The organism is Prevotella sp. P3-92, assembly GCF_002251205.1.
Lineage (GTDB): Bacteria > Bacteroidota > Bacteroidia > Bacteroidales > Bacteroidaceae > Prevotella.
Window position 1 is genome coordinate 1 of record NZ_NPJE01000015.1, and the last position, 115,343, is coordinate 115,343.

The 115,343-nt window shown below is 46.1% G+C and carries 78 protein-coding genes, 1 tRNA gene, 1 pseudogene and 1 riboswitch (1 of these 81 running past the window's edge); of the genes and pseudogenes, 39 read left to right on the plus strand and 41 right to left on the minus strand.

The features are described from left to right. The 10 genes and pseudogenes from CIK93_RS01490 to CIK93_RS01535 all read left to right on the plus strand — a co-directional run. Positions 1-770, plus strand: a pseudogene (locus CIK93_RS01490) (IS1380-like element IS612 family transposase); the annotation flags it as partial. A 441-nt stretch (positions 771-1,211) separates the two neighbouring features. Continuing rightward, positions 1,212-1,484 carry a co-chaperone GroES gene (locus tag CIK93_RS01495; RefSeq protein WP_094390191.1) on the plus strand — a complete coding sequence of 91 codons (273 nt, stop codon included), beginning with the start codon at positions 1,212-1,214 and terminating at the stop codon, positions 1,482-1,484. Positions 1,485-1,521: 37 nt separating this feature from the next. Beyond that, positions 1,522-3,153: a chaperonin GroEL gene (groL, locus tag CIK93_RS01500; RefSeq protein WP_094446368.1), complete on the plus strand. Its 1,632-nt coding sequence runs from the start codon at positions 1,522-1,524 to the stop codon at positions 3,151-3,153. 346 nt (positions 3,154-3,499) lie between these two features. Beyond that, positions 3,500-3,706, plus strand: a complete 207-nt coding sequence (locus tag CIK93_RS01505) for a hypothetical protein (protein ID WP_094436496.1) — start codon at positions 3,500-3,502, stop codon at positions 3,704-3,706. After that, positions 3,696-6,545, plus strand: a complete 2,850-nt coding sequence (locus CIK93_RS01510) for a DUF4450 domain-containing protein (RefSeq protein WP_094446411.1) — start codon at positions 3,696-3,698, stop codon at positions 6,543-6,545. Before CIK93_RS01505 ends, CIK93_RS01510 begins: the two co-directional genes overlap by 11 nt. 20 nt (positions 6,546-6,565) lie before the next feature. Further along, positions 6,566-8,098 carry a phosphotransferase gene (locus tag CIK93_RS01515; RefSeq protein ID WP_094446369.1) on the plus strand — a complete coding sequence of 511 codons (1,533 nt, stop codon included), beginning with the start codon at positions 6,566-6,568 and terminating at the stop codon, positions 8,096-8,098. A 49-nt stretch (positions 8,099-8,147) separates the two neighbouring features. Beyond that, positions 8,148-9,113: a YitT family protein gene (locus CIK93_RS01520; protein ID WP_094446370.1), complete on the plus strand. Its 966-nt coding sequence runs from the start codon at positions 8,148-8,150 to the stop codon at positions 9,111-9,113. A 2,091-nt stretch (positions 9,114-11,204) separates the two neighbouring features. Next, on the plus strand, positions 11,205-12,248 hold the full coding sequence (locus tag CIK93_RS01525; protein ID WP_094446371.1) for a BF3164 family lipoprotein: 1,044 nt from the start codon (positions 11,205-11,207) through the stop codon (positions 12,246-12,248). Between the two features lie 31 nt (positions 12,249-12,279). Then, entirely contained in the window at positions 12,280-13,101 is an 822-nt protein-coding gene (locus CIK93_RS01530; protein ID WP_158215452.1) for a GLPGLI family protein, read from the plus strand. Between the two features lie 5 nt (positions 13,102-13,106). Next, positions 13,107-15,689: a carboxypeptidase-like regulatory domain-containing protein gene (locus tag CIK93_RS01535; protein ID WP_094446373.1), complete on the plus strand. Its 2,583-nt coding sequence runs from the start codon at positions 13,107-13,109 to the stop codon at positions 15,687-15,689. Positions 15,690-15,858: 169 nt separating this feature from the next. Here the strand turns inward: CIK93_RS01535 and CIK93_RS01540 are convergent, their stop codons facing one another. The 3 genes from CIK93_RS01540 to CIK93_RS01550 are packed head-to-tail and all read right to left on the minus strand — an operon-like array spanning position 15,859 to position 20,578. After that, positions 15,859-17,301, minus strand: a complete 1,443-nt coding sequence (locus CIK93_RS01540) for a glycoside hydrolase family 57 protein (protein ID WP_094446374.1) — start codon at positions 17,299-17,301, stop codon at positions 15,859-15,861. Between the two features lie 39 nt (positions 17,302-17,340). Then, on the minus strand, positions 17,341-18,609 hold the full coding sequence (locus CIK93_RS01545; RefSeq protein WP_094436488.1) for a glycosyltransferase family 4 protein: 1,269 nt from the start codon (positions 18,607-18,609) through the stop codon (positions 17,341-17,343). Between the two features lie 19 nt (positions 18,610-18,628). Then, positions 18,629-20,578 carry a glycogen debranching enzyme N-terminal domain-containing protein gene (locus CIK93_RS01550; protein ID WP_094446375.1) on the minus strand — a complete coding sequence of 650 codons (1,950 nt, stop codon included), beginning with the start codon at positions 20,576-20,578 and terminating at the stop codon, positions 18,629-18,631. A 270-nt stretch (positions 20,579-20,848) separates the two neighbouring features. Here CIK93_RS01550 and CIK93_RS01555 point away from each other — a divergent pair, with 270 nt between their 5' ends. Beyond that, entirely contained in the window at positions 20,849-21,556 is a 708-nt protein-coding gene (locus tag CIK93_RS01555) for a Crp/Fnr family transcriptional regulator (protein WP_371327204.1), read from the plus strand. Positions 21,557-21,593: 37 nt separating this feature from the next. On the opposite strand, the gene CIK93_RS01560 is transcribed toward CIK93_RS01555, so the two are convergent. The 3 genes from CIK93_RS01560 to gap form a co-directional block, all read right to left on the minus strand. Beyond that, complete coding sequence (locus tag CIK93_RS01560; protein ID WP_094390132.1) at positions 21,594-22,520, minus strand: diacylglycerol kinase family protein; 927 nt, start codon at positions 22,518-22,520, stop codon at positions 21,594-21,596. A 44-nt stretch (positions 22,521-22,564) separates the two neighbouring features. Continuing rightward, positions 22,565-23,488: a tRNA (adenosine(37)-N6)-dimethylallyltransferase MiaA gene (miaA, locus tag CIK93_RS01565; protein ID WP_094436566.1), complete on the minus strand. Its 924-nt coding sequence runs from the start codon at positions 23,486-23,488 to the stop codon at positions 22,565-22,567. 130 nt (positions 23,489-23,618) lie between these two features. Next, positions 23,619-24,647, minus strand: coding sequence for a type I glyceraldehyde-3-phosphate dehydrogenase (gap, locus tag CIK93_RS01570; protein WP_094390131.1), 1,029 nt, complete (start codon positions 24,645-24,647; stop codon positions 23,619-23,621). Positions 24,648-24,917: 270 nt separating this feature from the next. Here gap and mscL point away from each other — a divergent pair, with 270 nt between their 5' ends. The 3 genes from mscL (at position 24,918) to CIK93_RS01585 (ending at position 28,501) form a co-directional block, all read left to right on the plus strand. Continuing rightward, on the plus strand, positions 24,918-25,301 hold the full coding sequence (gene mscL / locus CIK93_RS01575; protein ID WP_094390130.1) for a large-conductance mechanosensitive channel protein MscL: 384 nt from the start codon (positions 24,918-24,920) through the stop codon (positions 25,299-25,301). Positions 25,302-25,381: 80 nt separating this feature from the next. Then, entirely contained in the window at positions 25,382-27,058 is a 1,677-nt protein-coding gene (locus CIK93_RS01580) for a SulP family inorganic anion transporter (RefSeq protein ID WP_094446413.1), read from the plus strand. Between the two features lie 99 nt (positions 27,059-27,157). Then, positions 27,158-28,501, plus strand: coding sequence for a D-alanyl-D-alanine carboxypeptidase (locus tag CIK93_RS01585; protein WP_094390129.1), 1,344 nt, complete (start codon positions 27,158-27,160; stop codon positions 28,499-28,501). 48 nt (positions 28,502-28,549) lie between these two features. On the opposite strand, the gene CIK93_RS01590 is transcribed toward CIK93_RS01585, so the two are convergent. Together CIK93_RS01590 and CIK93_RS01595 are read right to left on the minus strand one after the other, a co-directional pair. Continuing rightward, complete coding sequence (locus CIK93_RS01590; RefSeq protein WP_094446376.1) at positions 28,550-29,965, minus strand: DNA cytosine methyltransferase; 1,416 nt, start codon at positions 29,963-29,965, stop codon at positions 28,550-28,552. 7 nt (positions 29,966-29,972) lie between these two features. Next, positions 29,973-30,683: a PmeII family type II restriction endonuclease gene (locus CIK93_RS01595; protein WP_094446377.1), complete on the minus strand. Its 711-nt coding sequence runs from the start codon at positions 30,681-30,683 to the stop codon at positions 29,973-29,975. A gap of 1,551 nt (positions 30,684-32,234) precedes the next feature. Here CIK93_RS01595 and CIK93_RS01600 point away from each other — a divergent pair. The 5 genes from CIK93_RS01600 (at position 32,235) to xyl3A (ending at position 43,395) form a co-directional block, all read left to right on the plus strand. Next, entirely contained in the window at positions 32,235-35,579 is a 3,345-nt protein-coding gene (locus tag CIK93_RS01600; RefSeq protein ID WP_094446378.1) for a TonB-dependent receptor, read from the plus strand. Positions 35,580-35,608: 29 nt separating this feature from the next. Next, positions 35,609-37,741, plus strand: coding sequence for a RagB/SusD family nutrient uptake outer membrane protein (locus CIK93_RS01605; protein WP_094446379.1), 2,133 nt, complete (start codon positions 35,609-35,611; stop codon positions 37,739-37,741). A gap of 39 nt (positions 37,742-37,780) precedes the next feature. Continuing rightward, positions 37,781-40,099: a hypothetical protein gene (locus CIK93_RS01610; RefSeq protein WP_094446380.1), complete on the plus strand. Its 2,319-nt coding sequence runs from the start codon at positions 37,781-37,783 to the stop codon at positions 40,097-40,099. Between the two features lie 26 nt (positions 40,100-40,125). Beyond that, complete coding sequence (locus tag CIK93_RS01615; RefSeq protein WP_144007300.1) at positions 40,126-40,590, plus strand: hypothetical protein; 465 nt, start codon at positions 40,126-40,128, stop codon at positions 40,588-40,590. 222 nt (positions 40,591-40,812) lie between these two features. Beyond that, positions 40,813-43,395: a xylan 1,4-beta-xylosidase gene (gene xyl3A, locus CIK93_RS01620; RefSeq protein WP_094446381.1), complete on the plus strand. Its 2,583-nt coding sequence runs from the start codon at positions 40,813-40,815 to the stop codon at positions 43,393-43,395. Between the two features lie 34 nt (positions 43,396-43,429). Here xyl3A and CIK93_RS13980 read toward each other — a convergent pair whose 3' ends face one another. Further along, complete coding sequence (locus CIK93_RS13980; protein ID WP_256387569.1) at positions 43,430-43,564, minus strand: hypothetical protein; 135 nt, start codon at positions 43,562-43,564, stop codon at positions 43,430-43,432. A gap of 423 nt (positions 43,565-43,987) precedes the next feature. Between CIK93_RS13980 and CIK93_RS01625 the strand changes: the two genes are divergently transcribed. Genes CIK93_RS01625 through ettA form a run of 3 tightly spaced genes read left to right on the plus strand, consistent with a single transcriptional unit; the run spans position 43,988 to position 48,112 of the window. After that, positions 43,988-44,746, plus strand: coding sequence for a nucleotidyltransferase family protein (locus tag CIK93_RS01625; RefSeq protein WP_094446382.1), 759 nt, complete (start codon positions 43,988-43,990; stop codon positions 44,744-44,746). 6 nt (positions 44,747-44,752) lie between these two features. Then, positions 44,753-46,393, plus strand: a complete 1,641-nt coding sequence (guaA, locus tag CIK93_RS01630) for a glutamine-hydrolyzing GMP synthase (protein ID WP_094390121.1) — start codon at positions 44,753-44,755, stop codon at positions 46,391-46,393. A gap of 21 nt (positions 46,394-46,414) precedes the next feature. Continuing rightward, on the plus strand, positions 46,415-48,112 hold the full coding sequence (ettA, locus tag CIK93_RS01635) for an energy-dependent translational throttle protein EttA (RefSeq protein WP_094446383.1): 1,698 nt from the start codon (positions 46,415-46,417) through the stop codon (positions 48,110-48,112). Positions 48,113-48,269: 157 nt separating this feature from the next. Here the strand turns inward: ettA and CIK93_RS01640 are convergent, their stop codons facing one another. After that, entirely contained in the window at positions 48,270-49,301 is a 1,032-nt protein-coding gene (locus CIK93_RS01640) for a TerC/Alx family metal homeostasis membrane protein (RefSeq protein ID WP_094436473.1), read from the minus strand. A gap of 1,094 nt (positions 49,302-50,395) precedes the next feature. Next, a complete protein-coding gene (locus CIK93_RS14070; RefSeq protein WP_094446384.1) occupies positions 50,396-55,069 on the minus strand; it encodes a glycoside hydrolase family 88 protein in 4,674 nt (1,557 codons plus the stop codon). Between the two features lie 101 nt (positions 55,070-55,170). Between CIK93_RS14070 and CIK93_RS01650 the strand changes: the two genes are divergently transcribed. Next, positions 55,171-55,578 (plus strand): PaaI family thioesterase, encoded by a 408-nt coding sequence (locus CIK93_RS01650; RefSeq protein WP_094390114.1) that lies wholly within the window; start codon positions 55,171-55,173, stop codon positions 55,576-55,578. 14 nt (positions 55,579-55,592) lie between these two features. Here the strand turns inward: CIK93_RS01650 and CIK93_RS01655 are convergent, their stop codons facing one another. After that, positions 55,593-56,069: a DUF6359 domain-containing protein gene (locus tag CIK93_RS01655; protein WP_144007298.1), complete on the minus strand. Its 477-nt coding sequence runs from the start codon at positions 56,067-56,069 to the stop codon at positions 55,593-55,595. 402 nt (positions 56,070-56,471) lie between these two features. Between CIK93_RS01655 and CIK93_RS01660 the strand changes: the two genes are divergently transcribed. The 5 genes from CIK93_RS01660 (at position 56,472) to rfbA (ending at position 60,504) form a co-directional block, all read left to right on the plus strand. After that, complete coding sequence (locus CIK93_RS01660; protein WP_094446386.1) at positions 56,472-57,101, plus strand: hypothetical protein; 630 nt, start codon at positions 56,472-56,474, stop codon at positions 57,099-57,101. Positions 57,102-57,252: 151 nt separating this feature from the next. Further along, the gene (locus CIK93_RS01665; RefSeq protein WP_094390111.1) at positions 57,253-57,552 is read left to right on the plus strand and encodes a hypothetical protein; all 300 of its coding nucleotides are present in this window, start codon (positions 57,253-57,255) and stop codon (positions 57,550-57,552) included. Between the two features lie 13 nt (positions 57,553-57,565). After that, positions 57,566-57,871 carry a cell division protein ZapA gene (locus CIK93_RS01670; RefSeq protein ID WP_094390110.1) on the plus strand — a complete coding sequence of 102 codons (306 nt, stop codon included), beginning with the start codon at positions 57,566-57,568 and terminating at the stop codon, positions 57,869-57,871. Between the two features lie 44 nt (positions 57,872-57,915). Next, positions 57,916-59,454: a ribonuclease Y gene (gene rny / locus CIK93_RS01675; RefSeq protein WP_094390109.1), complete on the plus strand. Its 1,539-nt coding sequence runs from the start codon at positions 57,916-57,918 to the stop codon at positions 59,452-59,454. A 174-nt stretch (positions 59,455-59,628) separates the two neighbouring features. Beyond that, on the plus strand, positions 59,629-60,504 hold the full coding sequence (rfbA, locus tag CIK93_RS01680; RefSeq protein ID WP_094439979.1) for a glucose-1-phosphate thymidylyltransferase RfbA: 876 nt from the start codon (positions 59,629-59,631) through the stop codon (positions 60,502-60,504). A gap of 98 nt (positions 60,505-60,602) precedes the next feature. On the opposite strand, the gene CIK93_RS01685 is transcribed toward rfbA, so the two are convergent. The 4 genes from CIK93_RS01685 to CIK93_RS01700 form a co-directional block, all read right to left on the minus strand. Then, on the minus strand, positions 60,603-62,564 hold the full coding sequence (locus CIK93_RS01685; protein ID WP_094446387.1) for a hypothetical protein: 1,962 nt from the start codon (positions 62,562-62,564) through the stop codon (positions 60,603-60,605). A 43-nt stretch (positions 62,565-62,607) separates the two neighbouring features. Then, the gene (locus tag CIK93_RS01690; RefSeq protein ID WP_094446388.1) at positions 62,608-63,279 is read right to left on the minus strand and encodes a hypothetical protein; all 672 of its coding nucleotides are present in this window, start codon (positions 63,277-63,279) and stop codon (positions 62,608-62,610) included. Positions 63,280-63,291: 12 nt separating this feature from the next. Beyond that, a complete protein-coding gene (locus CIK93_RS01695) occupies positions 63,292-65,241 on the minus strand; it encodes a hypothetical protein (RefSeq protein ID WP_094446389.1) in 1,950 nt (649 codons plus the stop codon). 119 nt (positions 65,242-65,360) lie between these two features. Next, a complete protein-coding gene (locus CIK93_RS01700) occupies positions 65,361-67,304 on the minus strand; it encodes a sugar phosphate nucleotidyltransferase (RefSeq protein ID WP_094390104.1) in 1,944 nt (647 codons plus the stop codon). 208 nt (positions 67,305-67,512) lie between these two features. Here CIK93_RS01700 and CIK93_RS01705 point away from each other — a divergent pair, with 208 nt between their 5' ends. Continuing rightward, positions 67,513-68,094, plus strand: coding sequence for a sigma-70 family RNA polymerase sigma factor (locus tag CIK93_RS01705; protein WP_094436467.1), 582 nt, complete (start codon positions 67,513-67,515; stop codon positions 68,092-68,094). Positions 68,095-68,224: 130 nt separating this feature from the next. Here the strand turns inward: CIK93_RS01705 and rpe are convergent, their stop codons facing one another. From rpe to CIK93_RS01745, 9 genes are all read right to left on the minus strand, one after another. Then, positions 68,225-68,872: a ribulose-phosphate 3-epimerase gene (gene rpe / locus CIK93_RS01710; RefSeq protein WP_094436465.1), complete on the minus strand. Its 648-nt coding sequence runs from the start codon at positions 68,870-68,872 to the stop codon at positions 68,225-68,227. Positions 68,873-68,901: 29 nt separating this feature from the next. Then, entirely contained in the window at positions 68,902-69,033 is a 132-nt protein-coding gene (locus tag CIK93_RS13985; RefSeq protein ID WP_256387362.1) for a hypothetical protein, read from the minus strand. Between the two features lie 79 nt (positions 69,034-69,112). After that, positions 69,113-70,087: a methionyl-tRNA formyltransferase gene (gene fmt, locus CIK93_RS01715; RefSeq protein ID WP_094446414.1), complete on the minus strand. Its 975-nt coding sequence runs from the start codon at positions 70,085-70,087 to the stop codon at positions 69,113-69,115. A 40-nt stretch (positions 70,088-70,127) separates the two neighbouring features. Continuing rightward, positions 70,128-71,933 (minus strand): chloride channel protein, encoded by a 1,806-nt coding sequence (locus CIK93_RS01720; RefSeq protein ID WP_094446390.1) that lies wholly within the window; start codon positions 71,931-71,933, stop codon positions 70,128-70,130. 39 nt (positions 71,934-71,972) lie between these two features. After that, positions 71,973-72,542 carry an L-threonylcarbamoyladenylate synthase gene (locus tag CIK93_RS01725; protein WP_094390100.1) on the minus strand — a complete coding sequence of 190 codons (570 nt, stop codon included), beginning with the start codon at positions 72,540-72,542 and terminating at the stop codon, positions 71,973-71,975. Between the two features lie 14 nt (positions 72,543-72,556). After that, positions 72,557-74,143, minus strand: coding sequence for a peptide chain release factor 3 (locus CIK93_RS01730; protein ID WP_094390099.1), 1,587 nt, complete (start codon positions 74,141-74,143; stop codon positions 72,557-72,559). Then, the gene (rfbD, locus tag CIK93_RS01735) at positions 74,140-74,988 is read right to left on the minus strand and encodes a dTDP-4-dehydrorhamnose reductase (protein ID WP_094446391.1); all 849 of its coding nucleotides are present in this window, start codon (positions 74,986-74,988) and stop codon (positions 74,140-74,142) included. The genes CIK93_RS01730 and rfbD overlap by 4 nt, the downstream gene beginning before the upstream one ends. 4 nt (positions 74,989-74,992) lie before the next feature. Continuing rightward, on the minus strand, positions 74,993-75,538 hold the full coding sequence (locus CIK93_RS01740) for a DUF4924 family protein (RefSeq protein ID WP_094390097.1): 546 nt from the start codon (positions 75,536-75,538) through the stop codon (positions 74,993-74,995). A gap of 15 nt (positions 75,539-75,553) precedes the next feature. Beyond that, positions 75,554-76,216 carry a LysE family translocator gene (locus CIK93_RS01745; RefSeq protein WP_094390096.1) on the minus strand — a complete coding sequence of 221 codons (663 nt, stop codon included), beginning with the start codon at positions 76,214-76,216 and terminating at the stop codon, positions 75,554-75,556. 137 nt (positions 76,217-76,353) lie between these two features. Here CIK93_RS01745 and CIK93_RS01750 point away from each other — a divergent pair, with 137 nt between their 5' ends. Beyond that, complete coding sequence (locus tag CIK93_RS01750; RefSeq protein WP_094390095.1) at positions 76,354-77,334, plus strand: ROK family protein; 981 nt, start codon at positions 76,354-76,356, stop codon at positions 77,332-77,334. A gap of 113 nt (positions 77,335-77,447) precedes the next feature. After that, positions 77,448-77,635, plus strand: a riboswitch (cobalamin riboswitch). Between the two features lie 627 nt (positions 77,636-78,262). Here CIK93_RS01750 and ccsA read toward each other — a convergent pair. The 7 genes from ccsA to CIK93_RS01785 all read right to left on the minus strand — a co-directional run bounded on the left by ccsA (position 78,263) and on the right by CIK93_RS01785 (position 87,694). After that, positions 78,263-80,266 (minus strand): cytochrome c biogenesis protein CcsA, encoded by a 2,004-nt coding sequence (gene ccsA, locus CIK93_RS01755; RefSeq protein ID WP_094446392.1) that lies wholly within the window; start codon positions 80,264-80,266, stop codon positions 78,263-78,265. Positions 80,267-80,300: 34 nt separating this feature from the next. Continuing rightward, on the minus strand, positions 80,301-81,443 hold the full coding sequence (locus tag CIK93_RS01760; protein ID WP_094446393.1) for a Rid family hydrolase: 1,143 nt from the start codon (positions 81,441-81,443) through the stop codon (positions 80,301-80,303). 14 nt (positions 81,444-81,457) lie between these two features. Beyond that, positions 81,458-82,171 carry a hypothetical protein gene (locus CIK93_RS01765; RefSeq protein WP_144269524.1) on the minus strand — a complete coding sequence of 238 codons (714 nt, stop codon included), beginning with the start codon at positions 82,169-82,171 and terminating at the stop codon, positions 81,458-81,460. Positions 82,172-82,194: 23 nt separating this feature from the next. Next, a complete protein-coding gene (locus CIK93_RS01770) occupies positions 82,195-83,481 on the minus strand; it encodes a porin (protein WP_094446395.1) in 1,287 nt (428 codons plus the stop codon). Positions 83,482-83,544: 63 nt separating this feature from the next. Next, complete coding sequence (locus CIK93_RS01775) at positions 83,545-84,954, minus strand: di-heme oxidoredictase family protein (protein ID WP_371327205.1); 1,410 nt, start codon at positions 84,952-84,954, stop codon at positions 83,545-83,547. A gap of 148 nt (positions 84,955-85,102) precedes the next feature. Beyond that, the gene (locus CIK93_RS01780; protein ID WP_094446396.1) at positions 85,103-86,254 is read right to left on the minus strand and encodes an imelysin family protein; all 1,152 of its coding nucleotides are present in this window, start codon (positions 86,252-86,254) and stop codon (positions 85,103-85,105) included. Positions 86,255-86,293: 39 nt separating this feature from the next. Next, complete coding sequence (locus tag CIK93_RS01785) at positions 86,294-87,694, minus strand: hypothetical protein (RefSeq protein ID WP_094446397.1); 1,401 nt, start codon at positions 87,692-87,694, stop codon at positions 86,294-86,296. Positions 87,695-87,912: 218 nt separating this feature from the next. On the opposite strand from CIK93_RS01785, the gene CIK93_RS01790 reads away from it, so the two are divergent. Beyond that, positions 87,913-88,290, plus strand: a complete 378-nt coding sequence (locus CIK93_RS01790) for a hypothetical protein (RefSeq protein WP_094439967.1) — start codon at positions 87,913-87,915, stop codon at positions 88,288-88,290. 83 nt (positions 88,291-88,373) lie between these two features. Beyond that, on the plus strand, positions 88,374-89,333 hold the full coding sequence (locus tag CIK93_RS01795; protein WP_094390086.1) for a LuxR C-terminal-related transcriptional regulator: 960 nt from the start codon (positions 88,374-88,376) through the stop codon (positions 89,331-89,333). A 4-nt stretch (positions 89,334-89,337) separates the two neighbouring features. Here CIK93_RS01795 and CIK93_RS01800 read toward each other — a convergent pair whose 3' ends face one another. The 5 genes from CIK93_RS01800 to CIK93_RS01820 form a co-directional block, all read right to left on the minus strand. Continuing rightward, on the minus strand, positions 89,338-89,961 hold the full coding sequence (locus CIK93_RS01800; protein ID WP_254046710.1) for a response regulator transcription factor: 624 nt from the start codon (positions 89,959-89,961) through the stop codon (positions 89,338-89,340). A 400-nt stretch (positions 89,962-90,361) separates the two neighbouring features. Beyond that, the gene (locus tag CIK93_RS01805; protein WP_094446398.1) at positions 90,362-91,522 is read right to left on the minus strand and encodes a sodium ion-translocating decarboxylase subunit beta; all 1,161 of its coding nucleotides are present in this window, start codon (positions 91,520-91,522) and stop codon (positions 90,362-90,364) included. 32 nt (positions 91,523-91,554) lie between these two features. Further along, positions 91,555-92,010: an acetyl-CoA carboxylase biotin carboxyl carrier protein subunit gene (locus tag CIK93_RS01810; protein ID WP_094436443.1), complete on the minus strand. Its 456-nt coding sequence runs from the start codon at positions 92,008-92,010 to the stop codon at positions 91,555-91,557. A 2-nt stretch (positions 92,011-92,012) separates the two neighbouring features. Beyond that, complete coding sequence (locus tag CIK93_RS01815) at positions 92,013-93,053, minus strand: OadG family protein (RefSeq protein ID WP_094390083.1); 1,041 nt, start codon at positions 93,051-93,053, stop codon at positions 92,013-92,015. Between the two features lie 57 nt (positions 93,054-93,110). After that, complete coding sequence (locus CIK93_RS01820) at positions 93,111-94,802, minus strand: putative transporter (RefSeq protein WP_094436439.1); 1,692 nt, start codon at positions 94,800-94,802, stop codon at positions 93,111-93,113. Between the two features lie 201 nt (positions 94,803-95,003). Between CIK93_RS01820 and mutA the strand changes: the two genes are divergently transcribed. From mutA to CIK93_RS01840, 4 genes are all read left to right on the plus strand, one after another. Further along, positions 95,004-96,854, plus strand: coding sequence for a methylmalonyl-CoA mutase small subunit (mutA, locus tag CIK93_RS01825; protein WP_094390183.1), 1,851 nt, complete (start codon positions 95,004-95,006; stop codon positions 96,852-96,854). Positions 96,855-96,858: 4 nt separating this feature from the next. Then, entirely contained in the window at positions 96,859-99,024 is a 2,166-nt protein-coding gene (scpA, locus tag CIK93_RS01830) for a methylmalonyl-CoA mutase (protein ID WP_094390081.1), read from the plus strand. Positions 99,025-99,260: 236 nt separating this feature from the next. After that, entirely contained in the window at positions 99,261-102,146 is a 2,886-nt protein-coding gene (locus CIK93_RS01835) for a putative LPS assembly protein LptD (protein ID WP_094390080.1), read from the plus strand. A 4-nt stretch (positions 102,147-102,150) separates the two neighbouring features. Next, positions 102,151-104,412, plus strand: a complete 2,262-nt coding sequence (locus CIK93_RS01840) for a cation:proton antiporter (RefSeq protein WP_094390079.1) — start codon at positions 102,151-102,153, stop codon at positions 104,410-104,412. A gap of 56 nt (positions 104,413-104,468) precedes the next feature. Here the strand turns inward: CIK93_RS01840 and pepT are convergent, their stop codons facing one another. The 3 genes from pepT to CIK93_RS01860 all read right to left on the minus strand — a co-directional run bounded on the left by pepT (position 104,469) and on the right by CIK93_RS01860 (position 109,821). Continuing rightward, positions 104,469-105,692, minus strand: coding sequence for a peptidase T (pepT, locus tag CIK93_RS01845; RefSeq protein ID WP_094446399.1), 1,224 nt, complete (start codon positions 105,690-105,692; stop codon positions 104,469-104,471). Positions 105,693-106,459: 767 nt separating this feature from the next. Then, positions 106,460-107,260 carry a ThiF family adenylyltransferase gene (locus tag CIK93_RS01855; protein ID WP_094446401.1) on the minus strand — a complete coding sequence of 267 codons (801 nt, stop codon included), beginning with the start codon at positions 107,258-107,260 and terminating at the stop codon, positions 106,460-106,462. Positions 107,261-107,262: 2 nt separating this feature from the next. Next, positions 107,263-109,821 carry a C10 family peptidase gene (locus CIK93_RS01860; protein ID WP_158215453.1) on the minus strand — a complete coding sequence of 853 codons (2,559 nt, stop codon included), beginning with the start codon at positions 109,819-109,821 and terminating at the stop codon, positions 107,263-107,265. A 432-nt stretch (positions 109,822-110,253) separates the two neighbouring features. On the opposite strand from CIK93_RS01860, the gene CIK93_RS01865 reads away from it, so the two are divergent. From CIK93_RS01865 to asnA, 3 genes are all read left to right on the plus strand, one after another. Further along, positions 110,254-110,327 (plus strand) — tRNA-Arg (locus CIK93_RS01865). A 313-nt stretch (positions 110,328-110,640) separates the two neighbouring features. Beyond that, positions 110,641-113,073: a beta-galactosidase GalA gene (gene galA, locus CIK93_RS01870; RefSeq protein WP_254046711.1), complete on the plus strand. Its 2,433-nt coding sequence runs from the start codon at positions 110,641-110,643 to the stop codon at positions 113,071-113,073. Positions 113,074-113,527: 454 nt separating this feature from the next. Next, positions 113,528-114,565: an aspartate--ammonia ligase gene (asnA, locus tag CIK93_RS01875; RefSeq protein ID WP_094446404.1), complete on the plus strand. Its 1,038-nt coding sequence runs from the start codon at positions 113,528-113,530 to the stop codon at positions 114,563-114,565. Positions 114,566-114,670: 105 nt separating this feature from the next. Here the strand turns inward: asnA and CIK93_RS01880 are convergent, their stop codons facing one another. After that, positions 114,671-115,343: the final stretch of a DNA polymerase III subunit gamma/tau gene (locus CIK93_RS01880; protein ID WP_094446405.1), read on the minus strand. Its footprint extends 1,178 nt past the window's final position; 673 of the gene's 1,851 nt are visible here — the last part of the coding sequence; the start codon falls outside the window, past its right edge — the gene reads right to left on this strand; its stop codon occupies positions 114,671-114,673.

The window sequence follows — 115,343 nt, forward strand, 5'->3', positions numbered from 1 at the left end:
TCGGTGACAAGATAGTCTATATCGAGAACAGCGATGGCAACACGAATGTGCGTTTTCATCAGGCAGACACCCATAAGAGATTCTTCGCTCTTCTGGAATCCCAGAACATCCGTGTAAATCGCTTCAGGGCAGACTGCGGTTCCTGCTCGAAGGAAATCGTCAGTGAGATAGAGAAGCATTGCAAACATTTCTACATCCGTGCCAACCGATGCAGTTCGCTCTACAATGACATCTTTGCTCTGAGAGGATGGAAGACGGAGGAGATTAACGGCATCCAGTTCGAACTCAATTCCATTCTCGTTGAGAAATGGGAAGGCAAGTGCTATCGTCTTGTCATCCAGAGACAAAGACGCAACAGTGGCGACCTTGACCTATGGGAAGGCGAATACACTTACCGTTGTATTCTGACCAACGATTACAAGTCATCGACAAGGGACATTGTTGAATTCTACAATCTGCGTGGCGGCAAGGAACGTATCTTTGACGACATGAACAACGGATTCGGTTGGAGCAGGCTCCCCAAGTCATTCATGGCGGAGAATACTGTCTTTCTTCTGCTTACTGCATTGATACACAATTTCTACAAGACCATCATGAGCAGGCTTGACACCAAGGCTTTTGGGCTCAAGAAAACGAGTCGCATAAAGGCTTTTGTCTTCAGATTCATCTCCGTACCTGCCAAGTGGATCATGACTGCAAGGCAATACGTGCTGAATATCTACACGGAGAAGCGCGCTTATGCAAAACCCTTTAAAACAGAATTCGGATAAGAATCCTTTCTTTCCGGTTAGAATCTGCGTATTACCTCAAGTCGCATCGTGGGGTAAGGGGATGTTGGCTACATATTGATGTTGTGCTGTTGCTTTTTACTGAAAGCTACTACTAACGACTCATAAATCTACCCTTAATCGTGTATTGGATGATAGTTGTGGATTTTAGGTTAATAATCTCGCTACATATAAAGATGGCAACATCCCGAACGCATCCCGAACACATCCCGAACATCAAAAATGTCATAAGCATCATTAAAAATCGTGGCAGAAGTTGTGCTCACATCAGTCTTACACCTTATTTATATATGATTCCCCGCTTCTTTGTGGCAGTCATACACGGAGTGGAAATGTGACAATGTGTCAGTCTTTGGCGAATGGCACACTTTTGGCATATTGACTGACAGAAGAAATTTAACTTTAAAACAGATAAAGATTATGATGAACATTAAACCATTAGGTGACCGCGTGCTGGTATTGCCCGCACCCGCAGAAGAAAAGATTGGTGGAATTATCATTCCTGATACAGCTAAAGAGAAACCTCTCCACGGTAAAATTGTTGCTGCTGGACAAGGCACTAAGGACGAAGAGATGATTCTGAAAGCCGGCGACGAAGTGCTTTATGGCAAATATAGCGGTACCGAACTTGAGTTTGAAGGTGAAAAATATCTGATGATGCGTCAGAGCGATGTGCTCGCCATTATCGAAAAATAAGCAATTGACAATAATAAAAGAATAAGGAATAAACATTATGGCAAAAGATATTAAATTCAATATTGAAGCTCGTGACCTGTTGAAAAACGGTGTCGATCAGTTGGCTAATGCAGTAAAGGTAACCCTCGGTCCTAAAGGACGCAACGTGGTTATCGAGAAGAAGTTTGGCGCTCCACAGATCACCAAGGACGGTGTTACGGTAGCTAAGGAAATCGAACTCGAAGATAAATTTGAGAACACAGGTGCTCAGCTGGTAAAGAGTGTTGCTTCTAAGACTGGTGACGATGCCGGTGATGGAACAACTACTGCCACCATTCTCACTCAGGCTATTGTGACCGAAGGTCTGAAAAACGTGACCGCAGGTGCCAATCCTATGGATTTGAAACGCGGTATTGACAAGGCTGTGAAAGCCGTGGTTGACCACATCAAGGAGAACGCTGAGCAGGTTGGCGACAACTACGACAAGATTGAACAGGTTGCCACAGTAAGTGCTAACAACGATGAGGAAATCGGTAAACTCCTTGCCGACGCTATGCGCAAAGTATCTAAAGATGGTGTCATCACCATTGAAGAGTCTAAGAGTCGCGATACCCACATCGGTGTTGTAGAGGGAATGCAGTTCGACCGCGGTTACCTCTCAGGCTATTTCGTAACCGATTCAGACAAGATGGAGTGTATCATGGAGAATCCTTACGTGCTCATCTACGATAAGAAGATCAGCAATATCAAGGATTTCTTGCCCATCCTGCAGCCTGCTGCTGAAAGCGGACGACCCTTGCTCGTTATTGCCGAGGATGTCGATTCAGAGGCTTTGACCACATTGGTTGTAAACCGTCTGCGTGGTGGCTTGAAGATTTGCGCTGTCAAGGCTCCTGGCTTTGGCGACCGTCGTAAGGCTATGCTCGAAGATATTGCCATTCTGACAGGTGGTGTCGTTATCAGCGAAGAGAAAGGTTTGAAACTGGAGCAGGCTACCCTCGAAATGCTGGGTACTTGCGATAAGGTTACCGTATCTAAAGACAATACAACTATTGTCAATGGTGCTGGCGACAAAGAGAATATCAAGGATCGTATTGCACAGATTAAAAAAGAAATCGAACTCACTACCAGCAGCTACGATAAAGAGAAACTGCAGGAGCGTCTGGCCAAATTGGCAGGTGGCGTAGCCGTTCTTTACGTCGGCGCTAATAGTGAAGTTGAGATGAAAGAGAAGAAAGACCGTGTTGACGATGCACTCTGCGCTACACGTGCTGCCATTGAGGAAGGCGTTGTAGTGGGTGGCGGTACTACCTACATCCGTGCACTCGAAGTACTGAAAGACGTGAAGGGTGTGAATGCCGACGAGCAGACCGGTATCAATATTGTAGAGCGTGCTATCGAAGAACCACTTCGCCAGATTGTACGCAATGCAGGCGGTGAAGGTGCTGTGGTTGTTCAGAAAGTACGCGAAGGCAAGGGCGACTTCGGTTACAATGCCCGTACTGACAACTATGAAGACCTGCGTGCTGCCGGTATTGTTGACCCAGCCAAGGTTGCTCGCGTAGCTTTGGAGAATGCAGCCTCTATCGCTGGCATGTTCCTGACTACTGAGTGTCTTATCGTTGACAAACCAGAAGAGCATCCTGCTATGCCAATGGGCGGCAACCCAGGAATGGGCGGAATGATGTAATAATTTGTAAACCAAACATATCAAAAATCGGGAGATTGAATGTCGTTTCAGTCTCCCGATTTGATTTATATCAATTTAAAGTGTTTTTTTATCTAAATAATTTGCATTGTGTTTATAAAACTCTTACCTTTGCAACGTTGAAAGTTAAAATCAACGCAAAATGATATGATTATTAGAAAATAAAAGATATTTTTTTGATTTGTTTTAGTAGATTAGTTTTTAAGTAGTTTGTTTTGAAACCGGCTGTCGTGATGACAGCCGGTTTTTTAATGTCATCAGGTGGGGTTGAAAATAAAACGGCTTTTATTTTGTTTTTCGCCCACTTCATAGTATCTTTGTACCCAATATGAATAAGAGTAATTGGCTAATATGGATACTCAAGGCTATAGTAGCCTATGGTATATATCTCATAGTGTATGGACAGACCACTTCACGTCTGTCGGCTTTCTGCATGTCGCTTGGCATTATGATATTGCTGGTGTTTGCGGAGTATGCCGTAGAACAATGGGTGGAGCGTCGTCGTGAACGTAAAGAGAAAGAAGATGAGGAATAGATGGTTGGCGCTTGTCGCATCTTGGTTGTGCCTGTTGCCGATGGTTGCCCAACAAAACTATCGGCCCGAAGGACGTGCCTTTGTCTGCGAGAATGGCAACAACCGTTATACTCGTGCCCTATATGGTGGCCCTACCGACTATCGCATAGAGACCAGCGATCGCCCTGTCTTTGCTATTGCCAAGAAGGGGCATCATCGCCATGTGGCTTTCAAAGTCAATGGTATCGACCTTGAAAATGCTGCTTATTGCAAAGCATGGTATGTTGATGGTATGCGCAGTTATCGCTTGCGCGACAAGAGGTTAGGCAAAACTGATGTGCTGGTGGATGTTGTGGCGCTACACAACCGAGAGGGTGCCGTGTGGCGACTGATGTCTGGCGACAATTCTCTTGATGTGACTTGTACGCTGAGCGGCGTGAAACAACCGAAGTTGCATCGTAACGGCGACCTGGGTGTGGATCGTCGTGACTGCTTCGATGCAGCCCAGAATGATGCCGACCGACAGGTGGTGAAATGTCCCAATTCCTCTCCCGTATATGTTGTGGTGATGCTTGACAAAGTGGTCAACATGTCGCCCGACCAACAAGCACAACTCTTTGCCGAAGCCGTAGCTTATAATCAGAAGATGGCTTCGCGTGTGACGTTCGACACTCCTGATCCTTATATCAATACTTTGGGTGGCGCACTTGTGATGGCTGCCGATGGTGATTGGGATGGACAAACATGGTTGCATGGCTGTGTAGGCTGGCGAATGCCGCTGGCAGGATGGCGTGCCGGATACCTCGGTGATGTGCTGGGATGGAATGATCGCGCACGCTCACATTTTGATGCTTATGCCCGTAGTCAGGTTAACAAAGTATCAGCAACGCAGTCGCACCCTGCACAAGATGAGAAACAACATCTTGCACGTGCAGAAAAACGATGGGGAACACCCATGTATAGCAATGGTTACATCTGTCGGAATCCGAATCGCAACGATCAGATGCACCATTATGACATGAATCTTAACTATATCGACGAACTGCTCTGGCACTTCCAATATAATGCCGATATAGCCTATATACGAAAGATGTGGTCTGTGGTGGAACGACATCTCGAATGGGAGAAACGCAACTTTGACCCCGACGGAGACCACCTCTATGATGCCTATTGCTGCATCTGGGCTTCAGATGCCTTATATTATAATGGTGGTGCAGTCACCCATTCCTCGGCCTATAACTATCGCGCCAACCTATTGGCTGCCCGTATGGCAGAACTTATAGGGCGCGATCCAAAGCCGTATCAGCAGGAAGCGGCTGCCATTCTCGATGCCATGAACAGTCGCCTTTGGCTTGAAGACAAAGGACATTGGGCTGAATATGAAGACTTGATGGGACTGAAGCGCAAGCATGAGAGTGCTGCCGTATGGTCCATCTATACACCTATCGACTGTGGCGCATGCTCGCCAGAACAAGCCTATCGGGCCACTCGCTATGTGGATCATGCCATTCCACATATTCCTGTGCGTGGTGATTATGCTACTATTGCCACCACCAACTGGCAACCTTACGACTGGAGTATCAATAATGTAGCAGCTGCCGAGGTGATGCATACGGCGTTGGCCTACTATCAAGCAGGCAGGACAGATGCTGCCTATCGACTGATGATGGGCAATATTATCGACCAAATGTACGAGGGACAAAGTCCTGCCAACTTCGGACAAATCAGTAAATATGATGCTGCACGAGGTGAGTGTTACCGCGATTTCGGCGATTGTATCGGTATTTCCTCGCGCACGCTGTTACAGGGACTTTTCGGCATACAGCCACAAGCTCTCTTCGGAAAATGTATCATCCGTCCGGGCTTTCCCTCATCGTGGGATTATGCTTCGGTCAATACACCTTATCTCTCCTATACCTACCGCCGTATGGGTAGAAAAGTGATGATAGAGGTTGATCAGCATTTCAGCAAACCCTTGAAGATTGTGCTGCGAGTGAATATGGGTGGGGGGCTCTATCGCGATGTAGAGGGCACTACCGAACAGCATCAGGTGCTGACCGTGGAAGAACCGGTTCGGTTGCCCGATGTAGAACTTCATGAAGCAGTCACAATTCCCGATGCAACACCCATTGACGAGCCAACCTTTGACCGTAAGTTTGTCAAGCAGCGGCTGACTCCATATTATAATGCCAATGTCACAGACATATTCCGTCAGGAGTATCGCACACCTCGTCCGCCATATACTACCTTGCAGATACCTGTGCAGGGAGTGGGAGAGTGGTGTCATCCAGATTATTGTCCGGAAATAGTAGATACCGCTTTCCGAGCAAGTATTGTTAATGGCGAATTTGTGATGATGGGCGTACCTTTTGCCACTCCTGCCGAAGGACAGAACATCGTGTTTACTTCGCTTTGGGACAACTATCCTGATAGTGTCACCATTCCGTTGAAGGGACGTGCAGCCAAAGCATGGTTGCTGATGGCTGGTTCGACCAATCACATGCAATCCCATATCACCAATGCAGAGATAGTGGTGCATTATGCAGATGGTACGACCGACACGCTGCCGCTGGTCAATCCCGACAACTGGTGTCCTATAGATCAGGACTATTATATCGACGGTAAGGCCTTCCGTGCTCCCATGCCGCGACCATATCGCGTTTCACTTGCCACAGGTACTGTGAGTCGCAACCTGGGCAAGGCTCTACATCTTGGAGGTCCCGCCCAACGTAACATTCCCGGAGGGGCTGCCCAAATGCTCTGCATGCCGCTGAAATCCCACAAACCGCTGGCTTCCATCACGCTCCGCACTTGTTCTAATGATGTGGTTGTCGGACTGATGGGCCTCACCTTGCAATAATATTATCTCATTGAATCATCATGCAACAACTCATATCACTCTATAGTAAATGGTGCGGAGAAGAACCCGCACAGGTGGAAAAACTGCCCGGTGCAGGCAGCAATCGCGAGTATTACCGTATGACAGCTGCCGACGGCACATCGGTGGTGGGATGCATCGGCACCAGTCGCGATGAGAATCATGCCTTCGTTTATCTTTGTCAACACTTTACCCAGCGCCAATTGCCAGTACCTAAACTTCTGGCAGTTAGCGATGACGAACTCCGATACTTGCAGTCCGACTTAGGTAGTGTGTCGCTCTTCGATGCCGTTCGTGGCGGACGTGAGGCCGGTGGCAGATATACGTTGAAGGAGCAGGAACTGCTGAAACGTACCATTCGACAGTTGCCCAACATCCAAATGCGGGGTGCCAGAGGACTCGATTTTACCAATTGTTATCCTCAGGCAGAATTCAATGTGGATAGTGTGTTGTTTGATCTCAATTATTTCAAGTATTGTTTTCTCAAGGCTACCGAACTGGATTTTCATGAGTTAAAGCTTGAGGCTGACTTCCGTCTGCTTGCCAAAGACCTGACAGCTGAGCGTTGTGATGCCTTCCTTTATCGTGATTTCCAGGCACGCAACGTGATGCTCGACAGCGAGGGCAATCCTTATTTTATTGATTTCCAGGGCGGACGTCGTGGACCGTATTATTATGATTTGGCATCGTTTCTGTGGCAGGCGTCAGCCAAATATCCCTATAAGCTGCGCCGCGAAATGGTCTATGAATACTACAACGCGCTGAAACAGTTTACCGAGGTGCCCACACCTCACCACTTTGTAGAGCGACTCTCTCTCTTCGTGCTGTTCCGCATTCTGCAAGTGTTGGGAGCCTATGGATTCCGCGGCTATTTTGAGCGCAAACAGCATTTCATCAGTAGCATACCGCCCGCTATACAGAATCTTCGAGAACTCTTGGAAGTGGCACATTTCCCCTATCCCTATCTCATTGACCTGCTCCAGCGCCTGACAGAATTGCCGCAGTTCCAGCAGATAGAACTTACAGCCAGTAGAGCCGATGGCTACAAGACTACTGCGCATAACCCTTACCGCCAGCATCCACAAGACGGTCCTGCCACTTTCTCTAAATACGATTCTCAGGGACCATTGGTGGTCAAGGTCTATAGTTTCTCTTACCGCAAAGGCATACCAGAAGACGAGAGTGGCAATGGTGGCGGCTATGTGTTTGACTGTAGAAGTACTCACAATCCCGGTCGCTATGAACCCTACAAACAGTTGACAGGACTCGACGAACCGGTCATCCGTTTCTTGGAAGACGATGGTGAGATACTGACATTCCTTGACTCCGTCTATCGACTTGCCGATGCCCATGTGCGCCGTTACATGCAGCGTGGCTTCACATCATTGATGTTTTGTTTCGGTTGCACAGGTGGACAGCACCGTAGTGTATATTCAGCACAACATCTGGCTGAGCATCTTCACGAAAAGTTTGGCATAGAGGTGCGCATCTGTCATCGTGAGCAGCACATCACGCAAACCTTGCCAGTGCGTTGAGGCATGCGAGTAAAAAAAGCATAACCAATCTAAAAAACTGCTATTGCTTATGTATTCTAAAAGTAATAAAGGGAAATTCTTGCGCCAACTGCGCGACTATTGTGTGCTCACCCTTGCTATGATATTGGGAGCCGTTGGTGTGGAACTCTTTCTGTTGCCTAATGAAATCACAACAGGTGGTATCATTGGTGTAGCATCGATTGTTTATTGGGGGACGGGTATTCCAGCCCACGAAACATTCTTTGTGCTTAATGCCTTGTTGCTCGTTGTGGCGCTGAAGGTCTTGGGATGGCGTTTCTGTGCTAAAACGATCTATGGTGTTGTGATCTTTACTGTAGCCTCTACGGTATTGCAAAATATTATGCCGCCCGATTTTCATCTGCTTGCCGATCAGAAGTTTATGGCATGTATGGTGGGAGCTGTATTCCTTGGCACATGTGTGGGATTGGGACTTTCTGCCGGAGGTTCTACTGGAGGATCGGATGTGATAGCCGCCATGATACATAAGTATCGTGATGTGTCGCTTGGACAAATCATCTTGTTCTGCGACCTCACCATCATCACATCTTCCTATGTGGTGTTGCAAGACTGGGAAAAGGTACTCTATGGCTATGTATTACTCTTTGTCATATCGTTTGTTGTTGACCACTTGGTCAACTCACTACGTCAGAGTGTGCAGTTTTTCATCATTTCCGACAAGTATCAAGAGATTGGTGAGGCTATCAATCAGATAGCCGACCGCGGATGCTCGGTGCTCAACGGTAGTGGCTTCTTTACGAAGAAAGACATCAAGGTGATTTTTTGTATCGCTAAAAAGAGCGAGTCGCGCTTCATTTTCGACCTCATCGATGAGATAGATCCCAATGCCTTTGTAGCTCAATCGGCTGTGGTTGGGGTATATGGTCAGGGCTTTGACCGAGTGAAAGCACACCATAAAATCAATCTCACGGAACTTCGTGAGAGGTTGGCTAAAGAGCGTGAATTAAATCCAGAAACTACTTCGTCTGGACATTAATTTCCGGTTGGTTGCTTGATAGAACAGGTGGGGACTTACTAAAGAGATGGTTCAAAGAACATACTAAACCCAAATCGATTATTAGGTTTGGGTGGAATTTGGATTTGTATTTGGTATTTCTTATAAAACTGGATTTGTGATACTTTGAATGAAACATCATGGACTATGGCGATTTGAAACGCAGAAAAATTTGACAAATCAAAAATAAAGACTCAAACAGCGGTAAATGATACTTACAGACCATTCGGTAATAGATTCTGCCTTATTAACGGCAAAAGATATGTTGTCTTATTGATCGATTATTGATTTCTCATCAAAAGTGTTTAGTGTGACTGCGTACGGAATTTGTATAAAAAGCATATAAATGAGTTAAATAAAATTAAAAAATAGCTCAAAGAGTGACAAAGAGTGACAAAGATGGACATTTGGGTTTTGTGATGTTGTATCTTTGCAGCCCTACCTGAGGATGATTTCCCAAACAAGATGGTAGCTTTGCAACAAACCATTTAACGAATAATCAAAACCGCGCATTTATGTTTACAAACAGTACGTTCTGCAACCCCAACTGGTTACAACAGAAGGATCATGAGTCTTCATTTGACACCCGACCCGTTATCGTTCGGTTCTCGTTAACTTCTCGTTCGGTTCTCGTTCGGTCCTCGTTCGTCTCTCGTTCGTCTCTCGTTGCTTATTCGTTAGTCTATCGAAGACCGAACGAGGACCGAACGAGGAACAAGCAAAAAACGAACGAAAGAGCAACGAACTTCGATCGAGAAGCCGACGGGAAACTATCGAAGTCACGACGAGAAACTGCCAAACTTGATGAGAATGGCAGACTTCGGTTGATTTATCCCAAGGCGAGAAAAGTTGCCATGTAATGGAGCTAACGAAACACGAACTGTCAGTGGTGATGCTTGAAAAGTGCGTATGACAGCGCTATGCCTCTATGTTTCTGTTTAGCTTTGCCAGTGACACAGCGAGTAAGTTGTGTGCATATCGGCAAACACAAAGTCATCGCCGAATCGTATTATGATGTACGCGCATGCGCACATGTGAAACAAAAAAAATCAGTTTTAATAAAATTTCGACCACACGACCACACCTGCTACATAACGTGCAGAAATTAAGAATTTTAGGTGTGTGGTCGATCTTCAAAATACAGGGATTATCGACCACACTTCGACCACACGGATTGTCGTCTATGATAAACAAAAGACACTAAGCAAATCATGCTTCTCATGTCGAAGGTTGGGGATATTGGTTATCAACGCTTTTTCAAACCTTGATAATATTTTTATCAAACGTCGGATAATACTTTTATCAAACATCGGATAATACTTTTATCAAACGTTGGATAACACCTTTATCAAATGTTGGATAATACCCTTGTCAAACGTTGAAAAGACCTTTGTCAAACGTTAGACAACATCCTTGCCAAGGATTAGACAATACCCTTGACAAATGTTAGGCAATACCTTTACCAAGTGTTGAGAACACCTTGGCAAAATGTTATCAAAAGAATGTCGATCCGCTTTATTTCTGAGTGGTAATTATTATTTTGATAATATGATATGAGCATCGCGGATATGCTTTCGCAATTCTGTGGTCGAAGTGTGGTCGAAGTCCCTATGATTTGGACATTCGACCACATCGTAAGACGTTAATAGATAGCATGTTGCAAAGGTGTGTGGTCGTGTGGTCGAAATTTTCTTGAAAACTATAATTCTCACCAACGCCTCTTTTTCTTTATTCCATTGTCAACAGATAGCAAGATTAAACACAATACGGCTGGTTTTGTTTTATTCACGGTAGGTATGGTTACTCGCCATTGCCTAAAAAAAGTTAAAATAATGATTATAACAAAGGAAAATAATATTTTTTTGTACTTTTGCAAAAAAACAAACATGAAGCAAATCAAAAAAGCATATGATAACACATGCTTTGAAGCACATAGAGTTTCGTATCGAGGAACTTAGCGGTGATAACTTTAGAGTATATCATTATGATTATCTTAAGAAAAGGCTGTCATTCCGTAACATAAAGTTTTCCTTACCCTCTCTCCAAAAAACAATCTAAAAACCTAAATACCCTATGAAGTTCATTTACATAGTTACCTCACTACTAATCTTGACAGCGTGTAGAACAAGTAAAAATGTCGATTTGTTGTCTGAATTTCGCGAGGACACAAAAGGGGAAACACAATATGTAAGTTTCCCAAAAGACAGTATTCTCAATCCGATTAAGATCGCATGTACAGATAGTACCATTGCATTGTCAGACATATTCCATCCAACTTTTTTGACCTTGTATAATTATAAAACAAACAAATTCATAGGTCATTTTATAAACAGAGGCACAGGGAAAGATGAAGTCAATCTCATGACAACATTAAAGATGTTTGGTGGTGGACTAGAATTTTGGGATCCAAATAATCATAAACTATGTACAATAGATATAAATGCTCCAAATGCAATTAAAGAATCTGACTATCTTAAAAAGGCATGTGATAAACTTTTTAAGGTTTATCATATAGACAAGTATACAAGTATTGCAACAGGTGTGTTTCCGAATTATCCTTTCGCTGTAATTGACAATAGCTCTGATTCTATCATACACTATTTTGGAATATATCCATACACTGATGAAAGAGAGAACACAACAAAAGCAGAAAGTCCTTTTGCGTACCAGTGGTATTGTCATTATGATGCCACTTCCAAGACAATGGTAGCTGCAACATTATCTGGAAGTTTTATTTCATTTTATGATTTGACTGACTATAAAAAACCAAGATTGATTAAAAAAGCTGGTAATATTTTGCCCCAATATTCAAAAGGGAAAAAAGGCTCGGTTCGTTTTTTACCAAACAACATTTATGGATTTGTTGATGTTGCAGGAAACTCAAAATATTGTGTTGCTTTATATTGGGGAGACACACGTGATAAATTTCCCCATCCCAATATCTTTGGAGGGGATAAGCTGCTAATTTATGACTGGAATGGCAATGCTATAAAGAAAATACAACTAAAGCACATATATATATCGCTAACGGTTCACCCAACTCTTAATAAAATATTCCTGGTTCGAAAAAATGCCTCAAATATGGAATTCTCTGTTGAGTCTATTGATATACCATAATAACGTGCAAACAAACAAAATAAGTGTTATTATGAAAGCAAGAGTATGTTACCTCCTTTTTTTATTGCTATTTGCTACTAATTCTATGGCAGATATCAATTCTACTTCTGACAATCAGTATGAGTGTATATACGAATTCAAAATTAATAATGGAAATCCTCCTGAGGTGTATTCAACCATCTTGACGTTTAACGAAAACTCGTCATTTTTCAGTGATTACTCTATATATCTTATCGATTCCTTGTTGCAGGTACAACATTTGGAAGAAGAATACGAAAGTGTTAAAAACTTGATGAGGAAAAAAGAATATTTTTTTGACCAAACGATAACACTTAATCTTGCAGATAGAGAGTATCTGGTTTGTGGTTCAATCACTCCTGATAACTATTATTATATAGAGGAGGCATCCAAAATATCGTGGAATCTAACAGACGAAAGTGATACTATTTGTGGATATTTATGTGAGAAAGCAATTGGAGAGTATGGTGGTAGGTCTTGGTCTGTATGGTACACCTCACAAATTCCTGCGATGTATGGACCATGGAAGTTATGTGGTGTTCCAGGACTTGTTCTTAAAGCAGAAGATGCAGATGGCATATTCGTCTTTGAAGCTATCTCTTTTCGCAAGAGCTCAGTGGCTATGCCGCCTTTAAATACAGACAAACATATCAAAACCACAAGAGAGAAATTCATTAGGCAAAAAAATAATTTTGAAAAAAATCCAGTTGGTAACATATCATTTGAATCTATTGGCAGTATAAATATTGATAAACAAGGTAAAGGCTCAGTCCTTATAGATGGACAACAATTACGCTTTCACCCCAATGGTTATGTTCCGTTAGAAAAGCAATAATTCCTATGACTATCTTAAAACATATATATGGTATCACAACTATCTTGATGTTTTGTGCTTTAAGTTCCAAAGCGCAAACAGTTATTACTGGTGTTGTGTCTGATGGAAACAATCCTCTAAAGACAGTCATTATAAAGGTAGTTTCAAACCGTAAAACATTGGCATTCACCACGACAGATAAAACAGGAAGGTATAGTGTCCGTATTCCACAACAGAATGCTGATTTTATTATATCTGCCGAACTTTTAGGATATGAAAGGATAGAAAAGGTGGTGTCACGCGATGTACGAACTTGCAATTTCGTCTTAAACGAGAAATCTCACGAATTAAAGGAAGTTGTTGTCAAAGCATCTCAAATCTCTCAACGAGGAGATACACTTTCATATAACGTAAAAGCTTTCACCACAGTTGCTGACTATACATTGAAAGATGTACTCAATAGACTTCCGGGAATAGATCTTACTCAAGATGGTGGAATAAAATATATGGGGAAAGATATTTCTCATTTCTATATTGATGATATGGACTTATTGGGAGGGAAATACAATATTGCGACCGAGAATATACCTGCAGATTACGTCAATTCTGTACAGATATACGATCATCATCAGCCTATAAAGATGAATAAGGGCATGTTTTCTGATGACGTCGCTCTTAATATCAAATTAGACAATAAGGCAAAGTTTAAACCTGTTGGAACAATAGAGAGTGCAATAGGCATTTCGTCGGAACACCCTCTTTATAAGGTGGTAGGTGCCGGAATGTTGTTTGCTAATAAGACTCAGACTATTGCAACGGCAAAAATCGGTAATATATCTTCATTTTCTGAACGTGATGCCGTTGATCATTTCTCTTCAAACATTCAGAGAACTCTTTCGGAGAACATCATGGGCAGCATATCATCATCGATGCCTCCCCTTGCGTTAGACAGGTATTCCTATCCAAGAGATCAACACTATTCGTTAAACAATAGCCGGAAAATTGGAATAGACAAATCGTTAAGAATAGGAGCAGGATTTGTTACGTCTTACGGACATCATTCATATAATGACTCAAAACACTACTATATGGGCGATTCTATTATGCAGATAGAGCAAAATAAAGATTATTCAACTTCAACAAAAATGCCATATATGTCGTTGGAGTATAAGAGCAATTCCTCAAAAGCATTTCTCGCCAATTCTTTCTCTGCGAGGGCATCTTTTTCTAGTTCAGAGTTGCCAACGACAAGAAATTCTTCAATTGCATACCAAGACCACGCCATCGACTCTTACAATATATCCAACAACTTTGTTGCTAATTGGCGAAAAGGAAATTGGAATATAAATACCGCTAATGCCATACAACTATCTGTCTCCCCTAAAGGTCATATGGGTATTCTGTCTGATGAGAGAATGATTTCGCAGTGGCTTAGGTCGCTTGATTTCTCTATCACAGAAAGAATATCTGCTACATATATCAAGAAAAAGAGTCGTTTGAATATTCCATTGCAGTTAGACTATAAACGGCAAAATATACATACCATACTGTCTGAAGGAGGAACAATGACAATGGATAATCATGGCATGCTTGATCATTATAAAGCAGTTTTATCTCCTCAATACGAATATACTGCGTCACAATTGAATATAAGAACAATATTAGCTACTTATATGGACTATTTGAACTATCAGAATCGTAAAGGGAAGGCAGATGATTCGAAGCTACTGTTTTCATTTTGTCCAGAGGCCAGCGTTAATTACAAACTAACGCCCCAAGCAATGATTGTGGGCAGAGTGGCTTATAAACGTTCATTGGGCGATTTGTGCGACTTCTTGCTTTCGCCTATACGTACTGATGTCTTGTCCGAACGTCTGTCGTCTGGAATATTATCGGATGACAAGACGTTCACGGCAAAATTGCGTTTTAGTTATAAATTCCCTATTAGCCAATGGTTTTTTAATGCGGATTTTTCATTTCGAAGTATTAGTTCCAACTTGATAACATCACAAGTGGTATCTAATAATCTGATAAGATATGTGGACATATTGCAACCTCATAGTGATAACAGAATGATGATTTCTGCAAATGCAACAAAACGTTTTCAATCTATCAATACCAAGATTTCAGTCAGCGGACAATTCTCTCATAGTCACCAAAAGGTGATGCAAAACTCAATGTTAATAGATTATACAAGTGAGAATCTCACCCTTCTTCCTTCACTAAGTTCTAAGCCCATTGATTTATTCGAAGTGAAATATGACGGAGTAATTCGAAGAGCATCATCCAAATATCGTGAAACGAGAAAAACTCTTTGGCAGCAAGATCACCATCTAAAATTTATCTTGTCGCCATGGAAGACTTTCATAGCGTATGTGGCAGCTGATATAGTGAAAAGAGATATCAATGCAAATCTGTCAAAGACAATCGTTTTGTCAGATTGTGGCATATCCTTTCGTAGAAAGGCACTAAGATATGCGCTCAATCTAAATAATATATTTAATCAGCGTCATTATTCTTACTCGGAATACAACATGGTTAATACATATTCATTTAATTATGACCTCCGTGGTAGGGAGTTGCTGTTTTCCATTACGTTCACAAAATGACTAAAGCTCCAAGGTGGTCGGCACCTCAGCAATGCAAACAAAACTTTGGGTTTTCTTTCCTGAACAAGAAAAAAAACTCGTTGCACATCACGATATGGATGTGCAACGAGTTTGGCTTTTTATGAGTTAGAATACACCAACTATGTGGGAAATATAATTCCTCACGCTATTACTTCTTTGATGTAGTCTTTGTGGCTGCCTTTTTAGCGGTAGCGGTTTTTGCTGTAGAAGTCTTCTTTGCAGTAGTCTTAGTAGCCGGCTTTTTAGCTGGTGCCTTTTTGGCAGCTGGCTTAGCAGCAGGCTTTTCGCTACCATCTTCATACTTTGCGAGCAGTGTGTGCAAGCGTGCAATCTCCTTGTCTTTATATACGATTTCATCTCCCTGATTGCGGATGGTGGTCAACAAAGCATTCAATTCCTCATTGTCGATTTCGGCAGGATAGAGTGCATTGACGCGGTTGATGAAGTCGCCAAGTATATTCATGTAGTTGGTGAAAGCATCAAATGGTCCGCTATAGATACCACGGTCCAGTCCCACGTTGGATGGTTTGGTGGTCATGAAACGGAAGTTGTTGCTTGCCTGGAGGTAGTCCCAGTCCTGATTGATGCCTGGATCGTCGGCAATGCGCAGACGGTCTGCCACGCTATAGAGCTTATTGAAGGCTTCGCGCTGCAAAGCGTTGCCAAGCCATGAGCTTACATCGCGCTCTTCATCTACCCATGAGAGCGTATCGGGTACATCGAGTGCACCAACACTCTTCACCTTCATGCAGATTTCTGTAGGTGTAGAGAAGGTGATGCCTTTGTCTTTCGCACAGGCGGGCAATGCCTTGATGAACTCCAGAATGTTGCTTGACAGTGGTTGTGCGATGCCAAGTGCCGAGAGTTCCATGAAGATATTGATGATTTGTTCCTCTTCTGGGAAACGAGCAATGCGGTCTATATATGAATCGGCAAAGAGCGGATATCCTTCCCAGTCAGAATTGTTGAAACGCAGTGAAATATCGTCAGAGAGTTCCACGTCGCGCAGCAGCAATTTGAGGTTGGGGGCCATGGCGCAATGATAAACGTAGTGTGGCGATTTCCATCCGAGCACGTGCTTAGCACCTTCGGTGAGCATACCTTTGAATCCCATAGCAGCAGCCTGTGCGCCGATATCGTCGCTGTAGATGAGTGATGAATTGCGCAATACGGTTGGGCGTTTGCCGAAGTATTCTTCAATTTTCTGGCACTGCTTCTTGACGTCGAGGGCAAATGTCTCTTCGTTGGCAAGTGATGACAATCCGTGTGAATAAGGCTCAGCGAGAAACTCTACACATCCTGTGTTGTTCAGTTCCTGTAGTTTCTCCAATACCTGTGGGGCGTGCATTTCCAATTGCTCCATGCCGACTCCAGAGAGGGAGAATGCCACTTTAAACATCTGTCCGTTGTCGCGAATCATCTCGCCAATGGTATTGAGGGCGGGCATGTAACTGCGCTCTGCAATGTCGCAGATGGTACGCTCGTTCTCGTAGTCATCATAATAATAGTGGTCGGTACCGATATCAAAGAAACGGTAACGTTTCAGATGTGTGATCTGATGTATTTCAAAATATAAACAAATGGTTTTCATAATCTATTCATTGTTTGTTGTTGTGTTATTGATAAGTAACTATTCCCAGCCTAAAGTGCGGAGGTAGAGAGTGCGGATCCATGCGCCAACCTTCTCCCAGGTGATTTGGTCAACTTCCTTCTTGCCTTCCTCTTTGAGGTAGTTGAAGAGTGAATCGTTGGCACAGATGCTGTAGATGGCATCTGCCAGAGCGTGGATGTCCCAGTAATCAACTTTGATACAGTTGTCGAGAATCTCTGCACAGCCCGACTGCTTACTGATGATAGTCGGAGTGCCACACTGCATGGCTTCGAGTGGCGATATGCCAAACGGCTCGGAAACAGAAGGCATGACATATACGTCGGAGTCTTTCAGACACTCATAAACCTGTTTACCGCGCATGAAACCAGGGAAGTGGAAACGGTCGGCGATGCCGCGTTCGGCAGCCAATTGAATCATGGCATCCATCATGTCGCCAGATCCTGCCATACAGAAGCGCACGTTGCGGGTGCGTTGAATGACCATGTTGGCAGCTTCAACGAAGTATTCCGGACCCTTTTGCATGGTGATACGTCCCAAGAAGGTTACCACCTTGTCGCAACCAGTATGGTCGGGACGGGGGATGGCATCGTATTCTTGTGGCAGAGGATATACGGCATTGTGCACCGTGAAGCACTTGCGTGGATCCTGATGATACTGGTTGATGACAGTCTGACGAGTCAGTTCTGATACACACATGATGCAGTCTGCCTGATCCATACCGTTCTTTTCGATAGAATAGACGGTGGGGTTCACTTTTCCGCGTGATCGGTCAAAGTCAGTGGCATGTACGTGAATGCACAAAGGTTTACCGCTCACTTGCTTGGCATGTATGCCGGCAGGATAAGTCAGCCAGTCGTGTGCATGTATGATATCGTAATCGAGTGTGCGTGCCACTACACCGGCAATAATCGAGTAGTTATTGATTTCCTCGTGCAGATTGCCAGGATAGCCTCCTGCAAACTCCATTGCACCGAGGTCGTTGACGTGCATATAGTTGAAGTCGGCATACAGATGGTCACGGAAACGATAGTAGAGATCGGGATCCATGATATTGCCTACACGCTGGCTTACATAGTCGCGATTGACGTCGCGCCATGCAATAGGCACAGCATTCATAGCTACAATGTTGCATGCCGAGCGGTCTTCATCGCCGAAAGGTTTTGGCAAACATAGTGTGATGTCCATATCGCCCTGAGCATGCAAGCCTTGCGATATGCCATAGTTGGCAGTGGCGAGTCCACCATACACGTGAGGAGGATACTCCCATCCAAACATTAATACTTTCATAGTTCTGTCCTCCTGTTAGTTACTTTTGGTATGTGTATTTCTCCAACAACTTGAGTGTGCGCAGAATTTCAGCCACATTCATGGCAAAAGCCATAGCGCCACGTCCACTGAAAGGTGGGTTGCCGTCGAAGAGTTCGCTGATGGTGCCGATGGCATGATAGTTCATTTCGTCTTCATAGCTTACCATCTGTCGCTCAATGAAACTGAGACGGCTACGCTTGTAGATTTTCAAACAGGCTTCCATATAGAATCCTTCAAGCCATGGCCATGCTGTGCCCTGGTGGTAAGCATAGTCGCGCTGTGCCTGTGGACCAACATACATGGGGTTGTATCCACCGCTTTTGGGCGATAGCGAGCGCAGTCCCTTTGGAGTGAGCAGTTCGCGAGTGCATACGTCGAGCACATTCTTCTTCTGATTCTGGTCCAGCGGAGAGTAGTCGAAAGCTACAGGGAAGATCATATTCGGGCGTACGCTCCAGTCCATCATATTGCCATCAACATAGTCGAGCAGATAGCCATATTCGTTGAGGAATGTGTCAACGAATGATTTTTTGCAGCGTTCTGCCAATTCTTCGAGCTGTTCGGCAAATTTAGCATCGCCAAATTCGGCTTCGAGTGAAGCGCAGAAGCGGAGCGCGTTGTACCACAGCGCGTTGAACTCAACAATATATCCAGAGCGTGGCACTACTGGGCGACCGTTGGCGGTAGAGTTCATCCAGGTGATGGCCTTGTCACGTCCGTTGGCGAACAGCAGTCCGTTGTCATCGAGGTGCATATTCTCATGACCGTCTTCCATCACATATTTTACAATGTCATGTACCAGTTTGCCATACATCTTATAGCCTTGTTCGCGGCCGGCATCCTTGGCATACTGCTGGATGGTCCATACACACCATAGGGGGACATCTGGATGTTCTATCTCGTAGAGCTTCACTGTCAGTGGTTTGCCCTCCATATATTCGCGAAGTCCTTTTTCTGAAGTCTTCATCACCAACTCAAAATAGTCGCGTTCGCCTATGGCAAGGGTGAGTCCCGGCAGCGCTATAAATGTATCGCGTGCACGTGCCTTAAACCAAGGATAACCTGCCAGCAGGTAACGGTCATCATTGGGCTGGCGATTGCGGAACTGATGGGCTGATGCCACGAGGCAATGGTAGAAGTTGTCGCGAGGTTGGCGGATAGCTATTTCCTTTTCAAAAAGGCTCTTCAGTTTGCTGGTCTTAATGGCCGATGTAGATGCAGAGAACACAATGCTCTCGCCTTTCTTGATGGGTAACTCAAAATAGCCAGGCACGTAGAGGTCTTCGTTGGAAGCGTAACCGCGCTCCTGTTCCTTCGGATATTCTACACCGCGATACCAGTCGGGCTTGAAGATAAACTCGTTTTTCTTATCAAACTGCATGTAAAGGTCGGGGTATCCGGCATACATACAGGTGCTGATGCCATTCTCCACCTCTTGATAAGCTCTGCTTGCAACAGAGTTCTCGTGAGTAAACTGGCGTACCGAGCGGAATGCAAGGAATGGGCGGAAGCGCAAAGTAGTGGCACTGTGGGCATCAACAAGCGTATAGCGGATGAGGATGCGGTCTTCGTAACACTGGAAAATAGTTTCGCGCTTCAGAATCACACCGCCTACGCGGTAGATCATGGTAGGCACTACATCACAAGTAAATTCGCGGATGTACTTGTGACCGTTGGGGCTGTAATTGTTTCCCTGATACTTGTGGAGTCCGAGATTGAACTCAGCACCGTGCTGGATTACCGTACAGTCGAATGAAGAGAGCAACACATGGTTCTCATCGTCAAGTTCTGGTACGGGAACAACGAGCAGACCGTGGTATTTGCGCGTATTGCAGTCGGCAATAGTCGAACTGCTATAGGCACCCGAACGGTTAGTTCGCAGCAATTCACGGTGCAGTGACTCCTGCAGGTTTGTCATTACTGCTTTTTCAAATCGTAAATAACTCATAGTTCCTATTTAGGTTTTGTTAGTTTTATATGTTATATAGGCGTCCATCATATATGCGATGGAGTTTTATTTCTCCAAAGTTACTGAATTTAGTTGTCTCTACAAAATAAAAGATAGTTTTTTTTGCAAATTCATAGAATTTTAACCCATATCATCGGTAAAAGTACCTATTAGTATTCGTTTTTCTTTATATTCTTTTTGTTTTTTCCATGATTTCAATTAACTTTGCATGCAAAGGACAATGTTTCGATCACGATAAACAACACTAACATGATTATAGAGGGAAAAAATATAGATGACTCTGTTATAGCCAAAGTCCTCACGGATCTTTGGGCACCACTTACTGATGAACAACGTCAGTATCTCATAGATCATATCACGTTGAAGGACTACAAGCGAAACGAAATGATCTATACCGAAGGTGAGAATCCAACGTCTTTGTTTTGTCTCATCAAAGGAAAAGTGAAGATATTCAAAGAGGGAATTGGTGGACGTCATCAGATAGTTCGCATGGTGAAACCGCATAGTTATTTCGGTTATCGTGCTGGATTTATGGATGAAGCCTATACCACATCGGCATCAGCTATCGAAGCTTCGAAACTTGGTCTTATTCCTATATCCGTTGTCAAATATCTTATTACGGAAAATAATCAGTTGGCGATATGTTTTATCAAACATCTGGCCAATCTCTTAGGACGTGCCGATGAACAGACTGTCAACTTGACACAAAAGCATATACGTGGCAGATTGGCTGAAGCACTATTGCGCCTAAAGGAAAAATACGGTACAGAGAGCGACGGGAAAACCCTCAATATCCGGGTGAGTCGAGAAGATCTTGCCAGTATGTCAAGTATGGCAACATGTAATGCCATCCGTACTTTGTCTGCTTTTGCTGAGGAGGAATTGGTGATTCTTGATGGTCGCCGTATTGCCATCAATGATGAGGAAAAGCTGAAAAGCATTTCGGTTTGTGGATAAGATGCGTCTTTTCCTTTGACTTATAATAGATAGAAGTTTAATCTGGAATAAGGAAACGTATCACTTCCTGCTCTACATTGATGCGATAGGAACCTACAGGAGTTCCCATCGGACGTCCGTCAACAGATACCAAGGCTTTACCACCATCTTCTATAACGATTTCTTGTGTGCGATAGGGGTGCACCATGCGATGGTTGAGCAGACGACCTGTCAGCATCATCCATAGTCCGTGGAATATCTGTACTATTTTGGCTTGATATACCAGCGATACATCCAAAAGTCCATTGTAAGGCACAGCGTTAGGTGTCAATCCGTAACCAGGGCCACTACCAATACATAGCGTCATCACTCGGCGTTGTATGGTTTCGGCATTGATTTTGATGCTCATCTTATAATCCATGCGGTGGAAGATGAGTAATATGGCGGACAGAATAATAGAAAGAAAGCGAGAACCCAATATGGCGCGCGTTTGCTGACGCAGGTTCATCACGTCTGCCACCATGCCGATATTGATGCAGTTGAGGAAATAGCGATGGCATTGTTCGCCTTTTTTATTGGTATAGCGCACGCAACCAAGGTCGATGGGGCGTACACGATACTTTTTCAGCCAACTGATAGTCTGGTCAAGATTGCCTTCACGAAAGTTCCAATAGCGTGCAAAATCGTTCATCAAACCGTTGGGAATGAGTCCCAAGGCAATGGTGTCGCGCATTTGTTTCTCTACTTTCATCAGACAGTTTACCGCATCATTGAGTGCCGAGTCACCACCGGCAATGATAATGGTCTTGTAGCCGTTGTGAATCAACATATTTATCAAGCGTTCTACGCTGCCTGCAGTCTCGCTTTGCACAAAGTCGTAATCCACACCATGCTCATTGAGTGCACGCTGAATACGTTCGCGCTGCTTGCCCGAACGGTGCTTGGGGCAATATAGGATGCCCCACTTCTTATCATCTACTGCCACCTTATATATTTCTTTTAATGTTGAATACTGATAATTGGTTGTGATTATTCCGATTTGGAAATGCGCAGAATCTCCTCCACTTTTTTATCCATTGGTAGGAGAGCGTCAATCCAATGGATGGTAAATCCGCGACGTTCCATGCCTCGAAACCATGTCATCTGTCGCTTGGCAAACTGGTGAATGGCTATCTCCAACCGTTTGAACATCTCTTCGTAACTGAGTTTACCTATAAGATATTCAGTCACAAACTTGTATTCCAGTCCGTAATAGATCAGGTCTTCTGCAGGGATTCCCCTGTCAAGTAGGGCTTTCACCTCATCAGTCATGCCTTCTTCAAGACGCGATTTGAGTCTTTCGGTGATCTTGTTGCGTCGTGCTTCGCGGTCGATATCTACTCCGATGATAAGTGAATGGACGGGCGGCACCTGTCGCAGTTCTGTCGGTGTGTGGAGATTGTAGGTCTCTATTTCTATAGCACGTATGGCACGTTGTGCAGAATCTACATCGGTTGTGTTGTGCATGACAGAACCGTTTTGTGCTTTCAATTCTTGAAGCATAGCCGTAAGTTGTTCCAGCGACTTGCCTTCAAGGTCTTTGCGCAGTTGCTCGTTTTGTGGAACGGGTGATAGGGAATATCCTTTCAATACAGCTTCGATATAAAGTCCAGTGCCACCACATAGGATGGGCATCTTGCCTCTGTTCTTGATATCGTTGTATGCCTGTTGGAAATCCTGCTGATATTGGAAAAGGTTATATTTCGTGCCAGGTTCGCAGATGTCTATCAAGTGATAAGGCACTGCCGTACCATTAACCACATAGTCCTTCAAGTCTTTTCCGGTTCCGATGTCCATGTGTTTATAAACCTGTCGGCTATCTGCACTGATGATTTCACAGTTTCCCAAGCTTACTGCCAAATGGGCGGCAAGGTCGGTCTTTCCCGATGCAGTAGGACCAAGAATGGTTATCATATCGAATGGCATAAGCGGTTAGAAGTGTATTGAAGGATAGCTATAATTTTGTCAAATTAGAAAAATAGCCGCCCAAGGCACATGCCAAGGGCGGCTTTTATCAATGTTGCCTTTTTGGGGACAATGCTAATTAGCAGTTCTCTGAGAAGTACTTGATAGTACGAACCATCTGAGAGGTGTAGCTGTTCTCGTTGTCGTACCAAGAAACAACCTGTACCTGATAGGTGTCGTCGTCGATCTTGCTAACCATGGTCTGGGTAGCGTCGAAGAGAGAACCGAACTTCATACCGATGATATCGCTTGATACAATCTGATCCTCGTTGTAACCGAAGCTCTCAGTCTGAGCAGCCTTCATAGCAGCGTTGATGCCCTCAACGGTAACGTCCTTACCCTTAACAACAGCAACCAAGATAGTGGTTGAACCAGTAGGAGTTGGAACGCGCTGAGCAGAACCAATCAGCTTGCCGTTCAGCTCGGGGATAACGAGACCGATAGCCTTAGCAGCACCAGTTGAGTTAGGAACGATGTTCTGAGCACCTGCACGTGAACGACGGAGGTCGCCCTTGCGCTGAGGACCGTCAAGAATCATCTGGTCGCCAGTGTAAGCGTGGATGGTTGACATGATACCGCTGGCGATAGGAGCGTACTTGTTCAGAGCAGCAGCCATAGGAGCCAAGCAGTTAGTGGTGCAAGAAGCAGCGCTGATAACGTTGTCGTCCTTGGTCAGAGTGGTGTGGTTTACATTGTAAACGATAGTGGGAAGGTCGTTACCTGCAGGAGCAGAGATAACGCACTTGCGGGCACCAGCCTTGATGTGTGCAGAAGCTTTCTCCTTTGAAGTGTAGAAACCTGTGCACTCGAGAACTACGTCAACACCCAGCTCACCCCAAGGAAGCTCAGCTGCGTTTGGTTTAGCGTAGATGGTGATTTTCTTACCGTCAACAACGATGTAGTCTTCACCAGCCTCTACGGTGTGTTTGCCTTCGCCGTACTTTCCAGCGAAACCACCCTGAGCAGTGTCATACTTCAGAAGGTGAGCCAACATTTTAGGACTTGTCAGGTCGTTGATGGCAACAACCTCGTAACCATCTGCTTCAAACATCTGACGGAAAGCCAGACGACCAATACGGCCAAAACCGTTAATTGCTACTTTTGTCATTTTCTTAAAATATTTAAAAGGTTTGTTATAATTTGTCCCATTAATATTGAAAAATGTGGCACAAAAGTCACTTTTTCCTGTTTTCGGGCACAAAGTTACAAAAAAATATCTAATTTTGCAGAAGAAATGGAAGTTAATTCTTTTAATAAAGTTAAAAGATGAGACTTTAACACAATTACAGGTGACAAAAGTGTGGTGTTTGCCACTTGGAGTTTGCAGAATGAATAATTAAATCACTCGTGTAACATATAATTAAAAAAGGAAACAGTTATGAGTTTTATTAGTGAATTCAAAGAGTTTGCCATGAAGGGTAACGTGTTGGACATGGCTGTCGGCGTTATCATCGGCGGTGCATTCGGAAAGATCGTTTCAAGTCTGGTTGACAATGTGTTGATGCCTATCATTGGTGTGCTCACTGGTGGTGTTGATTTCTCTGCACTGTCGATTAAGGTTGTTGATGCTGAGGTGAAGTATGGCATGTTTGTACAGAATGTCATTGACTTCTTGATTATTGCTTTCTGTATCTTCCTGATGCTTAAAGGTATCAATAAGTTCAACCGCAAAAAGGCAGAGCCCGAACAGCCTGCAGCTCCTGCTGGTCCTACTCAGGAAGAACTTCTTGCTGAGATACGTGATTTGCTCAAAAACAAGTAACTTTAAGTATCACTTATTTATTAATAAGGTGACACCCGTCACGGCGTCACCTTATTATTTTTGTTTTCAGTATAATAATGATAAAAACATTGGATTTTAAGCCGAAGTTCTTTTCGGCTATTGCACATTACGACAAAAAGACGTTTGTCGCCGACGTTATGGCGGGACTAATAGTTGGTATAGTAGCTTTGCCATTGGCGATTGCTTTTGGTATAGCCAGTGGCGTCTCACCAGAGAAGGGTATCATCACTGCCATTGTTGCCGGACTGTTCTGCTCGCTTTTCGGTGGTAGCAAGGTTCAGATTGGCGGTCCTACAGGTGCTTTCATCATCATCGTCTATGGCATCATTCAGCAATATGGTATGCAGGGTCTGACCATTGCCACACTGATGGCAGGTGTGTTTCTGATACTTCTCGGTGTATTGCGATTGGGAACCATCATCAAATATATACCTTATCCTATTGTTGTGGGCTTCACCAGTGGTATCGCCGTTACCATTTTCACCACTCAGGTAAAGGATTTGTTGGGTATGCAGATGACTACTGTACCTGCCGACTTCATGGAAAAATGGGTGGCATATATTAATAATATAGCGAATATCGACCTTTGGAGCACCGTGATGGGTGTGGCAAGTGTCATTATCATCGCACTCACACCGCGTGTGAGCAAGAAGGTGCCGGGTTCGTTGGTGGCAATTATTATCATCACTGTGGCAACCTTGTTGCTCAAACAGTATGCCGGTGTGACCACCATAGAAACTATTGGCGACCGCTTTAGCATCCATTCCGAACTGCCCGAAGCCACGTTGCCCGCCCTTTCATGGGAAACCATTAAGGGATTGGTAGGTCCGGCAGTGACAATCGCTGTGTTGGGAGCCATCGAATCGTTGCTGTCTGCTACAGTGGCAGATGGTGTGATAGGTGATCATCATAACTCCAATACCGAATTGATAGGTCAGGGATTGGCTAATATTGCATCGCCACTCTTTGGCGGTATTCCCGCTACTGGTGCCATTGCACGCACGATGACCAACATCAACAACGGTGGACGTACTCCCGTAGCCGGTATTGTACATGCCGTAGTGTTGTTGCTCATCTTCCTTTTCCTCATGCCCTTGGCACAATACATTCCGATGGCTTGTTTGGCAGGAGTATTGGTGGTGGTATCCTATAATATGAGCGGTTGGCGTTCCTTCCTTGCCATGTTGCGCAATCCGAAGAGCGATGTTACCGTATTGTTGCTCACATTCTTCCTTACCATCATATTCGATCTTACCGTTGCTATTGAATTTGGCCTTATCTGTGCATGTCTGCTCTTTATGAAACGTGTGTCAGAAGCTACCGATGTGACAGCTATCTACGATGAAATCGACCTCAACGAGGATGCAGACATGGAGCGTGGCGACCTTATCCACCTGACTATTCCTGAAGGAGTGGAGGTGTATGAGATTAACGGTCCCTACTTCTTCGGTGCAGGTAACCGCTTCGAGGATATCATGTCGAGCTATAACGACCGACCCAAAGTGCGCATCATCCGCATGCGTAAGGTGCCGTTTATCGACTCTACCGGTCTTCACAACTTGGAGAACATGTGTTTGATGAGCCAGAAGGAAGGTATCACTGTCGTGTTGTCGGGCGTCAATCCCAAGGTTGAAGCCGTGTTGCGCCGCAACAATTTTGAGAAATTGTTGGGCAAGGAGAATATCTGCAGCCATATCGACTTGGCACTTGCTCGTGCCAACGAGATTATTTCTTGAACACCAGAATTATATTGAAATGAATGAACGATTCCCCTTTACCCCTGTGGGGTGGGGGAATCATAGCTAAAGACCGCACTTAGGTGGGGCTTATACAAGATGGAAAAAAAACGTAGAAGACGCATTCGCAAAGGAAGGGTAGCATTGTTGTTGCTCTTCCTTGCTGCGGTTATCACAGTCATTTATTATATCATAGTAGCGCTTGTTGCATTCTTTAGTTGGTTAAGTGCAGACGAGCCAGTACAGGAAGAGAAGCCTACGCTGCATGTGACACCAGAGATGCTTGCATGTGACGAAAGGATGCAACACCGTTTGGACAGTCTGATGCACAAACCGTTGCGACTCGACACCAACAAGATTGCCGTCTCTGTTTTTGACGCCACCACCCAACGCTATGTCTATAGATATCATGATACGGAAAGCTTTATACCTGCCTCGTGTATGAAGATTTCCACAGCTATTGCTGCGCTCAAGACTTTAGGCATGAACCACCAATATCGTGAACACATCCTCGCCATGGGAGAGATGAAGCGTGACACCCTTGTGGGTAATCTCCTTCTGATGGCCGATGATGACCCACTCATGGAGAGTTTTGATCCACTCATCAAGAAGATGCAGAGTAGGGGAATCCGTCATGTTCGTGGCAATGTGTATATCACTTTGGCACGAGAAGATACGCTGCGTCCGCATCCTACGGCGAAAGCATGGGATATACCTTACAACCGGACTCCACTTCTTCTCCGTGGCAAGCGCTATGTGGATCGCACCTTCCGAGCCTCTCTGCGTATGAATGGAGTGACCGTACGCAATGATAAAACGGTCAATGCAAGACGTTCAAAGGGTCGTTTCGGTGGTGGCAAGTATCATTATGTTGCCACCTCATCCCATCTGCTTCGCGATGTCATCACTCCCATGCTCATCCATAGCAGCAATATTAAGGCAGATGCTGTGTTCTATCATCTTGACTGGAAGCAGGGATTGATGCCCAACCGTCGTATGAATTGGGATGCAAAACATTATGCCGAAACTTTCTGGAGAGAGAAAACACAAGTGCTCGATAGTGTTTCAACGCGTCTTGTCTTTCACGACGGTTCAGGACTGTCGCCCGAAAATCGTCTGTCAGCCTCTGTTCTTGTTGATATGCTGCGCTATGCTTATGGTGACAAGCAGTTGAAGGATTTCTTTATTGATGAGGCTTTGGCATCCACTGTTGGTGGCGAGCGACGCGGTTCGCTTCTTACCCGTATGAGCCATCCCGACTACAAAGGTCGTTTATTTTGTAAAACAGGCACTATGACCACCTATGGTGCATCGTCACTTTGCGGTTATCTTCTTGCTGCTGATGACCATTGGTACATTTTCTCCATCATCAATGTTGACTCTCCAGTAGCCGAGTCTCGCCTCTTCCAAGATCGTATTTGTAAGATGATGATGAAAGAATAAAGCAGTGACCTAAATGGTTAATAAAATGCAGGCAGAAATGCCTGCATTTTATAGTTTACTGTCAACAGGTATATCATTGCCTATTTTTTTCACCGTCACTATATCGTCGAAAAGATTAAGCTGACGCAAATTCGACTGCACCTCTGAGGTTTGAGTGACTTTGTTTTTCTTCACCACAAGGCTCTGCTGCTTGAGCATAATCTCTCTTACTGCTTCCGTACAATCGCTGGCAGCAGTAGGCATTACAGTCTCGATATCATTAAACAGTCGAATTAGCGAGCGACCAACTGCCCAAGCAAGGTTTACAGGCACAGCATTGCCAATTTGCTTGTATTTATCGCTCATGGCGCCCATAAATTGCCATTCGTCGGGGAACGTCTGAATGCGAGCATACTCACGTACCGACAAAGGGCGTGTTTCTACAGGATGACAACGCTCCGTTTGCTTCTGAGATGGAGAGCAAGTCAACGTTAGCGAAGGTTCACTCATCGACAAACGGCGAGCCATACCAGTTTTGCCACCACCAAGAAGCCAGCTTCCACCCATATATTTGCGAGCCACTTCTTCGGGTAAATTGCGCCAATCGCCACCCTGTGGCACCAGTTCCATAACCTTCTTCTTCTTTTCTGGATATGTAGCACCTTCTGACTGTGGCACCTCGCAATCATAGATCACTCCTGGGAAAAAGGCATCGCGCAAAGTAAGGATGCGTTCATAGGGCGAAGGCCAATGAAACTCCACATGCTGTGCAATATCGTTGCGAATGGCTATCAATATCAGTCGCTCACGTTTTTGTGGTACCTGATACATAATGGCTTTCAGCACATGTGGCTCAACCAAAGTATACCCCAATTCTGCAATTGCATTTTTTATTGTTGCTATGGTGCGACCATCATCATGCGAGACAAGTCCTTTCACGTTTTCGCACATAAACACCTTTGGCTGTATCTCTTTCACTGCTCTCGCCAATTCAAAAAATAAAGTACCACGAGTGTCGCTAAAACCGCCCTGCTTACCAGCATACGAGAATGCTTGACAAGGGAATCCTCCTGAAAGGAAATCAACCTTTCGTCTAAGCGGAGTGAAATCAATATGGCGCACATCGCCCTCAATAACATTCCAGTCAGGTCTATTTTTTCGCAGAGTGTTGCATGCAGAGGTGTCAAATTCATTGAGTAGCACATGGTGGAAACCAGCCTTAGCCATGCCAAGAGCCAAACCACCTGCACCTGCAAATAATTCCACAGAATTAAACTGTCGCACAGGAGCAACTTCAAACTCTTCGCTCCAACGGTTTTCAACCATAGCTTTAGCTTCCGGGATGTCGAGCAAGTCGTGCATCTCGAAACCTCTCACGCCATTGCTGTCTACACACGAAGGATAAACACCACGGCGAGACCATGAGGCCGTTACAGCAGCACTCGTTCCGGTGAGTGCAGCAAGATTATTTATAGAAATAAACATCGTAATATTACAAACCTCCCTTTTCTTGAATTTCTTCAGCTAATTCTTTTACCTTATCTAATATCAGCTTGCTACCATCAATATTGTCTTCTTCTACCACTTCGCCAAATACTTTCGACAAACGATAATAGAAGTTGCGGTCGCCTGTGAGATGTTCCCAAAAATCTACTCCTGCATAAACAGGATAAGTAGAAGCTATAATCTTATAATTCGATGATAGTTTGTCACCATAGAGCACACCTACTATCAAATCATCAAAATTTAGTTTTAAATGATCAATGCGTGCCTTGCCCATCAATTTTTTGAAATGTCCGAGAATGGTAGTCACATCATCATTATTAATTGTCTGAGGACCAGCCTTGCATTGGCAATATTTCCTTCTGCCATCCAGAGCATCCACAAACTCTATATCAATACCATCAATACCTGAAGCACCGCCAGTAATTTGGCTCAGCTCAGAGATAAAAATCTGAGTTTGCATTCCAAACGTTGTGTTAAGGCTTGTGCCAAGAACACGAGGATACACCAAAGCCTTGGCCAACGACTCAGGCGTGGTGTCACCACATAGAAACGCAGCAAGATAGTTTATCAGAAAGGGATTCACATTGAAGTTTTTCAACTCCAACTTCATTAAGTTGTTGATATGATTTGGTATTATAGCCGTACGGAAGAAGTTCTTTCCGCTCTCTAATATTGCCAGTTTCTGTGATTCTTCCATGATTTCTATTCTTATTAAATTAAAATATGTATGCTTCACATTATGATATTATCATGTGCAGCTAATATTTTCTTGCAAAGATAATATTTTTTTTGTGAAAAATCAAATATCATCATGTTGAAAAAATTAAGGGTTTAGATTTTTTGTCTTTGAGCAAACTAAAGAAGATTTATCAAATAACATCGCGGATACTCTTGCTTATCATCTGAACGCTATGTGGTAACGCAGTATTATTCTTTTCACGCGACATGGTGACATGGGAACATTTTCGTTAAGCCAAATGAGCAGAACCGAACTGGTTCGAGTTCTGCCATGGCGAGAAAATGTGCCATAACATGGAAGAATAATTCAGTTTGCTACAACACAATTCTCGGATGGCAAACATAAAATATAGTTTTAAGAAAATTTCGACCACACGACCACAGATGAGTGTATCATGTTGTCGGTCAGTGCTTTATACTGTGGTCGAAACTGAGGTGTCGACCATCAATCGACCACCAACTTGCGTTATTTGGCTTAACGAAAATGCTTATCATAAACTGATCGATATTTTGGAGAAAGTGTTTTGTCAAGGTGTTGTTAGATGGTTGGCAAAAGTGTTACCCAACGTTTGGCAAAAGTGTTGCCCAACGTTTGGCAAAAGTGTTGCCCAACGTTTGGTAAAATTGTTTTCAACGTTTGATAAATGTATTATCCAACGTTTGATAAAGGTATTATCCAACGTTTGATAATGGTATTATCCAACGTTTGATAAAGATATTATCCAACGTTTGATAAGCGTATTATCCAACGTCTGATAAGCGTATTATCCAACGTTGGAAAAAGTTGTGATAATCAACACTCTCCCGCTTTGGCATCGATACAGATACTTCGCTTAGCAGTTTCATGTTGAAGAGCGATGATAATAAGTGTGGTCGAAGTGTGGTCGCAAATCCCGATTTTTAGGAATCGACCACACCTGTAAGATGTTGAAGGATAGCGTGATGCGGATATCTGTGGTCGTGTGGTCGAAATTTTCTTGAAAACTAAAATAACTGTAGGATGGTGCCATATTGGTGTTCGGTGTTAACAATTTAAGAGATTCGCGTGTGCGCGTGTGCGTGCGTATACATAATATATATATAAAGAACACGAATGATCCTTTTTGTAATACCTCCTATAAAACTACTTCAAGCACAGTCTGTACCTGCAACAATTAGCGAAAACGTTTACGTGTAATAATGCGATGAATATTTATCAGCAACGAAAAGAAAGTAGTATCTTTGCATCATCAAACTACTGACAATTATATACACATCAACAGCATCTATGGGAAAATCCTTTTGCCCTCAAATCCCATCAAGTCTCTGGAGCGAAACTCATCGCTCCAGAGTGCTGATGGGAGACCAATACGGAAACCGACTTCCATCCAATATCATTGGAAGCAACAATTCCAATGTAAACGTTTACGTGGAACATTTCACCTTTTTTAGGTGGGTTTTAATAAATTTTAAGTAACTTTGCAAACAAACAACATCAAAAATATTACTAATTTTCAAAACTACTAATTTTATGTCTGTTTATTTTAAGAGTATTTCACGCACGGTACTTGTTCTGTGTATGCTCTTGATCGTCGGTAATGCTTATGCACAGACCGTCGCTAAGGGTACAGTCACAGACTCCAATGGCGAAGCCGTTATTGGTGCAACCGTAGTAGAAAAGGGAAATCCTAAGAATGCAGCCGTAACTGACTTCGACGGTAACTTCACCATCAAGGTGCCTGCCTCGAAGAAGCTGGTCATCTCATACATCGGTATGGTGACTCAGGAAGTTGCAGCAGGTAGCAATCTGAAAATCGTCCTCCAGGACGACAACGCCGCCCTTGATGAGGTGGTCGTTGTGGGTTACACCAGTAAAGCACGTAAAGACCTGACCGGTTCGGTCGGTTCGGTAAGCGGTGCGAAACTGGCAGTGGTTCCTGTATCATCAGCAGCCGAAGCCCTTCAGGGTAAGATTGCCGGTGTGCAGATTACAACGGTCGATGGTCAGCCAGGTGCCGACATCAACATCCGCGTTCGTGGAGCCACGTCTGTAACTCAGAGCAACCAGCCACTGTTCATCGTCGATGGTTTCCAGGTTGACAACATCAATGATATTCCTCCCACGGATATCGCTTCAATCGACGTGTTGAAAGATGCTTCTCTGACCGCTATCTATGGTGCGAAGGGTGGTAACGGTGTTGTTGTAGTTACTACAAAATCTGCTAAGACTGGTAAGGTTCAGGTGTCGTTCAACGGACGTCTCAGCGTATCTTCATTGGCACGCTCTATGAGCCAGATGAACACCTTCGAATTTGTTGACTATCAGTATGACCGTGCTGCTGCTAACGGCAACCGCTCTTCATGGGCTAAGCCTTTCCGTGGCAACTTCGGTAACCCTAAGGACATTTCTCTCTATCGCAACGAGGCTACACGCGACTGGCAGGATGAGGTTTTGGGCAACCACCCCGTCAACTACTCCAGCAACGTGACCATCGGTGGTGGTAACGAGACTACACGTTTCAACCTCTCACTGACTCAGTCAGAAGATAAGGGTATTATCCTCGGTTCAGGCGTACGTCGTACCAACATCAACCTCAAGCTCAATACCAAGATTACCAAGAACCTTGAGTTCACCTACAATCCTAAGATCAGCTATCGTCGTGACGAAGGTGCAGGTGGTGACAACATCGGTTCAGGTGGTCTGATCGACGTATTGCGCTACCGTCCTACAGCAGGTCTGCGTGAGTGGGGTTCATACGAAGAGATGGAAAATGAGGCTGATGCCAGCAACTTCCGTCTGACAAACCCTGTCAACGATATCCAAACCAACACCCAGAAAAAGCATGGTTACACCATTACCAACCAGTTTGCACTGAAGTGGTCTCCCATCAAGGGTCTCGTTCTGCGCAGTGAGGGTAACTACACACTCGGATTCAGCGATACTGAACGTTTCTATGGCTGGCAGACCGGTATGGCAAAAGCTGCCATCAACAACAATAAGCCTGTTGCTGTGCTCAATAAGAAGAACTCTGAGTCATACACTTGGACTAATACAGCTTCTTACGACTTGACTCTCCAGGATAAGCACAACTTGTCGTTCCTCTTGGGTCAGGAGATCTATCACTCACAGTATAAGGCAAACCAGCAGGCTGCCCACCTCTTCGATCAAAACATCGATGCAGAAACAGCCCTCAACAACATGGCACTCGGACAGCCCTATGCTGAACAGACCTACACCAAGCGTTCTACTGCCAACCGCACAGCATCGTTCTTCGGTCAGGTTTCATACAACTACCAGCACAAATATCTGATCTCAGGTACCTTCCGTGCTGACGGTTCTACCAAGTTTGCTCCCGGCAACCAGTGGGGTTACTTCCCCTCTATCTCTGGTGCATGGGTGATCAACAAGGAGAAATTCCTGAAAGATGTGAAATGGATTGATCAGTTGAAACTCCGCGCTGCCTTCGGTCTCGCCGGTAACAACAACATCGCTGACGATCTCTGGCGCTATCTCTACACCACCAATGCTACTGGCGGTCCCGCTTTCGGTGAGGCTACTGTAGGTGGTGAACTCTACTATGGTGCTCCAGGTAACTATCCTAACAAGGACATCAAGTGGGAAACTACGATCACCCGCAACCTTGCTATGGACATTTCACTCTTCGGTGGACGTCTGAGCATCACTCCCGAAATTTATTGGAATACCACACGTGACCTGCTCTACAATTCTACTATTCCTGGCGTATCAGGATACCAGAAGCAGATGCAGAACATCGGTAAGGTAGCCAACAACGGTTGGGAACTCACCGTCAACGGCGACATCGTACGTGGTAAAGACTATGTGGTAAGCGGTAACTTCACTCTCGGTCACAACAAGATGACCATCAAGAAACTGAATGCTTCTGACGGTAACACTCCGCTTTATAATACTGCTGGTAAATGGAAGTCATCTATCGAAAATGACTACGTGATGCAGGTAGGTGGTGAGCTCGGTCTGTTCTACGGTTTCGTATATGACGGACTCTACAACTGGGATGAATTTACCTATCCTGAAACAGCCTCTTACGAGGCCACTCCTAACAACAAGGCTACACTCAACGGCATGCTCATCGGCGGTACTGTTACCGACGGTTACGAGAATAACACCGGTAACGGTATCTTCAGCTCATCTAACTCAGGTTACTCTACCCTGCCCGGTAAGATCAAGCTGAAAGACCTTAATGGTGATGGTCAGATCGACCAGAAGGATATGACCGTAATCGGTAACACCAACCCCAAATGGCAAGGTGGTTTCGGTTTGTCAGGTCAGTGGAAGAGCTTCGACTTCACAGCCAACTTCACTTACATGCTCGACTTTGATGTATATAATGCCACAGCATTCGCTATGTCATCATCATCATCAAGCCAGTACAACTTCTTCAACGTAGATTCTAAGTTTGCTGACAAGCGTTGGCGTTATACCGCCCCAGAGGGATTTGTTAACAATGATGGTCACAATATCACCGGTGAGACACTCTACAAAAACATCTATATCAATGGTGCACTGGGACTCTACAAGAATCTGAATGCTAATGCAAGCCTGTGGAATCCTGCAGACGTAGTCAACAACGTGATGTTCTCATACTTCGTAGAAGATGGTTCATTCCTCCGTTGCACCGACGTTACCGTAGGTTACACCCTGCCGAACCTCATCACCAAGAAGTTTGGTATCGAGAAAGTCCGTGCTTACGTTTCTGCTTCAAACCTCTTCATCCTCACCAGCTACTCTGGTTACGACCCCGAGGTTGACGTGCAGTCTGGTCTGACTCCTTCTATGGACTACAACCGCTACCCACGTTCACGCACCTTCTCTTTCGGTCTCAACGTAACATTCTAAAGATACAAACCTAAGAAACTGAAATCAATATGAAACTCAATAAGATATTTATCAGTGGAATGGCCATGTTGTCGCTGACAGCATGCGACGATTTCCTTGATGTAGATCCAGACTCAACATCAGCAAACACTGAGTTCATCTACAACAACGAAGGCGAGATTTCTACTGCACTGAATGGTGTTTATGCACAGATTCTCTCTGGAAACACCTTCGGTAATAATCTGTACAAGGATTTCCAGCTGAACAGCGATGTTGACTTCTCTACCAACACCAGCGAAACTGCATCGGGCAACAAACCCGCACGTTTCGATACGCGTTCGGATGCCAGCAACATCAACAGCCTTTGGAATGCACTTTACAAAGGCGTAGAAACTGCCAACGAATTCATCTTCAACCTGAAGAACAGCAAGCTCTATGAAGAGAAGATGAAAACTGAAATTGCCGATGGCGAAAATACTGGCGGTGTGGTAACCGAGGAAGTACCCAACGTGACCAAACTGACCCAGATGATGGGTGAAGCCAAGGTTATGCGTGCAATGTTCTATCACGAACTGCTCTCCTACTGGGGCGATATCCCCTTCACCTTCAAGGCTACCTATGAGACCAACAATCTCTATCCTGAAGTAACAGACCGTCAGGTTGTCAGCGATTCGCTGATTGCCGACCTCCGTCACGCTGCAGAATGGATGCAGTCTGACAAAGACGAAACCCTCGGCGCTCCCGAGCGCATCTCGAAGGAAGCTGCCTATGCCATGATTGCACGTCTCGCCTTGCAGGCTGGTGGTTACTCATTGAACCACGATGCCAACGACGTGAATGGTTACAAGATGACTCGTCCTTCTAACTATAAGGAATACTATCAGATTGCACGCGACTATGCCAAGAAGGTTATCGATGCTGGCGGTCACTCACTCAACAAGAGCTTCCGCGATGTATTCGTTGACGAGTGTAATCACATTGTAAATAAGGGTGACGATGCAATCTTCGAAATTCCTTTCGGTAAGGACTACTCTGGTGCTTGGGGTTATGCTCAAGGTCCAAAGAGCGAAGTTGACGCTAACAACGAAACCGACTTTTCTAACCAAGCATGGGGTTCTACAAGCGGTAACGTTCGCACCACTCGTTTCTATCGCCACATGTTCAAAGAGGGTGACGCCCGTCGCGACTATGTTTGCGGTACATGGGGTTACTCAAACCAGGGTCTGCCCGCTATCAACTTCAGCTACACCATGTATAACAACAAGTGGTCTAAGCTGTGGAACACTGTAGGTCTCGGTAAGGCTTCTACCGGAAACACCGGTATCAACTTTGCCTACATCCGCTATGCTGACGTGCTGCTGATGTTTGCTGAGGCTGACAACGAAGTGAACGGAGCTCCTACACAGGAAGCTATCGACGCTGTAAACCAGGTTCGCCGTCGTGCATACAATGGTGTTAACTATGAACTGACCTCTGCTCAGACTGCTACCAAGGAAGATTTCCTTAAGGCTGTGCTCGACGAGCGTAAGTTTGAGTTTGCTGGTGAGAACATGCGTTGGAAGGATCTTGTCCGCAACAACCTCTACTCAGAGCAGATTTTCTACACCTTCTTGGCTTACTACGGTGTAGCAGAAGACCAGTCAACAGGTTCACCTTACATTGATATGCTCAGCGAGCACGATGGTATTGACTATGCCAATATCTCGGCTATGACCAACATCTATTATGTATATGTGAAGAATACTGGCGACGCCAACTTCCCCAACAGCAACCTCTACATGCTGTACATCGTCAATCCTTGGACGCCAGACATACAGCCTAGCAGCAAGCCAGCAGACTATTTTGCTAATCTTGGCCTGCCTTATGAGCCTGTTTCGGCAAGAGCTATCACGGGTCAGACATCATCAGCCAATGATGTGGCTTGGGGTAACAGCGAAAACATCTGGTCGAAAGAAGGTGTGCTCAAGAACGAAGTACTCTACTCCCTCTTCGGTTACATCCGTGGCGATGAGGATGGAAGCATCAAGATTGTGAACAACGGTGCCGTGGTCAACTTCGACATCGATACTCAGAATCCTGAGGCTACCGTACAGCAGTTGCCCGCAGTACGCTACTTGCTCCCTTATCCACAGGAAGCCATTGCTCGCTCTGACGGACGCTACAAGAACTATTACGGTTTCTAAGCAGTAATTCCTTATTAACATAAGAAAGACTAAAAGACAATGAAAAAATTATTCATATATTCAATGATGCTGATGGCTACGCTGTCCATATTCTCTTGTAAGGACGATGACATCAGCGAATCGGCAAACCGTGATAAGCTGTTCCGTCCGGCATTCCGCACGGACAACAACACCGGTAAGGGTTCTACCGATCCCTACAACTGCGCGATTACCGATTTGAACACAGCACACCTCTACTGGTACACCGTAGATGATGCTGTGGCCTATGAAATCAAATGGGCGATTCAGAACTATGTGGCAAATGGTGAACAGGCATGGATCGACACCGAGGCTGGTGTTGACGGCAAGGAACTGGCAGGTCACGTGGTAGTGACTGATCCTAAGCAGTTTGATTTGGTGATCAAGAACCTGAGCTACCAGACCGACTACCGTTTCGCTATCCGTGCACTCCACTCATACGATGCTAACAACGACAGTTGGAAGACTGACCCTAAAAACTCTGACTGGTATGGTTATGGTCACGGTACAGAATGGGCTGATTACTTCGGCATGCAGACTGGTGCTCGTTATGATGTGCCTTTTGTTATCCAGACTTTAAACATCACCAAGACTTCTATGGTGGTACGTCTGGACCGCAACATCAGCAAGTATTCTGATGATGAGAAGAAAATCTTCCGTGATCATTTCAACTTTGTAGATGATGACCAGAATGTTCTGAAGATTGACTATCTGACCTTCACCGCTTCGAAGTCAACTCCTAATGCTACAACCAACCCCACTTATCTGCACTTCGATATTCCTGAGTCAGCATGGGTAAACGACGTAGCTGAGTTTACTATCGACGGTCTGTCTGAGAACTCGGTTTATAACATCGACGCATGGGATAGCTCGATCGAGGCAAAGGTTGACGCTTGCTACAACTCTGTAATGAAGAGCACCAAGGGTACTCCAGGCGCTCCTATCCTCATCAAGCACGTGCCTACTGCTAAGGATACTATCGGTACTGGCGAGAACATGAACATCTATGACATCTCGTCATACAACTCCATGAAGCTCGACGATATCATCTCTAACTACAATAGTGATGTAACTGTAGCTGAGAACCAGGTATTCTATCTGGAAGGTGGAAAGACTTACCACTTCACCAGCAACCCCAACATCTATAAGGGTATGACACTCCGCACCAACCCAGAGGATGTTGCACAGGGTAAGCGCGCTAAAGTATATCTCAGCGGTATGACCAAGACTGGTGCTAATGTCAATACCTGTAACTTCATGTTGGGTCGTCAGCCTAATGCTGGTGAGAATAGTACCATTACCCTTGACATCGACTCTATTCGTTTCATGGATCTCGACTTTGACGTTCCTATGGCTACCAACTATGGTCATGCTCAGGAAGGAACAGGAAATGCTGTAGGTAACTACTTCATGAACATGTACTCTAACGGTATGGGTATCAATGTAACCCTGCTCGAATGGAACAACTGTACATTCCAGGGACTCATCCGCGGATTCTTCCGTATTCAGGGTTCTAACGACTTCTATATCCACAACCTGAAGATGATTGACTGCAGCCACTATAACAGTGGATTCTACGACAACAATGGTGGAGGTTACAACTACATCCATGCTGACCACAACGGTAAGCCGAAGTCAAACATTCTGGAGAATGTTGAAATCAGCGGCAACGTATTCTACGATAGTCCAAAGGGTAGCTTGATTACTGACTCTAACCGCAACCTGAATTGGGATGCTTCTGTACGTTGGAATCTCAACATCCACCACAACACCTTCGTGAACTTCATGACTCGTTCTACAAAGGCTGCTTGGATGAATACTCGCTATATCCCTGGAGGTTCTGAAGCCAGCATTCACGACAACATCTGGATTAACACCAAGGATGCTGACGACGTGAACCGTGCTATGAATGCACTCGGTTGGGATGCTCGTAACATTCAGGGTGGTGACGGAAGTGGTAAGGTTGTATTCAACATCTACAACAACTGGACCACAAACGATCCTTATCTGAAGGGCGGACAGCCATTCAGCAACAATGCCTTCAACGCTACTTCTAACTCACCAGGTAAGTGGCAGAAGACTTGGAAGGACGAACTCGACACCTACTATCCTGCAGGACTTGACGAGCTGAAGGTTCACTGCGATCCCGAACTGAAGGCCACAGACTTGATGGTATCGCCAAACCCACAGCACTTCGTAGGCGCTAAGCCAAGTCACCTTGACCACCATACCGATAAGGGTATCGACGGTCTCTACTATCAGCAGACTGAGAAAGTGCTCAACTCAGCTATCTATAAGAGCGGCGCTGGTGCACCTCGTCTGAGAAACGGTAAGAAATAATAAAGCATTAAAACATACATACGACTATGAAAATTATGAAATATGTAGCCGCAGCATTCGCTGCCGTAGCTATGACTCTCTCTTTCAGCAGCTGTTCAAGAGACCTTGATCCAGATGTTGACTCAATGGGCTGGTATCGTTGCGAGGTAACCCTCGACAACCAGGGTAGCCTGAGCGAGGAAGGTGTTGCAGCATTCGAAGATGCTGTCAACGCAGCCTATGGTCTGGAGCATGGTGCAACACACTATTTCTCTCATTGCACCAAGGCTTACATGGAGAGTAACTACAACGCAACTGTAGCTCTGTCTAACGATAAGAACGAAATCTTTACCAAGATTATCGCTCCTGTTGTTGCCTCTCAGGGCGTGAGCGACTTCACCGTGAAGTTTGCTTTCGAAGAGCAAATCACCAGTAAAAATGCTGAGGGCGAAGAGGTGAAAACCGTGAAAGAGCTGAAGTCTGTCATCTACAAGGCTTCTGACTTGAAATAACAGACATACTTAATATCTCTATGCCACAGGGGCAGGTCGAAAGGTCTGCCCCTGTTTTTCCATTAAGACGCTATCGTCTAAGCAACAGCATATAATAGGATTATACAACAACAAGGACGAACATAGATTATAGCAAATACTAACAAACAGAAAATTAACATAGGTTCAACAACATTACTCATGAGGGGCTGGTAACAGACCTTAAACTAAAAACATAACAACATGATGAAAAAGACATTACTGACACTAACAGCAATGCTGAGTCTGCATGCAACAGCACAGACTTTACCATATCAGAATCCTGCACTTACTGCAGAAGTTCGTGCCGATGATTTGTTAGGACGCCTGACTCTTGAAGAGAAGGCTAAACTAATGATGGACACGTCACCTGCTATTGCGCGATTGGGCATTCCGGCGTTCCAATGGTGGAACGAAGCACTTCATGGCATAGGCCGTAACGGCTTTGTTACGGTATTTCCAATCACCACCATGATGGCTGCGTCATGGGATGATGCATTGCTCTACCAAGTTTTTACTGCTGTGAGCGATGAAGCACGTGCTAAAAATCAAGAAGCGAAACACAGCGGTAAAGTGTCGCGTTATCAAGGATTGTCATTCTGGACTCCCAATATTAATATTTATCGCGACCCTCGTTGGGGACGTGGACAGGAAACCTATGGTGAGGATCCATACCTGACAGAACGTATGGGACTTGCTGTTGTGAATGGACTGCAAGGTCAAAGCTTCGACGGAAAACCGTCGAAAGAACGTTATGCAAAACTGTTGGCATGTGCCAAACACTTTGCTGTGCATAGTGGTCCGGAATGGAATCGACACACGTTCGATATTCAGCAGTTGCCAGAACGTGACCTCTGGGAAACCTATCTCCCAGCTTTCAAGGCTTTGGTACAGAAAGGTAAGGTGGCTGAAGTGATGTGTGCCTACCAACGTATCGACGGTCAGCCTTGTTGTGGTAATGCCCGTTATGAGCGACAAATCCTTCGCGACGAATGGGGATTCGATGGTCTCATCACCACCGACTGTGGTGCCATCCGCGACTTCCTGCCAGGATTTCATGGTGTATCAGCCGACCGTCCGGCTGCTGTAGCACAGGCTGTTGAGTCTGGTACCGACTTGGAATGTGGTTCTGAATACCGCAATCTGCCTGAAGCCGTAAAACGAGGAGACATTAGCGAAGAGCGTATCAATACCAGTTTGCGCCGACTGTTGGTGGCACGTTTCAGATTGGGAGACTTTGATGCCGACTCTTTGGTGAGTTGGACCAAGATTCCTTCAAGCGTTATTGCCTCGAAAGAACATAAGCAACTCGCTTTGCAAATGGCACGTGAAGGAACTATTCTGCTAAAGAACAACGGTATTCTGCCCTTGAAGAAAGAGAACGCTAAACGCATCGTAGTCATGGGACCGAATGCTAACGACTCTATCATGATGTGGGGAAACTATAGTGGTTACGCCACAAAGACCGTCACCATGCTGCAGGGACTGCGCCAAAAGTTGGGCGATGTGCGTTATGTGCAAGGTTGCGGTCTGACTCGTGCAGAAGTCTATGAGAGTCGTTTCGACCACATGAAGGCTCCATTGGGCAATAGGGGAATGCAAGCCACATATTGGAATAATACCGAGATGGAAGGTACACCCGTCAATACCGTAACGATTACTTCACCCATCAATCTGAGCAATGGCGGCAATACGGTCTTTGCGCCAGGTGTCAATCTGGAGCAGTTCTCTGCTCGTTACGACGGACAGTTTGTTGCTGATACCGATGAAACGCTTACGCTGCGTGTCGGAGCAGATGATAAAGTGCGCGTCATGGTCAATGGCGATACGCTGGTCAATATTTGGAAGGTGCGTCAACGTATTCAGGAAGCTGCCCCACAACTTGAAGTCAAAGCCGGACACCACTATCGCATACAGATAGACTATGTGCAGGAAGGCGGAATGGCAGCCATGCAGTTTGACATCTGTAAAAAGCAAACACCTACTGCTGACGAGATTCTGGCACAGGTGGGCGATGCTGAAACGGTCGTCTTCGTTGGTGGAATCTCTCCGCGAGTTGAAGGCGAAGAGATGAAAGTGAGCGACCCAGGTTTCAAGGGTGGCGACCGTACAGACATCAATCTGCCTACCGTTCAGCGCCAGATATTGCAACTGTTGCACAAAGCTGGTAAACGTGTGGTCTTTATCAACTGTTCGGGCGGCGCCATCGCTCTAACAGAAGAAGCGCCACTCTGCGATGCGATTGTTCAAGGATGGTATGGTGGAGAACGTGGTGGTGAAGCCATGGCAGAGATTCTGATGGGCGAAGTGAACCCTTCAGGAAAACTGCCCATAACGTTCTACCGCAGTACCGATGATCTGCCCGACTTCCTCGACTATCGTATGACTGGTCGTACTTACCGCTATTTCAAAGGTGAAGTGCTCTATCCCTTCGGCTATGGACTGAGTTATACGTCTTTTGAAGTGGGCAAACCACAATATAAGAACGGCGTGGTAACGGTAAATGTGAAGAATACCGGCAAGATGGATGGAACGGAAGTGGTTCAGGTTTATCTGCGCCGTACTGCCGACACAGAAGGTCCGCTCAAAACGTTGCGTGCTTATAGCCGAATATCGGTCAAGGCTGGTCAGAGTCAAAAGGTCAGCATTCCGTTGCCCCGTGATCAGTTTGAAGGTTGGGATGCGAAGAGCAATAGTATGCGTGTAGTACCTGGTCAATACGAATTGATGGTAGGTACGTCAAGTGCTGATAAAGATCTGAAGACCATTAAGGTCAATATGAAATAAATGAAAAAGGGAAACAGTATTCCCTACCTTCTATTTAAAGATGCTGAAACATGCGGTCTGCCGTCTGCTGATGGGCTGGATGTTTCAGCGTCTTTTGTATAAATACACAGCTGTCAAAATAGACAAACATCTTCTTGCCTCCCCATTCCGTCCTTTGACCTCCCATCATATTCCCATTATTGTCTGTTTGTTTTTGGGAGTTAGTTGGGACTTACTTGGGAGTTTCTTGGGATTTATTTGGAAAATATAATGCACATATTACGTTGATCATAATTCGAAGACATCCCGAATGCATCCCGAATGCATCCCGAATGAATACTATATGAAAAACATGTATTGGATTTTAATAAGTAAAAACTATCGTATCAAACAGCTTATTATCACATCAATTGAAATTGAAAACAACACGAAAGAGAAACAGTATACTGCATATTTACGGCAAAGATAGAAATAATATGCACTTTTTTTGTCATACGCTCGCTTATTCGTACCTCTGACGCTTTGCATCGAAGGTACTTGCGCTCGGTAATAAAAGAAAAATCGAGTTTTTTTCTTTGTATTACGCTCGCTTATTCGTACCTTTGTAGGCAGAATGAAGCAGGCTATGATATTTGCAGCGGGACTGGGAACCCGACTGAAGCCCTTGACCGACACGATGCCTAAGGCATTGGTGCCAGTAAATGGTGTGCCTTTACTCGATCTTATTATCCGCCGACTGATGGCCCAAGGCTACGAACGCTTTGTGGTCAACGTGCATCATTTTGCACAAATGATCATAGATCATGTGGCGCAACAGGACTATGCTCCGCTGGTTCGCATCAGCGATGAAAGCGACATGTTGCTCGATACAGGAGGCGGACTGAAGAAGGCTGCTACATGTTTCGACGATGAGCAATCGCCCATCCTTATTCATAACGTAGATATCCTTGACAATGTCTGTTACGACTGGTTTGCCCGGCAACACAACGACGAAGACGATGCAGTATTGCTGGTAAGTGAACGCAAAACCAAGCGTTACCTACTCTTCGACAATGCCATGCGCCTGATGGGATGGAAGAATATAGAGACTGGTGAAATCAAAAGTCCCTACGAATATATCCGTCGCACAGGACTCTCACAGCATGGCGAACCGCTCAATATGTATGCCTTCTCTGGCATTCATTCTTTCTCTCCCAGACTGTTCCGATTGATGGAACGCTTCCCCGATAAATTCAGCATTATCGATTTCTATCTCAGCATATGCCACCGTGCACATATATATGGATGCGTCAAGTCTGACTTGAAAGTGCTCGACGTAGGCAAACTCAATGCGCTGGATGAAGCAGAGAAATTTCTAAACAATAATAAATAATACTGTATGCAACAGAAAATCATTATCCTCGACTTCGGAAGTCAGACGACACAGCTCATCGCTCGCCGTCTGCGCGAACTCGACACGTTCTGTGAGATTTTGCCATACAACAAGTTTCCACAGGATGACAAAGAAGTCATCGGAGTGATTCTTGCCGGCAGCCCCTACAGCGTGTACGATCCCGAAGCTTTCAAGGTCGATCTCACACAGTTCCTGGGACGCCTTCCGGTGCTCGGCATCTGCTATGGTGCACAGTTCATTTCCTACAACAACGGCGGAAATGTAGAGCCTGCAGGAAGTCGCGAGTATGGCCGACAGAATCTTACCACCATCAACAAGGAGTGTCCGCTCTTCCGAGGCTTCGACAACAACTCTCAGGTATGGATGAGTCATGGCGATACCATTACCGCCATCCCAACAGGTTCAGAGGTAGTTGCCTCTACCGAAACTGTAGAGAATGCAGCATATTACTGTCCCGATGCCACATTGATGGGATCATACGATGGTCATCAGCCTGTGATGGGTGTGCAGTTCCACCCCGAAGTATTCCATTCGGTTCAGGGCACCCAGTTGCTCAAAAACTTCGTGGTTGATATTTGCGGTGGCCGTCAGGACTGGAGTGCCGACAACTACATCGAGACAACAGTAAAGGAACTGAAAGAGCAGATTGGCAACGACCGTGTCATCCTCGGTCTCTCTGGCGGTGTTGATTCATCCGTTGCTGCCGTACTTCTCAATCGTGCCATTGGCAATCAGCTGACCTGTATCTTTGTCGATCATGGTATGCTCCGCAAAAATGAGTTCTCTCAGGTGATGGAAGACTACAAGGTGCTTGGCTTGAATGTGATTGGTGTAGATGCCAGCGAGAAGTTCTTTGCTGATTTGGCAGGCGTTACCGATCCCGAACAAAAGCGCAAAATCATCGGTCGCGACTTCGTTGAGGTGTTCAATGCCGAAGCTAAGAAGATTACCGATGCCAAATGGCTTGCACAAGGCACTATCTATCCCGACCGCATCGAATCGCTCAACATCACCGGTAAGGTCATCAAGAGTCACCATAACGTGGGTGGACTGCCCGAAGAGATGCACCTCTCACTCTGCGAACCGCTGAAATGGCTCTTCAAGGACGAAGTACGCCGTGTCGGACGCTCGTTGGGAATGCCCGAACACCTGATCACCCGACATCCTTTCCCTGGTCCCGGACTGGCTGTGCGCATACTGGGCGACATCACTCCCGAACGTGTACGCGTCTTGCAGGATGCCGACGATATCTTCATCCGCGGTCTGCGCGACTATAAGGTCAAACTCTCTGGTGATGAAGCACGCCGTGTGCTTGCAGCAGGAGTACCTGCAGAAATGACCGATGGCGAGATAGAAGTATCACTCTACGACCAAGTATGGCAGGCAGGTGCCGTTCTCCTTGCCACGGTTCGTTCCGTAGGAGTAATGGGCGATGAGCGCACCTATGAGCATCCTGTTGCTCTGCGTGCCGTGACATCTACCGATGCCATGACCGCCGACTGGGCACATCTGCCTTACGACTTCATGGCCAAAGTATCTACCGAGATTATCAATAAGGTGAAGGGCGTAAACCGCGTTTGCTACGATATCTCGTCAAAACCACCCGCAACAATCGAGTGGGAATAACCCTAATAACACGACATCAATATGGCAACAGTTGACGACAAGAAGATAATCTTTTCGATGGTGGGAGTGTCGAAAATCATCCCACAAAACCAAAAACAAATACTGAAGGACATCTACTTATCGTTCTTCTATGGCGCAAAGATTGGCATCATCGGTCTGAATGGTGCTGGTAAATCTACGCTGATGAAAATCATTGCCGGACTCGAACAGCCTTCACGTGGTGAAGTGGTATGGAGCCCTGGTTATTCGGTAGGCTATCTGCCACAGGATCCTCCCCTTGACGAACAGAAGACGGTGAAGGAAAATGTGATGGAAGGTGTACAGCACATCTATGATGCGCTCGCTGAATATGAGGATATCAACAATAAGTTCGGGCTGGAAGAGTACTATGGCGACCCCGACAAGATGGACCAGCTGATGCAACGACAAGCCGAGGTGCAGGACATCATCGACTCTACAGATGCTTGGAACATCGACTCCAAACTGGAACGCGCTATGGATGCTTTACATTGTCCGCCGGGCGATTGGGCTGTTACAAACCTCTCTGGTGGTGAGCGCCGCCGTGTGGCGCTCTGCCGTTTGCTACTCCAAAAACCCGATGTATTGTTGCTCGACGAGCCTACCAACCATCTTGACGCCGAGAGCATCGATTGGCTCGAACAGCATTTGCAGCAATATGAGGGTACTGTGATAGCAGTAACCCACGACCGCTACTTCCTTGACGACGTGAGCGAATGGATTCTTGAACTTGATCGTGGCGAAGGTATTCCCTGGAAGGGTAACTATTCTTCATGGCTTGACCAGAAGACTAAGCGCATGGAGCAGGAAGAAAAGACTGCTTCCAAGCGTCGCAAGACTCTGGAACGCGAATTGGAATGGGTGCGTATGGCCCCGAAGGCACGTCAGGCTAAGGGTAAGGCGCGTCTGAACTCTTATGAGCAGATGCTGAACCAAGAGCAGAAAGAGCGTGAAGACAAGTTGGAGATATTCATTCCCAATGGTCCCCGTTTGGGCAATAAGGTGATAGAGGCTGTGCATGTGAAGAAGGCTTTCGGTGAGAAAGTACTCTTCAACGACCTCAATTTCATGTTGCCTCCCAACGGCATTGTGGGTGTCATCGGTCCTAACGGCGCCGGCAAGACCACCTTGTTCCGTTTGATTATGGGGCTCGACCAAGTAGATGGCGGCACCTTTGAAGTGGGCGATACCGTGAAGTTGGCTTACGTTGACCAGCAACACAAGGACATCGATCCGAAAAAGACCGTCTATGAGGTTATCTCGCAAGGCAACGAAACGTTGCGTCTGGGCGGTCGCGATGTGAATGCACGAGCTTATATTTCCCGTTTCAACTTCTCTGGTACTGACCAGAGCAAGCTGTGTAGTGTGTTGTCTGGTGGTGAACGCAACCGTCTGCAATTGGCTTTGGCATTGAAACAAGAGGGTAACGTGCTGTTGCTCGACGAGCCTACCAACGATATCGACGTGAACACCCTCCGCGCTTTGGAGGAAGGTTTGGAGACATTTGCAGGTTGTGCCGTAGTTATCAGCCACGACCGTTGGTTTCTGGACCGTATCTGTACACACATTTTGGCCTTTGAGGGCAATGGCGAAGTATTCTTCTTTGAGGGCAGTTATTCGGAATACGAAATCAACAAAGCCCGCCGCTTGGGTGACACCGAAATCAAGAAAGGCCGTTACCGCAAGTTGATGGAAGAGTAAACAGCCCGTTGTCAACAACATTCTGACAAGTCCACAGGCGTTATTCAGTAACGTATCAATATCCAGCCCGACCGTTGTCCTGCCTATAGATGCAGTATCAACGGTCGGGCTGAATCTTTATAATCAGACGATTTATACCTGACGTTTATGGTGACTACTATGACTTCTTCGCAAAAAGTGAAGCACCTATGCTTATTCCCAATACTCCCAGTATAAACACAAGAGATGCCACGGCATCTATCTCCACATACTCATGGATAAGCATTTTTACACCAATAAACACCAAGAGCACACATACTCCCAATTTCAGGTATCTGAATTTATCGGATATGGCTGCCAGTAGGAAAAACATGGCACGCAATCCAAGTATAGCAAAAATATTAGAGAAGAACACCACGTAGGGATCAAGCGATACAGAGAATATAGCAGGAATGCTGTCGAAAGCAAATATCAAGTCGCTGAACTCAATAACGAGTACCGTGACAAACAGCGGAGTGAGCAAGAGTCGTCCTGCTCGTCGCACAAAGAACTTATCTCCTTCAAACTGAGTATGTATGCGTCCGGTCTTTGACAGCAGACGTACGAGCGGATGCTTTTCCACGTTCATTTCCGCCTTGTCGTTCCGATTGAGATACATCTTCACACCACTATACACAAGCACTACGCCAAAGACGAGCAATACCCAGTCGAAGCGACTGATAATGGCAGAACCGAGGAAGATAAACACAAAGCGCAATACAATGGCACCGAGTATTCCCCAGTTTAATACATGCTGATACTCATTTTTCCCAACTCCAAACGATGTGAATATCATCATCATGACAAACAGGTTGTCAACAGATAGCGTCTTTTCTATCAGATAACCAGAAATGTATGATACCGTCATGTAATGTCGGTATTGCTGCAAACTCATTTCAAAATCGTCGGGATGGAGTTTCAGGTGTGATGCATACTTCGAAGCAACCGTCTGTAGGTCATTAAAATTCTCTATGCCATGCACCATGTCGCCATGAAACCACAAAAACACAGCGAACAAAAGTGCCAAACCAATCCACACAAAAGTCCATACTGTTGCCTCGCGAATAGACACCACATGAGCTTTTCTGTCGATTACAAACATATCAAGCAGGAGAATAGCGGCTATGAATGCTACGAATCCTACCAAGAACATTGTTTCTGTCATTACCATTTGTTTCTCATTTTATCATTTAGAAAGCGCAAAGTTACTCATCGCATATTACAAACCTGTTACATCAGAGCTTATCATGCTCAATATTTAGTGTTTTTTAAGTACTAATGGTATTCGCGAACGTTAGGTTGTCGAACACCACTTTGCCATCACCCTATTTCAAATGCATGTTTTCTTGAAATATTCTGCTACGCTGCGTAGCATATTGTGAATAGTGTATAGTTGTGCAATATTCCAAAAACGAAAAATTGATGGATATTGAGTAAATACGGTTAGCGCATCAGCATACAGTTATTTGAGTTTTTATAAAATTTCGACCACACGACCACAGATGTCTGCATCATGTTATCAGTCAAACTCTTACACGTGTGGTCGATTCCTGTGATTTGGGATTTACGACCACACTTCGACCACACTTATTGTTAAATGTCATCAACGTGAAACAGCAATGTGAATACGCTATATCGATGCCTAAGTGGGGGTGTGGTGATTATCACAACTTTTTCAAACCTTGATAATATTTTTATCTAACGTTGGATAATACTCTTATCTAACGTTGGATAATACTCTTATCTAACGTTGGATAACACTCTTGTCAAACGTTGGATAACACTCTTGTCAAACGTTGGATAACACTCTTATCAAACGTTGGATAACACTCTTATCAAACGTTGAAAATACTTTTGTCAAGCGTCAGACAATAGTTTTGCCAAATGTTAGTCAATAGTTTTGCCAACCGTTAGGCAATAGTTTTGCTAATCGTTGGACAAACCTTGGCAAAACGTTATCAAAAAATATCGCTCAGTATTATTTCTGAGCGATATTCTTTATTTTTTGATAATCATATATGAGTATCGTGGATGCGCTTACAATTTGGTGGTCGATTGGTGGTCGATTGGTGGTCGATGTCTTTATAATCGACCACCGCTTAATGTGTTGATGGATAGCGGGATACATATGTCTGTGGTCGAGTGGTCGAATTTTTCTGAAAACTAAAATAACTGTATGCGACTCTCGCGTGTTATCCTTGTGATGTAATCAACAAAGGCTGTTCCCTGCCTATCGATCATTCGTTTTCAATTATCTATAGCGACTTATTGCATGCGGTTGAAGCCTTCCCAACGCACATTCCATTTGCCATTTTTGGGGAAACCGGGGTTGAGCGGCTGTTGACATCCGTCCCATCCGCAACACATCATGGCAATGGCTGTGAGCAAAGATCCGTTGCCTGGCAGATAAAGTCGCAGACGGTCTGGAGTCTGGAAGTTGTGACCATTGGGCAGATAAGTATTCTTCTGTGTATCGATCAGCAATGCCTGAAGTGCGGTTTCGGGTTCTCCCAATCGGGCAGCAGTCATGGCTATCATGCCATAATCCCATCCCCAAGTGGTCTCCCAATGCCAGTTGTGCATCACGGCATCAAGTGTGTGTCTCATCTTGATGCTGTCGATACCCTGAGTTGGGATGAGGCCGAAAGCACCCAGCACGGCAGGGTGGTCGCTGTAGCAATGTTCGTCAAAGCGCGGTTCTTCCTTTGATGGAAGACCTGCCTGATAGATGCCGTTCTTCTCAGGCAATGGTGCAAGTCGCTTGATGATGTTGTCCCAGTCAGCATTACGGCTTTTGCCCATGCGCTCACGCCACTTTTGTGCTACTGTGAGTCCATAGCGCCAGTAACTGAGTTCGAAGGGATGGTTGTAGGAAAAGTCCTTGCGCATACATTCCTGCATGGCAGTGGCGCCAGTGAGTGGAATGTACTGCCCGCCGCGATCGCAGGCTTTGGCAAAGTCTGCCATAAATTCAGCAGTCTGTTCCACATGTTCAGCATAGGTCTTAAGCGTTTGGTCTGATGGGTTGGCGCGATACATTTCTTCAGCGAGATAGATGTAATGGGGTTGTTGCCAGAGCAGAAACGAACCAACGTTTGACGGTGCTTCGCCAGCCCAAGGGTCGGTCATCTTCATCCAGCGCAGTCCTTTGAATCCTTGACGCTTAGCTATATTGCGTGCAACGGGAGCTGCCACATCGTCATACCAGCGTAACATGCGAGCCACTACGTCGGGTTGATTCCACAGACAGAAATCTACTGCGTGCCACCAAGTCATCTCCAGATGCGGACGACCAAACCAACTGTTGTAGGTCAAGCCAGTTTCCTGTGGGGGCATGTTGCCTGCGCAGTTGATATAGGTGAGATATTGTGATAGGACCACGCGACGCTCCAGTTCCTTGGCTCTTGGGTCGGTGCATTGTCCGAAATCGGCAAATGCACCTGCTGACCAATGGCGGTGCCAGAATTTCTGGTTGCGCTTCATGTGGTCGGCAAAGGTTTCAGATGCGGGACGGTCGATGGGCTTAAGACAGTATTCTGCAGAAAATTCCAACACATCGTCGGTGGTTGATAGGGCATACTGATGGTTGCCCATGGGCTTCAGGTCGGCAATGCCGTTCCATCTCACATATATATAATAGGTGGTGGAGTCGAGTTGATGTTGAATCAGAGCAGATTGTGCATCCTGTTTGACGATTGATGAGGTGTGACGGTCTGTTTTGCTCCAGTCGGCTGCATGGTCGGCATGCTTTCCTGTGGGATAGGGGAGTCGTATGGCAACCTTTGCTTGCTGGTTTTTAAGTAGTGGACTTTTGACGCGTGCTACCAACTGGTCGCGGTCTGGACGGCAGAAAGTGATGACATCAACCGGTTTTCCGTCTGCCAGGAAATGAGAATTAATCTGAGCATCCCAGAGGTGAAGCTCCTGATGAATATCGGTGAGCTGGTTGAGGGCGATGGGATTTGACTGGTTGTCGGTGAGTTGAAGACCGATGGCGCCGAGGTTGAGCCGATGTGGGTTGACGCGGAAATATTCGGTTGCCTGCTTGTTGCGTCCGTTCTGTTTGTATTCTACAGCATACACTTCCTGATGACCATGTCCTAAGTCGTAGGATTTTTCAGTATCAGCAGGTGTCAGTTTCTCGGTGTTGGGAAATGAGTGCCAACCCCAATCAGACATGGTGGTGAGGGGGATGCCTTGCTCATAATCGGTGGTGTAACTTTGCAGTCCGGTCACATCGACGGTGGCGGCAAAATGGCCGTTGCCTACTGTGAGCGATGCGAGATTGTCGGCTTTGGTGATGATGGGGTTGTTACGAAAAAGAACAGCCTCGCGATTAATCGAGGCTGTTGTATTATCGGTATCGAAACCAAGCATTTCCATTTCAAGTGATGCCCATATAAATGGTCCTACACCCTTGGCATCGTTGTCTCTGACTGGTTCGCTAAGGTAATATTGGAACGAACCATCGCGTCGTTTGTTCTCTTTGACCTTTGGCGCAGCCTTCAACACTTTGGCGCTGATGCCCGGACCGAGGCCCGCTACCGCACAGCATTGTGTCAGCGAAATGGTCTTGTCGGCATTGACGCGGATGAAGTTGTTGATGATGCCCTTATAGGCTTTGATACCAGCATCACGGTATTTTTCTCCGAGATACCCCTTGCGGTAGGCTTTCAATAGTGCATAAGCAAACATCGACGAACAAGTAGATTCGAGATAGTTGCCTTCACGTTCGGGTGAATCCATCACCTGATACCACACACCAGTCTTTTTGTCTTGCCACTTGATAACAGCATCGAGGTCTTTGCGCAACAGCTCGATGACTTCGCCACGGCGACTGTAGTTCTCAGGTAGAGCATCAAGCAGTTCGATCAGTGCCATGGTGTACCATCCTTGCGCACGTCCCCAGCAATGCTGTGAGAGTCCGGTTTCCTTGTCCGCCCAGAACATCTCGTGTGTTTCGTCCCAAGCATGACGGTTGAGTCCGGTCTTGGGGTCGAATGTGCGCTGGTAGGTTACGCTGATTTGGTTGACCGCATCGTCGTAAATCTTCTGTGCATCTTTCTGCTTCAGCAGGTCGCGAGCGGTAAGTGTGTAGAATGGCAATCCCATGAAGATACCGTCGAGCCATACCTGATAGCTGTAGATGGCCTTGTGCCAATATACTTTGTCGGCAATGGTGCGTGGTTGTTTTTTCAACTGCTTCATCATGAGTTGCATGGCGAGCAGATTCTTTTTCTCTGGTTGGAGTTGGTACATACGTGTTACGAAATGGCCGGTACGTATGTTGTCGAGGTTATAGTCTTCCATACGAAAACCTCGAATTGCTCCGTTTGGGGCAATCATCGTGTCGGTATATTCGCGGCAGTAGGCGAGAATGTCATCGCCGCCGTATTTCAGATATGTATCAAGCATGGCTTCCAGTTCGATACCCATTACATAACTCCATTTGGGTTTGCTGGAAAAATCGAGCAGGTAGGATTTGGGTACACGCTTCATTTCAGAATAAGTGAGCCATTGGCTGTAGTTTTTGAAAGGTTTCTCCTGAAGCGCAAGCGAACCGTTGATGAAGAGATTGTCGAAGCGCACGTCGCGTGTCATGCCTTTGATACTGTTTCCATCGCGTACACCGTTGAAACGGCAGTTCTTTACATTGATGTCATATACATAGCAGGCAGTGTCGAGTGCGATAATCTGCACACCGTATTGTGATTTCTCACAAGTGATGTTTTCGATATTGATATTGCGTACGGTGGGGATGTATCCACGACAGCAAATCTCGTTGTGCTCGTAGTCGAGGTTGATTTTCAGTACGCTTTCCTTGCAGACACCCACTTTGATGTTGCGGGCATTGATGTTTTCGATGATACCGCCACGGCAAGTATTGGTCTTGATGCGTACCACACGCTCCAGTTCGGGCGAGTCCATCACGTTGTTCTCGGCATAGACGTTGCGGCATCCGCCCGATATTTCAGAACCGATAACCACACCACCGTGACCGTTTTTCATCTCACAGTTGCGGATGATAATGTTCTCACTGGGGCGATCCCAAAGGCGTCCGTCACGGTTGCGCCCACTCTTAATGGCAATACAGTCGTCGCCAGTATTGAAATAACAGTTTTCTATCAGCACGCCATCGCACGACTCAGGGTCACATCCATCGCCGTTAGGACCGTCGTTGATAATCTTCATACCACGTACGGTGATGTTTTTCGACAGCAGGGGATGAATCACCCAGAATGGAGAACGCAGCAGGGTGAGGTCTTCCAAGAGGATGTTCTCACACTGGTTGAAGTTGATAAGCTGTGGGCGCAGACCGTCATTCTTGGTAAAAATGCGCTCGTTCATATCAACACCGTCTTCTGCTTGTTTCAGCAATCGGGCACGGGTGCCACTGCGCTGGTTGGGCAATTTGTCGGGTGCACCTCCGAAGTAGGGTACGCCCGTCCATTGCCACCATGTTTCTTTCGAGCCGCCACCATCGATAGTACCTTCACCAGTCACAGCAATGTTCTGCTGCTTGTAGGCATAGATGCATGGACTGACGTTGTGGCAATCGAGACCTTCCCAACGTGTAGACACCACGGGGTAGAGGTCTGGTTCAAACACAAACTGCAACTTGGCGTCTTTCTCCACTACGAGATTGACGTTTGACAACAGGGTGATGGCACCTGTGAGATAGGTACCTGCCGGTACGATGACGCGGCCACCACCTTTCTTAGAACAAGCCAGAATGGCCTTGTTGATGGCTTTCTGGTTCTTGGCAGCTGTGTTTCCTGTCTTTGCACCATATTTGGTGATGACAAAATCACGTTCTGGGAATGTCGGAGCCTTAATGCTCTGTTCGATGCGCTTATACTCATTGTCGTCCCAGGCTTTGGCCTGTGCGGCGATGGGTACAATGATGGCTACGAACAATAATTGTAGTAGTCTTTTCATTATTTTGAGTGTTTTAGTAGATTTTTCGGTGCAAAGATAAGCATTTTATTTGGAAATAAGTCAAATATGTATTACTTTTGTGCGATATAAATGTGAAGATTATGACGAAGATAGCAGATTTTTTAAACAAGAACGACCGCTTTGCTGCAGACGCAGGGTGTCGTATCGTGGAAATGGAAGAGGGAAGGGCTGTTGCAGAAATGACGGTTACACCCCATCATCTCAATGGCGGCGGAGTCTGTCAGGGCGGTGCACTGTTTACACTTGCCGACTTGGCATTGGCTGCCGTGATGAACAGTAGGGGGCAATTGACCTTCGGTATAGAGAACAATATCATGTTTATGGCATCGGCGCGTGTAGGCGATAGACTGCGTGCCGAAGCCCGAGAGGTGGCAGACCATCCGAAGATTCCAACCGTAGAAGCCCGTATTACGAATCAGAATGGACAACTCTTGTGTGTGGTGACAGGTGTGGCTTATCGTAAGAAAGAGGCACTGGTAATGGAATAATCCCTATTCTATTACTACTCCTGATCCTTTACTATCTCATATTCCAAAACTTTTTTCAATCCCAACACGTTCATATAGTAATCTCGCGTACCTATTATATATACTTGATGGTTCCACAGTTCGGGGTTGTCCTTGAGGTTGAGTTTCTTGCGTATTGATGCTCTGTCGGTCAAGCAGACAGGTAGAAAACTGTTTTTGTCAATTGTCTCGTCTGTCTGACTGTCGGTTACAATCGGAGTATCTGACAGTAGGATAGAGGTGCTCGAAGTGAAGGGAGGCCATAGAAGTATGTTGTTTAGACTCTTGTAGGCTGTGCCGACAATATATGCCTTGACGCAGATTTGACGGTCCACATCTGTCAATTGCGCTTCTGCCACTGTCAATGCGTTCTGCTTGATAGTGGGATCAATGCCCGTTTCTGGTACTATTGTACCGGTAGAGTCGGTTGCTGTAGTGTCACGGTCTTCTTTCGCAGGTGGATCTTCTACCATATCCAACTGCTTTTCACATCCGGTGGAACATGTCAGTATTGCCACCAAGAACCATATAAAATAGTGCTGCTTCATGGGGCAAAGATAATGAAAATGCTTGAAAATGAGAAAAAAACACGTGAAAATTTGCTCTTTTCTGAAATAAATGCTATATTTGCCACCGATAAGCCTATGTCGGCTGTTGCCGAACTATCTTATCATTCATAGTTAGGGGTTGGTAGCGTCCTGCACCAACCCCATTTTGTTGAACCTTCAATGCATATCATGTGGTTCATGTTGCCGTTGAACAAGTCGGAAATATATGACGACAGCGTTAAACTTGCAAAATCAGTTTGACATTTCAACTTTTATTCGTAAATTTGCAAGTCATTAGTAAATATCTATTAAAAGAATACATAAAACATGGGAATTTTATCTAAAATATTCGGACGTAACACCGATGAACAGCAGAAAACAGGAGGCATGGAAGACTTCATGACTCTCATTCGCGTTTATTTCCAGGCCGTAATGGCAGCAGACTTGGGCATTACCAATCTGGCTGCATTGCCCGATTTACGCGTGTTTAAACAAACACTCCACGTGCCAACTCAAAACAATAAGCTCGGTGTGGGAGAAAAGTCACGCTGCAAGAAAATGCTGAAAGAGATATATGGCATGAGCGATGACTTCACTAAAGAGATAGACCAAAGCATTCGTCGTCGCTGCAAGAAACCGCAGGATGTGCAAACTTATATGATTCAGTTTTCTGCGTTCTCACAAGACTTGATGATGCTTACCGGAAACCTGATGAAGTTCAAACTTCGCTTGCCCGGATTCTTCAAAAAGGCTCTTTATACCATGACCGAAAAGACTATCAATGACATCTTCAATAAAAACGATTATGGTGATGCAGGTGTTCTGAAGTCTATCGTGGCAATCCGTCAATACAACCAGAAACTTGGTTTCTCACAGCGATGGGTAACCGATTTCGTATATCATGTAGTGATGCTTGCTAAAAAAGAAAAGCAGCCAGCACAACAAGAAACGAAATAAAAAAAGTTAAATATATTACAGAAAAGGTTGCACTTTGTATAAAAAATGTTACCTTTGTAGAGATTAAGGGTGTGTCTTTAATGTTTTGCAGCCAAGGTCATGATTGGCATAACCAAACAGCTCAAGGCAAAGAAGACAAAAATAAGTATCAATGACGCCTAACGAGAAAACTATAGCAACGTTTGAAACCCGCATGAGGCAGATGATTCTCCGATTTCAAGAACTGAAAAAGGAGAACAATGACCTATACGCCCAAATCGAAGAGGACGAAAAGCAAATGGAAACGCTGCGACAACAGTTGGATCAAAAGCAGAAAGACTATGAGGCCCTTAAGATGGCACGCATGATCAGTATTACCGATGGCGACTTGCAAAGCGCTAAAGACAGACTGGCGAAGCTCATCAGAGAAGTGAATAAGTGTATTGGAATCCTTAGCGATGAAAACGAATAGAGGAGACCGAACCATGGCAGAAACAAACCGAGACAAGTTACATATCAAGCTGCACGTCTATGACGAGGAAATCGAAGTGGTAATCAACCGCGACGATGAGGAGTTCTATCGCTCGGCAGCAAAGCTCATCACTGAAAGATATAATGCATACGCTGCGGCATACAAAACCCGTAAAAGCGAACACATAATATCTTTGATGACACTTATAGATATAGCACTGCTCTATCAAAAGGAACGCGCCAACCATGACGCAGAGCCTTTCAAGAATATTCTCGATAAGTTGACAGCCGAAGTGGAACATGCACTGAAAGAAAAGTAATATACTGAAACGAGAATATTAATAATATATATCAAATTTAATCTATGGACATATTAGTCATCCTTGCTATCATTGCCGCCCTTCTAATTGGCGGACTCTGTGGCTTTATGATTTTCCGTCATGTCATCAAAGGAAAATATAATGAAATGGTAGAGGCTGCCAATAAGGAAGCCGAAGTTATCAAAGAGAAGAAACTGCTCGAGGTCAAAGAGAAGTTCCTCAATAAGAAAAGCGAACTGGAAAAGGAAGTGCAACAGCGCAACCAGCATATCCAGCAAAGCGAAAATAGACTGAAACAGCGTGAGATCTCGCTCAACCAACGTCAGGAGGAACTGGGTCGCAGAAAGAATGAACTAGACAACCTGCAAACGCGCATTGACAACGAAAAGAAGTTGCTGGTCCTGAAAAACGAAGAACTTGAGAAGATGCAATTGCAGGAGCGTGCTAAGCTGGAAGAACTCTCTGGACTGAGTGCAGACGAAGCAAAGGCCCGATTGGTTGAAGCCATGAAGGATGAAGCTAAGACAGATGCTGCTAGCTATATCAACGAAATTATGGATGAGGCTAAGCTGAATGCCAATGCTCAGGCTAAGAAAATTGTGATACAGACCATTCAGCGAGTGGCAACAGAAACTGCTGTAGAGAATGCTGTTTCTGTATTCCATATCGATAACGACGAAGTGAAAGGACGTATCATCGGACGTGAAGGTCGTAATATCCGTGCACTTGAAGCTGCCTGTGGCGTTGAAATCGTTGTAGATGATACTCCTGAGGCTATCGTTATTTCTGCGTTTGATCCTATCCGTCGTGAAACTTGCCGTTTGGCTCTCCATCAACTTGTCAGCGATGGACGTATCCATCCTGCGCGTATTGAAGAGGTTGTGACCAAAGTGAAAAAACAACTGGAGAACGAAATCATCGAAACAGGTAAACGTACGGCTATAGACCTCGGTATTCATGGATTACACCCAGAGTTGATTCGTATCATCGGTAAGATGAAATATCGCTCATCATACGGACAAAACCTATTGCAGCATGCACGCGAAACTGCCAACCTCTGTGCGGTTATGGCTTCCGAACTTGGATTGAATCCTAAGAAAGCTAAACGTGCCGGTCTGCTCCATGATATTGGTAAGGTGCCCGATGAGGAGAGTGAATTGCCACATGCACTCTATGGCGCAAAGATTGCTGAGAAATATAAAGAGAAACCCGATATCTGCAATGCTATCGGTGCTCACCACGACGAGATGGAAATGCAGACTTTGTTGGCTCCTATCGTACAGATTTGTGATGCTATCAGTGGCGCACGTCCAGGCGCTCGACGCGAAATCGTAGAAGCATATATCAAGCGTCTTAACGACCTTGAGGCTATTGCCATGAGTTATCCCGGTGTTACCAAGACCTATGCTATTCAAGCTGGTCGCGAGCTGCGTGTCATCGTTGGTGCAGATAAGATGGATGACGCAGAGACCGAGGCACTCAGTGGTGAGATTGCTACCAAGATTCAGAATGAGATGACCTATCCCGGACAGGTGAAGATTACTGTCATCCGTGAAACTCGTTCTGTGGCTTACGCCAAATAAAAGCAATTCATAGTATCAAATAACGAAGACTCCTTCTTTGCCTAATAGGGAAAGAGGGAGTCTTTGCTGTATATCATGCGGACCTTTGGTGGTTATTTGCTTTTTCTTATTCATTTTCTTTGTCATACAAAGAATATTTCGTAACTTCGCACCGAAAGATTAAAACACAGAACTATGAAAGGTATCGTATTGGCAGGAGGTAGTGGCACACGTCTCTATCCTATCACAAAGGGAATATCCAAACAACTGATTCCCATTTTCGACAAACCGATGATTTACTATCCTATATCGGCTTTGATGCTGGCAGGCATACGGGAGATTCTTATCATCTCTACTCCTTATGACCTTCCTGGTTTTAAACGCTTGTTGGGAACAGGTGAAGACCTCGGAGTACGTTTCGAATATGCAGAACAACCATCGCCGGATGGACTGGCACAGGCCTTTATTATCGGTGAAGAGTTTATTGGCAAAGATAGTGTATGTCTTGTCTTGGGCGATAATATCTTCTATGGTAGTGGATTCACGGGATTGCTCCATCAGAGTGTGAAAAATGCGGAACAAAAAGGACTCGCTACGGTGTTTGGCTACTATGTCAACGACCCAGAGCGCTATGGCGTGGCAGAATTTGATGCCGACGGCAATTGCCTCAGCATCGAAGAGAAACCCGCAAAACCCAAATCCAACTATGCCGTGGTGGGGCTCTATTTCTATCCAAACAGCGTGGTGGAAATTGCCAAAAATATCAAGCCAAGTGCACGAGGCGAATTGGAAATAACAACAGTCAATCAACAATATCTGTCACAAAAGACGCTGAAGGTGCAGACATTGCAGCGTGGTTTCGCATGGCTCGACACGGGCACTCACGACTCACTGTCGGAGGCTTCTACCTTTATCGAAGTGATCGAAAAGCGTCAAGGACTGAAAGTGGCCTGTCTGGAAGAGATTGCCTACAAGCATGGTTGGATTACGAAAGAGAAACTTCGTGAGGTGGCTGCTCCAATGGCAAAAAACGAATATGGCAAATACCTACTGCAACTGGCAGAGAAATAATAGGACACCGTCTTTTTGGAAGGCATCACTCTTCGCCCGGAAAGCGCGACCACATAAGAAGATACCGCCCGATGCGTTACACATCGGGCGGTATCTTCTTATCGCAGCAAGCCTTGCCAACTCACGGGCCGACCATCTTCCGTTGCTCCTTCTATCGTGACAAGATAGCGTTTCGATGAGTCGGAAGAATAAAAACGCACAATGGCTTCACCAGCATCGTCGGTCTGCAACGAGGGATTCCAATAGAGCGTCGTGCGATAGTCGGGGCGCGTATAGTCGCTCTTATCCGTCTTGGGATACTGTGGTGAATAGAACTCCATATTGTAGCGATAGCCCAACGGGGATATCCTTGCCATGGAGAGCAGGTGTTTGCGCTTTTCTATCTCCGAACCATCTTTAAGGAAGATGAACAACACGCCAGGGATTCTGCCTCTTATGTCGGCACGCACACCATACATCGTATTCTGAGGATGGTTCATCGAGAAATATTCTATACTCCGCACATTCTGCGGCAAGATAGCCAATATTTCTTCGTCATCTGTTTCTGTCACATTGTCCACATATTTTTTTCCAACAATCTGTCCAATACCACCGATTCTCTTGTGGCCATCTTCACCAACAGAACAATAGATGCCCAACTGGCTGAGGAGTGTTTCCATGGATGCCGCATGCTCAATACGAGGATCATTCGGATAAAGATTGCGAGGGGCTTCCAGTTGGCCATAGTTCATCGATTTGGGCTTCTTTTTACTTCCTTTCTTCTCAAATTCGGGCAGTTCTACCACTCCATTCCAAGCATACATCTGCTGTTGGTTGCTCTGCTTGACATAGACGGACAAATCATTGCCCATTTGACAAGCATAGTGAGGCAATCTCACCGTAGGGGGTATTTGCTTGTCAACTTGTAGTTCGACCATCTCCGTACTACCACTTTTTTTTGTGCCTTCCAATAGCCATGTCGTGCCTTCGGGACTGTCCACCGTCAGCGAGAAAAGACTGCTGTCGCCCAACTCAAACTCATGGCGCACTCCCTCCGCGGGGTTCACCAATAGCAGATGAGGATTCTTTAATTTCGATTTCAACGTGCCTTTCACTCTGCCCGTGATACGTTGTTCGGTCTCTATCGGATAGGTCATCTGTGGATAGCGGCCACGAAGCATATCGGCAAGGGGATAGACGCCATCGCGGCGACTCACTGCCCATTGCGATAGTGTTGGCTGCAACGTGTCGGGCTTCACCACGTCATAGTCGGTCACCGAAACAGAAAAATTGCCTTTTAAGGGGCGGCCTTCCTGATCGGTCAAGGTCAGCGTGGACGCTATGGGCATCTTCTTGCCTTCTGTCATCTGACTTTTCATGCTCACACATATGCTGTCGCGACTGGCAATCTGCGTCTCACAAGAGGCCAAGACCAATTTGTCTCGAGGACGGATCATGGCCACTGTTACTACGCCTGGACGCAAACGACTCATACCGATTCGCAACACACGCGAACCGACATAGGGTGTTTCCACTAAGTTGCCGCCACCATATATCACACAGGTTAACGTGTCAGACTCGCTCGCATCCGACATGCGGATCAGCAATTGTCCCTTGCGTTGCTTCACTTCCAATAGGGGCGATGATTGCAGGGCAATAGGTGCTTCCACGCACGACACATAGCGGTCGTCGCCCGTCTTTGCAGTCACATAGATGGGCTTATAGCAAAAATAATCCGAACCAAAATTGCGCATCCACTGCGTATAGGCCACCATGGTGTAGCTACCACTCGTCATCGTCTTCGATAGAAACATCGCATTGGCAAACACGCCACTACTGTCACAACGCACTTTCATGCGCTGAACCAACGTGTCGGCATTCTGTTCATAGAGTTCCACATAGACATAGCGCGAGCGTGACACAGGGATGCGAGTGGCGGCATCCAACAGATGAGCACGAAACCATATCGTGTCGCCAACCATATAATAAGGACGGTCTGTGTGCAGATAGATTCGCTCCTGCGGAACCTTTGAGTAATAGTCAAGCAGATGAGACATCACAGAGATGCTGTCATTATTCATCGCACTTGCCTGTACAGATTGGCATATCCATAAAATTAAAAAACTAACATTTATCTTCACATTGTTCATACTCCAAATCAGCATTTAAAATACAGGTTCTATAATCGCACCATTGTTCGTATTCAAGTCTATCCAAATTCTTTCGAATAATTTCATCTATGTCATCATTGGGATTAACAGCCGATAGATCCCAATTACCAATACCACAATATTCACAAGCACTTGTGGCAATTCGATATGACGTCATACAATTAGCCAAACATTGAGATTCGTTGACTATACTTCTCGTTTTAGTTTGCAAATCAATTCTAATATTGTACCGTTGAAGAGCTCGCAAATAATCTGTTCGGCAAATATTTATATTCTTAAAAGCCTTATTCTTTGCATTATATAGCGCTAATGCCCTATGAGAATAATTTATGCCTGTCATCATCGTCAACTGTCTAACAAAATTTGTTTGGCGCATATGCGAATCTGTATGTACAGCAGAATCCAAAAGCATTATATAACGTTTTTTCTCTTTAGCAGACATTCTATTTACTATACTTCGAATTTCAGAACGATCTCTACCAACAACTTCTTGATATTCCTGAAATTGCTCTGAGGCAACAAACATATCAGCATCCGTCAGAATCCGCTCTGTAGTACCATTATTATCATCGCCACATGCCATAAAAGTAGCGAATGCAAATATCATCATTACAAACTGTTTCATATTTTTCTTATATTAGATATTAATCAATCCTTGCCAACTCACAGGTCGTCCATTAGCCATCACTCCCTCTATAGTGAGAAGATAATGCTTCGACACATCAGAAGAGTAGAACTGCACCCTTACTTTCCCTGCATCATCCGTTGTCACCGAAGGATTCCAATAGAGCGTCGTGCGATAGTCGGGGCGCATATAGTCACTCTTATCTACCTTGGGATATTGTGGCGAATAGAATTCCATGTTGTAGCGGTAGCCTAAAGGCTGTACCTTTGCCATGGAGAGCAGATGATTTCTACGTTTGATTTCCGAGCCATCCTTAAGAAAAATAAACAGCACGCCTGGGATTGTTCCATTTGGTGAAAACCTCACACCAAATACGCCATTTTCCGAACGATTTTTCGGGAAATACTCTATTGACTTAACGTCAGAAGGATTCGTTTGCAGTACTATTGAATGATCTGTTTCCTTAAAATTATCAATATAACAAACAACATTTTGCATATGTTGTTCTCCTTCAGGAGTTATCGTAACCCAAATTCCCAATTGCGACATCAAAACACGCATTGTTGTGGCCCACTCTAATCGAGGATCATCTTGAGGAATTCCACGAACAGCTTCAATATTCATGAAATTTTTCTTCTGTTTTTTTTGATATTTTCCAATTCGGACGAACTCTGGGAGTTCTATCTCTACATTACGACTAAACATTTGTTGCAATTTGCTTTGCTTCATAAACGAATTCAAAGAGCTTGATTCTCTAATAGAATATATAGGAAGACTTATTTGAGGAAAGCTTTGCTTGTCGATTTCGAGTTGAACGAGAGAGGTCCTGCCATTTTTCTTTGCGCCCTCTAAGACCCATTCTGCCCCCTCAGGACAATCTATTTCCATCGAGAAAGAAGAACTATCACCTAATTCAAATCTATTATAGTATGCTCTCATAGGATTCACCACCAATAGACTTGGATTCTTTAATTTCGATTTCAACGTGCCTTTCACTCTGCCCGTGATACGTTGTTCGGTCTCTATCGGATAGGTCATCTGTGGATAGCGGCCACGAAGCATATCGGCAAGGGGATAGACGCCATCGCGGCGACTCACTGCCCATTGCGATAGTGTTGGCTGCAACGTGTCGGGCTTCACCACGTCATAGTCGGTCACCGAAACCGAAAAAGTGCCTTTTAAGGGGCGGCCTTCCTGATCGGTCAAGGTCAGCGTGGACGCTATGGGCATCTTCTTGCCTTCTGTCATCTGACTTTTCATGCTCACACATATGCTGTCGCGACTGGCAATCTGCGTCTCACAAGAGGCCAAGACCAATTTGTCTTGAGGACGGATCATGGCCACCGTCACTACGCCTGGACGCAAACGGCCCATGCCGATTCGCAACACACGCGAACCGACATAGGGTGTTTCCACCAAGTTGCCGCCACCATATATCACACAGGTCAACGTGTCAGACTCGCTCGCATCCGACATGCGGATCAGCAATTGTCCCTTGCGTTGCTTCACTTCCAATAGGGGCGATGATTGCAGGGCTATAGGCGCTTCCACGCACGACACATAGCGGTCGTCGCCCGTCTTTGCAGTCACATAGATGGGCTTATAGCAGAAATAATCCGAACCAAAATTGCGCATCCACTGCGTATAGGCCACCATGGTGTAGCTACCACTCGTCATCGTCTTCGATAGAAACATCGCATTGGCAAACACGCCACTACTGTCACAACGCACTTTCATGCGCTGGACCAACGTGTCGGCATTCTGTTCATAGAGTTCCACATAGACATAGCGCGAGCGTGACACAGGGATGCGAGTGGCGGCATCCAACAGATGAGCACGAAACCATATCGTGTCGCCAACCATATAATAAGGACGGTCTGTGTGCAGATAGATTCGCTCCTGCGGAACCTTTGAGTAATAGTCAAGCAGATGAGACATCACAGAGATGCTGTCATTATCCATCGCACTTGCCTTGAACCCGCAGGTGCTCAGCAAAATAAACAAGAACAACTTCCTACACATCTTAATTGTATCTATATTCGCAATCAGATTTACATTGCATATTGTATTTCTGCATCCGATTATTCTTTTGGTTTAGAGAAGGCTGCTACGCAACGACAGAGGGCATCGGGATTGCCCATGTCATACATCTCACCATCAAGCCGCACACCCATCATGCCATGGTTGCTACGAACGGCCTCAAGTGCTGAGGTGAGCTCTATCTCGCGTGTATGGTCGTTTCCTTCATCGGCTTTTCGAATATCGGTTTCCAACTGCTGGAAGACCTCCGGTGTGAGGATATACTGTCCAAACACACTGCAATACTCTTTCTTTCCATCGTTGCCACGCACACCAAGGAACTCTTCGGCATAACTGGCCTTGGGTTTCTCGTTCATTGCCGATACATTGAGAATGGTGTTCTCTTTGTCTTCCCAGATGCCACTGAGTATGCCGTAACGACTAACTTCGGTCAGTGGAACGGAATGGATACTGACCATGAGTCTGTTGTAGCGCTCATATTCCTCGATGAGTTGTAGGGCACAGGGTTTATTGCGATGGCTACGGTAGATCGTGTCACCTAAGAGTAGGAGCACTGGCTCATTGTGTGTGAATTCCACAGCCTGATAAACGGCATGGCCGAAACCGCGCTTTTCTTTTTGATATACGTAGCGCAGTCGCTTACCGATATCAAGAATGCGGTTTTCATATTCTTGTGCTTCGGTATTGAGCTTCGACAGATGTTCTGCAGAAAGCGGTGTTTCGAAGAATTCAGTATAGAGTTTACGTTCCTCCTCAGAGCCCAATACGAGACAAATCTCCTCGATGCCACTCTTTACCAGTTCTTCAAGCAAAATGAGAATGACGGGGCGCACCATGCCATCGGCACAGGGTATGGGGAAAAAGTCCTTCTTTAATCCGCGGGTCGCGGGGTATAGTCGTGTGCCGAAACCTGCCACGGGGATAATAGCGCGACGTACCGTATGTACAGGGTTGATGGTTAACTGGTAGGCACGCATGCCTTCGCTGTTGAGGTAATCAACCAATTTCTTCTGTGATTCCGCATCGCGTGCGAGAAATTGCACACTTCCATCGCCGTGTGAACCAACACCCTTTCCACCATATACCAATGGTTGGATGGCAGGATCCCTCAATACTTCATGGAGTTTTGGTGCTTGTAGTGCAGGCGACATGGGCGTGATGTATTCCTCAAACATATTTTCTGTCTCTGTCATCAGTTGGCCCAGTTGCTCCACTTGTCCCTCTGCCATATATTTCACAGCACGTTCTATGATTTTGTGGTTCCATTCTCCTAACGCCCGATGGAGGTTTTGCTCCTTCTCGTTTTGCGCAAATGGATAGGGCTTATTCAAGTCAGAAAGGATGCGGATTGTATCTTTTGCAGTGCAAAGGTCTGCAAACACCCAGTGTAGTGTCTTTTTGACATTGAGTGACTGCACTTCGATTTCATCGCCATCAAAGGTCATCAGATTGGGTTTCACACCAAAGGCGCATGCTTGGTCAAGTCGTCCGCAACGTGACGAAGTGCGCTGTTCACCGAGATAGGCGATATTCATTTCGCCCATGGTGTTGAGGTTCAAGTTGTACAGCAGGTTGAAAGCACGTGCAACCAAAACACAAATAGCTGCAGATGACGATAGTCCGCTCTTCATGGGAAGTGTCATATTGGTAATGCGGATGCGTACACCACCCACCTTATACCATTCCAACATGTAGCTGGCTACACCTGCACAGTAGCAGAAGAACGATCCCGATTTGGCAACACGCTTCAGATCTGTCTCTGTCATGCGGCATGAAAAGTCACGCCACGCATCTTTCATTTCAGCGGCATCGCTATGCATTTCGAAGTTGGAGGCTTTCTCCACTTCTGCATAAATTCCTTGTTCGATTCCAGTAACTATAGCCATACCCGGAAGGATATCGGCATTCATGGTTCGGTAATGGCCTGCCCAGTCGGTGTGTTCTCCAAAGAGGCACAAACGCCCCGGAACAAATAGTTTCAACATAAATAAGTCTTAGCTTGGTTATATATTCAGTTCACAAAGTTAAAACAAAAGAATGAGAAATCACGAATTTCTGTTAGAATAATTTGGAGATACTGAAATTTTACCTTAAATTTGCATCATATAATGGTAATATTGCCAGTAACCCATCTTAAAAAACAATAGGCTTATCGATTAAATTCTACCCTCAAGAAATCAAAACATTTGGACCATGAAGGGATATGCAAACTGCTCCGACGATATGTTGGTGCAAGCCTATATGGAGGGCAAGGATTCTGCTTTCGATGAGTTGTTGGCACGCAATCAGCAGCAATTATTCGATTTTATCTTGGCTTTGACCCGTGATAAGGACAAAGCCGATGACCTCTTTCAAGAAACTTTCATCAGAGCTATCGTGAAGATGAAAGATGGACAATACTTCAATCAAGGTAAGTTTCTATACTGGTTGATGCGTATTGCCCGTAATTTGCTGATTGATGATGTGAGAAAACAAAAGAAAGAACAGGCGGTAAATATCAGCGATGACGAGTTGCTGACGGTCATAGATTGTGGACATCCCTATAAAAGTAGGGAAGATATGCTGGTGGCTGAGGAACTCAGTGGCCACATGCGACAACTGATGGATCTGCTTCCTGATGAACAGCGCGAGGTGGTATTGATGCGTTATTATCAGGGTTTGCAGTTTAAAGACATAGCCGAAATTACCAATGTCAGTATCAATACTTCGCTTGGGCGTATGCGCTATGCCATTCGCAATATGCGCCGTATGGCCAAACGTATTAATTTGATATAGTATCTGACAGTATGATGTGAGGTATGAAACTCCTTTACACCAATACTGATGTTTCATCTTGGTGTAAAGGAGTTGTCGTATGTGCAGGATGATTTAGATCATCTGCTGTTGTTGAACTGCTATTGGTTGTTTAGAGATTGCGCAATTCGTGGATAGTCTGTTCTGGTTGCTTGCTTTTGAATACGTAGCTACCGCTGACAAGAACATCCACACCGGCTTTAACCAAGCGTGGCGCAGTCTCGCCCTGTACTCCACCATCCACTTCGATTAGTGCTTTACTGCCAGTTTGGTCGAGTAATTGGCGCAAGCGCTGCACCTTGCCGATGGTGTTTTCAATGAATTTTTGTCCGCCAAATCCAGGATTGACGCTCATCAGCAATACCATATCCACATCTGCTGCAATGTCTTCCAATACGGAAACAGGTGTGGCGGGATTGAGTGTGACACCAGCTTTCATGCCGGCATCGTGTATTTCCTGTACTGTGCGGTGTAAGTGGCGACAGGCTTCTACGTGAACATTCATCATCATAGCGCCAAGTTTAGCGGTTTGCTTGATATACTGTTCTGGATTTACAATCATGTAATGCACATCCAATGGTTTGGTGCACTTTGATGCAACAGCTTCGAGTACAGGAAAGCCGAAGGAGATATTGGGTACAAAAACCCCGTCCATAACATCGAGATGAAGCCAGTCTGCTTCACTTCTGTTGATCATTTCAATATCGCGGTCGAGGTGCAGAAAGTCGGCCGCCAGTAATGATGGAGATACTTTAGTCATCTTGTCAGTTGTTGATTTAAGTTTCAAGTTCAGTTCATCCCCACTACCTTGACAGTCCCATCGCTTTCAACAATGGTCTTGTAGGTGCGAGCCACCTGTTTAATGAGCAGGATGGTTGTTTCGCTGGGTTTGTCCGTTTCGTGCTTATTGGCGCTTGACATCGGCTTTTTCCTTATAGTTTTCTATAAGAATAAACGAGGTCTTTGCCGTTTTAGTATATTTTTGAAGTGATTTTTTTACTTATCCTACGTGACACTGTTCCAGTTCCTTCATGCCATTCATGAAGTCGCGTGCTATCATGCGCTTCTTTCCTGCCAGTTGAAGTTCCTCGAAACAGAGCCATTCATCATTAGCAGCCACCAGCAAGCGCTTACCTTCTATGCAGATTGTGCCTGGTGCAGCGGTGGTGGATTGACCGGTTTTGCTTGTGCGATAGACTTTCAACAGTGTCTCTTTACCATCTTGTGTTATCAGATTGGTCCAAGCTCCTGGTATGGGACAGAGGCCGCGCACGAAGTCATACACCTGTTTTGCTTTCTGGTTCCAATTGATTTCGCAGTTTTCTTTGAACAGTTTCGGAGCGTCTTTGAGGTCCTTGTCTTCTATCTTTTCGCTTTGTGCCACGGTCGCAGGATGCCCATTGGTAGCCACAATTTGTTCGAGCGTTTCGAGACAGAGTTGTGCGCCGAGGTGCATCAGTCCGTCATAAACATATTCCACATCGGCATCGTCTGGAATGTCGAAAGGCTTGCTCATGATGATACGACCAGTATCAATATCGTGGTCAAGGAAGAATGTTGTCACGCCAGTTTGTGTTTCACCATTGATGATGGCCCAGTTGATGGGCGCCGCACCACGGTATTGTGGCAGTAGGGCAGCATGTACATTGAATGTGCCATATTCGGGCATTGCCCATACCACTTCGGGTAACATGCGGAAAGCCACTACCACCTGAAGGTTGGCATTGTAGCTCTTCAACTGTTCCACGAAGTTCTCGTCTTTCATCTTCTCAGGTTGTAACACCGGTAATCCATGTTCCAAAGCATATTTTTTGACGGCAGGTGCTTGGAGTACCGAACCGTGTCTTCCTACGGGTTTATCGGGTTTGGTGACTACAGCCACTACATTATAGTCGTGTTCTACCAGTGCTTGCAGTGTCTCTACGGCAAACTCCGGTGTTCCCATAAATACTATTCTAAGGTCTTCTTTCTTCATCATTGATATGATTGCTACACATTATTAATATAAATAGATGCTATTCCTGACTGAAGTCGCGCACCATCTTACGATACATACCGTATATGCGTTTCTGTGAGATATAGCCACGCAGACAGCGTTCAGCGTCAAGTACAGGCAGCCAGTCAGCCTGTGTTCGTTCAAAAGCCTTCATCACATCAGTCATCGGCATGCCATCGGTGAGTACTGCAGCCGGTTTAGTCATGAGTTGACTGGCATGGAAATGGTGATATAGTTCGGTGCGGAACATCACGTGGCGAATGCGTATAATATCTATTTCCCCTAACAGATGTCCTGCAGCGTCAGTAACAGGAAGCACACTCTGCTTAGAGCGACTGATCTTATGTACCATTTGTCCGAGTTCCATATCAGCATCCACCGATTGGTAGTCACGGTCTATCACGGTTTCCATATTCATCAGTGTGAGCACAGAATGGTCGGTGTGGTGGGTGAGCAACTTACCTTGTCGGGCGAGTCGCATACCATATATACTATGCGGTTCAAAGATGATGATGGTGAGATATGCCGATACCGAAACAATCATCAACGGCATGAATAGGTTGTATCCACTGGTAATCTCGGCGATGAGGAATGTTCCTGTCAGCGGTGCATGCATCACTCCCGACATGACTCCAGCCATGCCCAATAGTGCAAAGTTCTTCTCAGGCACATATATTCCCACTTGATTCATGTTCCACAAGCGTGAGAAGACGAATCCGGTGAAGCATCCTATGAACAAACTGGGTGCGAAAGTACCACCACAACCGCCGCCTCCATTGGTTGCCGATGTGGCGAACACCTTGGTGAAGAGCACCAGCGATAGATATATCATCAGATATTCCGGATGTCCGTAGAATAGTGAACCGTCGAGAATCTGGTTCCAGTCAGTCTCCGATTTACCGTTGAGCAACAGGTTGATGGCATGGTATCCTTCGCCATAGAGTGAAGGAAAGAGGAAGATCAGCGTGCTCAGAACAACGCCACCGATAAGGAGTTTGACGTATGGCTTGTTTTTAAATCGAGCATAAACATCCTCGCAGGCATTCATAGACCGTATGAAATAGAGGCTGACGAGACCGCAGGTGATTCCTAATAGAATAGATGCCGGTACACGTTCCACCGTCCAGTCGTTGTCGAGATGGAAGGTGAATAGTGTTGAGGCACCGCTGAAAATATAGGTGAAGCAGGTTGCTGTCACACACGATACCAATACAGGCAACAGCGAAGCCATGGTCAAATCGATCATCAATACTTCCAGCGTGAATACCAATCCTGCTATCGGCGCCTTAAAGATTCCGGCAATGGCACCAGCAGCACCGCATCCTACGAGCGTCATCAGCGTTTTGTTGTCGAGTCGAAACAGTTGCCCGAGCCTTGACCCGATGGCCGATCCCGTCAAAACGATAGGCGCCTCAGCTCCCACCGAACCACCAAAACCGATGGTGATGGCTGATGCAATGACCGATGACCATGTGTTGTGGGCTTTCAGTCGCGACTTGTTTGACGAGATGGCATATAGTATTCGCGTGATACCGTGAGATATATTGTCTTTGACGACATGTCTCACAAAAAGCGAGGTAAGGTAGATGCCGATGACAGGATATACCAGATAGAGCCAGTTGTAACTTGTTGCAGTAAACTTACCCGTCAGCAGTGAGCCTATCAGGTCAATCATACTGTGCAGGATGAAAGCGGCTACAGCAGACAACAGGCCCACAAAGAACGCCAGAACGAGTAGAAACATTCTGTCGCTAATGTGTGTTACCCGCCATTCGTGAATGCGGTGTCTCCAGTCTGTGCGTGTCGCTATTTCATGTTGACTCATATCTGTTCTCTTGTTTCGGTCTGTTGGTTGAGGGGGTTGCTATTTGCGGATGATGGTCACTTGACCGTCTTCTGTCAGTTTAATGATGCTCGATGGCTTGTGAGGCTTATGTTCCTGTCGGCGGCTCCAGCATACATAATCTACGGCTTCGATAATCTTCGGATCGATGTCGGGGTAGTTTTGTGCAGCAGGTTCACCGCTGATGTTTGCCGATGTAGATACCAGCGCTTTCTGGAATCGGAAGCATAGCTCCTTGGAGAAAGGCTCCTGAGTGATGCGTATGCCGACGGAACCATCTTCGGCAATAAGGTTTTCTGCTAAATTGACCGCACCGTCGAGAATAACGGTAGTAGGTTTGTCGCAGCAGTCGAGCAACTGCCATGCCACATCGGGCACTTTGCGGATGTATCGCTGCAGGCGTGCATCGCTATCCACGAGGCAGATGAGTGCCTTCGAATCATCACGTTGTTTGATGTCATAAACACGTTTCACCGCTTCGCTGTTGGTAGCATCGCAACCTATTCCCCATACGGTATCGGTGGGGTAGAGTATAACGCCTCCCTTGCGGAGCACTTCCACAGCCTTACGAATATCTTCTTCTCTGGTCATTTGTTGGTATGTTTTTAGAATTCTGAAGTGAAATGGAACTTGATGTTCTCAAAGTCCTGTTGTGCCATAGACAATACATAGCTTGAGTCAGCGAGAAACACATCGCGTCCGTCCTTATCTTTTGCCATATACTGATACTTGCGTTTTTTGAAGTTGTCGAGCTCTGCGGCATTGTCGCTTTCTATCCAACAGGCCTTGTAGAGCTGTACGGGCTCCCATCGGCATTTTGCGTTGTACTCGTTTTCCAAACGATACTGGATGACCTCAAACTGCAGTTGTCCTACCGTACCGATAATCTTTCTGCCGTTAAACTGGTTGACAAACAACTGAGCCACACCTTCGTCCATCAACTGGTCGATACCCTTCTGCAATTGTTTTGACTTCATTGGATCGTCGTTCTCAATGTATTTGAAGAGTTCGGGCGAGAATGATGGCAGTCCGCGGAAGTGGAGTTTTTCACCTTCGGTCAGCGTGTCTCCGATTTTGAAGATACCATTGTCGGGCAGACCGACAATGTCTCCGGGCCATGCTTCGTCGATAGTACTCTTGCGCTGTGCCATAAACTGTGTGGGACTTGAGAAGCGCAGCGTCTTGCCCTGTCTGACGTGCAAATAAGGCTGGTTGCGCTGGAATTTACCCGAACATACTTTGCAGAAAGCGATACACGAACGGTGGTTGGGGTCGATATTGGCAGTGATTTTGAAGATAAATCCCGTGAATTTAGGTTCGTCGGGCTTTACCATGCGCTCTTCTGCTTTAGTCTCACGAGGACTCGGAGCTATTTCTACAAAGCAGTTGAGCAGTTCCTGTACACCGAAATTGTTGAGTGCCGAACCGAAGAATACAGGTGCTACTTCGGCAGAGCGATAGGTCTCTACGTCAAATTCAGGATATACACCATCTACGAGTTCAAGGTCTTCACGCAGTTTGTCAGCATCGCGTTCACCGACTTTCTCGTCGAGTTCTTTGCTGTTGATGTCTATTTCTACCTTTTCTGTTACTCGCTGTTTGTCGGGAGTAAAGAGGTCGAGCTTCTGTTCGTAGATATTATAAACACCCTTGAACTTTGCACCTTGGTTGATGGGCCATGACAGTGGACGCACTTTGATGCCCAGTTCCTGTTCGAGTTCATCGAGCAGATCGAACGGGTCGCGTCCTTCTCGGTCCATCTTATTGATGAAGATGATAACAGGCGTATTGCGCATGCGACATACGTTCATCAGTTTGCGAGTCTGTGCCTCTACACCTTTAGCGCTATCCACTACGATGATGGCAGAATCCACAGCTGTAAGTGTACGATAGGTATCTTCTGCAAAATCCTGGTGACCCGGTGTGTCGAGGATGTTCACTTTGTATTCAATGTCGCCACCTGCAGGTGTGTAGTCAAATTCCATAACTGATGTAGATACCGAGATACCGCGTTGTTTCTCGATATCCATCCAGTCGGAAGTGGCTGTCTTCTTGATTTTGTTGCTCTTTACAGCACCAGCCACCTGTATCTGTCCACCAAACAAGAGGAATTTCTCCGTCAGCGTTGTCTTACCGGCATCAGGGTGGGAGATGATGGCAAATGTTCTTCTTCTTTCTATTTCTTGATTCATAACTTATCGATACACTGTTTCAAACTGTCTTCCCAATAGGGAATATCTATGTTGTATGTGGTTTTAATCTTTGTCTTGTCGAGCACGCTGTAGTGTGGACGTGGTGCAGCAGAAGGATATTCTGCTGTGTGGAGCGGTCTTACCCGGCAGGTATTGATGCCAGCCAACCGATGGATAGCCTTGGTGAAATCATACCATGAGATGACTCCTTCATTGGAGAAATGGTAGATGCCAGGCTTGATGCCCTGTTCTATAGCAGTCATAATGGCGTTAGCCAAATCGTGTGCATAGGTGGGTGTGCCTATTTGGTCGAACACCACCCCAATGCTGTCTCGCTCCTTTCCCAATCTGATCATCGTCTTGACGAAATTGTTTCCAAAGATGGAATAGAGCCATGCTGTGCGCACTATCATGGTGCGCTTGCAGTATTTCTGCACGTTGATTTCTCCTTCCAGTTTTGTTCTGCCATAGACACTGTTGGGCTTGGTCGTGTCGGTTTCAACGTATGGTGTATGGTTTGTGCCGTCAAACACGTAGTCTGTGGATATCTGAACCATCCATCCGTTGCGTTTCTCTATAGCCTGTGCCAGATATGCAGGAGCAGTGGCATTGAGTGTTGTGCAGAGTTGTTCATCCGTTTCTGCCTTGTCAACGGCAGTATATGCCGCGCAGTTGATGATGCCGTCTATGTGGTGTTCATCCACAAAGTGAGCAATGGCATCGCTATCGGTGATGTCGAGTTCGTCGCGGTCTGTATTATAATAGGTGTGCTGTGGATAGTTATTCTCCAGCAGTTGTATCTCGTTGCCCAACTGTCCGTGGCAACCTGTTACAAGGATGTTCATCTTCCTATTCAAATTGCAGTGGTTCTTCTTTGTCTTTGAGATAATAGTCGTTGAGCATACCGATAAGTGTGCTAATCTCTTGTATGGCATGCTGTGTGTTGGGTGTTATCTCTTTTTTCTGCAACCGCAACATCATCACGCCATATAGCGAGTTGAAGCAAGTCTCTATCTCGTTTTCGTCTTTGCTTGCGCCATGGTTGCGCAACTCTACGATATAGGGTAGCACTTTGTAATATTCGGCGCTGTAGAACGGAAACTTTGTACTACCCAATAGTTGGGTATGTAGCTCCTGCAACATCTGCAGTGTCACCTTGTTGATCTGCAAGTGTCCTTTCTCCCGACAACCTTCCGAGTTCATCATTCTGATGAGGTTTCCAAACCAGTCAGCTTCATCTTCTTTCTGTTCGTCGGTATAGTCGAAGCGCTCGATGTATTCGCGTCGTATGCGGCTCAGCGAGCAGTCGAATGCTCTGATAATGTCTTCCACCTGCCACATATATAGCAGATACTCTGCTATGTTAGTCTTTCTGAGTTGTTGTGCTATTTGCATAATCTGTCTTATGTGCTAAAAGCGGTAAAGGTTGGTACATGTTCCGAAGAGGAATATGACGGAGAAGATGATGACAATTGCACCGATGATCTGATTAATGATGCGTATGCCACTGGAGTCGAAGATGCCTCGCACCTTGTCTATCAGCCATGTCAGTCCATACCACCAGACGAGTGCCCCACCCACAATGCTTGCAAATCCGACAATCATCTCAAATGGTCTGTTTGGAATGACAAATGCAAATTGTGCGAAGAGACCCATGAATAGAAATATAATCAACGGATTGGAGAAAGTGACGAGAAATGCCGTGATGGCATTGTGTGTCATCGATCCGCGTTGTTTACCTGATTGATGGATATTTTTGGTAGGGTCTGATCTCCATGTGTAGATACCAAACGACAGTAGAATGATGCTGCCAATGATCTGCAGATAGAATTTATTCGTGTCGTTATTGATGATGTCCATGACAAAAGCCATACCAAAGCCAGTGATGGCAGCATAGATGATGTCGCTCACTGCGGCACCCACTCCTGTGATGAATCCATACCATCGGCCTTTGTTCAGTGTGCGTTGCACACAGAGTACGCCTACAGGCCCCATAGGAGCTGAGGCAATCATGCCGATTAGCATTCCCTTGAATACCAAATCGACTATATTTATATGTATTGGAAACGGCATATCAAGTGCAAAGATACAAAGAATGTGTGTATCTCGTACATTTCTTTGGAAAAAACTTTGTTTATTCGATGTTTTTTTCATAACTTTGCCACTTGAAATTCGAAAATCAATAACTTAAAATACAATTTTATTAACTTATGAGTGAACAGCAAGGCATCAAACCATATGTCATAGGACTCGATCTCGGAGGCACCAATTCTGTCTTTGGAATCGTAGATTCACGTGGTGACATTAAAACTCAAACAGCCATTAAGACTGGCGGATATACTTGTGCAGAAGATTTTGTTAAGGCTTCTGTCGAAGCACTTCTCCCTATCATTGACCAAGTAGGAGGTATTGAGAAAATAAAAGCCATGGGTATTGGTGCACCCAACGGCAATTTCTATAGAGGAACCATAGAGTTTGCTCCCAATCTGCCATGGGCACACGATGGCATTGTGCCATTGGCACAGATGTTCAGCGATGCACTCGGCATTCCTGTTGGCTTGACCAACGATGCCAATGCTGCTGCATTGGGTGAAATGGTATATGGTGTGGCACGCGGCATGAAGAATTTTATCGTCATCACCCTTGGTACCGGAGTTGGTTCGGGTGTGGTTGTCAATGGACAGCTGCTCTACGGTCACGATGGATTTGCCGGTGAGTTAGGTCACGTCACTATGGTTCGTGGTGCTCAAGGTCGCATTTGCGGTTGCGGTCGCACTGGATGTTTGGAGGCTTATTGCTCTGCCACAGGTGTGGCACGCACTGCCCGCGAGATGCTTGAGAAGACCGAGCGTCCCTCATTGCTCCGCGAGCTGGATGCCGAAAAGATTACTTCGCTCGACGTAAGCATTGCCGCAGGCAAGGGTGACGAACTGGCTAAAGAGATTTTCGACTTCACTGGTACGATGCTTGGTGAAGCCTGTGCCGACTTCGCTGCATTCTCTTCTCCTGAGGCATTCATCTTCTTTGGTGGCCTGGTGAAAGCCGGTAAGCTCATCATGGATCCTATCAAAGTAGCATATGACAACCACGTGATGAACATTTTCAAGGGTAAGGCCCAGTTCTTGGTGAGCGGTCTCGATGGCGCTTCGGCTGCTGTTCTTGGTGCGTCAGCCATCGGTTGGGAAATCTAATCCCTCATCCATCAGATAGTAACGCAAACTATTATCATAATTGCCACAGTTGCCAGCATTGTGCAACTGTGGTATTTTTTTGCTGTTTTGTTTGGTGGTTCCGTGGAATTATACTATCTTTGCAACGTCAAGGTACGCATAACAGCGTTTAAAAGGGAATGTGAGTGAGAATCTCCTACTGTCCCGCAGCTGTGAGTTCCCTTAGCACATTCCAAGCAAAACAATCCACTGCCCTTTATGGCGGGAAGGAGTTTGGAGTGGGAACAAAGTCAGAAGACCTGCCTCGATGTTAATATGCGCATCGCTCTCGATGTAAGGGCGACTGTGCGACAATACTGATTAAGACCAAAAAGCACAAGAGGGCCACTATGTGGTTGCTCTTAGTCATAGTTATACATGTATAAGTATTTTGATGTAAGTTTATTTCGTTTGTTGAAAGTCCAGCCGTGATGGCTGGGCTTTTCTGATTTCTTGCGACCGCCACAGCCCATGTTTTGATGATTTATCTAACGTAGTTTTGTTGTCCGTGTAACATATTGATGTTCAAAAGGTAATATCCATAGCTCGGCAAATCAAATTGTTTTCCTCGGCAAATCAAATTGTTTTCCTCGGCAAATCAAATTGTTTTCCTCGGCAAATCAAATTGTTTTCCTCACCAAATCAAATTGTTTTCCTCACCAAATTCATTGAAATTGCTCACCAAATTCATTGAGATTGCTGAGCAAATTCATTGAATTTACTGATCCATGTACCTTGTGAACGGATGCAATGTAATGATAAATTGTGTGTTATGCGGCTTTGTGAAAGGATGTGGAAAATAGAATTTTGATGGCGTGAGAAACCAAGTGGCGGCTTTCTGCAGATAGATACTCTGCGAAAGCATAGGGAGAGTGATGGGGCAGAAAGCTGTTTGTAGGCTGTGCGTGCGTCATGCATAACTGTGCATGCCACCAAGGAAATAGTTGACACCGAAGTAGGTCATCAACACCGAGAAGAATGCGATGAGCATATAAAGATGGTATGCCACAGGTCGATGGGGCGCAAGGAAAGTGGTGCGGTGTAGTGGAACGGCATAAACGAGCAGGGTGATGAGTGCCCAAACCTCTTTCGGATCCCAGCTCCAATACTTTCCCCACGACACGTTAGCCCATACCGCACCGAGGAATATGCCGCCTGCCAACAGGAAAACGGCTGGATATAGCATCAGTTGAGACAGTACGGTGAGCAATTCCTCGTGGCCGGTATGGCCACGATGATGGACTATCAGTGCCACTATGCCACTCATCATGGTGAAAGCCAAGAGTGCATAAGCCATCATGACGAGGCTGACGTGGATGGTGAGCAATGGCGACTGGAGTACGGGCATGAGTGATGTAATCTGCGGATTCATCTCGCTCAGATGGGCTATCAGTAGGGTGAACCCCGACAGCAGCAGGGAAAACGGAACGATAATAGATAGGCGGCGATGGAACATCACACCGACGGTTTGCAGCGCAAGAGCGAGAAAAAGCATGGTTTCAAAGCCGTTGCCCAAGGGGATGCGACCGCTGATGTACCAGCGCAAAGCATAGCCTGCCACCAATACCAACCACGATAGTCCTCCCAAGAGGCAGACCGTTTGCCATAAGCAATGGCGGAAACGAAACGCAGGGATGAGCAACAGGCAGAATGCCAATATGCCCAAGGTGAGATTGGTTATAAACAGCAGACTGACAAAGGGTATGCGGTTGTAACATATCTCTGCCACGAGGCGGTGCTGATTGATAGCCACACCACTTGCCGGGCGCAACAGTTCACCTTCGGTGAGCATCAGTATGATGCCCACTTTCTCGTCGAGCTCTCTGACAGCCTTAGTTTCCCCAGCGCTGGCAATGAGTTGTTGCAGTCGATACTGACCTGTATTGTCGAAGAGATCGGCAAGGCGGGCATATTTACCGTCGATGCCCAACTGTTGGCGCAACTTGCTGTCTTTCACCAAGAGCATTGGTTCGTCAGACCAAGTCTCAGGACGCTGCATCCAACCATATAACACTTGTTCGGCAGTAAGTCCTTTATAGGAGGTGCGCCCATAGAGTTTAAGTAGGAAATCGCGTGCCAGCGTGTTGAGTGGTGCTATTCGGTCGTTATAGACCACCGGCATTTCAGCCAACCGATTGGCTCGTTCTGCCGTGATAGTAGGCACACTTCGGGCATGTACAGACATGGAGCAAACTATCAGCAGCATGAGTGTAGCACCATGGCGCAACAGGGGTGACCGCAGTAAGCGACCGAATGTTTCGCGCCGGTCGATGAGCAACCAGACCATCGATAATGCCAGTAATACATAGCCGCCATAGCTGATGGGAGTGCCCCATGGGTCGTAGTTGACTGTAAGTACCGAACCTTGACGGTCAGGGTCAAACGATGTTTGGTAGAAACGATAGCCCTCCACCTCAAGAATATGGTTCATCGAGATGGTGGCTTCATGGTGTTGACGGTCTGCCGTAATGTAGGTTACCTGGCTCTGAAAGTCTTGTGGCGCCTCTGTACCAGGATAGCAAACTACGGAGAAACCTTGTAGGGTCATCTGCTGAAAAGGCAATGGTGCCGACAGCTGTGAGTCTTTGATGGTGTAGCAATCTGCCGGTTGGCCTTTGCGCAAATGGAGTGTGCCCTCGCTACTGGTCAGCCATGAGGCGGCAGCCCCTGCCAGTATCAGCAACAGTGCAGCATGAAGCAACATCACACCCAGTCGCCGCCAGAGGCGCATGCGCCATATAGCCGCCATGCCCCCCAAGGCCATCAATGCCCAAAGCGCAAAGAACCATGAGGTGTGATAGACATGTGTGGCAGCATACGAAGCCCCATGGCGTTGCTCCACGAAGGTGGCAACAGCCATGGTGGCTATGAGTATGGTCATAAGCAGCGTGAGAACGATGCGGAGATGCTTCATCTTTGGATGTTGTAACGTAAACTTTACAATGTTATCAGAATGGGTTGTACTGCGGGTGGTTGGTTTTGCGCACTGCTATGCACTCCATTTCAATCAGCCACCCCGGTCGGCATACTGGTGCGTGGACTATCACGTAGGGATGTCCAGGGAAGCGTTCTGCAAACAACTGACTGACTACAGCATAGTCGGCAGTGTCGCGCAGATAGACTACCATCATGCCTACGTCCTCCATGGTGCAGTCGGCTTCAGCCAACAGCGCTTCTACATTCTCCCACATGCGGTGGGTCTGACGGCGAATGTCCTTGGGATAGACAATCTGCCCCTTGTTGTCGATACTGGCAGTGCCCGATATAAACACTTGTCGGCGGTCGCCATAATCGACCATGGTGCCTCGCTCAAAGCTCACACCATACTCGCTGGTGCGGTTCAGGTGGGTAGGAGCATAGAGATATGCCACTTGCTCTTTCTCAATACCAGCCACGGCATAGGTGTCCAACTGTGTCAGCACGTTAGGGTCTGCCTGTCTGCCACCAATGCCGGTAGAGGCTATGAAGTGGGTCTTGGCAGTAAGTCCTTGGGTGAAGAAGAACTGGTTTCTCGCACGCACCACACCGCCATAGTTCAAATCCACATCGTTGACAAAAAACCAAGTGCGTATGCAGTTGTCCTTCAGCGTGCATCCCTCCTCAATGAGCTGCAGGTTGTATTCGTTGAAAAGCAGGCGAGTCTGATATTCAGAGTTGGTTGCCATGTTGTGGGCACTGCCGCTCCAAAGGTGACGGTAAGCACCGTGGCGCACCTCATAAAGGCCACTTTGACCTATTCCGGTCTGTACGTCGGTCATCAGATAAACCCACAGTGCCACCTTGGTGCCGTCGAGCGGAGCCTGCTGGATGATACTTTTGGCACAATCGGTCATATCTGCGGCAGCCACTTCATCTTCCTGATTGGCAGAGTCGCTTAGGAAATAGCGCTTGAAGATGCAGCGTGCACCATGCAAAGTGTTTTCTACCAGTGTGGAATAGGCATCCATGATGGCTTGCAACTGCTGTGGAAAATCCATAGTGGCATCATCGACATGGATTATGGCATGGTATTCTTTCACTGCCGTGTCATTGTCGAAACAGAAGATGTCGGCATGTGCCTTTTCGTATTGTATCGTGTTCAGTCTATTCATATCTTTCTTTGATGTTATTGCTCTGCACCTCCGTCAATCCAACTGTCGATAAGGGGCAGGATAAGTTCTGCGTTCTTTTCCGACACAAGGTCGAAGTGGTTCATAGAGATACCCTCTACATGTTCGTTGTGTAGCACCATGTGTAGCACACTCTCTGCGGCTTTGCCAGGCGCTACGAGTTGGTGACCTTCCACTTTTCTGGATGCCACACCTACCAGTGCTGCATACGATTTGCCTGCCGTAAGGTTGAGGCCTGCTGCGGCATAGTTGCTTGCGCCGTGGCAGTTGGCACAGGTTGTGTTGAGGTATCCCTGCTGTATAGCATTGAGCATACTGGCATCTACGGTGCCCAACTCCAGTCGGATGGTGTCGCGCACACCTTCGGTTGCCACTTCGCTAAACGTCACTACATTGCGGCGCAGACGGTCGAGCACACAGAGGCGAACACTCGTCACCTGGTCGGGAATATTGTTCAGCGTCATGCTCACCTGTCCGTCGGCATTGGCCCGAACGGCTTTAGAGATGCTGGCATAGTCATCGCCTTCGGCAAAGCCTGCCAGTGACACGGTGTAATTATCGGTCCAATGGTCCAAACCAGTAATGGTTGCCGTGAGTCGGGCTGATTGTCCGGTGGTGTCAACAGCCACCTCATTATAGATGCGTCCGTCGTCGCAGGCTGCCAACAGCAGTACAGCGATGGCAGCAAATGCGAAGATACGGATTTTCATTGACTTATACAAATATTTCATCATTAAAAAGCAAATTGCATCATGATACATGCGGTATGGGTAGCAATGCCGAGGTCATCGAGGTCGCGGTCTAATTGTGTGGCATGTCCGGTACGACCGATATACTGATACATGGCAGACAGTTTCAGATTGGTGTTAGGTACAAAATAGTTGACCACGGCTGCCGGCATGTTGAGAAAACCGTCTTTTGAAGAACCATTGCGGTCCATGAAGTCGTAACGCACGCCCAATTGCCATTGTGGAGCTACGAAATAGCCTGCTTGTGCATATCCTCCCCAGAAGTCATAAGTCTTGTCTATCTTCTGACGGTCGGTGAATCCAACATGCATGTAGTAGGCTTCGGCGGCAAAATACCATTTGTTTTTCAGCCAGGCAAACTCCAAACCGGCGCGGAAGTCGTTGGTACTCTCGTTTTCTGCCTCGTTGTTGTAGTTGGCGCTGATGCCGATAAGCATCTTGTCGAGATGTTGCATCTTGGCATTACCCTGTGTCATGGGCATCGGACCATTAGGCATATAGGTCAAACGACCAGCGTAGAGCAGTGAAGGCAAATGGTTGTCGTCGCTGAAACCTTTGGTGGCACTGTTGACAGATGACCCTGTTCCGTTGAAAAGTCCTGCTTCATAGCCAAACTTATTGTTGATGACGCCATGCACCTCAAAGCCCAAGTCGAATCCGGTACCTATGCTTGGGGTGACGGCATTGAGGGAGTAGGGCAGGATGCTGCTTGCAGTCAGCGAAGTGGGAACCTGTGGAAACAATGTCTCGCCAAGTGTGGTGAGGTAGGCATGTGTGAAGGGTGTCTTGAATTTACCAGCGCGGAAACGCAAGGCAGGACTAACGGCATAGTCAATCCATGCCTGTTGCAACACATTGCCACCCGATGCTGCGGCATTGATACTGATGTTGTAATCGATCTTACCGAATGCCTTACCGGTGAAACCGATGATGGCATAGGGAATGGCAAAGCCACTGTTGGCAATGTTATCCTGATTGTAGGCTTTGTCAAGTCCCTCGTCGTCGTAGTATTTCATGTTGAGCGTACTCTGCACATACATATAGGGCTTGAACACGAAATTGCCATCCTTAGACTGAAGGGTGAAGCCACGGTCGTCGGCAATGGGCAGCACGCCGTTCTCCATATCCATTTTGCCAGTGGTGTTGTCGGCACTCTCGGTGTTGGCGTTGGCAGCAAGTTCGCTGTTGTTTTCTATCTTTTCTGTCTCGGCAAAAGCACCTGCTGAGAGCAGAGAGGCCATAACGATGGCCATGATTCTGTTGTATTTCATTGGTTGTATTTGTTGGGTTTTACCTGATTGTTGTTGGATGATACGTCTGACAAGATGCTTGAATTAAAGTGACCAAAGGAATTGTATCAGCTGGTTGCGCTGTTGTTTGGTCATGTTCTTAAACTTGTTTTTGGAGGCTTCGCCCTCGCCGCCGTGCCACATAATGGCTTCGGTGAAGTTGCGAGCCCGGCCATCGTGCAGGAAATAGGTGTGTCCGTTTACCTTTTTCTGAAGACCGATACCCCACAGCGGGGTGGTGCGCCATTCGTTTCCACGAGCCAGACCGCTCACAAAATTATCGTTCAAACCCACGCCCATGATTTCTGAACCCATGTCGTGGAGTAGATAATCGGAGTAGGGGTGTATGGTTTGTCCTCCAAGCCAAGGCAATGTAGTGCCTGCCAGCAAGGTGGTGCCGCGCTTTTTGGTATGCAGCGTAGTGACGTGGCACAGGTGGCAGCCTGCCTGATAAAAGAGCTTCTGACCTTCAATGACGTCGGGATCGTTGACATTGCGACGGGCAGGAACAGCAAGTGACTGCATGTAAAGATCGACATCTTCCATCTGCTCTGTGGTGCAGTCCAGTTGTTGATAGGACAATCCCATCATCGAACCATCCTTCATCTGTGATTGTCCTTCACAGATCTCCTCTGGATAACGGCTGTTGGTGAGGCCCATATCGCTCGAAAAGCCCAGTTCGACGGTCAAATCGGCATGTTGCGCCTTGTTGCCGGAAAGTCCCAGTTGGCGCACGCCACGCTCAGTGATGTAGTTGCAGCGACCGCTGATGCCCCATTCGGGATAGTTGCTCTTGCGTGCCAATGCCTCTATTTCGTTGGGATCGAGTGCCATCATCTGGCCCATACCTACGTGGCGAAGCGGAACACGAACGGTGCAGAAGAGATCCTCAGGACGGATACTGTCGGCATACCATTCGGTGATATGCCATTTAGGGACGCAGAGCGTGTATTTTTCACCGTCTGGAAAGGAGTATGTCATCGAGTCAATAGTCACTTTTAGTTTGCCTTCAGGCTTCACACCATAGATGGCTTGGTCGTGAATGACGCGGCCATAGTTGGGAAAGAATGTTCCGTTGCGGCGAGTGATGTAGATCAGCGATGAGGTAAAACCGTACTGTCCGGATCCGTCATCGCTTCCGTTTTTGAAGTTTGTCCAATAGGTTGGTTCCGTGCGACCGGCATTACGGTGGCAACTGCCACAAGAGTAGCCTGCATAGACAGGGCCGAGACCGCCGCCATAGCCATTCTCATTGGCAGATTTGACATTGTCGTAGAGTTGGTCGCCAGAGCTGAACCGTGAACTATAAGCCCCTGATAGCCATCTTGCGCCTTGGTCGTAGGCCACCGATGAACTATAGAAACCGGTGGAAGTGCCTGCTGATAGTTCGTAGCCAGTGGGCACATCGATGTCGGTCACATCGAGTTTTTCATCGTCGGTGCAGCTACCAAGCATGGCCAGAGCGGTCAACAGCAAAGGGAAATGCAGCCATTTATTCATGTTTAGTATGTTTCTTTTTGTTTGCCACGATAGCGAAGGCGAGGAAATGGTGACTTTCCTGCCTTCGCCATGTGTGGATAATATGGTTCTTGTGTTCGCAATTTTATTTCACGGTGCGTGCTTTACCATCTTTGAAGATGAGGAATTCCAGTGTGTGGAAACCGCGGAGACTCTGTGCTGATTCTATCTTGTCGTCGCTCTCGCCTTCTTTCCAGTTGAGGTTAGAGAAGTCTTGCGACTTCAGAATCTGTACAATCTGTGACTGGTCGAGAGGCCAGCTGTCCATGTTGGGGTCAAGTCCAAGCTCATCAACAGGACCGAAGAGGAAGGCCTCACTCTGTTCCCAAGGAGCACGAGCATCGAGCCATGCCTGAGCGCAAGCAGAGAAATTTGCATTTGAAGGACTGGCCTTGAAAGCACGAACTGCGGTGTCGAGAGCTGCATTCTTTTCTGCCAATTCCTTGTAGGTAGGCAGTACTACTGCATCAACATACTGTTTGACGATGGGATCAAGAGTGGCATCGTCGTTGATGTTGGCATCGAAATAAGGTTTGAGTTCCTGTTCGATGAAGTTTACGAGGTCGGCACAGGCATTCATGGCAGCTACAGTTTCGGTGGTGTTGATATTGTTGCGGAATGGCTGTGTAATAGCATAGATGGCATCGGCTGCTGCGGCAATCTTCACTTTGGCTTCGGTATCGAGTGTAGCATTCTTCTTGGCGAGTAGTGCTGACAAAGAATTGCTGTTGATGCTACCATCGCGTGAACCATAATAGGCATTGCGGATAGAGTAGATGTTGTTGCGATAGTCGTCGCGAGAATGCCAGCTGTACCATGATTCTACGGCATAGAGCGCTTCGGTCTTGTTGCCGGCAGTGTATTTGCTGTATGGGTCGCCAATCTTGGTGTCGCCAACCTCACCTGCAATGTCGATACATCCTTCGAAAATCTGATCCACACAGTCGATGGCTGACTTATATTCTGTGGTGTTATGGTTCTTGAAGGTGTTGGCATAGCCATTGTTCCATTGGTTGTAAAGGGTGTTTGCATCCTCTTTCAACAGGTTGGATACAGTTACCATGTAGTTTGCCCATTGCTCGGCATAAGCAGAACTGTAGTCAAGATCTGATGCCTGACTGGGGTCGATGATTGGATTGTTGACGTCGTTTTTGTCATCGCCACAGCTGACAACAGTGGCGGAGAGTGTGCATACTGATACCATCAGCAGTGCGTACTTAAAAAACTTTTTCTTCATGAGTCTGTATTGTTTTGTTGCTTATAATTTGCTTATTGGTTATTTCTTAGCGAACCACAGCATGTATGCCACACCGATACGCAGTTCGTTTTCGCTATTGTATTGGCTCGTGCCAAACATCTTGGAGGTGCCTATCTGACGAGTGGTGTAGTCGGCTTTGACTACCAAGTTGGGTAATGGACGCCAGTTGGCACCGATACTCCATAAGCTGACTTGGCATCGCTTATCGGCAATCAAACCTGATTCACATTTCTCTTGTGGGTTATAATAGTTGTAGTGCACGAAAGGATAGATAACGGGGAAGTGGGATACACCGGGGAAAAACGATTTGAGGTTCACACCTACTTCGGCGCTCCAATCTACTGCGCGCTTGGCAACAGGTCCCATACGACTGTAAGGCGACTTGTTGGAGTAGTATTTGTTGGCGGCAGTGAGTCCTGTGGTCTCAGTGATATTGCCAGAAAGGTAGTTGGCACGTGCGGTTACATAACGGTTGCTGTACTGTGCATCAAAGGAGTAGAGCAGTACGTTGATGTCGCCCATGTTGGCATAGGTAATGAGTTTGTCGGCGTTTTTGCCTGCCTTGGGATTGTAGAACATAGATGCTCCGACTCGCAAACCGGCTATTCCGCGCCAATCCAGACGTAGCGTATAGGCAGGAGCAGTGAAATTGTCGGTTTCAAGAAATCCTTGTTTCCCTCCTTGTATCCAGTTGTATGAGTCGAAACCATTGGGGTTCAGACCTGCTGTTACCAGTGCTTGATAATCGAAAGTGGCAGCTCCTTTGCCTATTGTACCGAATAGTTCTACACCAGTCTCGTGCCAGGTAGAAGCCATAATCGTGGTCGCACCCTCTGGTCGTGCGGCTGTAAAGAAGTTCAAAGGTTCGTGATGGGCGTTGGTAAGTCCTACGGGAATGATGAGATGTCCTACGCGAACATTGAATTGTGGAGCGATGAGTCGGGTGATGTGGAATTGTTCGAGGGCAACTTCGCCACCTTTTTCCATTTCTGTTTCATATTCGCCATTCTCACTGCCTGACTGTGCTTCCATCTCTACGGCAGAACCTGTTCCACCTGCTTCGAATTCTATTTCGGCAGAAAGAATCCATTTGGGAGTAATCTTATATTCGCCTTGAAGGATGAAGCGAGGAATGGAAATCTCGTTGTGGTTGATCTTTGTATTGCCTACGCTATTGCCATAGAAGCGGTTCAATCCGTAATCTTTGAAGGTGGCAAGCATCTCACCGTAGCTTCCGATGCGCCATTTTTCATAGTCGTTGCTGTTACTCTTTTTGGGTTGAGCGGCTTTTGGCGCTGTCTCATTGCTTGTTGTTGCATCCTGAATTAGTGCATCGTTGTTGTCTTGTGAACCGATGGCCATTGCGGAAGTAGCGGTCAACAGGCCAGCTGCCATCATCAGAAATTGTCTCTTGTTCATGTCTTTGCGTCTTGTATCGTTTATTTTTCGGCTGCAAAGGTACGGTGCTTTGATGAGGCATGCAATACTCAAAAAATGTGAAATAGTGTAACGAAGGCTTTATTCGCGATACTTAATCGTGGTGATATAAAATAGTTTTAAAGATTTTCTTTTTGCTCTATTTGTTTTGTATAATGCGCTCTTTTTGATAACTTTGCACGTTGAAATCAAACGTTACAATGGGAAGAAACAAATATTCGGCTGATGAAATCAAACAGATAGCCAAACTGCTTCGCCTGAAAAATGCAAGCAATAGGGCTGGACAGAAACAAGTGCGTCACGACTTGCGCACGCAGTTTGAATTTAATATCTCTGACTTTAATGAGCCTGGAAAGGCTTTCGGTGAGGAAGAACTCCACGAGGCAGTGCGTCGTGGCGCTATTCAGATACTTGATGATGCTACCATTGAGGCGATGAAAGCCAAACGGGCACGTGATAAAGCGCGCGATGAGGCGGCCCGCCAGCAAGAAGCACTTGACAAAGGAGAACAGACCGACTGGCAGGAGGCATTGCGCGAATGGAAAGAATGGGAGAATCAGAACGATACCCAAAAATAGGTATTGTGGTTGGAAAGTATTGTCGGTTTGTCTGAAAATGACTAATTTTGCAGCGTATTAATATATATAATAGGTAAGCAACAATGAAAACTCTGAAAATGTATGAAGCAAGCGATAAGATGGTGACGCTTATGCGCGATAACTATCATCTATTGCAGACCTTGGAGAGCTTTGGCATTCATCTCGGATTTGGAGATAAGACTGTAAAAGAGATGTGTGAGGAGAATAATGTGGATACTTATACCTTTCTCGCTGTAGTCAATTACACTATTAACGGACATACGGACTTCAATGACGATGCACAGCTCGATGTACGTACACTGTTGCATTATCTGGAAGCGAGTCATACTTATTTTCTTGACTACCAATTGCCAACCATACGCAAGAAACTGGGTGACTGTCTGGACAGCGATAATGCCCTCGGACAATTGATAATGAAGTTCTTTGATGACTATGCTAGAGAAATTCAACGTCATATGCGATATGAGGAAAAAACTTTGTTCCCTTATGTGGAGGCATTGCTCAATGGTGAGGCAAAGAAAAACTATAATGTTGATACCTTCTCCAAACACCATGAATCGACAGACAGAGTGCTGATAGAACTTAAACTGATGGTGATTAAATATCTGCCTTCAGACGGCAAAACCAACAATAAACTCATGGCGGCGCTATACGACATCTATAACAATGAAGAGTGGTTGCGTAATCACGCTAACGTGGAAGACTACATTTTTACTCCTGCCATACGCAGATTGGAAAACCAACTGAAGCAAGATAAGGTGACGCGAAATATCTCTACGATGGTCAATAAAAGCGGCAATGATAATAATGACATGCTATCAGACCGTGAACGGGAAGTGATAGTTTCATTGGTTCAAGGCATGGCGAACAAGGAAATCGCCGATCATCTCTGTATCTCGGTCAATACGGTCATTACCCATCGAAGGAATATTGCTCGCAAACTGCAGATTCATTCGCCTGCAGGACTTACTGTTTATGCCATTGTCAATGGCTTGGTAGATATTTCAAGTGTAAAACTATAGCCGATCAGATACGGTTGATATCCACATAACCGTTCATCACAGCATAGATGGTGAGTGCGCTGACACTCTTGATATTGAGTTTCTCCATAATGTTACGGCGGTGGGTGATGACGGTAGAGAGACCTATATGTAGTTGGTCGGCAATCTCTTTGTTGATGTGACCTTCTACAATCAGTATCATCACCTCTATTTCACGATCACTCAATATTCGAGAATTTGATTCCCCCTGCATATTGGGTAAGTTGCGTCCGCCCTTGTGGGCATGTTGTTCCATCGCAAGCAATTGCTTGATAAGGTGATCTTCTGGTTGGTTAACACACAATGAATGAAAGCCTGATAAACCTGATGCTTCTTCGTTCTGCAGCGTCAGCACGATAGTTTTACGCTGGCGTTCCATGAAAAACGAACGATGGCGCAATACCACGCTGATATCTACAAAATAGTGGAAATAACTATCAGGACGATTGGCTTCCAGTTCTGTAAGTGTACCGTAGGTATCTACTTCCATGATAGGCATTACGTCTTGGAGAATATGGCGAAGCCCCAATGCTGCAAGTGCATTAGGATCGATGATGGCAATGCGTGGTTTGGGCATGACTGCCCCCTGTTGTGTATTGTGTCTGTCCATTGTGTTTTCGAAAACTTCCGCAAAGGTAAAATGAATAATTGGTTCTACCAAATTTTTTTATAACGAATCTGTTTGATGGATATACCATACAGGCTGTTAGTCTGCTGAGAATATTGTATCTACTTACTTTAGTTGGGGTTCGGTCGATGTTCGACAAACGCTGAAAGAAGCCATCGAACACCACCGGTAAGGCTATGTCATACAAAGTTTTAAACTCAAGTGGTGTTCGAGTGTCCGATAATAATTGAAAACTGAAATTTATATATGCTATCATACCCGCGTTTGGAGTATGATGAACCTTCCTGTTAAACCACTGATAGAGGCTGAAAGACACGCGGGAAAACAAAAGCAGGACTTCCCAAAAGAGAAATCCTGCTGATGATATCATGTCTTTGCTTATCTACGAAAGGAAACCAAGCAGGGTACCGGCAGCAACAGCCGAACCGATTACTCCGGCTACATTCGGACCCATGGCGTGCATGAGAAGGAAGTTGTGACGGTCGTATTCCAATCCGAGGTTGTTGGAAATACGTGCTGCCATAGGTACGGCACTTACACCAGCGTTTCCAATCAGTGGATTCAACTTCTTATCCTTTGGCAGGAAGAGGTTCATAATCTTCACGAAACATACACCGCTCATAGTGGCGATGATGAATGCACCAGCACCGATAGCGAAGATATAGATGGTGTTTATAGTCAGGAACTCTGATGCCTGAGTAGAACAACCTACGGTCAAACCAAGGAGCATTACCACGATGTCGTTCAGAGCAGCACCAGCTGTCTTTGCCAAACGAGTGGTCTTGCCCGATTCTTTCAGCAGATTTCCGAAGAAGAGCATACCCAAAAGAGGAAGGCCTGAAGGCACGAGGAATGTGGTGAGAAGCAATCCAACGATTGGGAACAGAATACGCTCGGTCTGACTTACCTGACGCGCTGGCTTCATCTTGATGACGCGCTCCTTTTTGGTGGTAAGCAGACGCATCAATGGTGGCTGAATCAGTGGAACAAGAGCCATGTAGGAGTAAGCACAAACAGCAATGGCACCCATGAGGTTGGGAGACAATTTTGATGAAAGGAAAATGGCAGTAGGACCATCGGCGCCACCAATGATAGCAATACCAGCAGCCTGGTTTGGCTCGAAACCCAATAGCAAAGCGAACATATATGCACCGAAGATACCAAACTGTGCTGCGGCTCCAATGAGCATCAGTTTAGGATTGGCCAACAGGGCAGAGAAGTCTGTCATGGCACCAATGCCAAGGAAGATAAGTGGCGGATACCATCCCTGGCGGACACCTTGATAGAAGATGTTCAGCACAGAGTTGTCTTCATAAAGTCCAATCTCCAGTCCGGCATCAGCACGGAAGGGAATATTGCCCAGAATGATGCCTAATCCAATAGGAACAAGCAATAGGGGCTCGAAGTCCTTCTTGATGGCAAGCCAGATGAAAAGCGCTCCGACTGCTATCATGATGAGGTTTCCAGCCGTAGCATTGGCAAAACCAGTGTAGGTCAGAAACTCATTGAAGTTTTCTGCTATGAAATGTAAGAAATCCATAATCTTGCGTGTTTATCACATTTTTTATTTATCGATTAACCGATGGTCAGCAGTGCGCTGCCTTCCATTACGACATCACTTACATTGACATTGATAGCGGTTACGGTACCTGCGTATTCTGCCTCGATGTTGTTCTGCATCTTCATGGCTTCAAGCACGACAAGTGTATCGCCAATGGCTACGGTGTCACCGACCTTCACATTGATAGAAGTGATGGTGCCTGGCAGTGGAGCCTTTACTACATTGCCACTTCCTGCTGCGGCAGGAGCGGCAGCCTGAACCGGCTTTGCTGTTGGTGCAGCGGCTGCAGGAGCAACGGGAGCTGCAACCTTTGGCTTCACAATAGTAGGATGCTTAGCTGCATTGATAGGCTGCTGGAGCTCTACTTCAAACGGAATTCCGTTTACGTTTACTTTGGCGATGTTGCCTTCTACTTCCTCGATTTCTACATCGTAGTCAACACCTTGTACTTTATACTGATATTTCTTCATTGTTATAATGCGTTATTAGTGGTTGTGGGAATTTGGGGAGCTGCATGGTCGGAGGGAACGACGGGATCGTGGAAATGTGTCATTTGTGAATATTCGTCGTCCCAACGGGTTGGTTTCGGCTGGATGGTAATCACACCGCTTTCTACGTCGTGAACATCATCCTCATATTGACTGAGGGCCATACCGATGACCGCCATATATATTTCACGGTCGATACCTTTTGTTTTCAGACCATCTTGCAATACGTTACCAGTGATGCGGCTAACCTCCATTGCTGTCTCAACAGTTTTGGTGATTGGTTTGAGTGGTTGTTTGTTTGCCACCTTCTTCGCTGTTTCAAGATGCTTCATAAGCAGACCGAACAAGGAGAATACAATCCAAAGCAGGGCTAAGCAAATGAATACAATACCCATTGCCATGATGGTAATGGCAAATCCATGGGGGTCTTCGCGTTTAAACTTGTCAACCTTTGATTCGCTAACAGTAGTGATGTTGGATATACCTGGAGTAACACGGTCGGCTGATTTTACTTCCCAGTCGGCGGCTGTGCCGTTGTTGGCTATACGAGCATACGATTGATCGGCTTTCAGTACCGGTACGGTGACTGAGTCAATCAATTGTGTGGCATTACCGTTGTAGAGTGCAATCCACAATGACTTTGTAGAGTCAACAGGTGTTGTCAGATGCAGTGAACCCAAATGGGGCTGACTGTTGAGAAAGAGTACAAGGTGCTGACGACCACTCAAGTTTGTGCGCAATTCTCCGTTGGGGATGATGCTCATGCGCTTGATGCGTTCGGGCACGCTCATAGAACGCTGGAGAACGGAGCGGTCAGTGGTGATATACATACCACGGATATTATAGGTTGAGTGGGAGATGTTCTCTATCTCAACCCATGCTTCACGCTGTCCGTATTCGTCCTGCAGGCTGGCGCGGTTGTTGGTCATCACTTCGTTCAGCTTGATGCTTGCATCCATTTGGGCATGCATGGCGGAAGTGCCTGCCAGCAACATAGCGCTTAACAGAAATCCGAATTTTGTCATGTTAGTAATGTAATGTATAATTATGTAAGTTTTTCGTATTATATGTATTATCGGCTGTTATCCGCAGAAGAACAGCACGATGATTTGGGCCGTGAAGATGCGAAGGAACATCGACAGCGGATAAACTGTTGAGTAACCTACAGCAGGGGCTTCGCGAGTACAGATTGAATTGGCGTATGCCAATGCGGGTGGGTCGGTATATGTACCGGCAATCATTCCTGCGATGGTGAAATAGTTGAATTTGAAATAAAGACGAGCTATAGGACCTACGATGAGGATTGGAATGATGGTTATGAGGAAACCGGTCATTACATAGAGCAGACCGTCACCTTCTACAACAGTCTCAAAGAAGTTGGCTCCTGCCTTGATACCCACACTTGCTAAGAAGAGTACCAGACCGATTTCGCGCAACATCATATTGGCCGATGTCGTTGTATAGGTTACCAATTTTACTTTATAACCATAACGTCCGATAAGAATTGCGATAATCAGCGGACCACCTGCAATACCGAGCTTCATTGGAACAGGCATTCCTGGGAATGCTACGGGCAGTGAACCGAAGATAATACCGATGATGATGCCCACGAATATCGTTGCAATATTTGGGGCATCAAGGCGACGGATAGAGTTACCCATCTCGTTGGCTACACGGTCAACAGCGTCTTCAGGACCTACTACCATAATGCGGTCACCCACTTGAAGAGGCAGACTGCTGGAGGCAAAGATATCCATGCCCTGACGGGTGATACGGGTTACATTGACACCATGTACACTTGAGAAATGCAACGATGCCAGCGATTTTCCGTTCATCTTGGGGTTGGTTACCAAGACACGCTTTGATACGAAAGGTTGGTCCTGTTGTTCCCAGTTGACCTGTATCACTGGACCGATAAAGGCGATGATAGCCTCGGCATCAGCTTCTGTACATACAATATAGAGTTGGTCACCTTTGTGGAATACGGTGTTGCGGTTTGGAATGCTCACGTGACCTTCGTGCAGAATACGTGAACATACAAAGTCGCGGTTCAAAAAGTCGTGAACCTGTAACATCGTTTTTCCTTCAAGGTAAGTGTTGGTCACTTCAAGGTGCATCTTGTGAGGCTTCTGATTGGCTTTCACACCTTCATGCTCGTTGAGTTCGTCTTCTTCTTTCTCCAAGCGAACCTTGCATATATACCTTATTAATATAGTGGCACCAATAATACCCAATACACCGAGTGGATAAGCACAAGCGTAAGCCGATGCTATCTGTGGTGCATTGTCGGTAAATACCGAACCCAATGCTTCGTTGGCAGCACCAAGTCCTGGTGTGTTGGTCACAGCACCATAGAGCGTACCGACCATCATTGGTAGGTTGCAGACGTTGGATGTGTCGAAGAAGATGAAGTAGCAGGCAAACATCACAAGAATGTTGAGTAGGATAGTCGTTATGGCCAATCCGTTCAGCTTGATGCCTGTAGTACCAAAACTCTCAAAGAAACCAGGTCCAACCTGTAGTCCTATCATGAAGACAAACAGTATAAGACCGAAGTCTTGAATAAATGTCAAGATGGGAAGTGGGGCAGTAAATCCAATGTGGCCAGCCACAATGCCAGCAAACAACACAAAGGTGACACCCAGCGAGATGCCTCCAATCTTGATTTTTCCCAAATATACACCAGTGGCAATCACCACGGCATACAGTAGCGCAATATGCGCTACAGAATCAGTTGTGGTAAATAAATCTTTTAACCATTGAAATGCTTCCATAACATGCTTTTTCTTACAGCATGCAAAGGTAGCCAAAAATTGCGCAATGGCATAATTTTTGTGCATCTTTTTTTTATAAATATCAAAATATTATTAAATCTTTCGGCGGTTCAAAAATTATTTGTAACTTTGTAGGCCGCAATATATGTGTGCATAACCGAATTTGACTACAACGAAACAACTTACATAATCATTCAAACTATGGCTAACAAAGAAAAACTCTTCACCGAGTTTCAGGCGCCAACCACACAAGAGTGGCTGGACAAGATTGAAGTCGATCTGAAAGGTGCTGACTTCCAGAAACGACTCGTGTGGAGAACCAATGAGGGTTTCAACGTACAACCCTTCTACCGCCGTGAAGATCTGGCAAACTTGAAAACTCCAGATGCACTTCCCGGTGAGTTCCCATTCGTTCGTGGAAATAAAAAAGACTCTAACGAGTGGTATGTTCGACAGAACATCGTCGTTACCGATCCTGTAGAGGCCAACAAAAAGGCACTCGACATTCTGATGAAGGGTGTAAACTCTATCGGATTCCGTTTTGACGGTGATCTTGTTAGTGCCGATTTTATCGACAAGTTACTGAAAGATATCCGTTTGGATATTGTAGAGGTCAGCTATCGTACATGCCCATGTCATGTTCTTGAACTGGCAGAAATTCTGAAGGCTTACTTCGAGAAGGAAGGCTATGATAAGGAAAAAATCGTGGGTGGTGTAGGTTTCGATCCCATAGACAAGATGATCCAAAAGGGTAAGGATACCAGCAAGGTACTTGCCAAACTCCCTCAGGTGGTTGAGGCTTTCAAGGAATATCCCAATCTGCGTTGCGTTATGGTACACACCGACACGCTGAACAATGCCGGTGCATATATCGTACAGGAACTCGGCTATGCCCTTGCTTGGGGTAATGAGTATCTGCAGCAGTTGGTGGATGCCGGCGTAGATGTAGATCTTGCAGCCAAGAGCATCAAGTTCTATATGGGCGTTTCTGAAAACTATTTCATGGAAATTGCCAAGTTCCGCGCAGCTCGTCTGTTGTGGGCCCAGATTGTAAAACAGTACGAGCCTAAGTGCGACTGCTCTTGCAAGATGGTAATCAACGCTTCTACTTCTACTTACAACCAAACTGTGTTTGACAGCTATGTTAACCTGCTCCGCTCACAGACAGAGGCAATGAGTGCTGCCCTTGGCGGTGTTCATTCACTCGTCGTAACTCCGTTTGACGTAGTATATGAGAAGCCAACCGATTTCTCAGAGCGCATTGCTCGCAACCAGCAGTTGCTCATCAAGGAAGAGAGCCATTTCGATCGTATCGTCGATCCTTCTGCCGGTTCTTACTATATCGAACACCTCACTGATGCGTTGGCTCAGGAGGCTTGGAAGATTTTCCTCAAAGTGGAAGAAGAAGGCGGATTCCTCGCTGCTGTTAAGAATGGCACCGTACAGGATGATATCAATGCTACCAATGTGAAGCGTCACGGCGATGCTGCTAAACGCAAAGAGTTCCTTCTCGGAACAAACCAGTTCCCCAACTTCACAGAGAAGAGCGAAGGCAAACGCGCCCTCGGACCTTGTGCATGTGGTTGTGGAAAGGCAGAAGAAACTCCTTTCAAGAAGCTCGAAACCACTCGTTTGGCTGCCGACTTCGAGAATCTCCGCATCCATACTGAAGAGGCCAAGACACCTACTGCGTTTATGTTGACCATTGGTAATTTGGCTATGCGTCAGGCTCGTGCACAGTTCTCTTGCAACTTCTTGGCTTGTGCCGGTTATAAAGTTATCGACAATCTCGGCTTCAAGACCGTAGAGGAAGGCGTTGATGCTGCACTTAAGGCTGGTGCAGATATCGTAGTACTCTGTTCGTCAGACGATGAATATGCAGAGTATGCCATCCCAGCATTCAAGTATTTGGACGGACGTGCCATGTTTGTAGTGGCAGGAGCTCCTGCATGCATGGACGACCTGAAGGCCGCTGGTATTGAGAACTTCGTACACGTTCGTTGCAACGTGCTTGAGACTTTGAAAGAGTACAATCAAAAGTTAGGCATCTAAAGTTATGAGAAAAGATTTCAAGAATATTGATATTTATGCCGGCATCCACGCCACCGATGGCGCAGCCTGGCTGAAAGAGAACCACATCGTGCCTAACTGGAAGACACCAGAGCACATTGAGGTTCGTCCCGTATATACCAAAGAAGACCTTGAAGGCATGGAGCACCTCGACTTCACAGCAGGTATCCCTCCATATCTACGCGGTCCGTATAGTATGATGTATCCATTCCGCCCATGGACTATCCGTCAGTATGCCGGATTCTCTACTGCAGAGGAGTCGAATGCATTCTACCGTCGTAACCTCGCCAGTGGTCAGAAAGGTCTGTCTGTAGCCTTCGACTTGCCCACCCACCGTGGTTATGACCCCGACAACGCTCGCGTAGTTGGCGACGTTGGTAAAGCAGGTGTATCTATCTGTAATGAAGAGAACATGAAGGTGCTCTTCTCAGGTATTCCCTTGAACAAGATGTCTGTCTCGATGACCATGAACGGAGCTGTGCTTCCTATTTTGGCTTTCTATATCGTAGCAGGTCTGGAGCAGGGTGCTAAGCTGGAAGAGATGGCAGGAACTATTCAGAACGATATTCTGAAAGAGTTCATGGTGCGTAATACCTATATTTATCCACCTGCATTCTCAATGAAGATTATTGCCGACATCTTCGAGTTTACCTCACAGAAGATGCCTAAGTTCAACAGTATCTCTATCTCAGGTTACCACATGCAGGAAGCTGGTGCTACTGCCGACATCGAATTGGCATATACACTTGCCGACGGTATCGACTATCTGCGTACTGGTGTTAATGCAGGTATTGATGTGGATGCTTTCGCACCCCGTCTGTCGTTCTTCTGGGCTATCGGTATGAATCACTTCATGGAGATTGCCAAGATGCGTGCAGGTCGTCTGTTGTGGGCTAAGATTGTGAAGAGCTTCGGTGCTAAGAATCCAAAGTCACTCGCTCTGCGTACCCACTCTCAGACTTCTGGTTGGTCGCTGACCGAGCAGGATCCTTTCAACAATGTAGGCCGTACCTGTATTGAGGCTATGGCAGCTGTATTGGGTCATACTCAGTCGCTCCACACCAATGCTCTTGACGAGGCTATTGCCCTGCCTACTGACTTCTCAGCTCGTATTGCGCGTAATACCCAGATCTATATTCAGAACGAGACTAAAGTCTGCAAGCAGATTGACCCATGGGCAGGTTCATACTATGTAGAGACCCTGACCAACGAGCTCGTTCATAAGGCTTGGGAGCATATTCAGGAAATCGAGAAACTTGGTGGTATGGCAAAGGCTATTGAAACTGGTCTGCCTAAGATGCGTATTGAAGAGGCAGCTGCCCGCACTCAGGCACGTATCGACTCTGGTGTACAGACAATTGTTGGTACCAACAAGTATCGTCTCGACCATGAAGATCCTATCGATATCCTCGAGGTTGATAATACAGCAGTACGCAAACAGCAGGAAGAGTGCTTGGCAGAGGTACGCGCTTCACGTGATGAAGCCGCTTGTCAGGCAGCCCTCAAGGCAATTACCGAGTGCGTTCGCGATTTTAAGGAAGGCCGCAAGAGCGAGAACAACTTACTCGATTTGGCAGTGAAAGCAGCTCAGTTGCGTTGTACTCTTGGTGAGATCAGTGATGCCTGCGAAGAAATCGTAGGTCGTTATAAAGCAGTAATCAGAACCATTTCAGGCGTGTATAGTTCAGAAAGCAAGAACGACTCCGACTTTGAGAAAGCCTGCGAGTTGACCGAGAAGTTTGCGAAGAAGGAAGGTCGCCGTCCCCGTATCTTCGTTGCGAAGATGGGTCAAGACGGTCACGACCGTGGTGCAAAGGTAGTAGCCACCGGTTATGCCGACTGTGGTTTCGACGTGGATATGGGACCATTGTTCCAAACACCTGCCGAGGCTGCACGTGAGGCAGTTGAGAACGACGTACATATTGTTGGTGCATCGTCACTCGCCGCAGGTCACAAGACCTTGATACCTCAGCTGATTGAGGAATTGAAGAAACTTGGACGTGAAGACATCATGGTTATTGCCGGTGGTGTGATTCCCGCACAGGACTACGACTTCCTCTATAAAGCCGGTGTTGCCGCCATCTTCGGTCCTGGTACATCTGTAGCCAAGGCTGCCTGTGAGATGATGAAGATTCTTCTCGACGAGGAATAAATCGTACGCAGTAATCGTACATCGTACGAATATCCGATATCAAGAGCGTGTCATGACGTTGTGTCATGGCGCGCTTTTTATATTGTTATCTTTGTAAAGCATTTCAAATCGATATCGATATGATGTTGTGTCGCGGTGGGTATTTTATATGTTGTCTATATGAGTATTACAAAAATTTACGTTAAACATCTGCCGATGTGTAAGTGAATTCATTTTTTCTTTGTACCTTTGCAGCCGTGAGAAAAAATATGCTCATCATATTGCTCTTTTTCGTCATTACATTTGTAATGGCGGAAATGCCTCGTTTGACCTTTCCTATACTTGGAGCGGCCAATACTGATGTGTCTGATTCTGTGGGTAAAGGGCAGACGGTCAATACGCAGTTGTTGCCCCATAGTGCCAAGTCCGACAGTACTGTAATTGATACCACAACACAGGTTCTTGCTGATACCGCAAAGATGGATTCATTGCAAAAAGCCATCTGGATGCACAACAAAGCTATTGACGACTCTTTGCGTGCCGATTCTATCAATCGTCAGCGTAAGAATGGTATTGATGCTCCAGTGGAATATACTGCTGAAGACTCTATGACCTATGAAGGTGCTTCAGGTTTAGCCCATCTGTATGGCCAGTCCCATGTGAAATATCAGGATATGGATTTGCAGAGTGATCAAATCTTCATGCAACTCGATTCCAGTTTGGTACATGCTACAGGTTCGCTCGACTCTCTCGGTAAGAAATTCGGTACACCAATATTCAAGATGGGTAGTGACACTTATGAGAACGACACTATAGCTTTTAATTTCAAGACCAAAAAGGGACTCATCAGCGATGTATATACCCAGCAGGATGATGGCTATATGACTGCCCAACTGGCTAAGCGTGGAGCCAATGGTGAGATTTATTTGCAACACGGTCGTTATACCACCTGCGACAAAGATCATCCCGATTTCTATATAGCCTTGTCACGTGCCAAGATGCGCCCAGGTAAGGATGTCGTGTTCGGTCCTGCTTATTTGGTAGTAGCAGATGTGCCATTGCCATTTGCCATACCTTATGGTTTCTTCCCTTTCAGTAAGAGTTATTCTTCTGGTTTTATCATGCCTACCTATGGTGATGAAACATCGCGCGGTTTCTACCTCCGTGATGGTGGTTACTATTTTGCCATCAACGACAAGATGGACTTGAAACTGTTGGGTGAAATCTATACCAAAGGATCGTGGGGACTCTCTGCAGCCTCCAACTATCGCAAACGCTATAAGTACAGCGGTTCGTTTTTTGCCAGTTACCAGAATACGGTGAATGGCGAAAAGAATATGCCCGACTATACCAAAGCCACCAGTTTCAAGGTGCAATGGAGTCACCGTCAAGACAGCAAAGCTAATCCCTATAGTTCTTTGTCTGCCAGTGTCAACTTTGCCACATCGAGCTATGAGCGCAACAACCTCACTTCGATGTATAATCCGCAGGCAATGACACAATCTACACGTACCAGCTCGGTATCATGGAGTACCACATTCTCCAGTATCGGCATGAGCTTGAGCTCAACGTTCAACCTCAACCAGAACATGCGTGACTCGACTATCGCCCTGACATTACCCGACCTCAACATCTCTATTTCGCGCTTCTATCCTTTCAAACGCCGTCATGCTGTAGGTAAGGAACGCTGGTATGAGAAGATCTCTATGAGCTATACCGGACAGTTGAGCAATAGCATCAGTACCAAGGAAGACCGTTTGATGCACTCCAGCTTGACACGCGATTGGCGCAACGGTATGCAGCATAGCATCCCCATTAGCGGCAATTTTACATTGTTTGGCTATCTGAATATCAATCCGTCGTTGACCTTCACCGACCGTATGTACACGCAGAAGCAGGAACTTTCGTGGGACGAAGCCACACAGACAGTGAAGCGCGATACCTTGCAGGGATTCTATAATGTCTATAACTGGGCTTTCAGCGTTTCGGCATCTACCAAGCTCTATGGTATGTATATCCCCAGTCGTAAAGTATTCGGCGACAAGATCATGGCGGTTCGCCACGTGGTGACACCATCTGTCAGCTTCAACTATGCACCAGACTTCAGTGCGTCGCGCTATGGATTCTACAAGACCTATCAGAAGACCGATGCCGATGGCAATGTGTCGCTTGTAGAGTATTCACCCTATGAGGGATCACTCTATGGTGTGCCAGGTCGTGGCAAAACTGGTAGTATCTCGATGGATTTGTCCAACAATATCGAGATGAAAGTGAAGAGCGATGCCGACTCTACGGGTGTGAAGAAAATCAGTATCATCGATGAATTGGGAGCCTCTATGTCGTATAACATGGCTGCAGAGGAACGTCCATGGAGTGACCTCTCTACACGTTTACGTTTGAAACTCACCAAGAGTTATACGTTGAATATCAATGCGGTATTTGCCACTTATGCTTATGAAGCCGATTCCGTAGGTGCCCGTCCTTACATCGGAACCCATACCGAATATAGTAAGGGCCGCTTCGGTCGTTTCCAGGGCATGTCGCAAAACCTCTCTTATACGCTTGATAACAAGAAAGTGAGCGACCTTATCAAGTGGTTGAAGGGCGAACGTCCTAAGCGTAAGAACGACCGCGACAGTCGTGCTAATCGTGATGACGACTACGATACAGGTGTTGAAACCAATGTCGATGAGGATATGGAACGTGGAAAACATGGTGCCCGTAAGGATAATGCCGGCAAGGCAGAGACCGACGAAGACGGTTATATGGCTTTCAATCTTCCTTGGTCGCTCAGTTTGGGTTATGGTGTCACCATGCGAGAAAACACAAGTGGCAAGTTCAATTACGATTCGATGCGCTATCCTTATAAGTTCACCCAGAACCTCAATGTCAGCGGTAACCTTCGCATTTCCGATGGTTGGAACATCTCTTTCTCTTCTGGTTATGACTTTGAGAACCATAAGATTTCAATGACCACTGCGTCACTGTCGCGCGACCTCCATTGCTTTAATATGTCGTGCTCGGTGGTGCTGGCACCCTATACGAGCTACAATTTCTCGTTCCGATGCAATGCAGCAACCTTGACCGATGCGCTGAAATACGATAAGCGCAGCAGCTATTCCAACGCAGTACAATGGTACTAAATCTATGGCAGAACTTCCCGCACTCGTCAAAGACCTTGCCCTCATCCTTGTGGTGGCAGCATTTGTCACGCTTATCTTCAAGCGACTGAAACAGCCTCTTGTCCTTGGATATATCGTAGCAGGATTCTTAGTGTCACCGCAGATGCCCTATACCATGTCGGTGATGGATCGTGCCAATGTGCAGATGTGGGCAGATATCGGTGTGATCTTTCTTTTGTTTTCCCTGGGTCTCGATTTTTCTTTCAAGAAGATTGTGAAGATGGGCATGGCTCCTGTCATAGCCGCTTGTACCATCATCTTCTGTATGATGATGGCAGGAATTGTGGTGGGCAAGGCATTCGGTTGGACCCACATGGACTCCATCTTCCTTGGCGGTATGTTGGCTATGTCGTCCACCACTATTATATATAAGGCATTCGATGACATGGGACTTCGCCAACAGCGATTCGCAGGAATGGTGATGAGTGTGCTGATACTGGAAGATGTGCTTGCCATTGTGATGATGGTGATGCTGTCTGCCATAGCCAGTGGTAGCAGTCCCGATGGTGGTCAGATGGTCGAGAGTGTATTGCGTATCGGATTCTTCTTGGTGCTTTGGTTTGTGGTCGGCATCTTTTTTATCCCTGCCTTCCTTCGTGCCACGCGCCGATTGATGAATGAAGAGACGCTACTCATCGTGGCGCTTGGTCTCTGTTGTTTCATGGCAGTATTCTCCACCAAGGTCGGCTTTAGCAGTGCATTTGGTGCATTTGTCATGGGTAGTATTCTTGCCGAGACGGTCGAAGCCGACAAAATCGTGCGTTTGGTCGAACCAGTGAAAAATCTCTTCGGTGCTATTTTCTTCGTGTCGGTGGGTATGTTGGTCGAACCGCAGGTGCTGGTCGATTACGCCTGGCCCATCATCGCTATCACATTGACCATTCTTATCGGTCAGTCGGTATTTGGTTCGTTGGGATATCTCATCAGTGGCAATCCGTTGAAGACAGCCATGAAGTGTGGATTCTCTATGGCCCAGATAGGTGAATTTGCCTTTATCATTGCATCGTTGGGCTTGTCGCTTGGTGTCATAGGCCATTTTCTCTATCCAGTGGTTGTGGCAGTATCAGTTGTCACAACCTTTCTGACACCATATATGATACGCATGGCTGAACCTTGTTACAATATCATGGAGCGCCATCTGCCTAAGAAATGGATTGTGGCACTCAACCACATCACGATATCTCATCCGCAGACACCCTCTGCAGAAAACAAATGGAAGAGTCTATTGATACAGATGCTCCGCAATACGGTTATCTACAGCATCCTTTCCATTGCTGCCATCGTGTTGATGTTCACCTTCTTCTTGCCATTTGTGCGCAGCTTTTTCCCCTCATACGAACTTCACTGGTATGCCAATGCCATCTGCGGAATATTGACCGTGCTTATCATTTCGCCTTTCCTTCGTGCAATGGTGGTTAAGAAAAACCACTCTGATGAGTTTAAGGCACTGTGGGCAGAGAGTTGGGTCAACCATTTTCCGTTGATATTTACCATCATTGTTCGTGTGGTATTGGCTTGTGCTTTTGTCTTCTATATCATCAACTATCTGAGTCGTTTCAAGAATGCCATCATCATCTCCATAGCGTTGGCATTGGTTGTACTGATGGTATTGTCGCGCGGATTGAAGAAAGGAAGCATACAGATGGAGCGCCTCTTCATTCAGAACCTTCGTTCTCGCGATATTGAGGCACAAGTGCATGGTCGTCGCCGCCCACTTTATGAAGGGCATTTGCTCGACCGTGATGTCCACATGGCAGACTTCGATATTCCCTTCAACACCCGTTGGATGGGCAAGACCCTTCGTCAGTTGGCACTTGGTCAGCAGTTTGGTGTGCATGTCAGCAGTATTCTTCGTGCCGGTCATCGGTTGAATATTCCCGATGGCAACGATGTCATCTTCCCTGGCGACCGACTACAGGTAATCGGCAACGACGATCAGCTCCGCCAGTTGGGCGAAGCCATTAAGCGTGAGGTGTTGGGCGATGATATTGATTTCGAGAAGCGCGAAATGAAGCTCCGTCAGATGGTCATCACCGGTTCAAGTCCTTTTGTTGGCAAGACCCTTGAAGAGAGTGGCATCCGTTCACAATACAGCTGCATGGTAGTCGGATTGGAGGAAGGAAAGGAAAACCTTTCTCAGATTCATCCCAAACGCAAGTTCCAGAAAGGCGATATCATCTGGGTGGTTGGCGAAAAAGAAAGCCTTGAGGCAATCCTCAAGGCTTGATATCGGTATCGTTTCCGATTTTTCTTAGACCTTGTCAGGTCTGTTTATCTTTATGCTTAGTCGTTATATCCAGCAGTAAGTTCGCAGATTTTCACGATAACATTCATGGCTTTCTCCATCGACTGTATTGATACAAACTCGTATGGTCCATGGAAATTCACACCACCAGCGAAGATATTGGGGCAGGGCAGACCTTTGAACGAAAGCTGTGCACCGTCGGTACCACCGCGTATCGGGCTGACCTTTGGAGCCACACCAGTATCTTGCATGGCACGCAATACGAGGTCTATCACGTGCATCTGTGGATCAATTTTCTCCTTCATGTTGTAATACTGGTCGCTAACCACAGCCTCTACAGTTCCCTCACCGTATTTTTCATTCATCTTCTCTGCACACTGCATGATGAAGTGTTTGCGGTCTTCAAACTTCTCGCGATCATGGTCGCGAATGATATAGTTCAGCTTTGCCAGTTCTATATTCGACTGAATGCCCAGCAGGTGATAGAAGCCCTGATAGCCTTCGGTGGTTTCTGGTGTTTCGTCTTCGGGCAACATCTTGGCAAACTCCGCAGCCAGTGCATTGGCATTGATCATCTTGCCTTTTGCATATCCTGGGTGTACGCTCACTCCCTTGATTGTGATTTTGGCAGAAGCGGCATTGAAATTTTCAAATTCCAATTCGCCCACATCACCACCGTCCATGGTGTATGCCCATTCGCATCCAAACTTCTCTACATCGAAGTGATGGGCGCCCATACCGATTTCTTCATCGGGGTTGAAAGCCACTCTGATCTTGCCGTGCTTAATCTCTTTGTGTTCTTGCAGATAAACCATGGCCTGTACGATTTCGGCAATGCCCGCCTTGTCGTCTGCACCGAGCAGAGTGTGTCCGTCTGTCACAATGAGGTCTTCGCCCACGTGTTGTAACAGTTCGGGAAATTTCTTCGGACTGGATATGATACCCTCCGACAGCAGGATATCCGTACCATTATAGTTTTGCACAATCTGTGGTTTGATATCTGCACCAGAGCAGTCAGGGCTTGTATCATAGTGTGAGATGAATCCGATGGTGGGCACCTCTTCTTTGATATTCCCCTTGAGCGTGGCGTAGAGATAACCTTTCTCGTCGAGTTCCACGTCGTCGAGCCCCTCGCGTTCCAGTTCTTTCTTCAGATATTCCGCAAACAACAGTTGTTTGCTTGTACTTGGCACAGTCTGGCTTTCTTCGCTCGACTGTGTGTCAAATTTCACGTAATTCAGGAATCTTTCTGTTATATCCATATTTGCTTATTGCTATTGTTTCTGTCTGCGAAATTACGAATAATTAGGCGAACCGCCAAATATAATGTAGTTTTTTAGGTTAAATTGTAGCTGTTCTGCCTATGCGCTTGGGGTGTGGTAATCTTCTATTGCAGTAGATTTTGTCTATGCACTCCACGTTTGTAGCAGCTTTTACCTTGGCACACATAAAATTTTAGTTTTCAGAAAATTTCGACCACTCGACCACCGAAGCGTGCATCGTGCTATCATACAGTAGTTTAGGTGGTGGTCGAAGCTGTTTCTATCGACCACTCATCGACCACCGCCAAAATAGTTTTTAAAATTTCACCGAATAATACGTTATATACGTATTGTCAGACATTTCCAAACCTTTGGCAAAGGTATTGCCCAACGTTTGGTAAGAGTGTTTTCCAACGTTTGGCAAAAGTGTTGTCAAACGTTGGAAACAAGTCTTTTCAACGTTTGAAATAAGTCTTTTCCAATGTTTGATAAAGGTGTTATCCAACGTTTGATAAAAGTTTTTGCAATATTGCATAACAGTTCTTATCTGCTAACGTAAAACAAACGGAAAACAGTAGCAACTTTCACTTGCATCGTAAGCAGTTTTTTTGCAATCGTTTCTCTGTGGTCGATGTGTGGTCGATGAAAAAAGCTTCGACCACCAGCAAAAACCTGAATGTCATGAGGTTATGCGTGTTTGTGGTCGTGTGGTCGAAAAAACAGAAAACTTTTTTTTTGTATCTTCGGTTTGCCGATGGCAAGTTTGATTATTCCTTGCTTTTGTTGTAGATGTCTTTAAGGATGAGTCCCGCCAGGGTAAAGCCGAATATGCCAGTGATGTGGAGCAACGATCCGTTGATCTGTGCTTTCCGCGCATTCCAATCGTGATGTGCCAGTTCGGGATTGCCTTCCTGTGTGTCGGTTGGCGCAAAGGCAGCATCTACGGAGTTGTCGGGACCTAAGTTGGGCAGTAACTCCTGACTAAACACACATAGGAACTTACGCGCAGGGCGCCGTTTCAGACTGCGGAATTTGTGGCGTAGGGCAGCTCCCAACGGACAACCTTTGACTTTCCAAAACTCAGCCACCTCTATCTTGGTAGGGTCCATCTTCAGTGCAGCCCCCATCGACGAGAAGAATTTTGCCTTGGTGCGACATGCACACTCGATGAGCAACAGTTTGTCGCGAAGGCTGTCGATGGCATCTACTATATAGTCGTAGTCCTCAAGATGGAAACTCTCTGCAGTCGTTTCGTCGAATATCATCTGCAGGGCAGTGATATCTGCATGAGGGTTGATGTCGAGAAGATGTTCTTTGAGTGCATCCACCTTGACACGTCCCACGGTTTTTGTAGTAGCCATGAGTTGACGATTGACATTGCTGATAGCCACTTTGTCAGAATCAACAATGGTGATATGGCGTACGCCAGAACGCACCAATGCTTCTACACACCAACTGCCCACGCCGCCTACACCGAAGACGATGACACGTTTAGATTGAAGCGACTGGAGGATGTCTTCACCCACCAGTCGCTCTGTACGGTTAAAAATGCCTTGTTCTATATCCATGCTTATTTCACAGCAACTTTCGTGCCATCTACCACATAGATGCCTGCTGCAACGGGAATGCTGACAGGTTGTCCTGCTGTTGCTTTAACTTCAGCCACCTTCTGTCCGTTCAGCTTGTATATATTGACAGTCTTGTTGCGGTCTGTCGTGATGTTGATTTGACCATGGTCACCGCGGATATAGGTTTTGCTGATATCCACCTTGCCAATGCCCGTGCCACCTTCGGCGCCAGCCACATAGGCTACGACATCAGAAGGTTGCATTGGATAATAATAACCTTGCTTGTCAATAAGGTAAAGTGCCCACTCTTGTAGTGATGTAGTTACATCATATTGTACTGTACCACCTGTGACATTGGTGTCGTAGATACCTCTGAATTCTACCAAAATAGTTTTGCAACCTACTGCATCTGGTGTGTATGTTGCTGTCAGTTGGGTGATGGTACCGTTACCAGGGAACACAATCGTGTTTGAGTTCGTACCACCCCATGTGAATTCTTTAGCACCAAAACCACTAATACTCCAGGTGCCAGAGGATAGTCCGCCGTTGTTCTTGATATCGTACCGAACCACCAGCTTGTCGTCTTTCACTTTTGGAGCTTTTACTCTATCATTGTTGTAATAGGCATCCTCTGTTTCAAACTCATTGCTGGCATTGGTTACAACTTGCACCAATTCGAGTTGCGGAATTCCAGAGGGTGTTGCAGTAAACTTCTTGGCACTGACCAGTTCGGTACCAGAAGCTACATCTTTTACCCAAAGGTAGAATTCCTCAGCAGGTACTGGGATTGCCACCTCACGTATTGACTTGCCTTTAGCTGGTACGCTTACATAGACATTAACACCGTCTTCAGGACAAGTCTGATCTGTGCTGGTATAGACACTGAGCATACTGAATACATCATTGTCTGTTGCGTTGCTAACATCCAACTTAATGGTATTGATCTTGCCTGATAGCAATTCGCTTTCTACGATTACCTCGGCGGTCAAAGGATATAACTGCTTGAGGCTGGTTTCTGTAGCCTCTACCGTATAGTAGCCCATGCTCTCCAATCCTGCTTCCTTCCAAGTGATATTGTCTTCACTATACACAGGGTAAATGGTGGTAACACCTACAGGGAAAGCGTAGTCTATTTTATAGGTATTGGGGAACCAGTAGTCTTGTTGGAGATTCTGAACCTTGCTTGTGTTAGTAATCAGCTTCATACTGCCGTCAGCAGCTTTAATTCCCCAACCGCAATAGCCAGAGAATTTTTTCGGAGCTCTGTTGGTGAAGTAGTTATAGAATTCAATTTTGAAGTTGTCGGTAGCACTTGTTCGTGTGTCTTGGGTTATCGTGATTTTAGTATCAGTACTGATACCCGTGGCATATATCGGCTTGAGTGTTACCAGTGGTATATCCTCTTGACCATTATCGGGCATGATACCTATAATCATATCGCTACCTTGGTTATAACCATCGGGTGCATTACCCGAACCGATGCCGCCCTTCGCGGGATTGAGGATCGTGATGTCGAAATAACCATCTTGATAGCCGCCCCATCCCCAATTGATGTGGTACAGACCTTTTCCGTCAGAACCGTCGCAGACAAACTGGTGACCGCCATCTGACGATTGTCCGCTGTAGAGAACAGGTCTTTTGGCTATGAGTTCATTGTCAATCAACGTATTCCATTCTTGCATGGAGTATGATTCACGTCGTACTTTTACCATGAAGTCTTGGTCATAACCAAAATATTTAGACAGACGTTCCGGATTGACAAAAGCACCAGATGATGGGCCATAGTTCATCTGTACTGCTACTCCACAATGATGCATGAGTTTGGCAACGGCATTGGCTTGGTCATCATTAAAACTTCCAGATTTGTATTGTGGCAGAATATTGTCCCAGTCGTAGGTGCCATCGGTATCTTTGTTGATGCCGGGTACGTTGATGTTATAAGTACCTGTGGTATAGCCAGGAATATCTGCTTGTAGTTGACTGGGATACTTCCAATAACCCATCACCTGCGCCATGGCAGTTGCCACACATCCTGTGACAGCCTTGTTGACACCGTCGTATTCGGGACACATGCGGTTGTAGGGGTCGCCTTGGTTCCATTGGATGTTGCCCAAGAGTGGAGCCACGGTAGGTTGGGTGTAGGATGCAGATTCGCGTAGCGCCTTAGCTTCGGCAGCTGTGCGCAGGGCATGGGGATTGCCAGCTTTCACCTCTTCAACAAATTTCTGATAGGCGGTGATGAACTCGACGTATGCCTCAGGCAATGTGTCTTCGGTGTAGTTGCCTTGCTTGGCATAACCCACAATCTCAGGCAACCGGTCGTCTGCAGAGACGATGGTGTAACCCTTGTTCGTTCCGTTTTCAATCACATAGTAGGCAGGATCGATGCCGTTGGTCTTTTGAACCATTCTCGGTTGGGGCGACATGGCGTCCATGCTGATGCCCAATCGCTCGGCTTGTTGCTGTGCAATTTTGAGTGCTTGTTGGTAACTGCGTGGTCCTGCAGAAGCCATCAGTTGCACAAAGCACATGGCGAAGAGTAGGAGTAAATGTTTTCTCATAAGCTTACTATATTTGTGGTTTATATATTGTCGTCGGTTGTAATTATTTTGCAAATATAGCATGATTTTCTGAGATTTACAAGTCGTAACACCTGCTTTTTACGCTATGAAACATCTTTTTTATCAGATGAACTTGTTTTGAGCTGTTTTGTTGAGCCAATAAGATTGGTATGAGGGGAAAACAGTGGGTATGGTAGAGTACAATGGTGCAGAAATAGAATTTATATCAGTCGTACCATTACAGAGAAAATGGGAGGCAGCGTTGATATTGACCGGCAATACACTCCTGGTGCACGCTTTGTCTTTACCATTCCCGACAGACAGGCATAATACACCGTAGTCAAAAGGATAGGCAGAAGTGAAAACGAAGGGTGAAAACCACCAGATAAATTTGGTAGTTCGCTCGCTTTTTAGTAATTTTGCAGTCGCATAGGTTCCGTAGCTTAGCTGAATAGAGCGTCAGATTCCGGTTCTGAAGGTCCAGGGTTTGAATCCCTGCGGAATCACTAAAGAGCATGACTTATCAGAAGTCATGCTCTTTTTTAGCTATTTATACCTACATTCAACAATATCGGCGGTATAATACTTTAATGACCGATGTTTTGAAATGACAGGGTGTTGTTTATCCATAACTATTTGCATTATTTTGCAGTTTTGCGTACTATATTGTCTTCAACTCGTACCTTTACCAATAATTCCTTATCTTTGCAAAAAATAATATTGGATTTCATCCTTCCATTTCATGGCGAGAAAACGAAGGGTGAAAGCCCACTCTAAAATGATATAATCAGAAACAGAAACAATCAATGACGAAAAACAATGAAGATAAGAAAATGGTTACTCTTAGCTGTCGCCAGTATGCAGATGACTGGTGCCATGGCTGACAACGTACGTGAGAAGATTCTCATAGACGAAGGATGGAAGTTTGCTTTTGGAAATGCTGCCGACCCTGCCAAGGATTTTGGCTGTGGTACTGAGTATTTCAACTATCTGACGAAGGCAAATTCCATACATAACGCAGGTCCGTATGCTCAGAAATTCAACGATTCCACCTGGGTGTCTGTCACTATTCCTCACGATTGGGTGACCAATCTGTCTTATGCTCGGAATGCAAGTCATTCGCATGGTTATAAGACTGTAGGATATAAATTTCCAGAGACAAGTGTAGGATGGTATCGTAAAACTATCAGTATTCCTAAGGAGGACTTGGGAAAGCATATCGCCATTCAGTTTGATGGCATCTTCCGTAACGCACAAGTGTGGTTCAACGGATTTTATATGGGAACGGAACCGAGTGGCTATGCTACACAGGTGTATGATGTGACCGAATATGTCAACTATGGAGGCGAGAACCTCATCTGTGTGCGTGCTGACGCAACATTAGAGGAAGGATGGTTTTATGAAGGGGCAGGCATCTATCGGGATGCTTGGCTGTTGAAGTCTGCTTCCGTAAGTGTGGCACCATTTGGCACTTTCGTGTTTGCCGATATCAAGAAACCCTACGATGCTGCGGTGGTTCATGTGAAAACTGAGGTCAACAACCATTCGCTTGAATCGCAGCAATGCAGTGTAGAGCAACGACTGCTGGACGCAGAAGGTAAACAGGTGGGAAAGGCTGAAAGCGTAAACCTTAGTCTAAACGCCAAACAGACCCTTGGCTGCGAACAGACCATTGCGCTCGACCATCCGCATCTGTGGTCAACCGACGACCCTTATATATATAAGGTGGAAACTACGGTAAAGGTGAATGGCGAAGTGACAGATGTCTATGAAACGACAACGGGTATCCGTGAAGTGGTGTTTGATGCTCAGTCGGGTTTCATGCTTAATGGAAAACCCATCAAACTGAAGGGCGTCAATATGCATCAGGATCATGCTGGGGTAGGGGCTGCTATTCCCGATGCTTTGCAGGCTTGGCGCATCAAGAAGCTCAAGGAGTTTGGCTGTAATGCCTATCGTGCTTCACATAACCCCATGACACCTGCCTTGCTCGATATTTGTGATAGAGAGGGACTGCTGGTCATCGACGAAAACCGTTTGACCGGTATTAACACAGAACACTTGCGCTTGCTGGAGAACATGATTAAGCGCGACCGAAACCATCCATCAGTCATTCTGTGGAGTGATGGTAATGAGGAGTGGGGAATAGAAAACTCCGTACAGGGCACACGTATTGCTGCTGCCATGCGAGAATATACCCGACTGCTCGATCCTACACGCCATTCTACTATTGCCAATGCCGGAGGTTCGGAGATGATTAAAGGACTGGATGTGGTTGGCTTTAATTATATCGTGCAAAACGATGTGGATAATAGAAAAAAAGCTAATCCTGACTGGAAAATCGTGGGCACAGAGGAAACAACAGGTTGTGGTACCCGTGGGGTGTATTTCGAATCAAAAGAACAGCCCGGACACATGGTTAGCATGAACAGAGGGACAAAACCTGGTGTGGAAAACGTGATAGAGCGCGGATGGAAATTCTATGATGAACGTCCGTGGGCTGCCGGTCTTTTCTATTGGACAGGATTTGACTATCGTGGCGAACCTAACCCGCTGGAATATCCCGCCCATGATTCTGAGTTTGGTATCCTTGACTATTGCGGTTTCATGAAAGATGAGGCATGGTATCTGAAATCTGTATGGACTGACGAGCCTGTGTTGCATATATTCCCACACTGGAATCTGCAAGGACATGAAGGTGAAACCGTCGAGGTTTGGGCGTATAGCAACTGCGACGAAGTGGAACTGATAGTGAATGGAAAGAAACTGGGACGCCAGACCATGCCCAAGAACGGTCACCTGAAATGGCAAGCTGTTTATCAGCCCGGAAAGGTTGTGGCTATTGGTTATAAGAATGGTAAACGTATGCTTACCCAACAAGTGGAAACTACCAAGCCGGCTTATAAGATTGTGATGAAAACAGACCGTCAGACGATCAGTGCAGACGGACGCGATGTGGCTGTTGTCACAGTAGAAGTGCAGGATGCTAAGGGACGTATAGTGCCCGACGCTTGTCCGATGCTGACGTTTAAACTTTCAGGTGATGGCAGAATACTCGGTGTAGGAAATGGTGATCCGTCTTATCTTGGCGCTGACCATCCTCATCATAACGACTGCCATGAGTTTAGCATTCCTGCATTCAATGGACTGGCGCAGGTGATCATCCAGAGTTCACGCCATTCCTCTGCACTGCAGTTGAGCGGCGAAGCCAACAAGCTTAAAACTGGAGAACTGACTATTAATACTAAATGACTGAACTATCGCATGTGGGGAAGTTAAGGGAAGTTAGAGAGAAGTTAGAGAGAAGTTAGAGGGAAGTTAGAGAGAAGTTAAGGGACAAATGTCCTACGTCTTACGGCAAAAGGCTATTGTCTCTTAACTTCCCGAACGACCGTAGGGAGTGATAACGTCTTTAACTTCAATCAATTCCCTCAGTTGCGAAGCATGTGGGGGGAAGTTAAGGGAAGTTAGGGAAGTTAGAGAGAAGTTAAGGGACAAATCAGACGGAAACACAACGGCTTAGCATAGGATGATGTAAATACCTGTCATTTGTCAATTCGAATGCCGTTCATTGTGGCAATATGTCGTCAATATGCATTAATTATAACGGAAATAGTATCATTGTGTAAAAATATCTGGGCTTTTTGCTTGCAATTTAATATAAAAGTAGTACCTTTGCAGACGAAATAAAGAAAAAGCATAAAAAATGACCAGACTTATTAAACCTATAGTATATCAGCCACTGCTCGATGTGAAACACACCGAACAGGGAATCAAGCTTATCAAGGAGTTCTTTCAGCAGAATCTTTCTACTGAATTAAGACTCCGCCGTGTCACAGCTCCTTTGTTTGTTTTGAAAGGACTCGGTATCAACGACGACCTCAATGGTGTGGAGCGTCCCGTTTCGTTTCCTATCAAGGATCTTGGCGATGCTACGGCAGAAGTAGTTCATTCGTTGGCTAAGTGGAAACGCCTTTCGCTGGCAGAATACAAAATAGAGCCGGGATATGGTATCTATACCGATATGAATGCTATCCGTGCCGATGAGGAACTGGATAATCTACATTCGCTCTATGTCGATCAGTGGGACTGGGAGGCTGTTATCACTCCAGAACAGCGCACTGTGGCTTATCTCAAAGATGTGGTAGAGCGCATCTATGCAGCTATTCGCCGTACGGAATACCTCACCTGTGAGACCTACGATCAGATTAAGCCCTTCCTGCCTGAGAAGATTACCTTTATCCATGCAGAAGAACTCTTGCAGATGTATCCAGACAAGTCGCCGAAAGAGCGCGAAGATGCTATCTGTGAGAAATACGGTGCGGTGTTTATCATAGGTATCGGTGGCGTACTCTCTAACGGAGAGAAACACGATGGACGTGCCCCAGACTATGATGACTGGTCAACAATGGGCGAGAACGGACTGCCGGGACTCAATGGTGATATTCTGATTTGGTATCCTGTATTGGGACGCTCGTTTGAGTTGTCGTCAATGGGTATTCGTGTGGATAAGGAAGCCTTGTTGCGACAGTTGAAACTGGAAGGTAAGGAAGATCGCGAGCAACTCTATTTCCACCGCAAACTCTTGCAGGGCGAACTGCCATTAAGCATTGGTGGCGGTATCGGTCAGAGTCGCTTGTGTATGGTATTGCTTCATAAAGGACATATCGGTGAGATACAGGCTTCGATATGGCCCGATGATATGCGCGCCGAGTGTAAGGCACTGGGCATGCAGTTGATATAATTCGAAACAGGCAGGCCTGATGTCCCTGTTGGGACGTCGTGCTTGCCTGCTCGATTTGCTTAGCGTCAGTAGTTAGAGGCCTGAGTCGTTTGCGATAAATAATGCTTAGGCCAATTCAAGATTCAACATGTCCCGCAGTTGCTTGACTGCGGGATTATCTTTTTCCATTTCTTCGTATTGCTCACGACGGGTCAGAGAACGCTCTTGTTCGTCGAACTCTGCCAAAACGATGTTGAGCGTAATCTTATTGTTTCGCAGATGCAGTTTCAAGGTGTTGACAATACTGCCTTTGATCTGCTGCATCTGTTCCATGACCAACTGGTTGTCAACCGTTACCTCTATCTGTGGCATTTCTTTAATGACCGGTGTCATGTTCTTCATGCGAGTGGCAACGGCACTGTATTGCTGGGGCATACGGTTGCACATGGCAATCCATTCGCGAGTCAGGTCGGCCTCGGTAAATTCGGCTTGATCCTGTGTTGCGGCGCTTGTTGCAGCTTGCTCGTTGACCAAGACATCGGCCATCGGAGCCTTGTCGGTGTCCGACTGTTTGCGCAGATTGTTCCATGAGAAGCCAACGGCAGTTTTCAGCCGTGGTCGGTTTGCTGTATTGTAGGTAGCCACCTGCTGCCTGGGCTGGGGAGAGGCAGTCTGCGTCTGTTGCAGAATCTTAGGCGTGGGTACAACATTCGTAGCGGAAGAAGTCTGCTGTGAAACTCTTCCTGCTGCCGATGCTGTGGATGCGGCAGTAGCAGCTGAGGCCACCTGTTGAGCCTGC

Bases quoted from the DNA above. Each gene is read 5' to 3' on its own strand.
- CIK93_RS01495 (WP_094390191.1), top strand. From the start codon at position 1,212: ATGAACATTAAACCATTAGGTGACCGCGTGCTGGTATTGCCCGCACCC.
- groL (WP_094446368.1), top strand. From the start codon at position 1,522: ATGGCAAAAGATATTAAATTCAATATTGAAGCTCGTGACCTGTTGAAA.
- CIK93_RS01505 (WP_094436496.1), top strand. From the start codon at position 3,500: ATGAATAAGAGTAATTGGCTAATATGGATACTCAAGGCTATAGTAGCC.
- CIK93_RS01510 (WP_094446411.1), top strand. From the start codon at position 3,696: ATGAGGAATAGATGGTTGGCGCTTGTCGCATCTTGGTTGTGCCTGTTG.
- CIK93_RS01515 (WP_094446369.1), top strand. From the start codon at position 6,566: ATGCAACAACTCATATCACTCTATAGTAAATGGTGCGGAGAAGAACCC.
- CIK93_RS01520 (WP_094446370.1), top strand. From the start codon at position 8,148: ATGTATTCTAAAAGTAATAAAGGGAAATTCTTGCGCCAACTGCGCGAC.
- CIK93_RS01525 (WP_094446371.1), top strand. From the start codon at position 11,205: ATGAAGTTCATTTACATAGTTACCTCACTACTAATCTTGACAGCGTGT.
- CIK93_RS01530 (WP_158215452.1), top strand. From the start codon at position 12,280: ATGAAAGCAAGAGTATGTTACCTCCTTTTTTTATTGCTATTTGCTACT.
- CIK93_RS01535 (WP_094446373.1), top strand. From the start codon at position 13,107: ATGACTATCTTAAAACATATATATGGTATCACAACTATCTTGATGTTT.
- CIK93_RS01540 (WP_094446374.1), bottom strand. From the start codon at position 17,301: ATGAAAACCATTTGTTTATATTTTGAAATACATCAGATCACACATCTG.
- CIK93_RS01545 (WP_094436488.1), bottom strand. From the start codon at position 18,609: ATGAAAGTATTAATGTTTGGATGGGAGTATCCTCCTCACGTGTATGGT.
- CIK93_RS01550 (WP_094446375.1), bottom strand. From the start codon at position 20,578: ATGAGTTATTTACGATTTGAAAAAGCAGTAATGACAAACCTGCAGGAG.
- CIK93_RS01555 (WP_371327204.1), top strand. From the start codon at position 20,849: ATGATTATAGAGGGAAAAAATATAGATGACTCTGTTATAGCCAAAGTC.
- miaA (WP_094436566.1), bottom strand. From the start codon at position 23,488: ATGATAACCATTCTTGGTCCTACTGCATCGGGAAAGACCGACCTTGCC.
- gap (WP_094390131.1), bottom strand. From the start codon at position 24,647: ATGACAAAAGTAGCAATTAACGGTTTTGGCCGTATTGGTCGTCTGGCT.
- mscL (WP_094390130.1), top strand. From the start codon at position 24,918: ATGAGTTTTATTAGTGAATTCAAAGAGTTTGCCATGAAGGGTAACGTG.
- CIK93_RS01585 (WP_094390129.1), top strand. From the start codon at position 27,158: ATGGAAAAAAAACGTAGAAGACGCATTCGCAAAGGAAGGGTAGCATTG.
- CIK93_RS01590 (WP_094446376.1), bottom strand. From the start codon at position 29,965: ATGTTTATTTCTATAAATAATCTTGCTGCACTCACCGGAACGAGTGCT.
- CIK93_RS01595 (WP_094446377.1), bottom strand. From the start codon at position 30,683: ATGGAAGAATCACAGAAACTGGCAATATTAGAGAGCGGAAAGAACTTC.
- CIK93_RS01600 (WP_094446378.1), top strand. From the start codon at position 32,235: ATGTCTGTTTATTTTAAGAGTATTTCACGCACGGTACTTGTTCTGTGT.
- CIK93_RS01605 (WP_094446379.1), top strand. From the start codon at position 35,609: ATGAAACTCAATAAGATATTTATCAGTGGAATGGCCATGTTGTCGCTG.
- CIK93_RS01610 (WP_094446380.1), top strand. From the start codon at position 37,781: ATGAAAAAATTATTCATATATTCAATGATGCTGATGGCTACGCTGTCC.
- CIK93_RS01615 (WP_144007300.1), top strand. From the start codon at position 40,126: ATGAAAATTATGAAATATGTAGCCGCAGCATTCGCTGCCGTAGCTATG.
- xyl3A (WP_094446381.1), top strand. From the start codon at position 40,813: ATGATGAAAAAGACATTACTGACACTAACAGCAATGCTGAGTCTGCAT.
- CIK93_RS13980 (WP_256387569.1), bottom strand. From the start codon at position 43,564: ATGATGGGAGGTCAAAGGACGGAATGGGGAGGCAAGAAGATGTTTGTC.
- CIK93_RS01625 (WP_094446382.1), top strand. From the start codon at position 43,988: ATGAAGCAGGCTATGATATTTGCAGCGGGACTGGGAACCCGACTGAAG.
- guaA (WP_094390121.1), top strand. From the start codon at position 44,753: ATGCAACAGAAAATCATTATCCTCGACTTCGGAAGTCAGACGACACAG.
- ettA (WP_094446383.1), top strand. From the start codon at position 46,415: ATGGCAACAGTTGACGACAAGAAGATAATCTTTTCGATGGTGGGAGTG.
- CIK93_RS01640 (WP_094436473.1), bottom strand. From the start codon at position 49,301: ATGGTAATGACAGAAACAATGTTCTTGGTAGGATTCGTAGCATTCATA.
- CIK93_RS14070 (WP_094446384.1), bottom strand. From the start codon at position 55,069: ATGAAAAGACTACTACAATTATTGTTCGTAGCCATCATTGTACCCATC.
- CIK93_RS01650 (WP_094390114.1), top strand. From the start codon at position 55,171: ATGACGAAGATAGCAGATTTTTTAAACAAGAACGACCGCTTTGCTGCA.
- CIK93_RS01655 (WP_144007298.1), bottom strand. From the start codon at position 56,069: ATGGTAGAAGATCCACCTGCGAAAGAAGACCGTGACACTACAGCAACC.
- CIK93_RS01660 (WP_094446386.1), top strand. From the start codon at position 56,472: ATGGGAATTTTATCTAAAATATTCGGACGTAACACCGATGAACAGCAG.
- CIK93_RS01665 (WP_094390111.1), top strand. From the start codon at position 57,253: ATGACGCCTAACGAGAAAACTATAGCAACGTTTGAAACCCGCATGAGG.
- CIK93_RS01670 (WP_094390110.1), top strand. From the start codon at position 57,566: ATGGCAGAAACAAACCGAGACAAGTTACATATCAAGCTGCACGTCTAT.
- rny (WP_094390109.1), top strand. From the start codon at position 57,916: ATGGACATATTAGTCATCCTTGCTATCATTGCCGCCCTTCTAATTGGC.
- rfbA (WP_094439979.1), top strand. From the start codon at position 59,629: ATGAAAGGTATCGTATTGGCAGGAGGTAGTGGCACACGTCTCTATCCT.
- CIK93_RS01685 (WP_094446387.1), bottom strand. From the start codon at position 62,564: ATGAATAATGACAGCATCTCTGTGATGTCTCATCTGCTTGACTATTAC.
- CIK93_RS01690 (WP_094446388.1), bottom strand. From the start codon at position 63,279: ATGAAACAGTTTGTAATGATGATATTTGCATTCGCTACTTTTATGGCA.
- CIK93_RS01695 (WP_094446389.1), bottom strand. From the start codon at position 65,241: ATGGATAATGACAGCATCTCTGTGATGTCTCATCTGCTTGACTATTAC.
- CIK93_RS01700 (WP_094390104.1), bottom strand. From the start codon at position 67,304: ATGTTGAAACTATTTGTTCCGGGGCGTTTGTGCCTCTTTGGAGAACAC.
- CIK93_RS01705 (WP_094436467.1), top strand. From the start codon at position 67,513: ATGAAGGGATATGCAAACTGCTCCGACGATATGTTGGTGCAAGCCTAT.
- rpe (WP_094436465.1), bottom strand. From the start codon at position 68,872: ATGACTAAAGTATCTCCATCATTACTGGCGGCCGACTTTCTGCACCTC.
- CIK93_RS13985 (WP_256387362.1), bottom strand. From the start codon at position 69,033: ATGTCAAGCGCCAATAAGCACGAAACGGACAAACCCAGCGAAACAACC.
- fmt (WP_094446414.1), bottom strand. From the start codon at position 70,087: ATGAAGAAAGAAGACCTTAGAATAGTATTTATGGGAACACCGGAGTTT.
- CIK93_RS01720 (WP_094446390.1), bottom strand. From the start codon at position 71,933: ATGAGTCAACATGAAATAGCGACACGCACAGACTGGAGACACCGCATT.
- CIK93_RS01725 (WP_094390100.1), bottom strand. From the start codon at position 72,542: ATGACCAGAGAAGAAGATATTCGTAAGGCTGTGGAAGTGCTCCGCAAG.
- CIK93_RS01730 (WP_094390099.1), bottom strand. From the start codon at position 74,143: ATGAATCAAGAAATAGAAAGAAGAAGAACATTTGCCATCATCTCCCAC.
- rfbD (WP_094446391.1), bottom strand. From the start codon at position 74,988: ATGAACATCCTTGTAACAGGTTGCCACGGACAGTTGGGCAACGAGATA.
- CIK93_RS01740 (WP_094390097.1), bottom strand. From the start codon at position 75,538: ATGCAAATAGCACAACAACTCAGAAAGACTAACATAGCAGAGTATCTG.
- CIK93_RS01745 (WP_094390096.1), bottom strand. From the start codon at position 76,216: ATGCCGTTTCCAATACATATAAATATAGTCGATTTGGTATTCAAGGGA.
- CIK93_RS01750 (WP_094390095.1), top strand. From the start codon at position 76,354: ATGAGTGAACAGCAAGGCATCAAACCATATGTCATAGGACTCGATCTC.
- ccsA (WP_094446392.1), bottom strand. From the start codon at position 80,266: ATGAAGCATCTCCGCATCGTTCTCACGCTGCTTATGACCATACTCATA.
- CIK93_RS01760 (WP_094446393.1), bottom strand. From the start codon at position 81,443: ATGAATAGACTGAACACGATACAATACGAAAAGGCACATGCCGACATC.
- CIK93_RS01765 (WP_144269524.1), bottom strand. From the start codon at position 82,171: ATGAAAATCCGTATCTTCGCATTTGCTGCCATCGCTGTACTGCTGTTG.
- CIK93_RS01770 (WP_094446395.1), bottom strand. From the start codon at position 83,481: ATGAAATACAACAGAATCATGGCCATCGTTATGGCCTCTCTGCTCTCA.
- CIK93_RS01775 (WP_371327205.1), bottom strand. From the start codon at position 84,954: ATGCTTGGTAGCTGCACCGACGATGAAAAACTCGATGTGACCGACATC.
- CIK93_RS01780 (WP_094446396.1), bottom strand. From the start codon at position 86,254: ATGAAGAAAAAGTTTTTTAAGTACGCACTGCTGATGGTATCAGTATGC.
- CIK93_RS01785 (WP_094446397.1), bottom strand. From the start codon at position 87,694: ATGAACAAGAGACAATTTCTGATGATGGCAGCTGGCCTGTTGACCGCT.
- CIK93_RS01790 (WP_094439967.1), top strand. From the start codon at position 87,913: ATGGGAAGAAACAAATATTCGGCTGATGAAATCAAACAGATAGCCAAA.
- CIK93_RS01795 (WP_094390086.1), top strand. From the start codon at position 88,374: ATGAAAACTCTGAAAATGTATGAAGCAAGCGATAAGATGGTGACGCTT.
- CIK93_RS01800 (WP_254046710.1), bottom strand. From the start codon at position 89,961: ATGGACAGACACAATACACAACAGGGGGCAGTCATGCCCAAACCACGC.
- CIK93_RS01810 (WP_094436443.1), bottom strand. From the start codon at position 92,010: ATGAAGAAATATCAGTATAAAGTACAAGGTGTTGACTACGATGTAGAA.
- CIK93_RS01815 (WP_094390083.1), bottom strand. From the start codon at position 93,053: ATGACAAAATTCGGATTTCTGTTAAGCGCTATGTTGCTGGCAGGCACT.
- CIK93_RS01820 (WP_094436439.1), bottom strand. From the start codon at position 94,802: ATGGAAGCATTTCAATGGTTAAAAGATTTATTTACCACAACTGATTCT.
- mutA (WP_094390183.1), top strand. From the start codon at position 95,004: ATGGCTAACAAAGAAAAACTCTTCACCGAGTTTCAGGCGCCAACCACA.
- scpA (WP_094390081.1), top strand. From the start codon at position 96,859: ATGAGAAAAGATTTCAAGAATATTGATATTTATGCCGGCATCCACGCC.
- CIK93_RS01840 (WP_094390079.1), top strand. From the start codon at position 102,151: ATGGCAGAACTTCCCGCACTCGTCAAAGACCTTGCCCTCATCCTTGTG.
- pepT (WP_094446399.1), bottom strand. From the start codon at position 105,692: ATGGATATAACAGAAAGATTCCTGAATTACGTGAAATTTGACACACAG.
- CIK93_RS01855 (WP_094446401.1), bottom strand. From the start codon at position 107,260: ATGGATATAGAACAAGGCATTTTTAACCGTACAGAGCGACTGGTGGGT.
- CIK93_RS01860 (WP_158215453.1), bottom strand. From the start codon at position 109,821: ATGAGAAAACATTTACTCCTACTCTTCGCCATGTGCTTTGTGCAACTG.
- galA (WP_254046711.1), top strand. From the start codon at position 110,641: ATGAAGATAAGAAAATGGTTACTCTTAGCTGTCGCCAGTATGCAGATG.
- asnA (WP_094446404.1), top strand. From the start codon at position 113,528: ATGACCAGACTTATTAAACCTATAGTATATCAGCCACTGCTCGATGTG.